This is a genomic window from Aquibium carbonis, assembly GCF_003970795.1.
Lineage (GTDB): Bacteria > Pseudomonadota > Alphaproteobacteria > Rhizobiales > Rhizobiaceae > Aquibium > Aquibium carbonis.
The window spans coordinates 1-115343 of the sequence record NZ_RWKW01000056.1 but is presented as its reverse complement, the minus strand read 5'-3'; the positions used below and the strand labels follow the sequence as shown (position 1 = coordinate 115343).

The 115343-nt window shown below is 65.7% G+C and carries 81 protein-coding genes (1 of these 81 running past the window's edge); 47 read left to right on the top strand and 34 right to left on the bottom strand.

All coding sequences use genetic code 11. The features are described from left to right. The 10 genes from EJC49_RS16080 to EJC49_RS16035 all read right to left on the bottom strand — a co-directional run. A protein-coding gene (locus EJC49_RS16080) for a sigma-54-dependent transcriptional regulator (protein ID WP_126700957.1) crosses the window boundary here: on the bottom strand, positions 1 to 771 show its 5' portion. It extends 696 nt beyond the left edge of the window; only the first 771 of its 1467 coding nucleotides appear in the window; its start codon is at positions 769 to 771; its stop codon lies off the left edge, out of view. A gap of 114 nt (positions 772 to 885) precedes the next feature. Beyond that, positions 886 to 2583, bottom strand: a complete 1698-nt coding sequence (locus tag EJC49_RS16075) for a coiled-coil domain-containing protein (protein WP_126700956.1) — start codon at positions 2581 to 2583, stop codon at positions 886 to 888. Continuing rightward, positions 2580 to 3728: a protein-glutamate methylesterase/protein-glutamine glutaminase gene (locus EJC49_RS16070; protein ID WP_126700955.1), complete on the bottom strand. Its 1149-nt coding sequence runs from the start codon at positions 3726 to 3728 to the stop codon at positions 2580 to 2582. Before EJC49_RS16070 ends, EJC49_RS16075 begins: the two co-directional genes overlap by 4 nt. An 8-nt stretch (positions 3729 to 3736) precedes the next feature. Further along, positions 3737 to 4597, bottom strand: a complete 861-nt coding sequence (locus EJC49_RS16065) for a CheR family methyltransferase (protein ID WP_126700954.1) — start codon at positions 4595 to 4597, stop codon at positions 3737 to 3739. Positions 4598 to 4659: 62 nt separating this feature from the next. Further along, positions 4660 to 5133, bottom strand: coding sequence for a chemotaxis protein CheW (locus EJC49_RS16060; RefSeq protein WP_126700953.1), 474 nt, complete (start codon positions 5131 to 5133; stop codon positions 4660 to 4662). Positions 5134 to 5147: 14 nt separating this feature from the next. Continuing rightward, the gene (locus tag EJC49_RS16055) at positions 5148 to 6881 is read right to left on the bottom strand and encodes a methyl-accepting chemotaxis protein (protein ID WP_126700952.1); all 1734 of its coding nucleotides are present in this window, start codon (positions 6879 to 6881) and stop codon (positions 5148 to 5150) included. Between the two features lie 26 nt (positions 6882 to 6907). Beyond that, positions 6908 to 7375: a chemotaxis protein CheW gene (locus EJC49_RS16050; protein ID WP_245453423.1), complete on the bottom strand. Its 468-nt coding sequence runs from the start codon at positions 7373 to 7375 to the stop codon at positions 6908 to 6910. Then, complete coding sequence (locus EJC49_RS16045) at positions 7372 to 9414, bottom strand: chemotaxis protein CheA (RefSeq protein WP_126700951.1); 2043 nt, start codon at positions 9412 to 9414, stop codon at positions 7372 to 7374. The genes EJC49_RS16050 and EJC49_RS16045 overlap by 4 nt, the downstream gene beginning before the upstream one ends. Then, a complete protein-coding gene (locus EJC49_RS16040; RefSeq protein WP_126700950.1) occupies positions 9411 to 9779 on the bottom strand; it encodes a response regulator in 369 nt (122 codons plus the stop codon). The genes EJC49_RS16045 and EJC49_RS16040 overlap by 4 nt, the downstream gene beginning before the upstream one ends. Next, on the bottom strand, positions 9776 to 10117 hold the full coding sequence (locus EJC49_RS16035) for an STAS domain-containing protein (protein WP_126700949.1): 342 nt from the start codon (positions 10115 to 10117) through the stop codon (positions 9776 to 9778). The genes EJC49_RS16040 and EJC49_RS16035 overlap by 4 nt, the downstream gene beginning before the upstream one ends. 413 nt (positions 10118 to 10530) lie before the next feature. Between EJC49_RS16035 and EJC49_RS16030 the strand changes: the two genes are divergently transcribed. The 12 genes from EJC49_RS16030 to EJC49_RS15975 all read left to right on the top strand — a co-directional run bounded on the left by EJC49_RS16030 (position 10531) and on the right by EJC49_RS15975 (position 28691). Continuing rightward, positions 10531 to 13914, top strand: coding sequence for a transglutaminase family protein (locus tag EJC49_RS16030; protein WP_126700948.1), 3384 nt, complete (start codon positions 10531 to 10533; stop codon positions 13912 to 13914). A gap of 4 nt (positions 13915 to 13918) precedes the next feature. Further along, positions 13919 to 16324: a circularly permuted type 2 ATP-grasp protein gene (locus tag EJC49_RS16025; protein WP_126700947.1), complete on the top strand. Its 2406-nt coding sequence runs from the start codon at positions 13919 to 13921 to the stop codon at positions 16322 to 16324. Positions 16325 to 16336: 12 nt separating this feature from the next. After that, a complete protein-coding gene (locus EJC49_RS16020; protein WP_126700946.1) occupies positions 16337 to 17233 on the top strand; it encodes a transglutaminase family protein in 897 nt (298 codons plus the stop codon). 346 nt (positions 17234 to 17579) lie between these two features. Continuing rightward, positions 17580 to 18761, top strand: a complete 1182-nt coding sequence (locus EJC49_RS16015) for an ABC transporter substrate-binding protein (protein WP_170314744.1) — start codon at positions 17580 to 17582, stop codon at positions 18759 to 18761. A gap of 39 nt (positions 18762 to 18800) precedes the next feature. Then, positions 18801 to 19664 (top strand): branched-chain amino acid ABC transporter permease, encoded by an 864-nt coding sequence (locus EJC49_RS16010; protein WP_126700945.1) that lies wholly within the window; start codon positions 18801 to 18803, stop codon positions 19662 to 19664. A gap of 4 nt (positions 19665 to 19668) precedes the next feature. Further along, a complete protein-coding gene (locus tag EJC49_RS16005) occupies positions 19669 to 20667 on the top strand; it encodes a branched-chain amino acid ABC transporter permease (protein ID WP_126700944.1) in 999 nt (332 codons plus the stop codon). Next, the gene (locus EJC49_RS16000) at positions 20664 to 21425 is read left to right on the top strand and encodes an ABC transporter ATP-binding protein (protein WP_126700943.1); all 762 of its coding nucleotides are present in this window, start codon (positions 20664 to 20666) and stop codon (positions 21423 to 21425) included. Before EJC49_RS16005 ends, EJC49_RS16000 begins: the two co-directional genes overlap by 4 nt. Positions 21426 to 21473: 48 nt before the next feature. After that, a complete protein-coding gene (locus EJC49_RS15995) occupies positions 21474 to 22133 on the top strand; it encodes an ABC transporter ATP-binding protein (protein WP_245453422.1) in 660 nt (219 codons plus the stop codon). A 41-nt stretch (positions 22134 to 22174) separates the two neighbouring features. Continuing rightward, positions 22175 to 23137: a VOC family protein gene (locus tag EJC49_RS15990; protein ID WP_126700941.1), complete on the top strand. Its 963-nt coding sequence runs from the start codon at positions 22175 to 22177 to the stop codon at positions 23135 to 23137. A 165-nt stretch (positions 23138 to 23302) separates the two neighbouring features. Further along, positions 23303 to 24715: a vanillate/3-O-methylgallate O-demethylase gene (ligM, locus tag EJC49_RS15985; RefSeq protein ID WP_126700940.1), complete on the top strand. Its 1413-nt coding sequence runs from the start codon at positions 23303 to 23305 to the stop codon at positions 24713 to 24715. Positions 24716 to 25069: 354 nt separating this feature from the next. Further along, positions 25070 to 25990, top strand: a complete 921-nt coding sequence (locus EJC49_RS15980; protein WP_126700939.1) for a methylenetetrahydrofolate reductase — start codon at positions 25070 to 25072, stop codon at positions 25988 to 25990. A 217-nt stretch (positions 25991 to 26207) separates the two neighbouring features. Beyond that, positions 26208 to 28691: an EAL domain-containing protein gene (locus tag EJC49_RS15975; RefSeq protein ID WP_170314743.1), complete on the top strand. Its 2484-nt coding sequence runs from the start codon at positions 26208 to 26210 to the stop codon at positions 28689 to 28691. 6 nt (positions 28692 to 28697) lie between these two features. Here the strand turns inward: EJC49_RS15975 and EJC49_RS15970 are convergent, their stop codons facing one another. Further along, a complete protein-coding gene (locus EJC49_RS15970) occupies positions 28698 to 29450 on the bottom strand; it encodes an enoyl-CoA hydratase/isomerase family protein (RefSeq protein WP_126700937.1) in 753 nt (250 codons plus the stop codon). A gap of 172 nt (positions 29451 to 29622) precedes the next feature. On the opposite strand from EJC49_RS15970, the gene EJC49_RS15965 reads away from it, so the two are divergent. The 5 genes from EJC49_RS15965 (at position 29623) to fdxA (ending at position 34969) form a co-directional block, all read left to right on the top strand. Further along, positions 29623 to 30306 (top strand): spermidine synthase, encoded by a 684-nt coding sequence (locus tag EJC49_RS15965; RefSeq protein WP_126700936.1) that lies wholly within the window; start codon positions 29623 to 29625, stop codon positions 30304 to 30306. A 107-nt stretch (positions 30307 to 30413) separates the two neighbouring features. Then, on the top strand, positions 30414 to 31070 hold the full coding sequence (locus tag EJC49_RS15960) for an ABC transporter ATP-binding protein (RefSeq protein ID WP_126700935.1): 657 nt from the start codon (positions 30414 to 30416) through the stop codon (positions 31068 to 31070). Next, the gene (locus EJC49_RS15955) at positions 31067 to 33466 is read left to right on the top strand and encodes an FtsX-like permease family protein (RefSeq protein WP_126700934.1); all 2400 of its coding nucleotides are present in this window, start codon (positions 31067 to 31069) and stop codon (positions 33464 to 33466) included. The genes EJC49_RS15960 and EJC49_RS15955 overlap by 4 nt, the downstream gene beginning before the upstream one ends. Further along, on the top strand, positions 33456 to 34514 hold the full coding sequence (locus tag EJC49_RS15950; protein ID WP_126700933.1) for a lipocalin-like domain-containing protein: 1059 nt from the start codon (positions 33456 to 33458) through the stop codon (positions 34512 to 34514). Before EJC49_RS15955 ends, EJC49_RS15950 begins: the two co-directional genes overlap by 11 nt. Before the next feature lie 110 nt (positions 34515 to 34624). After that, on the top strand, positions 34625 to 34969 hold the full coding sequence (gene fdxA / locus EJC49_RS15945; protein WP_126700932.1) for a ferredoxin: 345 nt from the start codon (positions 34625 to 34627) through the stop codon (positions 34967 to 34969). Here the strand turns inward: fdxA and EJC49_RS15940 are convergent. The 8 genes from EJC49_RS15940 to EJC49_RS15905 are packed head-to-tail and all read right to left on the bottom strand — an operon-like array spanning position 34957 to position 43309. Next, the gene (locus EJC49_RS15940; RefSeq protein ID WP_126700931.1) at positions 34957 to 36354 is read right to left on the bottom strand and encodes an amidohydrolase family protein; all 1398 of its coding nucleotides are present in this window, start codon (positions 36352 to 36354) and stop codon (positions 34957 to 34959) included. The genes fdxA and EJC49_RS15940 overlap by 13 nt on opposite strands. After that, complete coding sequence (locus EJC49_RS15935) at positions 36351 to 37274, bottom strand: LysR family transcriptional regulator (RefSeq protein ID WP_126700930.1); 924 nt, start codon at positions 37272 to 37274, stop codon at positions 36351 to 36353. The genes EJC49_RS15940 and EJC49_RS15935 overlap by 4 nt, the downstream gene beginning before the upstream one ends. 39 nt (positions 37275 to 37313) lie before the next feature. Further along, the gene (locus EJC49_RS15930) at positions 37314 to 38087 is read right to left on the bottom strand and encodes an enoyl-CoA hydratase-related protein (RefSeq protein WP_126700929.1); all 774 of its coding nucleotides are present in this window, start codon (positions 38085 to 38087) and stop codon (positions 37314 to 37316) included. Next, positions 38084 to 39244, bottom strand: a complete 1161-nt coding sequence (locus tag EJC49_RS15925; RefSeq protein WP_126700928.1) for a CaiB/BaiF CoA transferase family protein — start codon at positions 39242 to 39244, stop codon at positions 38084 to 38086. The genes EJC49_RS15930 and EJC49_RS15925 overlap by 4 nt, the downstream gene beginning before the upstream one ends. Next, positions 39241 to 40602 carry an FAD-dependent oxidoreductase gene (locus EJC49_RS15920; RefSeq protein ID WP_126700927.1) on the bottom strand — a complete coding sequence of 454 codons (1362 nt, stop codon included), beginning with the start codon at positions 40600 to 40602 and terminating at the stop codon, positions 39241 to 39243. Before EJC49_RS15920 ends, EJC49_RS15925 begins: the two co-directional genes overlap by 4 nt. 37 nt (positions 40603 to 40639) lie before the next feature. Beyond that, the gene (locus EJC49_RS15915) at positions 40640 to 41455 is read right to left on the bottom strand and encodes an ABC transporter permease (protein WP_126700926.1); all 816 of its coding nucleotides are present in this window, start codon (positions 41453 to 41455) and stop codon (positions 40640 to 40642) included. Further along, entirely contained in the window at positions 41455 to 42270 is an 816-nt protein-coding gene (locus EJC49_RS15910; protein ID WP_126700925.1) for an ABC transporter ATP-binding protein, read from the bottom strand. Before EJC49_RS15910 ends, EJC49_RS15915 begins: the two co-directional genes overlap by 1 nt. A 4-nt stretch (positions 42271 to 42274) precedes the next feature. Then, positions 42275 to 43309, bottom strand: coding sequence for an ABC transporter substrate-binding protein (locus EJC49_RS15905; protein ID WP_126700924.1), 1035 nt, complete (start codon positions 43307 to 43309; stop codon positions 42275 to 42277). Between the two features lie 475 nt (positions 43310 to 43784). Between EJC49_RS15905 and EJC49_RS15900 the strand changes: the two genes are divergently transcribed. The 10 genes from EJC49_RS15900 to EJC49_RS15855 all read left to right on the top strand — a co-directional run bounded on the left by EJC49_RS15900 (position 43785) and on the right by EJC49_RS15855 (position 56262). Next, complete coding sequence (locus EJC49_RS15900; RefSeq protein ID WP_126700923.1) at positions 43785 to 44804, top strand: substrate-binding domain-containing protein; 1020 nt, start codon at positions 43785 to 43787, stop codon at positions 44802 to 44804. 81 nt (positions 44805 to 44885) lie between these two features. Next, positions 44886 to 46418: a sugar ABC transporter ATP-binding protein gene (locus tag EJC49_RS15895; RefSeq protein WP_126700922.1), complete on the top strand. Its 1533-nt coding sequence runs from the start codon at positions 44886 to 44888 to the stop codon at positions 46416 to 46418. A gap of 44 nt (positions 46419 to 46462) precedes the next feature. After that, positions 46463 to 47437, top strand: coding sequence for an ABC transporter permease (locus EJC49_RS15890; RefSeq protein WP_126700988.1), 975 nt, complete (start codon positions 46463 to 46465; stop codon positions 47435 to 47437). 1 nt (position 47438) lies between these two features. After that, positions 47439 to 48416: a sugar-binding transcriptional regulator gene (locus EJC49_RS15885; protein ID WP_126700921.1), complete on the top strand. Its 978-nt coding sequence runs from the start codon at positions 47439 to 47441 to the stop codon at positions 48414 to 48416. Continuing rightward, on the top strand, positions 48406 to 49401 hold the full coding sequence (locus EJC49_RS15880; RefSeq protein WP_126700920.1) for an aldo/keto reductase: 996 nt from the start codon (positions 48406 to 48408) through the stop codon (positions 49399 to 49401). The genes EJC49_RS15885 and EJC49_RS15880 overlap by 11 nt, the downstream gene beginning before the upstream one ends. A gap of 55 nt (positions 49402 to 49456) precedes the next feature. Then, positions 49457 to 51187 carry a glycerol-3-phosphate dehydrogenase/oxidase gene (locus EJC49_RS15875; protein ID WP_126700919.1) on the top strand — a complete coding sequence of 577 codons (1731 nt, stop codon included), beginning with the start codon at positions 49457 to 49459 and terminating at the stop codon, positions 51185 to 51187. Continuing rightward, on the top strand, positions 51178 to 52020 hold the full coding sequence (locus tag EJC49_RS15870) for a class I fructose-bisphosphate aldolase (RefSeq protein ID WP_126700918.1): 843 nt from the start codon (positions 51178 to 51180) through the stop codon (positions 52018 to 52020). The genes EJC49_RS15875 and EJC49_RS15870 overlap by 10 nt, the downstream gene beginning before the upstream one ends. After that, positions 52013 to 53530 carry an FGGY-family carbohydrate kinase gene (locus tag EJC49_RS15865; protein WP_126700917.1) on the top strand — a complete coding sequence of 506 codons (1518 nt, stop codon included), beginning with the start codon at positions 52013 to 52015 and terminating at the stop codon, positions 53528 to 53530. Before EJC49_RS15870 ends, EJC49_RS15865 begins: the two co-directional genes overlap by 8 nt. A 205-nt stretch (positions 53531 to 53735) precedes the next feature. Further along, complete coding sequence (locus EJC49_RS15860) at positions 53736 to 55244, top strand: ATPase domain-containing protein (RefSeq protein ID WP_126700987.1); 1509 nt, start codon at positions 53736 to 53738, stop codon at positions 55242 to 55244. Then, positions 55228 to 56262: a sensor histidine kinase gene (locus tag EJC49_RS15855; RefSeq protein ID WP_170314742.1), complete on the top strand. Its 1035-nt coding sequence runs from the start codon at positions 55228 to 55230 to the stop codon at positions 56260 to 56262. Before EJC49_RS15860 ends, EJC49_RS15855 begins: the two co-directional genes overlap by 17 nt. Before the next feature lie 115 nt (positions 56263 to 56377). Here EJC49_RS15855 and EJC49_RS15850 read toward each other — a convergent pair whose 3' ends face one another. From EJC49_RS15850 to EJC49_RS15805, 11 genes are all read right to left on the bottom strand, one after another. Then, complete coding sequence (locus tag EJC49_RS15850; RefSeq protein WP_126700915.1) at positions 56378 to 58024, bottom strand: dihydroxyacetone kinase subunit DhaK; 1647 nt, start codon at positions 58022 to 58024, stop codon at positions 56378 to 56380. An 11-nt stretch (positions 58025 to 58035) separates the two neighbouring features. Further along, positions 58036 to 59031 carry an ABC transporter ATP-binding protein gene (locus EJC49_RS15845; RefSeq protein ID WP_126700914.1) on the bottom strand — a complete coding sequence of 332 codons (996 nt, stop codon included), beginning with the start codon at positions 59029 to 59031 and terminating at the stop codon, positions 58036 to 58038. Next, the gene (locus EJC49_RS15840) at positions 59024 to 60142 is read right to left on the bottom strand and encodes an ABC transporter ATP-binding protein (RefSeq protein ID WP_126700913.1); all 1119 of its coding nucleotides are present in this window, start codon (positions 60140 to 60142) and stop codon (positions 59024 to 59026) included. The genes EJC49_RS15845 and EJC49_RS15840 overlap by 8 nt, the downstream gene beginning before the upstream one ends. Then, the gene (locus tag EJC49_RS15835; protein WP_126700912.1) at positions 60135 to 60578 is read right to left on the bottom strand and encodes a DUF1801 domain-containing protein; all 444 of its coding nucleotides are present in this window, start codon (positions 60576 to 60578) and stop codon (positions 60135 to 60137) included. Before EJC49_RS15835 ends, EJC49_RS15840 begins: the two co-directional genes overlap by 8 nt. Positions 60579 to 60583: 5 nt before the next feature. Further along, positions 60584 to 60772 carry a hypothetical protein gene (locus EJC49_RS15830; RefSeq protein WP_126700911.1) on the bottom strand — a complete coding sequence of 63 codons (189 nt, stop codon included), beginning with the start codon at positions 60770 to 60772 and terminating at the stop codon, positions 60584 to 60586. Further along, positions 60769 to 61704 carry a carbohydrate ABC transporter permease gene (locus EJC49_RS15825; protein ID WP_126700910.1) on the bottom strand — a complete coding sequence of 312 codons (936 nt, stop codon included), beginning with the start codon at positions 61702 to 61704 and terminating at the stop codon, positions 60769 to 60771. The genes EJC49_RS15830 and EJC49_RS15825 overlap by 4 nt, the downstream gene beginning before the upstream one ends. Then, positions 61701 to 62648 carry a carbohydrate ABC transporter permease gene (locus EJC49_RS15820; RefSeq protein WP_126700909.1) on the bottom strand — a complete coding sequence of 316 codons (948 nt, stop codon included), beginning with the start codon at positions 62646 to 62648 and terminating at the stop codon, positions 61701 to 61703. Before EJC49_RS15820 ends, EJC49_RS15825 begins: the two co-directional genes overlap by 4 nt. 90 nt (positions 62649 to 62738) lie before the next feature. Then, positions 62739 to 64064, bottom strand: a complete 1326-nt coding sequence (locus EJC49_RS15815; RefSeq protein ID WP_126700908.1) for an ABC transporter substrate-binding protein — start codon at positions 64062 to 64064, stop codon at positions 62739 to 62741. Between the two features lie 194 nt (positions 64065 to 64258). Beyond that, positions 64259 to 65287, bottom strand: coding sequence for a LacI family DNA-binding transcriptional regulator (locus EJC49_RS15810; RefSeq protein ID WP_126700907.1), 1029 nt, complete (start codon positions 65285 to 65287; stop codon positions 64259 to 64261). 44 nt (positions 65288 to 65331) lie between these two features. After that, positions 65332 to 65475: a hypothetical protein gene (locus tag EJC49_RS25720; RefSeq protein WP_170314741.1), complete on the bottom strand. Its 144-nt coding sequence runs from the start codon at positions 65473 to 65475 to the stop codon at positions 65332 to 65334. A gap of 48 nt (positions 65476 to 65523) precedes the next feature. Then, positions 65524 to 66468 (bottom strand): AraC-like ligand-binding domain-containing protein, encoded by a 945-nt coding sequence (locus tag EJC49_RS15805; RefSeq protein ID WP_126700906.1) that lies wholly within the window; start codon positions 66466 to 66468, stop codon positions 65524 to 65526. A gap of 237 nt (positions 66469 to 66705) precedes the next feature. On the opposite strand from EJC49_RS15805, the gene EJC49_RS15800 reads away from it, so the two are divergent. From EJC49_RS15800 to EJC49_RS15740, 13 genes are all read left to right on the top strand, one after another. After that, positions 66706 to 67680, top strand: coding sequence for an ABC transporter permease (locus tag EJC49_RS15800; protein ID WP_126700905.1), 975 nt, complete (start codon positions 66706 to 66708; stop codon positions 67678 to 67680). A gap of 25 nt (positions 67681 to 67705) precedes the next feature. Further along, positions 67706 to 68704, top strand: coding sequence for a sugar ABC transporter substrate-binding protein (locus EJC49_RS15795; RefSeq protein ID WP_126700904.1), 999 nt, complete (start codon positions 67706 to 67708; stop codon positions 68702 to 68704). 67 nt (positions 68705 to 68771) lie between these two features. Next, positions 68772 to 70886: an ABC transporter permease gene (locus EJC49_RS15790; protein ID WP_126700903.1), complete on the top strand. Its 2115-nt coding sequence runs from the start codon at positions 68772 to 68774 to the stop codon at positions 70884 to 70886. Further along, positions 70883 to 71980, top strand: coding sequence for an NHL repeat-containing protein (locus EJC49_RS15785; RefSeq protein ID WP_126700902.1), 1098 nt, complete (start codon positions 70883 to 70885; stop codon positions 71978 to 71980). Before EJC49_RS15790 ends, EJC49_RS15785 begins: the two co-directional genes overlap by 4 nt. Beyond that, a complete protein-coding gene (locus tag EJC49_RS15780; RefSeq protein WP_126700901.1) occupies positions 71977 to 73473 on the top strand; it encodes a sugar ABC transporter ATP-binding protein in 1497 nt (498 codons plus the stop codon). The genes EJC49_RS15785 and EJC49_RS15780 overlap by 4 nt, the downstream gene beginning before the upstream one ends. Next, positions 73473 to 75365 carry an AMP-binding protein gene (locus EJC49_RS15775; protein ID WP_126700900.1) on the top strand — a complete coding sequence of 631 codons (1893 nt, stop codon included), beginning with the start codon at positions 73473 to 73475 and terminating at the stop codon, positions 75363 to 75365. Before EJC49_RS15780 ends, EJC49_RS15775 begins: the two co-directional genes overlap by 1 nt. Next, positions 75362 to 76156, top strand: a complete 795-nt coding sequence (locus EJC49_RS15770) for an enoyl-CoA hydratase/isomerase family protein (RefSeq protein WP_126700899.1) — start codon at positions 75362 to 75364, stop codon at positions 76154 to 76156. The genes EJC49_RS15775 and EJC49_RS15770 overlap by 4 nt, the downstream gene beginning before the upstream one ends. Positions 76157 to 76606: 450 nt before the next feature. Then, positions 76607 to 77305, top strand: coding sequence for a TetR/AcrR family transcriptional regulator (locus tag EJC49_RS15765; RefSeq protein WP_126700898.1), 699 nt, complete (start codon positions 76607 to 76609; stop codon positions 77303 to 77305). 94 nt (positions 77306 to 77399) lie between these two features. After that, positions 77400 to 78323 (top strand): SDR family NAD(P)-dependent oxidoreductase, encoded by a 924-nt coding sequence (locus EJC49_RS15760; protein WP_210211809.1) that lies wholly within the window; start codon positions 77400 to 77402, stop codon positions 78321 to 78323. 206 nt (positions 78324 to 78529) lie between these two features. Further along, positions 78530 to 79264, top strand: coding sequence for a SapC family protein (locus EJC49_RS15755; RefSeq protein ID WP_126700897.1), 735 nt, complete (start codon positions 78530 to 78532; stop codon positions 79262 to 79264). 398 nt (positions 79265 to 79662) lie between these two features. After that, the gene (locus EJC49_RS15750) at positions 79663 to 80163 is read left to right on the top strand and encodes a hypothetical protein (protein WP_126700896.1); all 501 of its coding nucleotides are present in this window, start codon (positions 79663 to 79665) and stop codon (positions 80161 to 80163) included. 74 nt (positions 80164 to 80237) lie between these two features. After that, the gene (locus EJC49_RS15745) at positions 80238 to 99014 is read left to right on the top strand and encodes a leukotoxin LktA family filamentous adhesin (RefSeq protein WP_170314740.1); all 18777 of its coding nucleotides are present in this window, start codon (positions 80238 to 80240) and stop codon (positions 99012 to 99014) included. Positions 99015 to 99138: 124 nt separating this feature from the next. Beyond that, a complete protein-coding gene (locus tag EJC49_RS15740; protein ID WP_170314739.1) occupies positions 99139 to 100749 on the top strand; it encodes a ShlB/FhaC/HecB family hemolysin secretion/activation protein in 1611 nt (536 codons plus the stop codon). 15 nt (positions 100750 to 100764) lie between these two features. On the opposite strand, the gene EJC49_RS15735 is transcribed toward EJC49_RS15740, so the two are convergent. From EJC49_RS15735 to EJC49_RS15725, 3 genes are all read right to left on the bottom strand, one after another. Further along, entirely contained in the window at positions 100765 to 102033 is a 1269-nt protein-coding gene (locus EJC49_RS15735) for a molybdopterin molybdotransferase MoeA (RefSeq protein ID WP_126700893.1), read from the bottom strand. A gap of 113 nt (positions 102034 to 102146) precedes the next feature. Next, positions 102147 to 104615 carry an arsenate reductase (azurin) large subunit gene (locus EJC49_RS15730; RefSeq protein ID WP_126700892.1) on the bottom strand — a complete coding sequence of 823 codons (2469 nt, stop codon included), beginning with the start codon at positions 104613 to 104615 and terminating at the stop codon, positions 102147 to 102149. Positions 104616 to 104628: 13 nt separating this feature from the next. Further along, a complete protein-coding gene (locus tag EJC49_RS15725; RefSeq protein WP_126700891.1) occupies positions 104629 to 105153 on the bottom strand; it encodes an arsenate reductase (azurin) small subunit in 525 nt (174 codons plus the stop codon). 243 nt (positions 105154 to 105396) lie between these two features. Between EJC49_RS15725 and EJC49_RS15720 the strand changes: the two genes are divergently transcribed. Genes EJC49_RS15720 through EJC49_RS15710 form a run of 3 tightly spaced genes read left to right on the top strand, consistent with a single transcriptional unit; the run spans position 105397 to position 109059 of the window. Beyond that, positions 105397 to 106287, top strand: coding sequence for a substrate-binding domain-containing protein (locus tag EJC49_RS15720; RefSeq protein WP_245453420.1), 891 nt, complete (start codon positions 105397 to 105399; stop codon positions 106285 to 106287). Beyond that, the gene (locus EJC49_RS15715) at positions 106284 to 107747 is read left to right on the top strand and encodes a sensor histidine kinase (RefSeq protein ID WP_126700890.1); all 1464 of its coding nucleotides are present in this window, start codon (positions 106284 to 106286) and stop codon (positions 107745 to 107747) included. The genes EJC49_RS15720 and EJC49_RS15715 overlap by 4 nt, the downstream gene beginning before the upstream one ends. Further along, positions 107737 to 109059: a sigma-54-dependent transcriptional regulator gene (locus tag EJC49_RS15710; protein WP_126700889.1), complete on the top strand. Its 1323-nt coding sequence runs from the start codon at positions 107737 to 107739 to the stop codon at positions 109057 to 109059. Before EJC49_RS15715 ends, EJC49_RS15710 begins: the two co-directional genes overlap by 11 nt. A gap of 91 nt (positions 109060 to 109150) precedes the next feature. Here EJC49_RS15710 and EJC49_RS15705 read toward each other — a convergent pair whose 3' ends face one another. Beyond that, complete coding sequence (locus EJC49_RS15705; protein ID WP_126700888.1) at positions 109151 to 110062, bottom strand: LysR family transcriptional regulator; 912 nt, start codon at positions 110060 to 110062, stop codon at positions 109151 to 109153. 135 nt (positions 110063 to 110197) lie between these two features. Between EJC49_RS15705 and EJC49_RS15700 the strand changes: the two genes are divergently transcribed. From EJC49_RS15700 to EJC49_RS15685, 4 genes are all read left to right on the top strand, one after another. Beyond that, on the top strand, positions 110198 to 110527 hold the full coding sequence (locus tag EJC49_RS15700) for a nuclear transport factor 2 family protein (protein WP_126700887.1): 330 nt from the start codon (positions 110198 to 110200) through the stop codon (positions 110525 to 110527). Continuing rightward, entirely contained in the window at positions 110524 to 111306 is a 783-nt protein-coding gene (locus EJC49_RS15695; RefSeq protein ID WP_126700886.1) for an SDR family oxidoreductase, read from the top strand. Before EJC49_RS15700 ends, EJC49_RS15695 begins: the two co-directional genes overlap by 4 nt. A 265-nt stretch (positions 111307 to 111571) precedes the next feature. Next, on the top strand, positions 111572 to 113692 hold the full coding sequence (locus tag EJC49_RS15690) for a hydantoinase/oxoprolinase family protein (RefSeq protein ID WP_210211808.1): 2121 nt from the start codon (positions 111572 to 111574) through the stop codon (positions 113690 to 113692). A 12-nt stretch (positions 113693 to 113704) separates the two neighbouring features. Beyond that, positions 113705 to 115343, top strand: a 1639-nt coding sequence (locus tag EJC49_RS15685) for a hydantoinase B/oxoprolinase family protein (protein WP_148106304.1), incomplete at its 3' end; no start/stop codon positions are given.

The following is a 115343-nucleotide window of genomic DNA, read 5'->3' as shown; positions in this document are numbered from 1 at the left end:
CTCGTCGAGGAACAGCGTGCCGCCGTCGGCCGACAGGGCGGCGCCCTTGCGGTCGGCGGTGGCGCCGGAGAACGCGCCGCGGACGTGCCCGAAAATCTCGCTTTCGAGCAAATCCTTGGGAATGGCTGCGCAGTTCAGCGTCACGAACGGCCCGGACGCGCGCTTCGATGAGCGGTGCACCGCATCCGCGCACAGTTCCTTGCCGGTGCCGCTCTCGCCGAGGACGAACACCGTGGCGTTCGACGGACCAGCGTTGCGGATGATGCGGTAGACGGTCTGCATCGCCGCGGAACGGCCGATGAACTGGCAGAAGCCGGATTCGTCACCGAGTTCGCGCCTGAGGGTGGAGACCTCGGCCTTCAGTCGGGCCCGCTCCGTGGCATTGGAGACGGTAACCGCGAGCCGATGCGCGTTGAGCGGCTTGACGATGAAGTCGAAGGCACCCCGGCGCATGGCATCGACGGCGAGATTGATGGACCCGTCGGCGGTGATGACCACCGCTTCCGTTTCGTCGCCGCGTTCGCGCAACGCATCGAGCACGTCGAGCCCGGTCATGTCCGGCAGCCGCACGTCGAGTACGAGCGCATCGAAGGCGCCGTGTGCCAGTCGTTCAAGCGCCTCGGCACCGGTCGCCGCGGTTTCCACGGCGAAGTTCTGCTTCTCGAGGATGGCGCGGTAGGTGGCCGACAGCGAGGGCGTGTCCTCGACCACGAGGACGCTCGGTCGCCGTTCCTTGGACACGTCTTTGTCGCCCGCAGCCTGAAACTGCATCTGTCTTCCCCGCCCTGCATGCCATCGCGGCCATGTCGAGCGGGTTATATCCGGTATCTCTTAAGGATCGGCGAAACGGCAGGTGTCGCCTGGCCGAAAGCCGCCGCTGCACCGTCACCTGTCCATGCCTGCCCGCTTCTCGGCGACCCTCGCCGTGAAGGCGTCGTGAATGCGACGCTCGTCTTCCATCGTGTAGCCCTTGCGAAGCAGGTCCAGCGTCTCGAGCAAGGCAGCGACGAGTTCATCGCCCTCCATCGGCACGTGATCGTCGTCCGGGCTGGCAAGACGGTTCGCCTGGTCGGCGAGTTCCGCAGCGCATACGCGGCCGGCCTTGATGTCGGCCGCAGCTTCTTTGAGGGTTCTTGCCATGTCGGGTCCTTCCGTCTCCAGTGTCTGGACTGCTTCGCTGGTTCGTTGCTCGATGCCGGCGATCCGTTCGACGGCCGATTGCGCGGCGGCTTCGATCCCCACGATCTCGCGCGCAAGATCGCCGCTCGCGTCGGCCCGGATCCGGGCCGTCACGCCCGCACAGGCGCGCAGCGCCTCCACGGCCGCCTCGGCCGAGGCCACGGTTTCCATCGTCAGGTCGCGCAACTGCTGGGCGACGACGTTGAGTGCACGACCCCGGCTGCCGAGCTGGGCGCATTTCACGGTCGCGTTGAGGCTCAGGATGCGCATCTCCGCCTCGACGTTCTGCACGACCTCGACATGGGCGAGGAGTTCGGCGACGGCGCTCGCCATCCTTTCCGCAAGGGCATCGAGATGCGTCCGCTCGGTCGCGCAGCGCCGAAGCAGGGAGATCGCCTGATGCAACTCCTTCGCGAGCGCCGCGATGGGACCGTCTTGAGCGCCCTTCGACTTGCCCGTCAGCGCTGCCGCCGAACGGACCATGTCGAGGGCGTCGCGGGCAAGACCTGCAAGCGCGTCCTCGGCCGAAGCCATCTCCGCGTCGTACTCGTCGACGGCAGCCTGGAGCTGGTCGGCCTGGAGACCGGCGATCGCCAGGACGTGCCTGCCGGGCAGGCCCGTCGCATGACCGGGGTCCATCCCCGCCGAGTGTCCGGCTGAGAGAGCTTGTTCGACGTGTTCGATGCGCTGACGCATGCGGTCGCCCGACTGCAGCGACAGCACGACCGAACCGATGCGGGCCGAAATCTGCCGGACCGTCTCGCCCGTGCGCTGCCCCATGTCGGCGGCCGACCGTCGCCGGTCCTCGACCCGTTCCAGATGCATGGCCAGCTTGTCCCCAAGGCCGGTCAGCGTGGCGGAATGAGCAGTCTCGAAGGTCTGGCGCTTCTCGATGACCGCCCGCAGGTCGCCACGCAGCCGGCCGAACAGGTCGGAGAAACGGCTGACCGTCACTCCGGCTTCGCGAGACAGGCGATCGATGTCGACGGTGAAAACCTCGAAACCCTCGACCTGGCCGAGCTCGGCTGCGACGACGCGGGCATTTACCGACAGGATACCGATCATCTTGACGCTGCGCTGCAGGTCCGCGATCGGCGAGACCGATGCGGCAAGGGCGCGCCAAAGCTCGTCCATCGTCTCGCGCTCGCGTCCGAAGGCGGAGGTGATCTCCTGGGCCCGGTCGCCGATCGACGAGATGTCGCGGCAGGCCTGATCCATCTCGACGCTTCGGATCTCGCGCGGCAGCGCCTCGAACAGCGCCGAGTTCCGGTTCATGTCGCCGACGCACCGCATGAGCCGGTTTCCAGCGCTCGACACGGCAGCGTCGATCGACGCGCGCTTTTCGGCGAGGTCGCTCAGAACCGTCGCGAAGGCCGGTTCGACGGAACTTGCGCGCGCGGTCATCGGACGACCTTCAGGGCTTCGCGGTCGCGCGTCCGCTTGATGATCTCGGTGGCAATTGCATCGAGCGGCAATACCGTCGAAACGGCCCCGCGATCCACCGCTTCCTTCGGCATGCCGTAGACGATGCAGCTGTCCTCGTCCTGCGCGATCGTGAAACTGCCCATGGCGCGCATTTCGAGCAGGCCGGCGGCGCCGTCATCGCCCATGCCGGTGAGGATGACGCCAAGGGCGTTTGCTCCGGCGTTATGGGCAGTGGACCGGAACAGCACGTCGACCGAGGGACGGTGGCGCGAGACGTGAGGCCCTTCCACGATGTCGACCACGTAGCGGCGCCCGGTCCGGCGCAGGAGCATGTGCCGGTTGCCTGGCGCAATCAGGGCGCGACCGCGGATCACGGAGTCGCCCTGCTCGGCTTCCTTCACCTCTGGCTGGCAGAGCGCGTTCAGCCGGCGGGCGAAGGTGCCGGTGAACTTTTCGGGCATGTGCTGGACGATCAACACCGGCGGGCAAGAGGCGGGGAGGCCTTCCAGCACGGTCCGCAGCGCTTCGGTTCCGCCCGTGGACGCGCCGATGCAGATGATCGGGTCTGTCTGGGGCAGCGTGGCGCGGAGGGCGGCCAGCCGTCCAGCCGAGAGCGGCGGAATGATCGCGTCTGCCTTGAGTTTGGGTTCGACCGTCAGGGTCGGCGCTGGCCTGCGGATACTGCGAAGCCGCGCATGGGCGGCTGCCTTGGCGGCATCGCAAATGCGCATGCGCGATTCGTGCAGATAATTGGCCGCGTCCATCCGCGGCTTCATCACCACTTCGACGGCGCCTGCCTCGAGCGCCTGCATGAAGGCCTCCGACCCCTCCTGGGCGAGGCTGGAACAGACGACGACCGGCAGCGGACGTTGCGACATGATCTTGCGCAGGAAAGTCAGTCCATCCATGCGCGGCAACTCGATGTCGAGGAAGATGACGTCGGGCACTTCCGCCCGGATACGCTCCGCCGCGATATAGGGATCGGCCGCGGTCGCCATCACTTCCAGGTCCGGATCGGCGTTGATGATGTCGCTCAGAGCCTGGCGCACGGACGCGGAATCGTCGACGATCAGGACGCGGATCCTGTCGCTGACGCGGCTTGTCCCGGAAATGCCGTCACGCATGGTTGGCCTCAGATTTTCTGGAATACGGCGGGCGCGACCTGCGCCAGGCCGGGCATGTTGCCCACCATCGACTCCGAATGGCCGAGCAGGATGTAGCCGCGCGGCCGCAGATGCCCGACCAGGCGCTTCACGACGGCACTCTGGTCTTCCTTCTCGAAGTAGATCAGCACGTTCCTCACCAGGATGATGTCGACGTCCCGGTCAAAGGGATAAGTCTCGTCCATCAGGTTGAGCCGCTCGAACGAGGCGAGACGGCGCAGTTCCGGAACGATCCTCACATCCGGACGAAGGGTCTTGCGGACCGGCTCCATGACGTAGCGGGCGCGCAGGTCCTTCGGAACCGGCGCCATCATGTCGGCGGGGTAGATGCCCGACCGCGCCTGTTCGAGCACCGCCGTGGAGATGTCGGTGCCAAGAATGGCGAAGCGGAACGTGTTCCGCTTCGTGGTCATGTCGTGCAGGACCATGGCCGCGGTGTAAGCTTCGGCGCCGGTCGATGCGGCAGCGCTCCAGATCTTCAGGAGCGGCATGCGTTCCTTCGCCCGTTCGGCGAGCAGCGCCGGCACCAGCCGGCTTCGCATCAGGTCGAAGTGCTCGACCTCCCGGAAGAAGTCCGTCTTGTTGGTCGTGATGACGTCGATCAGATGCGTCACTTCCGCATCCAGCGTGTGGGTCTCGATCACCAGCCGACAATAGGTCTGCATGTCGGGAATGTTCAGAGCGCGCAGGCGCTTGCGCAGGCGACCTTCCACCATCAGCCGTTTCGTGGGCGGCAGCCTGATGCCGACCTTGTCGCCGATGAAGGTAGCCAGCCGCTCGAACTCCTTGTCCGACAGGCTTTGCGCGGTGCCCGTTTCGATCTCGGGCATTTGCTTTCGTGCAAGCATCATGGTCTCCGGCTGCCGGGCCTGAGGCCCTGACCTTTTACGCTTCAGTTGGCGAGTGGCGCGCCCTGACCATCGACGTCCGCGAACGAAAGCAGGCGGTCGAGATCGAGCACCGTGACGAAGGCGCCGTTGCGCCGTCCTATGCCCGCGATGACGCGGCTGTCCCAGCGTCGCCCGGTCGGCGGCGGCGGGGAGAGCGTATCGTCGTCGAGCACGGTCACCTCGAAGACCCTGTCGGTCTTCAGCGCCAGCGTCAGATCTCGGCCGTCGGCCTTGAACCGCAACACGACGATGCGGGTGTTCTCGTCATCCCTAGACAGGGGCAGGCCGAGCGTGGCGCGAAGGTCGAGCACGGGAATGCCTTCGCTGCGCACGTCGATCATGCCGAGCAGATTGGAGGGCGCGTTGGGCAACCGTGATATCGGCCTCAATTCCAGGATCTCCTGGACCTTTTCCACGGGCGCGGCATAGATTTCCTCCGCCGCGCCGAGAGTGACGAACTGGGATGTTCCGGACATGGTCCTGGCTCCCGTCAGGCAGCGTTGCGGCGAGTGAACTCGGCATCGAGGGCATCGCCGCCCGCGTCGAGCTCCAGATTGAACCCGCCCTTCTGCTGGCGTCGGGATGCCAGATGCGGCGCGCGTGCGGCAATCGCCTCCCGCAGGTCGCGGTCTTCGGTGGAGGCCGTCCGCGGCATGGACGCCGGCTTGGTGACGGGCCGATCGGCCTGCTTCGCTGCGTTGGCCTCGTCGATCCGGAAATAGGCGATCGATGACTGAAGCTGCTCGGCCTGGCTCGCCAGTTCCTCCGAGGTGGCCGCCATCTCTTCGGCCGCGGCGGTGTTCTGCTGCGTCACCTTGTCGAGCTGCTGGATCGCGGCGTTGATCTGCGATGCGCCGGCATTCTGTTCACGCGTCGCGGCCGAAATCTCCTCGACGAGCTGGGCGGTGCGCTGGATGTCCGGCACCAGACGGTTCAGCATTTCGCCGGCCGACTGCGCCGCCTTGACCGTGTCGCCTGACAGGGTGGAAATCTCGGCGGCTGCTGCCTGGCTGCGCTCGGCCAGCTTGCGCACCTCCGACGCCACCACCGCGAAGCCGCGGCCATGTTCGCCGGCCCTGGCCGCTTCGACGGCCGCATTGAGAGCCAGCAGGTCGGTCTGGCGCGCAATCTCCTGCACGACCATGATCTTGGTGGCGATGGTCTGCATCGCATCCACGGCCTTGCTGACGGCTTCGCCGCTGGCCAGTGCATCGGCGGCGGACTGGCGGGCGATCCTCTCCGTCTGCGAAGCATTGTCGGCGCTCTGCTTGATCGTGGACGCCATCTCTTCCATCGAGGAGGATGCTTCCTCGGTCGACGACGCCTGTTCGGTTGCGCCCTGCGAAAGCTGTTCGGCCGTTGCCGACATCTCTTCGGAGCCGGAGGAGACGTTGCGGGCGGCCGTGGTGACCTCGCCGACGACAGAACGCAGCTTGGCAGTCATCTCGTTCAGCGCATCGACCAGATCGCGGATCTCGTCGTTCGAACGAACGTCCGCCCTGGCGGCCAGATTGCCCGCGGCCACGGCATTGGCGAGCGTGACGGCGGAGCCCAGGTTGCGCCTGACGCTGCGGGTGAAGAATGCGGAGAGGCCGAGCGCTGCCAGGGTGGAGCCGATGCCGAGCGCGATCATCAGCGTGGAGAGCATCTTGAAGAGATCCTCCGACATGCCCATCAGCCGTTCGACCGTCTGGTTCTGATAGGCGCTCAGCTCGACGATTTCCCTCAATGCCGGTTCCACGGCCGGATAGAGATCGTTGGCTATGAACGCCTCGAGAGCGACGGCGTCGCGCGCCACGATGATGCGGTCGAGCTTGTCGATCGCCGCATCGGCTGTCGCGAGATGCGGCTTCAGACGCTCGACGATCACGCTTTCGTTTTCGGTAAGTAAGGTCTGCAGATAGGCATCCCAGTCCTTCTTGATCAGCGCCCGGGCGTCGGCGATGGTGGCCTGGACTGATCCCCAATCCGCAGCCCGGTTCTTCAGGTTCACCGCTCCGGTCGGGATCGTGATGCCGTAGGAATCCGACATGTCCTTGAGCTGTTGCATGGGCAAGACGCGGTCGACATAGATCGTTACGATCTTGTCGTGCATCTCGTTGAGGCCGTAGTACCCGGCGCTGCCGACCGCGGCGATCGCCAGGAAGGAAACGGACTGAATGAGGATGATCTTTGCGGCGATCGACTTCAGTGCGCCACGCTTCTTGGTCTCGGTCTTTGACATCTTGTGGGTCTTTCCTTGAATGGCGGTCAGGCCGCGGCGAGAGTTGCGAAAATTGTCTCGACGTTGGGGATGATGACGAAGGCATCGTTGTGCCGGTTGATGCCGCGAATGAAGTCCGGCGGCCAGCGCATGCCGACGCGCGGGACGGGCTCACGCGCCGAGTCGTCGAGGTCGACGACTTCGTGCACCTTGTCGGCGAGCAGCCCGGCGACGAGGCGTTCGCCGTTCAGCTGAACGTCGACGACGACGATGCGGGTGTCTTCGGTCGGGTCCCGACGATCCATCTTGAAGAGGACCCGGAAATCGCAGAGCGGCACGACGCTGCCGCGCACGTTGATGAGGCCGAAGACGGCTTCCGGTGCATTCGGAACGCGGGTGATCGGCACCACTTCGAGGATCTCACGGACGCTTTCGGCTTCGATGGCCAAAATCTCGTCGTCGAGCCGCATCGTGAGAGCGCGCATGGCCGTGCGTGTCGTGGCTGTGGCGTTCATGCTGCCCTCCCGATGGATCTTGCGCTCTCGTCGCTGTCCTGTCCGGATCCGACGAGGTTGAGCACGTCGAGGATGAGGGCGACGGAGCCGTCGCCGAGGATCGTGGCGCCGGAGAAGTTCTTCAGGCCGGCATGCAGCGTCGAAAGCTGCTTGATGACGGTCTGGTTGTTGCCGATGATCTGGTCGACGACCAGGCCGACCCGGGTTTCGCCGGACGAGACGATCACCACCTTGGGATGGAGGTCGGCGGGTACGTCGGTGCCGAAGAGGTCGCGAAGCCGCAGGAACGGCACGAGCGCGCCGCGAACATTGAGGAAGCTGCGGCCCTTCGAGGCGATGTCGGCTTCCGGCGGAAGTTCGACGCACTCCTCCACGGCGGCAAGCGGGATCGTGTAGCGGCCATCGCCGACGCGCACGAGCAGGCCGTCGATGATGGCCAGCGTCAACGGCAGGCGCAACGTCACGGTCGTGGCCTGGCCGCGCGTGCTGGCGATCTCGATGCTCCCGCGCAGGCCCTCGATGGTCTTCTTGACCACGTCCATGCCGACGCCCCGGCCCGACAGCGCGGTGACTTCCCTGGCGGTCGAGAAGCCTGGATGGAAGACCAACTGGAACAGTTCCGGTTCCGTGATCGGCTGGTCGGCGGCGATCAGGCCCGCTTCCGCCGCCTTGGCCCGGATGCGCTCGGCATCCAGCCCGGCGCCATCGTCGGCGATGGAGATGGCGACTTCCGCCCCGGCATAGACGGCCGAGAGCCGGAGCGTGCCCGTCGGGGACTTTCCATTGGCGAGGCGCACGTCGGGTCTTTCAAGACCATGGTCCGCGGCATTGCGGATCAGATGCACCAGGGGGTCGGCCAACTGCTCGATCATGGTCTTGTCGAGTTCGGTTTCCTCGCCGTGCGTCACGAAGTCGATCTCCTTGCCGAGATCATGTGAGAGGTCGTGCACGAGGCGGCGGAAACGTCCGAACAGCGAGCCGATCGGCACCATGCGGATGCCCATCGTGGTATCGCGCAGGCTGGCGCTCAGCCGCTCCATGTCCTCGGCGACGGATTTCAGGTTCTGGTCCGTGGAGGTCGAGGCGAGCTGGCTGAGCCGTGCCTGGGCGATGACCAGTTCGCCGACGCGATCCATCAGCGAGTCCAGCCGGTCGGCGGGCACGCGCAACGACGTGCCCGCCTTGTCGATCCGGAAGGAGCGGGCGGGGCTGGCCCCATTCCCGCCATCGCTCCTTCCGGCCCCGGTCGCCGCCCCGCGTGGTTTGGAGGGGACGGCGTTCCCCACCGAGTCGATGTTCTCGTCGTCACCGTCGTCGAGGCTGCCGGTCGTGTCCTGTCCGGCTGCATCGAGAGGCGCGATCACCAGATCCTCGCTGGGCATGGAGAGGAACATGAAGACGTCCTCGATGCTTTCGCGTGGCACGTCGGCCCGCAACGTGACTTCCCATCCGAGGTAGGAGGCTTCGGGGTCCAGGGCGCCGAGTTCCGGAACGCCGCCCAGGAGCGCGCGAACGTCGCATGAACCAAAAGCCGACAGTTCCTCGAGCAGCAGCACCGGGTTGGTCCCAAGGACCAACGAATCCGATGGGAGACGAAAGCGTACCTTCCAGCCCGAAGCGGAATGCGACGCGGATGGTTCAACGGCAGCATCGACCGGTTCGTCGGCGCCGTCGCCGACCGCTTGGCGCAGCGCGGCGAGGATCGGCTCTCCACCGGCGGTGCTGGCGTCAGGTGACTGGATCAGCGCGTGAATGTGGTCGCATGCGCCAAGCGCGATGCGGATCAGGGCGGGGCTCGCCGGGGTCCTGCCTTTGCGAACCCCGTCGAAGACGGTTTCGAATTCGTGGACGAAGGTGGCGGCGGCGGTATACCCGAACATCGCCCCGGAGCCCTTGATGGTGTGGAGCGCGCGGAAGACGCTGTCGACCAGCCCGAGATCGGCCGGCCTCTGCTTCAGCTCCATCAGTCCGGCCTGGAGCGTTTCGAGAAGCTCTGCCGCTTCCGTGCGGAAGGTTTCGTTTGCGTCCGTCATGGTCATGCGCCGGCGACCTTCTTGACGACGGCCAGCAACTGGTCCTGACGAAATGGCTTGACGATCCAGCCGGTGGCGCCGGCCGCCTTGGCCTGCTGCTTGAAGCCGTCGTCGGACTCGGTGGTCAGGAACACGATCGGAACACCGCGGCTGGAAGGGTGCGTGCGGTACTTGCGGACGAAGTCGAGACCGTTCATGCCCGGCATGTTCAGGTCGGTGAGGATCGCGTCGACCGGAGCGGTGGTGGCCTTGTCGTAGCCATCGCTTCCGTCCACCGCCTCGATGACGGCGTAGCCCGCCGAGGCGAGCGTGAGGCTGACCATCTGGCGCACCGAGGAGGAGTCGTCGATCGTGAGGATCGTCTTGCTCATGCCGCTTCCCTTTCCCCGTTGAAGGCAATGCCTGCCCAGGCGCCATCATGGTGGACGAGGCGGGCGTCGAGCGGGTCGGAGAGGCCGGTGCTGCGCATGGCCATGTCGAGCGAGCCGCCGGGCGGCGCCACGACCGCCAGCGATTTGCCGAGGCAGCGCGCGAAATTATGCGCGGCGACCAGAATCTGAAGGTGGCTGACGTCCACCGATCGAAGTTCGCTCGTATCCACAGTCACTTCGGTGCCGGTGGACAGTGCCTCGAGAAAGTCGCGGGCAGAGCGCGCGCCCTCTCGGATGGTGAGGTGGCCTTTCCAGCAAATGGTTCGTTGGGCTTGCATCCTGGATCGTCTCTCATCTTTCGCGGTACGGGCGCACAAGCTCGCGCCGTCATGCCAAGGGGTAGCAACGTCCGTGCCAGTCTGAAAAACTCAATGATATCAAAGGAGCGTGACGTCTCTCAGGCGCAGGCCGGGCCAGATTTCGCAAAACGCGCCGCGGGGGCATTGCAGTTTGCAAAGCGGCCCTCGCAGAATGACAATCATGGGCCGAAGCGGGTCCGGTCCCGTCAGCTCAACGCGCCGCGGTTCGATCCATAGTGGGCAGCAGCCCTGGTGGCTGCGGCAGCGACCGACGGGGACCATGCGCCGGCAAAACCCGAAAGATCGGGGAATCGGGCTCCGTGCGGGCAATACGAATTGTGCATCGCACCGGAATGTGGAACGACTCCGCCAAGACCAACGGCAGGGATAACATGTCCATCAAGGCGGCCATCCATCATCTCACCGCGTATCGGTACGACAATCCCATCACGCTCGGCCCACAGATCATCCGTCTGCGCCCGGCGCCGCACAGCCGCACCCGCGTCATCTCGCATTCGCTGAAGGTCACGCCCGCCGGGCACTTCGTGAACCATCAGCAGGACGCCTATGGCAACTGGCTCGCCCGCTTCGTTTTCCCGGAACCGGTGACGGAGTTCCGGATCGAGGTCGACCTCGTCGCCGACATGACGGTCTACAACCCCTTCGATTTCTTCGTGGAGGAGAGCGCCACCAACTGGCCTTTCGAATACCCGGAGGAGATCCGCGCCGATCTCGACGTCTATCGCAGGCCGGACCCGGCGGGGCCCAGGCTTCAGGCCTTTCTCGACTCGATCGACCGCAGCACCAAGGGCACGGTGGATTTCGTCGTCGATCTCAACGCTCGCCTCTCGCGGGAAATCGGCTACGTCATCCGGATGGAGCCTGGCGTCCAGGAGCCCGAGGAGACCTTTGCCGTCGAAACCGGTTCCTGCCGCGATTCATCCTGGCTCTTCGTCCAGATCCTGCGCCATCTCGGCTTTGCGGCCCGCTTCGTGTCCGGCTACCTGATCCAGTTGAAGCCCGATCTCGTCGCGCTGGACGGGCCAGCGGGAACCGAGCACGATTTCACCGACCTTCACGCCTGGGTGGAAGTCTTCCTACCCGGCGCAGGCTGGATCGGCTTCGACCCGACGTCCGGGCTGCTGACGGGCGAGAGCCACATTCCATTGGCGGCTACGCCGCACTACCGCAACGCCGCTCCGATCTCGGGCGGCTATTTCGGACAGGCCAACACCGAGTTCGACTTCGAGATGACGGTGTCCCGGGTGGCCGAGCACCCGCGCATCACCAAGCCCTTTTCCGACGAGTCCTGGACTGCGCTCGACGCGGTCGGGCGCAAGGTCGACGCGGCGCTGCAGGCCGGCGACGTGCGGCTGACCATGGGCGGCGAACCAACCTTCGTGTCGATCGACGACTTCGAGGCGCCCGAGTGGAACACCGAAGCCGTCGGTCCCACCAAGCGCTTCTTTGCGGACAAACTGATCCGCAGGCTGCGCGACCGTTTCGCGCCGGGCGGCTTCCTGCACTACGGCCAGGGCAAGTGGTATCCCGGCGAAACACTCCCGCGCTGGACGTTTTCGCTCTACTGGCGGCGCGACGGCAAGCCGATCTGGAACGATCCGGCGCTGATTGCACCGGAAGGCGGGATCGGCGCGGTGAGCAAGCAACAGGCCGAAGCGCTGCTGCAGGGGATCGCCGGCCATCTCGGCATCGAGCCGGATCATGTGCTGCCCGCTTTCGAGGATCCGGGCGAATGGCTGCTGCGGGAGGCAAACCTGCCCGAGAACGTCACGCCGGAAAACTCGAAGCTGAAGGACCCCGAAGAGCGGCATCGCATGGCGCGCGTCTTCGAACGCGGCCTGACCGAGCCGTCCGGCTACGTGCTGCCGGTGCAGCGCTGGCAGGCCAAGGCATCCGGCCATCGCTGGCGGTCGGAGAAATGGAAGAGCCGAAGGGGATACATACTCCTCGTGCCGGGTGACAGCCCGGTCGGCTACCGCCTGCCGCTCGGGTCGTTGCCTTGGATCGCGCCTTCACACTATCCCTTCGTCAATCCCGCCGATCCCACCGAACAGCGAGGGCCGCTGCCGGATCCATCCAGCTTCGGCGGCACCGCGACCGGTCGTCCCGAGACCTCGGAAGGGGTGGGTATGGGCACTGACGGCCTTGGCGGCGCGGCCCAGCCCGTGGCTTCGTTCACCGCCGCCGAGGCGCGTCAGACCCGCGTCGAGCAGAGCGCAGGCGAACTCGAGGGCGCCGTACGCACCGCGGTCTCGGTCGAGCCGCGCGACGGCCGGCTCTGCGTGTTCATGCCGCCTGTCGAACGGCTTGAGGACTATCTGGAGCTCGTGGCGGCGGCGGAGGAAGCTGCGCGCGACCTCGGGCTGCCGGTCCACATCGAGGGCTACGCCCCGCCGGTCGATCCGCGCATGAACGTCATTCGCGTCGCGCCGGACCCGGGCGTCATCGAGGTCAACATCCATCCGGCCTCCACGTGGGACGACTGCGTGGCGACCACCGAGGCGATCTACGAGGAGGCGCGCCAGTCGCGGCTGGGTGCCGACAAGTTCATGATCGATGGACGCCACACGGGAACCGGCGGCGGCAATCATGTCGTCGTCGGCGGCGCGACACCGATGGACAGCCCGTTCCTGCGCAGGCCGGACCTCCTGAAGAGCCTGATCCTGCACTGGCAGCGGCACCCAGCGCTGTCCTACCTGTTTTCCGGCCTGTTCATCGGGCCCACAAGCCAGGCGCCGCGCATGGACGAGGCGCGCCACGATTCGCTCTACGAACTGGAAATCGCGCTGTCGCAGATACCGAGCCACGGCGAAGCTGCGCCGCCCTTGCCGTGGCTGGTCGACCGCCTTTTGCGCAACATCCTGATCGACGTTACCGGAAACACCCACCGAGCCGAGATCTGCATCGACAAGCTCTATTCGCCCGATGGGCCAACGGGTCGGCTCGGCCTGGTCGAGTTTCGCGGCTTCGAGATGCCGCCCAACCCGCGCATGAGCCTGGCCCAGCAGGTGCTTATCCGGGCGCTGATCGCGCGCTTCTGGAAATCGCCGCTCACCGGCACGCCGGTGCGCTGGGGCACGGTGCTGCACGACCGCCTCATGCTGCCGCATTTCGTCTGGGACGATTTCCTCGACGTGCTGCGCGACCTGTCCGACCACGGTTTCACGTTGCGGCCGGAGTGGTACGAAGCGCAGGCCGAGTTCCGCTTCCCCTATTGCGGCGAGGTGGAGGTGGAGGGCGTGCACCTGGAACTGCGCCAGGCGCTGGAGCCCTGGCATGTCCTGGGCGAGACCGGCGCGATCGGCGGCACCGTGCGCTACACCGACAGTTCCGTCGAGCGCATGCAGGTGAAGCTGACGACAACCGACCCCGAGCGCTATCTCGTCGCGTGCAATCGCCGCCGCGTGCCGCTGGCCAAGACCTCGACGGGCGGCGTGTCTGTCGGCGGGGTCCGTTTCAAGGCGTGGCAGCCGGCCATGGCCCTGCACCCGGTGTTGCCGATCAACGCGCCGCTGACCTTCGACGTCTTCGACAGCTGGAGCGGCCGGGCGATCGGCGGCTGCGTCTACCATGTCGCGCATCCGGGTGGCCGCAACTACGAGACCTTTCCGGTCAATGCCAACGAGGCGGAGGCGCGACGGCTCGCGCGCTTCGAGGCGCACGGTCACACACCGGGGGCCTATATGCCCCAGCCGGAAACCCCGCACCCCGAATTCCCCATGACGCTCGACCTCAGGCGCGCGCCGGGGATCTGATGTCATGGCCGTGAAGGTCGAACCCGCCCGCCAGGATCCGATCGCCCAGTTGCTCGCCGGCTACCGGACGTCCGACACGATTCCCGACGAACTCCTGGGGTCGGATCGGGCCATCCGGCCTGTCTGGCGCGCCTATCTGGAGGCTCTGGCGGCGATGCAGCCGCAGGAACTGGCCGAGCGGATCGCGCGCGGCGACCAGTACCTGCGTGATGCCGGGGTGTTCTACCGCCAGTACGGGCGCGACCAGGCGATCGAGCGCGACTGGCCGCTGAGCCATGTGCCCGTCCTCATCGACGAGCGCGAATGGACGGCGCTCGAGGCGGGGCTCGTCCAGCGCGCGGATCTGCTCGAACTGCTCGTGGCGGACCTCTACGGGGAGAACCGTCTCGTCAGGGACGGCCACCTGCCGCCGGCAATCGTCGCCGGCAACCAGGAGTGGCTGCGCCCGCTGGTCGGCGTCGTGCCGCGATCGGGCCATTTCCTGCATTATCTTGCCTTCGATCTCGGCCGTGGTCCGGATGGCGAGTGGTGGGTGCTCGGCGACCGGACCCAGGCGCCTTCGGGCGCGGGCTTCGCGCTTGAAAACCGCATCGCCACCGCGCGTGTCTACTCCGACCTTTACGGCCGGGCGAACGTCCACCGCCTCGCAGGCTTCTTTCGCACGTTTCGTGACACGCTTCAGGACCTGAGGGAAAACGACGACAGCCCCATCGGTATCCTGACTCCGGGGCAGCACAACGACACCTATTTCGAGCACGCCTACATTGCCCGCTATCTCGGGCTCATGCTGCTCGAAGGGGAGGATCTGACCGTTCGCGACGGTGAACTGATGGTGCGCACCATTGCGGGGTTGAAGCCGGTCAGCGTGCTCTGGCGTCGCCTCGACGCTGCCTGGGCCGATCCGCTCGAGCTCAACGAGGGCTCGCGGTTGGGCACGCCCGGCCTGCTCGGCGCCGTGCGGGCCGGCAACGTCACATTGGTCAATGCGCTGGGCAGCGGCGTCGTGGAGGCGCGCGCCTTTCTCGCCTTCATGCCACGCATCTGCAGGGCGCTTCTGGGCGAACCTCTGAAGCTGGCAAACGTGGCCACCTGGTGGTGCGGGCAATCGGCGGAGCGCGACTACGTCAAGGCCAACGCGGCGCGAATGACCATCGGCAAGGCCTTCTCGACCCGTCTCCTCTTCGATCTCGACGACGTTTCGGCGATCGGCGGCGCCTTCACGCGCGAGATGCGGGAAACGGTAGAGGCCTGGATCGACCATGGCGCCGGCCAACTCGTCGGGCAGGAAGCGGTGACGCTGTCGACGACCCCGGCTCTCGTCGACGGACGGCTCGCGCCGCGACCGATGAGCCTTCGCGTCTTCCTGGCGCGCACCCGCGACGGATGGAAGGTCATGCCGGGAGGCTTTGCCCGGATCGGCCGCACCGCCGCCTCGGCGGCCCTTGCCCTGCAGGAGGGTGGCACGGCGGCCGACGTGTGGATCGTCAGCGACAAGCCGGTGCCGTCCGACACCATGCATGCCGCCAACGACAAGGCCTTCGCGCGCCAGCAACCTGGCGAATTGCCGAGCCGCGCGGCCGACAATCTCTTCTGGCTCGGCCGTTATGTGGAGCGGACCGAAAACCTCGTCCGGGTCTTGCGCGCGTATCATGTGCGGCTGGCGGAATCGTCGACGGCCGAGACGCCGTTGCTGAAGCTTTGTGCGGCGCATCTCGAAGGGCTCGGCGTCACGCGCGCCGACGAGATGCCGAGCGCGCTGGGCGCCACGATCACCTCGGCGGCACGTTCGGCCGGTCACGTGCGCGACCGGTTTTCGTCCGACGGGTGGATGGCGCTGGCCGATCTCGCAAAGACCGTTCGCGCCATGCAGGACACGGTGGAGCCCGGCGATGACATGTCGCGGGCGATGAGCATCCTCCTGCGCAAGCTTTCGGGTTTCTCGGGTCTCGTGCACGAGAACATGTACCATTTCGCCGGCTGGCGGTTTCTCACCATCGGCCGCTCGCTGGAGCGGTCGCTGTCGATGGCCAACCTGCTTGCGGTTCTCGCCGACGAGGAGGCGCCCGACGGCAGCCTCGACATGGCGGTAGAGATCGGCGACAGCGTGATGTCGCATCGACGCCGTTACGCCGTGGCGACCAACCGCGCGACGGTGGTGGACCTGCTCGCGCTGGACAGCCTCAACCCGCGCTCCGTGGTCTACCAGTTCGGCGAGATCGCCGGCCACCTGGACTATCTGCCGGGCCAGGATCCGCATCAGCCGCTGACCCCGCTGCGACGGGCGTTGCTGAAGCTGCGGACGGGACTGGAACTGCAGCTTCCCGAGACGCTCGGCACGGCCGAACTGGAGGCGCTGGGCGCCGACATCGCAGCGCTCTCGGACGCCTTTTCCGCCAAGTACATGCGATAGGGGCGCTCACCCATGCTCTACGACATCAGCCTGCGCATGGCTTATCGCTACGACTTCTCGGCCGATGCCGGTCGCCATATCGCGAGGCTGCTGCCAGCGGATGTTCCAGGTCGGCAGCGGCTGGTGGCGGGTTCGCTCAACATCGTCCCGAAGCCCGACGAATGGATCAACTTCGTTGACTTCTTCGGCAATGCCTGCGTGGAGGTCGGCTTCGATCGTCCGCACAGCAAGATCGTCTACACCATGCAGTCGCGGGTCGAGCGCCGCCAGGCCGGTGACATCCTCGACATATCGCCGTCGCTCGACAGGCTTGCCGACGAATTGTTCGCCTGGCGCGACGTGGCGGGATCGTCGCCGCACCATTTTCTCGGTGCCTCGCCGCGGGTTCCGATCGAGCAGGCCACCACCGACTATGCCCGCGCCTTCGTCGCCGATCGCCCCAGCGTGCTGGAACTGGTCAAGCTGGTCGGCCTGGCGCTCCATAGGGACATGCGCTTCGATCCGAAGGCGACGACCGTATCGACGCCGATGCTCGAGGCATTCGAGAACCGCCACGGCGTCTGCCAGGACTTCAGCCATGTCATGATCGCCTGCCTGCGTGGGCTTGGCATTCCGGCCGGCTATGTGAGCGGCTTCCTGCGCACGATTCCGCCCGAGGGAAAGGAGCGGCTGGAGGGAGCCGATGCCATGCACGCGTGGGTGCGCGCCTGGTGCGGGACGGAACTCGGCTGGATCGAGTTCGATCCGACGAACGCCATGTTCGCCGGTGAAGACCACGTGGTGGTGGCGCAGGGCAGGGACTATTTCGACGTGTCGCCGATCAAGGGGACGATGCGGACGTCGGGACCGCAGTCGAGCACGCATGCGGTCGATGTCGTCCCCGTCCGCGAGACCGCGAAGGCTTCCTGAGAAAACGGTTCAACGACTTCGCGTGATGATTCAACTGGATCGTGCGCCGGGCGACGTTCGCGGATGGACGGCGAATGTGTATACACTATAGCAATTCAGGACGTGGCCGACGGATCGGTGTCTCGCGATCCTGCTGCAGTTCTAGCGCCCGGGAGAAGCGTGATCATCCGGTCCCGGCCCCTCTCGACCCCACTTTCTTTTGCCGCTTTGCAAGCGCCTCCCCGTGATCGGCCGGATCTCGGATGGGCGACCGAATTCGCGTCGTCACGCATGATCCCCCATTGATTTCGGGCTCCCCGTGTATACACTGACGATCGGCTTAAGCTGCATTCTGGGAGGAAAACAGATGCCAACGAAAACGACGTTCGTCATTGCCGTGGCCACGGGTCTGACCTGGTCCATCGGTGTGCATGCACAGGAAACGGTGAAGGTCGGGGTGATCCTGCCCTATTCCGGGCCCTTCGCCGACGCCGCGAACCAGCTCGATGCCGGCATCAAGCTCTACATGCAGCAGAACGGCAACATGGTGGATGGCAAGACCATCGAGATCGTGCGCAAGGACACTGGCGGCCCGGCCCCCGATGTCGCCAAGCGCCTGGCGCAGGAACTCGTGGTGCGCGACGGCGTCGACATCATCGCCGGCTTCGCACTGACGCCCGAGGCATTGGGCGCCGCCGACGTGGCGACCCAGGCCAAGAAACTCATGGTGGTGATGAACGCCGCGACGTCCGTCGTGACGGAGAAGTCGCCCTACATCGTGCGCACCTCCGTCACCATTCCCCAGGTCAACTATGCCTTCGGAAAATGGGCTTTCGAAAAGGGCGGCGTGAAGCAGGCCTATACGCTGGTTGCCGACTACGGCCCCGGTCACGACGCGGAAAAGTCGTTCGCGCAGGGCTTTACGGAGGCGGGTGGCAGCATCATCGGCGCCGACAAGACGCCGGTGGCCAATCCCGACTTCTCGGCCTTCGTGCAGCGCGTGAAGGATGCGAACCCCGAAGCCGTGTACATCTTCGTTCCGGGCGGCGGGCAGCCGGCGGCGATCGGCAAGGCGCTGTCCGAGCGCGGACTGACCCCGCCGGCGACGCGAATCTTCGGCCAGGGCGAGTTGACGCATCCCGAGGCCCTGGAGAGCATGGGCGCCAATGCCCTCGGCATCGTCACCACCTTCCACTACACGCTCGAGCGTGAGGAGCCGTTGAACAACGCCTTCGTCGCCGCCTATCGCGAAGCCAACAACGGCCGCAGCCCGGACCTGTTTTCCATCGGCGGCTATGATGGCATGCACCTGATCTACGAGGCGCTGAAGAAGACGAATGGCGACGTGTCCGGCGATGCGCTGGTCGAGGCGGCCAAGGGCATGGCCTGGGACAGCCCGCGCGGCCCGATCTCGATCGATCCGGAAACGCGCGACATCGTGCAGAACGTCTACATCCGCGAGGTGCAGGAGGTCGACGGCACGCTCCAGAACGTGATCATCGATACGATCGAGGGCGTGAAGGATCCGCTGCACGGCGCGAACAACTGACGCCAAGTCCCTGACCTCGAATCGGAAATCGGCGCTCACGTGACCGGCAATCTCCTGATCGTCCTGTTCGACGGTCTCGCCTTCGGGATGCTTCTCTTCGTCCTGTCGGTGGGGCTGTCGGTCACGCTGGGGCTGATGAATTTCGTCAATCTGGGGCATGGCGCCTTCGGCATGCTCGGCGGCTACCTCGCACTCGTGGTGACGCGCGAGGCGGGGCTCTCCTTCTTCGTCGCGCTGCCCGCGGCCTTCGTGGGGGCGGCGGTGGTCGGCATTGCCTGCGAGCGCACGCTGTTTCGCAGGCTCTACCGGTCGGGCGAACTGAACCAGGTGCTGTTCACGGTCGGTCTCGTCTTCGTGGCGACCTCCATCGCCACCTTTCTCTTCGGGACCGGCCAGCAGCCGATCCAGATCCCCGACATGCTGCGCGGCTGGGTGGAGATCGGCGGACTGCGCTTCGGTATCTATCGCATTTTCCTCATCGTGGTCGCGCTGGTCGTCACCGCGGCGCTCGTCTTCGGACTGGAGTTCACCCGTTTCGGCGCCAAGGTGCGCGCCGCCGTCGATAACCAGCGCGTCGCACAGGGGCTGGGCATCGACGTCGACACCATTTTCGCCATCACCTTCGCGCTCGGCTGCGGCCTTGCCGGCCTCGGCGGCGCGCTTGCCATCGAGATCGTCGGGCTCGATCCAACCTTCGCCATTCACTACCTCATCTACGTGCTGATCGTCGTGGCCGTCGGCGGGCTCGGCTCCATCGGCGGGTCTTTCGTCGCGGCAGCTTTGCTCGGTATCGCCGACGTGGCGGGAAAGTACTTCGTGCCCGAGCTCGGCTCCTTCCTCATCTACCTCCTGATGGTGGGCGTGCTGTTCTGGCGTCCGCTCGGCCTGTTCGGAAAGCGCTGACGCCATGTCCGATCCGTCCGCCAACAACACCGGCCTCGACGGCGCAAGGGCCTGGATCATGCGCCAGGGCCGCTGGAGCCCGTTCGAGGTCGCGTTCTGGCTCGCCGTCTTCATCCCGTTCTTCTTCTTTCCAACCTACCTGACGCTGGCGAGCCAGATCGCCATCGCGGCGCTCTTCGTGCTCTCCGTCGACCTCATCCTCGGCTATGCCGGCATCATCACGCTCGGACATGCGATGTTCTTCGGCCTCGGCGCCTATGCGGCGGGCCTGCTGACCAAGACCGGCTGGGGCGAGCCGCTGACAGGCCTTCTGATATCCGGCGCCTTCGTGGCCCTCGTCGGCTTCCTCGTCAGCTTCATCATCGTGCGGGTCCAGCATCTGGCGCTGCTGATGATCACGCTCGGGCTCGGACTGCTGACGATGGAACTCGCCAACTCGATGAGCTGGCTGACCGGAGGCACGGACGGCTTGCAGGGGGTCTCGGTCTGGCCGATCTTCGGCACCTTCGACTACGACCTGTGGGGCTACACGGCCTATTCCTACACGCTGATCGTGCTCTTCATCGGTGTTCTGATCGCGCGTCGCATCGTGAATTCGGCCTTTGGCCTTTCGTTGCGCGGCATCCGGGAAAACCTGAACCGCATGCCGGCCATAGGCGCGCCGCACCAGCGCCGGCTGCAGGTCATCTACACGATCTCGGCCGGCATGGCGGGCGTGGCGGGGGCGCTCCTGACCCAGACCACGTCGCAAGTGGCGCTCGACGTGCTCTCCTTCCAACGATCGGCCGACGTGGTGGTGATGCTGATCCTCGGCGGAACCGGTCGCCTCTATGGCGGGATCATCGGTGCGATCATCTTCATGGTCGCGCGCGACCAGCTCGCCGGGATCAATCCACAATACTGGTACTTCTGGATCGGCATCCTCCTGATGATCGTCGTCCTCGTGATGCCGAAAGGCATTCTCGGTTTCCTGGCGCAAATCTGGGAAAGGGTCCGGCGATGAGCACGGAGACCTTCGCCCTTCGTACCGAGAACCTGCGCAAGCGCTTCGGCTCGCTGGAGGTCGCGCGCGACGTCTCGATCACGCTACCGCGCGGCGCGCGACACGCGCTCATCGGACCCAACGGCGCGGGCAAGACATCCCTCGTCAACCTGATCACCGGGCAGCTTGCGCCCGATTCCGGCCGCGTCCTGCTCGACGGGCAAGACATCACCCGGCTGGACCGGGCCGACCGGGTCAAGGCGGGGCTTGCCCGCACCTTCCAGATCAACCAGCTGTTTCCCGCGCTGACGCCGATCGAAGCGATCACGCTCGCCGTCACCGAGCGCATGGGCATGGCCGGGCAGTTCTGGCGCAGTCTCGCCTCGCACGAGGACGCGATAGCGGAGGCCTGGGCCATCCTCGTGCAGCTGCGCCTTTCGGACGTCGCCACGCGGCCTACGCGCGTGCTCGCCTACGGCCAGCAGCGATTGCTGGAGATCGGGCTCGCGCTCGCCACGCGGCCGAAGGTTCTGCTGCTAGACGAACCGGCAGCCGGCGTGCCGAAGGGCGAGAGCGCCGAGCTCTTTTCGGTCATCGCGGCCCTTCCCGACGACATTTCCGTGCTCTTCATCGAGCACGACATGAGCCTCGTGTTCCGGTTCGCAAGCCGTATCATCGTGCTGGTTTCGGGCGGCGTGCTCGTCGAGGCCGAACCGGACGTGATCCGCACCGACCAGCGTGTCCGCGACGTCTATCTGGGGCAGGCGCATCATGGCTGAACCGCTGCTCGACTTTCCGACGTCAGCGCCGGCTACGGCGAAGGCATCGTGCTCGACCACGTCTCGGTGGCCTTGCCCGTCGGCGGCAGCCTGGCGCTTCTGGGCCGCAACGGGGTCGGGAAGACGACCATGATCCTGACCATCATGGGAATTCTCCCGCTCTCCGGCGGAAGCGTGAGGTTCCATGGCCAGGACGTCTCGACGCTTGCGCCTCACCAGCGGGCGCGCCGCGGCATCGGCTGGGTTCCGCAAGAGCGCGACGTCTTCCCGTCGCTGACGGTGGAGGAGAACCTGACGGTCGCCGGGCGGCCGGGCCGCTGGGACCTCGCCTCGATCTACGGTCTGTTTCCGCGGCTTCAGGAGCGCAAGGGCAACATGGGCAACCAGCTCTCCGGCGGAGAACAGCAGATGCTGACGATCGGGCGCACGCTGATGACCAATCCGGACGTCCTGCTGCTCGACGAGCCGCTGGAAGGGCTCGCGCCGATCATCGTCGAGGAACTGACCGCCGCCATTCGCCGCATGGCGACCGACGAGGGCATGGCGCTGGTGCTGGTCGAACAGCATGCGGAGGTCGCGCTCGACCTGACCGAGGATGCGGTGGTGATCGAGCGCGGTGTGATCGCGCATCGGGCAAAGTCGCGTGAACTCCTCGCCGATCGCGAGACGCTCGACCGCTTCGTCGGTCTCAACCTCGTCGCGGACTAGCAACGTGGGCGCCGCGGGCGCAAAGATGAAAGGGCAGGACCATGAGCGAGCCGTGTTTCGACGTGGCGCATCTGGGGCACATCGAGCTTCTGACGAACCGGTTCGAGGAAAGCCTCGACTTCTTCGTCAGGGTCTACGGGTTGACCGAAAGCGGGCGGGAGGGGGACTCCGTCTATCTGCGGGCGTGGGACGACTACGAGTTTCATTCGTTGAAGCTGACGAAATCCGACACCACCGGCATGGCGCATTGCGGATACCGGACATCGTCGGAGGCAGCCCTTCATCGGCGGGTGGCGGTCATCGAAAGGATGGGCCTTGGCATCGGCTGGACGGAGGGTGATCTCGGCCATGGCCCGAGCTATCGCTTCCATTCACCCGACGGACACGTCTTCGAACTCTACTGGGAGACGGTGAAGTATGACGCGCCGCAAGGCGAGAAGCCGGCGCTGAAGAACGTCGCGCAGCGTTTCCACGGCCGTGGAGCATCGCCGCGCCGCATAGATCACTTCAACCTGCTCGCGACCGACGTGTCGAAGATGCGCGACTTCATGGTCCAGGCCATGGGCAGCCGCGTGACGGAACTGATCCAGCTCGACAATGGCCGTATCGGGGGCTGCTGGTTCACGGTCAACAACAAGGGCTACGACATGGCCTGCACCGAAGATCACTCGGGTTCGCGCGGGCGCTTCCACCACATCACCTATGCGGCCGACCACCGCGACGATATCCTTCGCGCCGCCGACGTCTTCCTGGAGAACGGGGTGTTCATCGAGACCGGACCGCACAAACACGCCATTCAGGGCACGTTCTTCCTTTACGTCTGGGAGCCGGCCGGCAACCGGGTCGAGATCGCCAATGCCGGCGCGAGGCTGATCCTCGATCCCGACTGGCAGACGGTGGTCTGGACCGAGACCGATCGCCGGAAGGGCCAGGCCTGGGGGTTGAAGACCATCGAGAGCTTCCACACGCACGGTACGCCGCCCGTGACGAAAGCGGCGGACTAAGGCGGCGTCTGGCGGAAGCCGGCTCGGACGGTGTCGAAACTGACCTCGCGATGACACTTCCGAGTTCGTCGCCCGGCACGCGCGGCGACTCCGCACTTGCAATTTCCGGCCCGCTGGGTCAGAGATCATGTATACACGGCACCACGAACCATGGGAGGAACCCAGATGAGCAGATTCAGTCTAGAGGCGGTTTTGGAGAAGGCGGGCAACCCCGTCGAGCTTCTGCGCAATTCAAAAGTCGGCATGTATGTATACCCGGTTGTGGCGCCAGAGTTCACCAACTGGCGTGACGAGCAGCGCGCCTGGCGCGAGTCGGCGGTTCTGTTCGACCAGACGCACCACATGGATGAGCTGATCGTGGAAGGCCCGCAGGCGGAGGAATTCCTCGCCTATCACGGCATCAATGCGTTCGGAAATTTCGACCTGAACCGCGCCAAGCACTATGTGCCGGTCACGCCCAACGGCCATGTCATCGGCGACCACATCATCTTCCGCGAGCGCCAGGACAAGTTCGTCCTCGTCGGCCGCGCCCCGACCTCCAACTGGCTGATGTTCTGCGCTGCCTGGGGCAAGTGGAACGTACGCATCAAGCACGATCCCCGCTCGCCGTCGCGGCCCGAGGGCGAGCGCGTTCTGCGCACCCACTACCGGTTCCAGATCCAGGGGCCCGACGCGCCGAAGATCTTCGAGAAGATGAATGGCGGGCCGATCCAGGAGATCAAGTTCTTCCACGTCGACTGGATCAACATCGGCTCGAAGAAGGTGCAGGCGCTGCGCCATGGCATGTCCGGCGCGCCGGGCCTCGAGATCTGGGGCCCCTACGAGGACAAGAGCTATATCCTGGCGGCCATTCTCCAGGCGGCGCAGGATGCCGGTGTCAATCTGGTGCGCTGCGGCAGCCGCGCCTATTCCACCAACACGCTGGAATCGGGCTGGATTCCGTCGCCGCTGCCAGGCATCTACACCGGTGACGGCATGCTCAAGGATTACCGCGAGTGGCTCGGCGCCGACAGCTACGAGGCGTCCGGCGCGATCGGCGGTTCGTTCGTGTCCGACAACATCGAGGACTATTACGTCAACCCGTTCGAGCTCGGCTACGACTTCTACATCGGCTGGAAGAAGAACGACTTCATCGGCAAGGACGCGCTCCTCAAGATGAAGGGCCAGAAGAACCGCAAGAAGGTCACCTTCGAGTGGAACGCCGAGGACGTCGTGAAGGTCATCGCGTCGGCCTTCAAGCCGGGCGAGGACCACTTCAAGTGGATCGACTTCCCGCAGCCGAACTATGCCTCCACGAGCGCCGACATGGTCATGCATGGCGACAAGATGGTCGGCATGTCGATGTTCAATGGCTATTCCTACAACGAGCGCTGCATGCTGTCGCTGGGTGTGGTCGATCAGGACGTCCAGATCGGCGACGTGCTGACGATGAAGTGGGGCGAGCCGCAGCCGACCGGCAAGACCTCGGCCGAGAAGCACAAGCAGACCGAAATCCGCGTTCGCGTCTCGCAGACGCCTTACGCCGCCGAGGCGCGCACCAACTACGCCGACAGCTGGCGCACGAAGGCAACGGCATAAGGTCGAGCCGCCTTTCCGGCTCGTGCCAACAGCAGAACGCGTGCGGGCGGCGGGTCATTCCGCCGCCCGTCGCTTTTTGTCCATCCGATGGCGCGCCGACACGTTGGCGGGACATGATTATGGGGCCATTGTCCAGCCGTCGATGTTCGAAAGGACAGTCGGCTGACCCCGGTTCGATCAGGCCGGCGCCACCATGTATGCATTTGCCTGCCCCGGCACGGAGCTGCAGTCGTTGACGCGAACTGCGGCCTGGGATGACGGGCGCATCTGCGGGATTGCGTCGCTGCATGTCGCAGTCGGGTTGCGGCCAGCCATCGGCCTCGTGTATACATGAGAACTCAAGGGAGGAAGACCATGGCCTTTTTCAAACAAGCATCGCCCGAGACGCCCGCCGCCGGCTCGGAGGCGCTGCTCGGCAGTTTCGTCGAAGGCTATTCGATCGAGATCATGCCGCGCACGGCGGCCAAGATCGACGACTTCAAGGCGCTTCTGCCCGGGGGCACGCGGGTCTACATCGCCCACATCGAAGGCACCCCGATCGAGGAGATGGTGGAGACCGCGGCGCGGCTTTCGGGTGACGGCTATCCCGTCATGCCGCATTTTCCGGCCCGCATCATCCGCGACAAGGCCATGCTCGAGGACTGGATCCTGCGCTATCGCGACGTCGGCGTGAACCAGGCCCTGTTGCTGGCGGGCGGCGTCACCAACCCGCACGGCGAACTCACCTCGTCCATGGATCTCATGGAAAGCGGGCTGTTCGACAAGCACGGCTACAAGCGCCTGCATGTTGCCGGTCATCCCGAGGGGAACAAGGACATCGATGCCGACGGGTTCTACAAGCAGGTCGATTCCGCACTGCAGTGGAAGCAGGCCTTTTCCGAGCGGACGGACGCGGCCATGGCGATCGCGACCCAGTTCGCATTCGAGGCGCAGCCCGTCATCGACTGGGCGAACCGGCTGAAGGCGGCGGGCATCGCGCTGCCGATCCATGTCGGCATCGCCGGCCCCGCCAAGCTGCAGACGCTGATCAAGTTCGCGATGGCGTGCGGCGTCGGTCCGTCCATCCGCGTGCTCCAGCGCCGCGCCATGGACATCCGCAAGCTCGTGATGCCCTATGAGCCGACCGACGTACTGACCGATCTTGCCGCCCACAAGGCCGCCAATCCGGGCAGTCTCATCGAGCAGGTGCATTTCTTTCCGCTCGGCGGCATCAAGGCCTCGACCGAATGGGCGAACGAAACGGTGCGGACAGGAGCGCTGCGCAAGACCGGTTGACGTTCTGTCTCGGCAGGCGTCGTCCATTCCGTCCGACGGCATTTCAGAACCTTCCCGCCGGCGCGGGCGCCGGCGCGGAAGCAACGGTCACTCGTTCCAAGGCCGGCCGTCGCCCGCAACTTTGCCGGTTCGCAGCACTGTTTCGCGGTTAACCTGACATTCTTGAATATCATCTATGGTCCCGTGCAACGACAAGGCGAATTGCCGGGAGCATGAAATGGGGGTGACCGACGCGTCTCAATCCCTTGGTACGGATGTCTGGGCGCACGCACTGGAGCGGGCCGGTCTTGGCGTGTGGGATTGGAACCTGCCCGCCGGTACCTGCCTCTATTCCGATACCTGGTTCCGGATGCTCGGCTACGAGCCGGGAGAACTGCCGCAAACAGGCGATCTCTGGGTGACGCTGATGCATCCCGAGGATCGCGACAACTCGATCGCCACCGGCGAGCGACACCTGCGCGGTGAAACGCCCCTGATCGAAGTGGAGATGCGACTTCGCCACAAGGCGGGTCACTGGGTGTGGGTGCTCGACCGAGGCGGCGTCGTTGAACGCGACGAGGCGGGCAACCCGCTAAGGGTCGTCGGTGTGCAGACCGACATCAGCAGCCAGAAAGCATCCGAGGCGGCGCTGTCGGCCGTCAAGGAACGGTTCTCGCTGGCGCTTTCGGCCAGCCGCACTGGCATCTGGTACTATGACATCGGTACGCAGTTCAGCTTCTGGGATGTCCATACGCACCTGATCATGGGCTTGCCGCCGAAGGAGGGCACCGTCCCGAGCAAGACCTGGATCGGCTTCCTGCATCCCGACGACCGTGAAGAGGCGATCAGGACTCATGGCGACCTGTCGCTGTTCGATCACGGCGATCGAAAGATGCGCTACCGCATCGTGCGTCCGGACGGCGAGGTGAGGCACCTTGAGACCCTCGCCCGGTTTTCCAGTGATCCGGCGCCGCATGGCAGCATTGTCGGCACGGTGCGCGACGTGACCGAGGAGGTCATGGCGGCGGAAGCACTGCGGATCGAGGAACACCGCCTGCGTGTGACGCTGGCCTCCATCAGCGATGGTGTCGTGAGTGCCGATCAGGAGGGCCGCATCACCTTTGCCAACCCGGCGGCATCGGAGATGCTGGGGCTTGCCGCGGACAGCTTGATCGGCCGCCAAAGCGAGGAACTCTTCTCACAGCATGCGAGGATCGTCGGCCTGCCCGAATTCGATGCGCGGGCGGCCGGACTGATCGTGCTTCCAGGCGCCGACGGGCAGGGAATCCTCGTTCGCTGCACGACGAATTCCATCTCTCGCGCCGATGGCCTGACACGCGGCTTCGTCCACACGCTGCTCGACGTGACCGACGAGCAGAAGACGCAGCGCGAACTCGCCTATGCCGCGCGCCACGATTCTCTGACTTCGCTCTTCAACCGATCCGCATTCGAGGAAGTTCTCGAAACGCGCGTCGTGATGGCGGAGGCTTCGCCTTTCGCGCTTCTCTACATCGACCTCGACCACTTCAAGGCGCTGAACGATTTCGCAGGCCATGCCGCAGGAGACCGCGCACTCGTGCTGATCGCACGGTCCATCGTCGACAGTTTGCCGGCCGGATCGGTCGTCGCGCGGCTGGGCGGCGACGAATTCGCCGCCATCGTGGACTGCACCGGAGATGCCGATGCGCAGTTGCACGCGCAGGCCGTGCTTGCGGCCATCCGCGGCGCCGATCTCGGCAGCAACGCGAACTACCGCCGCCTTGGCGCCAGCGTGGGCATCATCGTCGTGTCCGAAAAGGGGCTGCACGCGCCCGACGTGCTCGCCCATGCGGACGATGCCTGCTACGCCGCGAAATCGGCGGGCCGCAACTGTCTGATCGCGCACACCCAGGACGAAGGCCGTCTCGTATCCCGGCTGACCGCGGCGCGGCTGGTCGGCGATATCGCCGATGCCAAGGAGGATGGCCGCCTCAGGCTCTATGGTCAGGAAATCCGCTCGCTTGCCAGCCCGACCGAGCCGGGAGAAAAGCTCGAGATCCTGGCGCGCCTGGTCGACCGGCAAGGCAACAGCGTGCCCCCGGGGGTCTTCATTCCCGCCGCGGAACGTTTCGGGCGCGCCGCCGCGCTCGACCGCTGGATCATCGCCAAGGTGCTGCGCGACCATGGACACATCATGCGGCCCGGCGGTCTTACGGTCGGCTTCAACCTTTCGGCGCAGACCTTGAGCGATGCGACGCTTTGGGACTATGTGCACGGCCTCGTCCAGGATTGCCGCGCGAGCCCGCAATGCGTCGTGTTCGAGATCACCGAAACTGCGGCGGTCACGAACTTCGAAGCGGCGGAGCGGTTCGTGCGGCAGGCGCGGGGCTATGGCTGCCGGATCAGCCTCGACGATTTCGGCGCGGGGCTTTCCTCCTTCGACTATCTGCGGCGGTTTCCCGTCGACAGCCTGAAGATAAACGGCTCCTTCATCGAGAACCTGCCGACCAGCCGGTTCGACCGCCAGATCGTCTGGTCCATCAGCCGCGTTGCTCGCTCGCTGGGCTACGACGTCATCGCCGAGAAGATCGAGAACGAGGCCACCCTTGGAATCCTTGCCAACATGAACGTGCAGTTCGGGCAGGGCTACCTGTTCCACAAGCCCGAGCCGATCGAGGACATCGTTCGGCGCCGGCTGGATCAGATGGAGCCGAAAGTCGATCGGCGCGCCGGTCGCGGCTGATACGCTTCAGGTCCGCGTCTTCCCCTTCGACAGGAACGCTTCGCGCGCCGAAATGTGTTCCTGCGAGGCGAGGCAGGCGATGTAGGCCTCCATTTCGGCGGCAAGCACCCGGTCGAGCGTGTCGAGGGCGAGCAGCGCTTTCAGGTGCCCCTTGGGACCCGGCAGGTTCGCCGACAGGTCCGCCGCCCAGCGCCGGGCCGTCTCCATGAGGGCCTCGGGTTCGACGACCTCGTCGGCGATGCCGAGCGCACCGGCTTCCTCGGCCTCCACGACCCGACCCGACAGGAGCAACTGCCGCGCTTTCGCGACCGGGACGCGGCTGGGCAGCGTCCAGCCGAGCGCGAGATCCGGCGGCAGGCCGATGCGGCCGAAAGAGGCGCAGAACTTCGCGCTGGTATCGGCGATGACGGCGTCGCAGCAAAGTGCAAGCGAGAAGCCGGCGCCGAATGCCGGGCCGGCCACGGCCGCGACCGAGGGCTTTCGCCCGGCGATCAGCAAGCGCGCGATGTCGTGCAGGATCGCCATGCGCCGCCTGGCGACCTTGGGGTCGCTCGTCATGGCAGAGATGTCGCCGCCCGACGAGAAGCTGCCAGCGGCACCGCTGAGGAGGATGGCAGTGACGGATGCGTCGTCCTGCGCGTCCGCGATCGCCTTTTGCAGCTCGGCGCGCAGAAGATCCGTCAGGGCGTTCTTCTTGCCGGGCACATTGAGGGTCAGGAGGAGGAGGCCGCCTTCCCGTACGCAATCCAGTTCCTGCACGCCGTGTCACCTCCCGAACCGGCCGGTGATCGCTGGACGCCGGCGGACTTGTTTCACACGGCGCAATAGCACGAGAGGACCGTCTGCGTTCAAGCCGTAATCCGGCCGATGCCTTTCCCCGGTCGACGGCAGCGGCGTTGTCGCGGCGGATGCGGCGGACTATGGAAGGGGAATGATACCCTGGATCCACCTCGACAGCGCCCGCGTTCCCGGCGGCGACGAATTGCGGCTCAAGCAGCGGGGCACTGAGTTCTCCATCATGCTTGGAACCAACGAACTGATGAACAGCCGGTTGAGCGGTTCGGAAGAAGCGCTTGCGCGGCTTGCCTGCGCCAGGATCGGCGGTCGCGCCGCGCCACACATTCTCATAGGCGGGCTCGGCATGGGCTTCACCTTGCGCGCGGCGCTTGCCGACCTTCCGAGGGACGCGCGCGTGACGGTCGCCGAACTGGTGCCGGAAGTCGTCGCCTGGGCGCGCGGGCCGATGGCAGGCGTTTTCGAGGGATGTCTCGACGATCCGCGCGTCGCCGTTCGCGAGACCGACGTCATCGATCTGATCCGGCTTGCGAAGGGAGCCTATGACGCGATCCTGCTCGACGTCGACAACGGGCCGGAGGGGCTCAGCCGCAAGGCAAACGACGCGCTGTATGACCATGCGGGGCTTGCGGCGGCGCGCACGGCGTTGCGTCCCGGCGGTGTCCTTGCGGTGTGGTCGTCGGCGCCCGATTCCGGTTTTACCCGCCGTCTCGGGCAAGCGGGGTTCGTCGTCGAGGAAACGCGGGCTCGCGCCCGGCGGGGCGGTGGTGGAGCGCGCCACGTGATCTGGCTGGCCGTGCCTGCGGAACGCCACAGGTGATTTCGAGTTATCCATCCGGCGCCGGATGCAGCCGGACACCAGGCCAACCCCCGAAGAAATGCCGCCTGACGGCTTTTCATTCGACCCGCGCGCAATAGCTTGGGCACATGCTTCTCGATATCCAAGACCTGACCAAATCCTTTCCTGGACCAGAGGGACCAGTGCCGGTCCTGCGCGGTGTGACCTTGGCGCTGGACCGGGGCGAGAGCCTGGCGCTGACGGGCGAGTCCGGCTCGGGCAAAAGCACGCTTCTCCATCTGGTCGCGGGGCTTGACCGCGCCGACGGGGGACACATTCTTCTCGATGGCGAGGACGTGACCGGTCTCGATGATCGTCGACGCGCGGCGTTGCGGCGGACGAAGATCGGCATCGTCTTCCAGCAATTCAACCTGATTCCGTCGCTCGACGTTGCGGCCAACATCGCTTTTCAGGCACGCCTCGGCGGGGCCGTGGACAAGTCCCGCCTCGACCGGTTGACCGTGGCGCTCGGGCTCGAAGCCCACACCCGCAAGTACCCCGAACAACTGTCTGGCGGACAGCAGCAGCGCGTGGCAATCGCGCGCACGCTTGCCGCCAGCCCCCGGCTCATCCTCGCCGACGAGCCGACAGGCAACCTCGACGAGAAGACGGCCGACGAGGTGATGGACCAGTTTCTCGCGCTCGTTGCGGAGACGGGGGCGGCGCTGCTGATGGTGACCCATTCGCCGAGGCTAGCCGGCAAGCTGGGCCGCAACATTCATCTGAGCCAGGGCCGGGTGGCATGACCGGCGCCACGCTTGCCGCTCTCGCCTCGCATTGGGCGCGCAATCCCCTGCAGTTTCTCACACTCGTCGTCGGACTGGCGTTGGCGACCGCTTTGTGGTCGGGGGTGCAGGCGATCAACTCGGAAGCCCGCGCCAGCTACGACGCGGCAGCGGCGACGCTGGGCGAAGGGCAGCTGGACCAGTTGTTGCCGGCGGCCGGCGAAACCATGCCGCAGGATCGGTTCGTCGCGCTTCGCCGTGCCGGATGGCTGGTCAGCCCGATCGTCGAGGGGCGATTGCGGGTGGGGGCGGTTACGCTGCGGCTCGTCGGTGTCGAGCCTCTGACGGCGCCGGGGGGCACCGCGGCCAGCGCGGCCATCGCCGGCAGGGATCTCGCCGACTTCCTGGGAGAGGGAACCCTTGTGGCCCATCCCGAATCCGCCGAACTGCTGCGCGCCGAATTGTCGAACCCGGTGATTTCCGACGCGTCGATTGCGCCCGGGACGGCGATCACCGACATCGCCGTCGCGCAACGCTTGCTCAATCGGGATGGCCTCGTCAGCAGGCTCGTCCTGGCCCTGGCCCAGCCGATTCGGCAGCGGCCCCTGGCCGAGGTGGCGCCGGATCTCGTCCTGCAACGCGCCGACGGCGCGAGCGATGTGGGCCGGCTCACCGACAGTTTCCACCTCAACCTGACGGCCTTCGGTTTCCTGAGTTTCGCGGTCGGCATCTTCATCGTCCATGGGGCGATCGGGCTCGCCTTCGAACAGCGGCGTGGCATGGTACGAACGCTGCGTGCGCTTGGCGTGCCACTGGACCGGCTGATCGTGCTGATGGTGCTGGAACTCGTCGTGCTGGCGACGCTGGCGGGGGCGATCGGGATCGTGCTCGGCTACCTCGTCGCCGCCGTCCTGCTGCCCGACGTCGCGGCGACGATCCGGGGTCTCTACGGCGCGGATGTCGCCGGCACCTTGCAGATTCGCCCGGCCTGGTGGCTTTCGGGCCTCGCCATGGCCATTGGCGGCGCGCTCGTGGCAGCAGCCGGCGCGCTGTGGCGCCTTTCGCGCATGCCGATCCTGGCCAGCGCCGGGGGCAGAGCCTGGGCCGTCGCATCGGGTCGCGGGCGACCGCTCCAGGGGGCGGCGGCAATCGGCCTTTTCGCGCTGGCCGTCCTGCTGTCCTTGCAGGGGGCGGGTCTGGTGGCGGGCTTCGGCATCCTGGCATGCCTGTTCCTCGGCGGCGCGCTTGCCCTGCCGCTCTGTCTCGCCTTGATCCTCAAGGTAGGGCAGTCCTGGTCATCGGGCGTGCTGGCGCTATGGTTCTGGGCCGACAGCCGACAGCAACTGCCCGGCCTCAGCCTGGCGCTGATGGCGTTGCTGCTCGCCATGGCCGCGAATGTGGGCGTGTCCACCATGGTGTCGAGCTTCCGCCTGACCTTCGTCGGGTTCCTCGACCAGCGCCTGTCGGCCGAACTCTATGTCGATGCGGCAGCCGTTCGGGACCGAGTGGCGCTGGAACGCTTCCTCGAAGCGCGCGCCGACGAAGTTCTGCCGATCCTGTCGGTCGAGACCGAACTGGCCGGCCTGCCGGCCGAACTCTACGGCGCGCGGGTTGGCGCGACCTATCGCGAGAACTGGCGCTTCCTCGAAGCTGCCCCCGATGCCTGGGATCAGGTAGCGAAGGGTGAAGCAGTGATCGTCAACGAGCAGCTGTCCCGACGTGCTGGCCTTCGGCTCGGCGACAGCCTGGCGGTTGCACCGGGCACAACGCTGCCCATCGCAGGCATCGTCGGCGACTACGGCAATCCGATCGGCCAGGCGATCGTCGCCGAAGCCTTGTTCCGCCAAGCCCATCCTTCGGTCCTGCCGGCGCGGTTCGGGCTGCGGACGGAGGATGCCGAAACACTGCGCCGTGCACTCGTCGAGGCGTTCGGCCTGCCGTCCTCGTCGATCATCGACCAGGTGGCCATCAAGCGGTTCTCGCTGTCGGTGTTCGAGCGCACGTTTTCGGTCACGGGAGCGCTCAACGTGCTGACGCTGGCGGTCGCAGCCTTCTCCATCCTGATGAGCCTTCTGACGCTGGCGGCAATGCGCCTCCCGCAGTTGGCTCCTGTCTGGGCGATGGGTGTGACGCAACGGCGACTGGCCTGGCTGGAAGTGCTGCGTACGGTGCTGCTTGCGCTCCTGACCGCAGTGCTTGCCATACCGCTTGGTCTGCTGCTGGCCTGGGTGCTGCTCGCCGTCGTCAATGTCGAAGCCTTCGGCTGGCAACTGCCGATGTTTCTGTTCCCGTTCGAATATGCCCAACTGGTTCTGCTGACGCTCGTCGCCGCGGCTGCGGCGGCGTCGTGGCCGGCGTGGCGACTGTCGCGCATGGAGCCGGCGAGCCTGCTCAAGGTCTTTGCCCATGAACGCTAAGCTCCGCTCGCTCCTCCTGTTCTTCTGGCTCGTCGGCGGTGGTGCGGCCCTCGCGCAGGGTTTCGCCGGGCTCGGCACAGATGCCGACGGATTTGCCATGCCGCAGCCCGGATACGCTTTCGCCTTCCCGCAGGATCATGGGGCGCATCCCGATTTCCGGATCGAGTGGTGGTACCTGACCGCGAACCTGGAGGGTCCGGACGGCACCGCCTACGGCCTGCAGTGGACGCTGTTCCGCTCCGGGCTGAAGCCAGGGGAGGCAGAAGGCTGGGGGAGCCCGCAAGTGTGGTTCGGTCATGCGGCGGTGACGAGCGCCACGATGCACAAGGCCGCCGAGCGCTTCGGGCGCGGCGGGACCGGGCAAGCCGGCGTGACGGCAGCGCCCTTCGAGGCCTGGATCGACGACTGGCGGATGGCGGGCGACCTCCTGGGCTCGGTGCAATTGTCGGCGACGGGTAAGGACTTCGCCTATGACGTCACGATGCGCGCCAATGGCCCGTTCGTCTTCCATGGCCAGGACGGCTATTCGGTCAAGTCCGCGGCCGGACAGGCGAGCCACTACTATTCGCAGCCCTTCTTCGAGGTGGAGGGCACGCTGACATTGCCGGAGGGCGAGGTGCCTGTGCGCGGCTCCGCCTGGCTCGACCGGGAATGGTCGTCGCAGCCGCTTGGCGAGAACCAGTCGGGCTGGGACTGGTTTTCGCTGTCCTTTGCGAGCGGCGACAAGCTGATGGGCTTTCGGCTGCGTGACGAGACCGGCGGCGATTTCACGTCCGCGACGTGGATCGAGGCCGACGGCACGGCGACGCCCTATGGCGACGGCGCGCTGGAGGCGACACCTCTCGAGGTGAGCCGGGTCGCTGGCCGCGACGTTCCGACCCGCTGGCGCGTGACCTTGGCGGACCGGGGACTGGACGTGACGGTGGCCGCCTTGAACAGCCAGGCCTGGATGGACCTGGCCGTCTCCTACTGGGAGGGGTCGGTGGTCGTGAGCGGCAGTCACGACGGCCGCGGGTACCTGGAGATGACCGGCTACGAGACGCCTTAGCGAGGGTCCGTTCCGCTGCCTTTTTGGCAACGCAGAGGACGACAATCGATGATTGTTTGGAACGCCCACGGCTGCAACACTCTTCGCGTTGAGGAGACCGAACAGGCGCGATGGCCTACATCATCACCGAGCCCTGCATCGACGTGAAGGACGGCGCCTGCACGGCCGCCTGTCCCGTCGACTGCATCTACGAAGGCGGCCGGATGTTCTACATTCATCCCGACGAGTGCATCAATTGCGGGCTCTGCCTGTCGATCTGCCCGGTCGATGCGATTGTCTGGGACGGCGAGATGAAGCCGCACCACAAGCCGTTCGAAGCGGTCAACCGCGACTTTTTCGGGGACGAGGTGACGGGCTGGCACTCCCCCGGCGGCTGGGACATGACCCGCAGGACGGAACTGGATCATCCGCTCGTGGCCGGCTGGACTCGACCGCCCGGCGATCAGTCCGCGTAGTGCCGCCGGACCACTTCCGACAGGAAACGGGCATTGTCGCGCTGGTGACCGAGCTTCGCGGCTGCGGCGCGCGCTTGCGCGACCAGCTCCTGATGCGCCACCTCGAAATCGACCGTGACCAGTCGGCCGCTCTCGATGATCGTGCGACCGCCGACGACAAGGCCGCGCACCTGGCCGGCTGTCATGCGGCCGAGCAGCATCTGCGCCTCGTCGAGGTCATCGAACATGGCGTCTTCCACCATGGCGGCGTAGTCGACGACCACGAGATCGCGGGCCGGCGCCTGGTTGACGACGGCGGCACCGCGCAGGATCGCGGCGTCGAAAATCCCGGTCGTCGGGATCGCTGGTTCCAGCCCGCGTCCGCCATGCAGGAGATGGAACAGGCGCATCTCTCGCCAGATGTCCTGGTCGTCGTCGAAGCCCGTTCCGTCCAGACCGATGGCGCAGGAAAGCCCGGCGGCGCGGATCGCCTCCATGGGTGCGACGCCGGAGCGCAGGCGCAAGTTGGCCGAGGGATTGCTGGCGAGGATGACGCCGCGCTCTGCCAGCAGTTCGCATTCGTCGCGGCGGAGCTGCACGCCATGCGCCACCGCCAGCCGTGGCGAAAGGAAGCCGATCTCGTCGAGAAACTTCACAACCCCTTGCGGGAACCTGCGGTCGAGCCATGCGCGCTGGCGCGGGCTTTCCAGCAGGTGCATGTGGATCCGCCGGCCGGTGCGCGCCGATGCGTCGGCAATGGCTTCGAGGAGCGCGTTGCTCGCCCATTGCGGGCCGATCGGGCCGTATTGAACGTCGACCATCTCGGAGTCATGCGCCTTGGCGATGGCGTCGACAGCGGCAATCTGCTCCGCGATCGGTGCGTAGGTTGGCGCGAGACTTTCGACCCGCGTGCAGTCGGCAGCGGAAAGGCCCGGCAGCAGCTGCGGAAGCCCGCCATAGACGAAGGGCGAATCGTCGAGGAGGGGGCAGGACAGCCCGAGCCGGATGCCGACATCGCGCGCCGCCCGAACCACGTGGCCCGCTTGGTCGACCAGCGTCGCCACGTTGAGCGAATTGTGGCAGTGCATCGTCGCGCCGCAACCCGATCTGGCGATCCGGCCGAACGCGACGAGTGCTTCCAGGTAGGGATCCGTGGGCGGGCGAAGCCGCATGAACGGGATCCAAGGTTCCAGCGCATCGTCCAGGCCGCCGAAATCGAAGGGCCGGATGCCGTAGCCGTGGTCGTGGGCGTTGACGGGGGCGGGGAGCGCGAGCAGGCCAGGGCCGGCGACGCTGTTGCCGGTGACGGCCAGGCCGTCGGCGCCGGCCGTGACCACGACGTCGCGCAATGCGGGCGCATGTCCCGGCGTCGGCAGATAGCGCTCGACGGCGATGGTCACGCTCATCGGTTCAAGACCTCGTGGATGTCCTTGCTGTAGGCGACCAGTTCGGCCGCGATATAGTCCACGAAAGCCTGCGTGGCGCCCGTCAAGGGACGGTTGCGAGGAACCATGACGGAGATTTCCAGCTCCTGGAGACGGGAACCGGCGATCGGCAGGGCCACGACGCTGCCGTCGCGCAGTTCGTTCAGGAGGCCGATCGGCGTAAAGAAGGCGACGCCGACACCGGCCAGGATGAGCGGCTTCAGCATCATCTGGTTGTTGGTGGCGACGAGCGTGCGGCCGGTGCGGTCGAGAGCTGCGAGTTCGATGGAGATCATCGAGCTCATCACCTCGTTGTCGAGCTGGAGGAGCAGATTGAACTGCGCGCACTCCTGAAGGGTGACGGACTTCGACCTCGCCAGAGGATGGCTGCGCGAAACCATGGCCATCAGCGGCATCGGCACGCCCGCGACGCGGCGGATGTCTTCGGGTCGGGCGAGATCGAAAGTGATGCCCACGTCGACATCGCCGTCGGCGACGAAGCCGAATATCTGGCTGTAGTTGTCGTTGCGGATCCTGAGGTCGATCGCCGGGTGAAGCTGGTGGAAACTCATCACCCGTTCGGGCAGGAACTGGACCGAGAGGCTGTCGAGGCAGGCGATATGGACGCGACCGGTCTTCTTGCCCTTCAGGTCGCCCAGCTCGCCGCGCATGATGTCGAACTGGTGAAGCGTCTCGCGTGCGTGGCGCAGCGCGATCTGGCCGGCCCGGGTGAGGCGCAGGCCGCTCGGAAGCCGCTCGAACAAGGGCGTGCCGAGTTCGTCCTCGATCTTCTGGATCTGGCGGCTGACGGCGGAACTGGCGACGTGCAGTTCCTCCGAGGCCTTGCGGATCGAGCCCGCGCGCGCCACGGCGACGAAGTAGCGCAAGACGGCGGCATGCATGATGGCGGGTCGCTCCTCCTGATGATGGTCAGGGCGAGCCTAACGTCCCTTCCAGACCGGCGCACGCTTTTCGTTGAAGGCGCGCACACCCTCGGTGGCGTCTTCGCTGGCGAGCGCGGCAACCAGGGCGGGGGTCCGCAGCGCCTGAGCCTCGGCCGGAGAAAGGTGGCCGGTGCGATTGACCGTCTGCTTGATGGCGCGCAGCGAGAGCGGCGCGTTGGCGACGATGTCGGCCACCCAGCGGTCCACCACCCGGTCCAGCTGGTCGGCCGGCGCGACCTCGTTGACGATGCCGAAGCCGGCCATTTCGGCAGCCGAGAAACGGCGGCCGGTCAGCATGACACCCATGGCGAGATTGTGCGGGATCTTGCGCTGGAGCAGCACCATGCCGCCGTCGAGCGGCATGCGCCCGACCCGTCCCTCGGGCAGGCCGAATTGAGCCTTCTCGGAAGCCACCACGATGTCGCAGCCGAGCACCATCTCGAAGCCGCCGCCGAGCGCGTACCCGTTGACGCGCGCGATCACCGGGATGTCCAGCGTGCGGCGATAGGCGATGCCGCCGAAGCCATATGGCCGCGCGTCGGCCCAGTATTCCAGTCCCGACTTGCCGACGTCCTTCATGTCGGCGCCGACGCAGAAGGCCTTTTCACCCGCACCAGTGAGGACGATGCAGGAGATGTCGCGGCGTCGTTCGAGTTCCTGCCAGGCGGCCTCGAGTTCGGATTCATGAGCCGGATCGATGGCGTTCAGCCGATCGGCGCGATCGATGACGACACGCGCGACGCGGTCGGCAATGTCGAGCCGGACGCTCATGCCACGCCCCTGAGACGCTCGCCGGAGAGGGTGCCGAGCACCTCGTCATTGTGCTGGCCGAGACGCGGCGGCGCCTGCCGGACCGCGACCGGGGCCGCCGACATGTCGATCGGGCTGCCGATCAGCCGGATCGGGCCCGCCGGCGTGTAGCCGGCGTCGAGGATCATGCGGTTGACCAGCGTCTGTTCGTCCTCGAGCGCCTCGGCCAGCGTGCGCACCGGCGCGCAGAGGATATCGACCTTCTCCAGCCGGGCGAGCCAGTGATCGCATCCCATCTCGGCGAAGCGCTTGCGGAACACGGCCTGGAGCTCGGCCTTGTGCTCCATTTGCCGGTCGAGATCGGCGAAGCGCTCCTCGGTCGACAAGTCGTCGATCTCCAGCGCCTCGCAGATGTCGCGCAGCGGGTTCTGCTTGAAGGCGCCGACCATGACGATCGGCCGGTCGGTGGTCTCGAAGACCCCGGTCAGCGGAAAGGCGCCCCAGTTCAGGTCCTTGCCGCGCATCATGTGGGCGGCGCCTTCCTGCATCTGCATGGCGAGCATGGAGTTGTAGAGCGAGACGGAGACAACCTGGCCGAGCCCGGTCTTCTGACGTTGCAGGAGTGCCAGCAGCACGCCCTGGACCAGATGCATGCCGGCGGAGTAGTCGCACAGCGCGGTGGAGTAGATGGCGGTGGGCAGCGACGCGTCGGACTTGCGCGCCATGACGCCGGTCATCGCCTGGGCCAGAACGTCCTGGCCGCCCTTGTGGACGTTGGGACCTTCGAGCCCGAAACCGGAGCCGATGGCGAAGATGATGCCGGGGTTGCGCGCCTTGAGGTCCTCGTAGCCGAAGCCCATCCGCTCCATGACGCCCGGACGAAAATTGCTGACGACGACGTCGGCGCCGTCGAGGATTTCGAGCACCTGCGTCTTCGCCTCGTCCGACTTCAGGTCGAGCGCGACGCTCTTCTTGTTGCGGTTGAGCGAGCAGAAGATCGGGTTGTTCAACCCGTCCGGGTCCGAGCCCAGAGACCAGCGCGACAGGTCGCCGATCTTGTCCTTCTCGATCTTGATGACGTCGGCGCCATAGTCGGCGAGCATCTGGGTGCAGCACGGCCCCATCATCACCTGGGTGAAGTCGATCACCTTGATGCCGTCGAGCGGGAGGTGGTTCATTCCGCGGCCTCCAGAAGCATGGCGTTTTCGGACGGCACGTCGCCCGGATCGGCGCCCTGCGCGCGCATCTGGCGCTGGATGGCCGCCACGTCAGCATGGCGGACCTTGACGCCGGCATTGAGCGCGACGGTGGCGGCGATGCCGGCCGCCTCGCCCATGGCCATGCAAGGCGGGATCTCACGGCTCGACTTCTGCGCCTGCGGCGTCGCGGAATAGTGCCGGCCGGCGACGATCAGCTGGTCGACCTCGCGCGGCAGCATGGCGCGGTAAGGCGTGTAGTAGTCGCGGCCGCGGCAAACCGTGTCGGCGAAATGGCGGCGCTGCATCACGTCGTCCTTGGTCACGACGTATTCGCCTTCCAGCATGCGCGTCTGGCGCACGCCCGTCTGCGGCGCGAAGTCGACGACATAGGCCCTCTCGAAGCCCGGCATGTTCTCGCGGGCGAAGGTCATCAGGCGCTCCATGCGGGCGCGGCCTTCGAGTTCGACCGCGGTCAAGTCGGCGACCTTCAGCCCGTGCAGCTTGGGCACGTGCGGGCAATTGAGCCACACCACGCCGGGCAGCGGTGTCTTCAGCCACCAGAAATTCCAGCAGCCGCCGATGATGCGCTTGGCCTCGTGGTCGAGTTTCGCGAACTCCTCCAGCTTCTCGAACTGAAAAGCCTCGGCGCGATCGGTGTCGACACCGCCCCAGCGCGAGACGGTCGTCAGGATGAACGAGCTCTCCTGCGATTTCGCGCCGGCGCTCGACGCGACGTCGAGGTCGCCCGTCGCATCGATCACCACGTCGCCGAGGATAGCCTGGCGGCCCTCCTTGGTCTCGCAGACCACACCCTTGATGGCGCCGTCCTCGACAATCGCGGAGGAGAACCAGGAATGCGCGCGTAGCTTGACGCCGGCATCGCCGATGACGGCGTAGGAGGCGCGCTTGAAGGCGTCGGGATCGAAGGCGGCGGCGAAGCAGGCGGGGTGCGGCATCGTCTGCGTATGGAAATCGAACAGGCCCCAGCGCGCCCATTTGCGCCACATCGCCTCCGTCTCGCGGACGCCCGGCTTCAGATCCTCTTCCGGCGGGGTGACGCACAGACCCCAGGATCGCATCCGGTCGATCATCTCCATGCAGATGCCGCGCACGGTGACTTCCTCGCCATTGTGCATGTCGTCCAGCACCAGCACCATGCCGCCGGAGGCGAGGCCGCCGAGATAGGGATAGCGCTCGAGCAGGGTGACGCTGGCGCCGTTGCGTGCAGCCGATACCGCCGCCGAAATGCCGGCCGGTCCGCCGCCGACCACGACGACGTCAGAGCGGTCGGCCACCTTCGCTTCGCGCGCGGCTTCCTTGATGGTCACGGGTACCATGATGTTCCTCCGGTTTCGTTTGGCAGGCCGTCCCGTCTCAGTGGACGTCGGACGCCTTCCACCTGATGAGGCGCGTCTCGGCGATCGAGACGAGGGTGAAGAGCATCACGGCGAGCAAGGCCGCCGTGAAGACCGTCGCGTAGAGCAACGGCGAGCGGAAATTGTAGGTGGCTTCGATGATCAGCGCGCCAAGCCCGAAATTGGAGCCGATCCACTCCGCCACGATCGCGCCGATGACGCAGGTCGTACTGGCGATCTTCAGCGCGGCGAAAAGGAAGGGCAGGGAACTCTGGATGCGTACCTTCCAGAAGATCTCGGACTGCGAGGCGGACAGAACCCGCATCAGGTCGAGCGTGGCGGGCGTGACCGCCTTCAGGCCGCGCACCATGTTGACCAGCGTCGGGAAGAAACAGATCAGCGCGGCGATGATGATCTTGGGCAGGTATCCGCTGCCGAAGATGAGGACGAGGATCGGCGCCACCGCGATGATCGGGATCGTGTTGATGAAGACGGCGATCGGATAGAAGGCCTTTTCGGCGGTCCGCGAGTGGACGAACCAGATTGCCAGAAGGATGGCGATGAGGTTGCCGAAGATGAAGCCGAGCACGGCTTCGAACAGCGTCGGCCAAAAATTGCTCCACAGCGTCCAGCCGTCGTCGCGGAAGGATCGCAGCACGTCCAACGGGCCGGGCGCCATGTAGGTCGGCACCGAGAAAGCCCACACGACGAACTGCCAGCTTCCGATGAGCCCGATCACGGCCAGCAGCGCCGGCAGCTTGTCGCGGAAACGGTCGGCGAAGCCAAAGAAACCGTTCTGCGGCAGGGCAGCGGATCGATGTGCGACGTCGGCCATCAGCATTCCTCCAGAAGGCGGCGCAGATGCGCCGTGATCTGCACGAATTCGAGCGTGTCGCGCATGGCGAGGTGGCGCTGCGCGGGAAGGTCGACCGTCACGAACTCCTTCACGCGGCCGGGGTGGGAGGCGAGCACGAGCACGTGCTGGCCGAGGAAGGCGGCTTCGGGGATCGAATGGGTGACGAACATGATCGTCGTGCCGGTCTCGCGCCAAATCCGGAGCAGTTCCTCGTTGAGCTTGTCACGCGTGATTTCGTCAAGCGCCCCGAAGGGCTCGTCCATCAGGAGAATCTTCGGACGCGAGACGAGAGCACGGGCAATTGCCACGCGCTGCCGCATGCCGCCGGAGAGCTCGGACGGAAGCGCCTTCTCGCGTCCCTTGAGGCCCACGAGCTCGAGCAGTTCGGCGGGTTCGGCGTGGGCCGATCCGCCGCCGCCAACCTCGAGAGGCAGGCGGACGTTGTCGATGGCGTTGCGCCAGGGAAGCAGTGTGGCGTCCTGGAAGACGAAGGAGAAGTTGCGCTCGCGCCTGGCCTGTTCCGGCGACCTGCCCAGCACGGTGATCTCGCCCGACCTGAGCGGCACGAGATCGGCGATGGCGCGCAGCAGGGTGGATTTTCCGCAGCCGGACGGCCCGAGCATGGTGACGAGGGAGCCGGCGGGGATGTCGACCGACACCCCCGACAGCGCCGTGACGGCGCTGTCCCGTTCGCCGAACACGACGTCGACGTCGCGAACCGAAACCGCCACGTTCGCCTTGTCCTCGGATGCCGCGGGCATGGCGGCCGATCGGGCCAGCGCGCTCGCGTTCATGACCTCAGCCAACCTTCTTGCGGATGTCGGCGGTGGCTTCGAGGATCGACAGCGTCATGATGTCGTCGACCGTCGGCACGGAGCCCTTGAACTGGTCGAGATCCGCATAGGTCTTGAGCTGCGCTTCCCAGTTGGCGCGGTTCATCGTGCCCCATCCATCCGCCTTGGTGGTTTCGCCGAAGCTGAACTCCAGGACGGGCTTGACGGCTTCGAGCTCGCTCGCCTTGTCGAGGTTCGGGTAGGCGGCGACCAGCATCTCGACGGCCTCTTCGGGATTTTCCTTGGCGTAGCCCCAGCCCATCGCAGAACCGGTGATGAATTTCGCCAGCACGTCCGGCGTCTCGGCGATGGCCTTGTCGTTGGCGAAATAGACGTTCGCATAGAGCTGGATGCCGGTGTCCCACAGCATCATGTCGACGCGGTCGTCGCCCAGGATCTTCAGTGCATTGGTGTTGGTGAGCCAGCCGGTGACGGCCTGGGCCTGGCCGGTGAGGAGCTGGTTCATGTCGGCGCCCATGTTGACGAGCGTCACCTGGTCTTCGGAGATACCGTTCTTGGCCAGAAGGGCGCGCGCCAGGATATAGGCCGTCGGCTGTGTGGCGATGGTCTTGCCGATCATGTCCTTCGGCTCGCGGATGGCGTCCTTGGCGAGCGAGAAATAGGTGAAGGGGTGCTTCTGGTAGCCGCCCGCGATCGCCTTGATGGGAATGCCGGCGGAGCGGGCGAGCATGACGGAGGGGCTGGAGGACGTCTGTCCCACCATTGCCTGACCGGAGGCGACGCTGGCCACGCCGTCGACGTTGGGACCGCCGGCCGTGATCTCGAGCTCGACACCCTGCTCGGCATAGAAGCCCTTCGCCTTGGCGACGACCTCGCCCAGAATGCCGTTGGACGCGAGCCAACCGAGCTGCATGTTGACTTTGGCAGGCGATTGCGCGGAAGCGCGCGTGACGTTGATCAGGCTGTGGGTGGCGACCAGACCGCCGACCGTGGCGGCAGTCTGGAGGAATTGACGGCGCGTGCTGCGGAATTCAGGCATGTCGATCTCCCGTTGATGGACCCTGGCGCGTTCCCGTGCGCCGGCTTAGCTCTCGGGTCGGGGCAGATGATGTGGCGTCCGGTCGTTCGAATAAAGTAGAAAGATTAGGACCGGCCATTGCCGATCTGGCAACGCTCAAGGCGTTCACGGCTAAGGCGATGACCTGAAGCCCATGGCGCAGGGCAATATGCGGCCATCTCCCTTCCGGACGAGCGCCGCGTGGCCGCGGCTGGACTTTCGCCAGCTTTGGCTCTCAAGCCGTCAGGGACGACCAACGCCATTGCTGGAGCCGCCCCGACTATTGGCTGCAAGAAATTTCATTGTCCGCGATTTCGTTCACATGTGCTTGACAGCCGTATGGCCCGCTGATTGTATTCGGGTCGTCGCGACAATATTCGCGATGTGAAATTTCTTGCAAACATCTTGCGTTGCTGGCAGCATCGGGGTGGCGGCAAGAGCCAAAGTGGAGGAGACAATGAGAAAAATCCGACTGGCCGGGCCCTTGGCCGCGGCAATGACGACGGCTGTCCTCGCCTCGACGGGTGCGGCGAATGCACAGAGCAAGTTCCAGTGCGAACCGGGCGAGACCTTCATCATGAACGTGATGGTTTCGGCGCATCCCTACTGGGTTCCTGTTTATCAGGGCTTCAAGCAGGCAGCCGCTGCGATGGGCTGCCAAACGGTCTTTTCGGGTACGCCCGACTACGACATCACAAAGCAGATCGCGTCGTTCGAGCAGGATCTGGTCAAGAGCCCGTCTGGCGTTCTCCTGCATCCGATGCAGTCCGATCCGTTCATCGAGCCGATCGACCGGGCGATCGACAGCGGCGTTTCGGTCGTCACCTTCGCGGCCGATTCGCCCAACTCGAAACGGACCGCCTACATCACCTCCGACAATCTCGCCGAGGCGAAGTTCGCGGCCGAGGAAATCGTCAAGCAGGTGGGCGACAGCGCCGAATACGCGGTCTTGGAAAATCCGGGGCAGAGCAACCACGATCTGCGCGTGACGGCGCTGATCGCCTATTTCGAGAAGAACTATCCCAACATGAAGCTGGTCGGTCGCCAGGCGACCAACCAGGATTCCAACGCAGCCTATCGTGCCACGGCCTCGATCCTCCAGGCCAACCCCAACCTCGCCGCCATGTGGATCCCGGAGGCGGGGTCGGCCGAGGGTGCGGTGGCTGCCGTGCTGGAGGCCAAGGCGAAGGTGCTGATCATGCACGCCGACGTCACGCCGACCACGCTCGAGCACATCAAGGCCGGCAACATCCACATGTCGCTCAACCCCAATCAGGGCGTTCAGGGCTTCATGGGCTTCATCGCCACGTTCCTGGCGACCCGCCCCGACCTGTTCGACCCGTTCAACGACTACAAGGTGTCGGGCTACAATCCCATGCAAATCCCGTTCATCGACAACGGTTTTGCGGTCATCACGAAGGAGAACGCCGACTCCTTCGACCTCAATGCCTACATGCAGGGCCGCGATCCAAGCTGACGTCGTCAGCCATCCGAGACGGCATCCGCGCGCAAGCCCGTGCGGATGCCGGTTCCTACCGCACAATCAAGGGCCAACGGAATGTCGACCGTCGATCGCGACGACCCGATTCTGAAGATCACGAAGCTGACCAAATCGTTCGGTCCCATCAAGGCGCTTCGCGGCGTGGACTTCGAACTACGGCGCGGCGAAATCCATGCGCTTGCGGGCGAAAACGGCGCCGGCAAGTCGACGCTCATGAATATCGTCGACGGCATCCTGAAGCCCGACAGTGGCGAAATCCGGCTCGACGGCGTTCCGATCAACATCACGTCGCCTGCCATGGCGCAGAAGCTCGGCATCGGCTTCGTCCATCAGGAGATTGCACTGTGCCCGGACATCACCGTGGCCGAGAACATCTTCATGGGCGTTACGAACACCAGCCGATCGCCGCTGATGGATTATCGTGCGCTGGAACGACGCGCAGGCGAAATCCTGCATCGGCTGGGCGACATCAATCCCGCCGCGCTGGTGGGCACGCTGCCGATTTCCCAACAGCAACTGGTCGAGATCGCCAAGGCGCTGACGCTCGACTGCCGGGTGCTGATCCTCGACGAGCCGACCGCGGCGCTCACCGAGCGCGAGTCCCGGGTGCTGTTCGACATCATGCGCAAGCTGGCCGCGCAAGGCATCTCCATCATCTACATCTCGCACCGAATGGTCGAAATCTTCGAGAACTGCCATCGCGTTACCGTCCTGCGCGACGGGCAGTACATCACCACCATGAACGTCGCTGAGACCACGCCCGGAGACGTCGTCCGCGCCATGGTCGGGCGGGTGATCGACAGCCTGTATCCGCCCAAGCTGACCGCCGAGGAACAGTCCGACGAGATCATCCTCGACGTGCGGGGGCTGACCGAGCGCAGCCGTTTCAGCGACGTGTCGTTTTCGCTCCGAAGGGGCGAAATTCTCGGTCTGGCCGGGCTTATCGGGGCAGGGCGCAGCGAAATCGTCAAAGGTCTCTGTCGTCTCGAAGGCGAGGTCTCGGGGGAGGTGACGCTGCACGGCCGGCGGCTGCGACTGAGGCACTATGCCGACAGCATCGCTGCGGGGATCGTCTACCTCTCGGAGGATCGAAAGGGCGACGGACTGTTTCTCGACATGTCGATCGCGTCCAACGTGTCGGCGCTCAAGCTCGAACAGGTCGCGAGAGGGGGCGGGATCATCGATGAGCGGGCGGAGGCCGATCAGGCCGAGACACTCGGCGCACGGCTGAACCTGAAGTACGGCCATGTCGGCCAGCAGGTGTCGTCGCTGTCCGGCGGAAACCAGCAGAAGGTGGCGATCGCCAAGATGCTGTCCGTCAACCCCAAAGTGATCTTCCTCGACGAGCCGACACGCGGCGTCGACGTCGGCGCCAAGGCCGAGATTCATCGGATTCTGCGCGACCTCGCCCGAACCGGCGTCGGCATCGTGGTCATTTCGTCGGAACTGCCCGAACTCATCGGCGTGTGCGATCGAGTGCTGGTGGTGCGGGAGGGGCGCCTGGCCGGAGAGGTGACGGGTGAAGCGATGACGGAAGATCGGATCATGTACCTTGCCTCGGTCGGCAACGAACGGCGGCTGGCATCATGAAGGCGGAGGAAACGACGACGATGGCAACGCCGCAGGCGGAGAAGATGGATCGTACCGGCAGCGGCGCGGCCGGGACCATCAGGCGGCTGCTGCGGATGCGCGAGACCGGGCTGATCCTGATCATTCTCGTCCTGTTCATCGCGATGTCGTTCGCATCGCCCTACTTCCTGACCTGGAACAACATGCGCGCGATGGCGATGGCCTTCGCTGTCGAGGGGATCGTCGTGGTCGGCATGACCATCCTGCTCATCTCCGGCGGTATCGACCTGTCGGTGGGCTCGGTGACGGCGCTGGCGATGGTGATCGCAGGCCTGCTCTTCCTCAACGGCGTCGATCCGTGGATCGCCTCCGCGATGGCGATCGCGGCATGCACGGCGATCGGCGCCGGCATGGGCTTCTTCGTCACGCGCGTCGGGCTGCACCACTTCATCGTCTCCCTGGCGGTGATGGTGATCGCGCGCGGGCTTTGCCTGCTCGGCACCGGTGGGCGACCGATCGGCCTCTACACGCTTCCGCCCGAATTCAAGTTCATCGGCCAGGGGTCCATCGGCGTCATTCCGGTCGTCATCGTCATCTTCGTCGTTGTCGTCCTGGTCTTCGACTTCCTGCTCCGTCGGACGACGATGTTCCGCAAGGTGTTCTACACCGGCAGCAACGAGAAGGCGGCGGCCTATTCCGGCATCCGCACCAAGAAGGTCGTGTTCCTGACGACGACGCTCTGTTCCGGGCTCTGCGGCGTGGCCGGGATCATCTACATGGCCCGGTTCGGCTCGGCGCAGCCGACCTTCGGCATCGGCATGGAACTCAACGTCATCGCCGCCGCGGTGATCGGCGGCGCCAGCCTGTCGGGCGGCACCGGCACCATCCTGGGCGCGATCCTCGGCACGATCCTGCTTTCGGTGGTGTCGAGTTCGCTCGCGCTCCTCGACGTCTCGGTCTACTGGCAGGACATCATCCGCGGCTCGATCCTTCTGAGCGCGGTGACGATCGATCACTACATCAACAAGCGACGTGGCTGACATGACGGACAACAAGGACGATTTCGAAGCGATCCGGCAAATCTACACCGTGTTGATGCTCCACTTCATGGACGGCATGAAACAGTCCGACATCGCCTCGGCGATGAACCTGTCGGCTTCCAAGGTGAATCGGCTGATCGCCCAGGGCCGCAAGCTCGGCATGGTCAAGATTTCCGTCGAGAGTCCTTTCCAGCGTCTGGTCGAGCTCGAAAAGCGGCTCACGGACAGCAGGGGCGTGTCGAGCATCGTCACGCCGGCCGTCGCCGGCAGTCCCGACACGACCTTGCAGCAGGTGGGGCGCGCCGCCGCGAACCAGGTCCTCGAAACCTTGCGCGATGGCGACGTGATCGCGATCACCGGCGGGCGGGCCGTCAGTGCCGTGGTGGAGAACATGCAACCGGAACGCCGGTTCGATGTGACGGTGGTGCCGCTGACGGGCGGCGTTCAGGGCAAGTTCTACACAGACGTCAACCATCTGGCTTCGCGCCTGGCCGAACGTCTGGGCGGCCGCACGATGCTCGTGCACGCGCCGCTGTTTGCCGAAAACCAGGACCAGCGCGACATGCTGATGGAGATGACGTCCATCAAGGAAGTCTTCAATCTGGCCCGCAAGGCGACGATCGCACTCGTCGGCATCGGCTCCATCGTGACGCCGGGCTCGAGCTACTACGATCTGCATCCCGTTCCCGACCTCGACCGGGAGGACCTCATTCGCAATGGCGCGCGCGGGGAGTTCCTGGCGCATCTGATCCGGGAGGACGGGACCATCGCCGATCATCCGCTCAATTCGCGCCTCGTCGCGCTGGCGCCGGGCGAACTCGAGCAGTGCCCGCGCAAGATCGGCGTCGCGGCCGGTCCAGCCAAGGTACTGCCGATCCGCGCTGCCCTCAACGGCCGGTTCCTCGATACGCTCATCGTCGACGAGGAGACCGCCGCATCGGTGCTCGAAACCTTGGAGCCTTTTCAGAATGTCGCATGAGATGTTGATACGCGAGGTCGGTCGTTCCGGCGTGAAGGCATCCGCCATCGGACTGGGAACCTGGGCCATCGGGGGCTGGATGTGGGGTGGGACCGACGAGCGGACCTCGATCGAGGCGATCCAGGCCTCGATCGACGAAGGTGTGAGCTTGATCGACACGGCGCCAGCCTATGGGCAAGGACTTTCCGAGGAGATCGTCGGAAAGGCGATCGCCGGCCGGCGCGACTCGGTCGTGCTTGCGACCAAATGCGGTCTCGTCTGGCACACGACGAAGGGCAATCATTTCTTCGACTATGACGGCAGGCCGGTGCATCGCCATCTCGGGCGGGAGTCGATCTTCTTCGAAGTCGAGCAAAGTCTGCGCCGCCTCGGCACCGACCACATCGACCTTTACATCACTCACTGGCAGGATCCGACCACGCCGATCGAGGAAACGGTCGACGCGCTGCTGGACCTGAAACGGCAGGGCAAGATCGGGTCCATCGGGGCGAGCAACGTCTCCACCGGCGAACTGGACGCCTATGTGGCGACGGGGGCGCTCGACGCGATCCAGGAAGAGTACAGCATGGTGAAGCGCGACATCGAGCGGACGCTCCTGCCGGTCTGCGCCAAGCACGGGATCTCGACCCTCTCCTATTCGTCGCCGGCGCTGGGCCTCTTGTCGGGGCGCATCGGGCCGGAGCGCACGTTTACGGGCGATGACCTGCGCAAGGACAATCCGCGGTTCTCGACATCCAACCGGGCAAAGGTGGCTCGCCTGATGGCGGAGATCGCGCCAGTCGCGGCCGCGCATGAGGCGACGCCGTCGCAGATCGTCATAGCCTGGACCATCCAGCAACCGGGAATCACGTTCTCGCTCTGCGGCGCTCGCAATCCCGAGCAGGCGAGGGAGAATGCGAAGGCCGGACGCATCCGCCTATCGAGCACCGACATCCGGACCATAAGCGAGGCAGCGAAGCGGCACCTGATCGACCTCGACGCCTGAACGAACAGCCCAACAGCAAGGACCAACGCCGTCTCGCGACGGCGAACGACAAGCCATGCCCAGACAGAGAGACGACACCCTCGACCAGTTGCGCCAGGACGGTGCTTTCGACGTCGTCGTGGTGGGCGGCGGCATCAACGGCATCGGGGTTTACCGGGAACTGGCGCTGCAGGGTCTTCGAGTGCTGCTCGTCGAGCGGAACGACTTCTGCTCCGGGTGCAGCGCGGCGCCGTCGCGCATGATCCACGGCGGGCTGCGTTATCTCGAGAACGGCGAATTCGACCTGGTGTGGGAGTCGCTGCGCGAGCGCGACGCGCTGTTGGTGAACGCGCCCCACATGGTGAGGCCGCTTCCGACGACCATTCCAATCGCGCGGGTGTTTTCGGGCCTGATGAACGGTGCCGCCGGATTTCTCGGCCTGTCGAGCCGGCCAGCGAGCCGCGGCGTGCTACCGATCAAGATCGGGTTGATGCTCTACGACTGGACGACGCGGCACCGCCGCCTGATGCCGAAGCACCGTTTTCATGGCGCGCGCGAGACGATGCGGCTGTGGCCGGGGCTATCGCCACGATTGCGGTTCTCCGCGACCTACCATGATGCCTGGATCAGCTATCCGGAACGGCTCGGCGTCGAACTCGTCCTCGATACGGCGCGTCTGGCGCCCGGAAGCGTGGCGCTGAACCATGCCGAGATCACGCGATCCGGCGATGGCTACAGGCTCGTCGACCGGCTGACAGGCGCCACGGTGCCGGTGAACACGCGCGCCGTCGTCAATGCGACCGGCGCCTGGCTGGACGAGGCGCTGGCAAGCCTTTCGGAGGGCGACGACGTTGCCGAAACCTTTGTCTCCGGCACCAAGGGATCGCATCTGATCCTGGATTGCCCGGCGCTCTATGACACGCTGGGCGGTCACATGATCTTCTTCGAGAATGACGACGGCCGCGTCTGCATCATGTTTCCCTATCTCGGCAAGGTGCTTGCCGGTTCGACCGACATCCGCGTCGACAAGGCCGACCGCGTCCGATGTGAGCCGGAAGAGCGAGACTACATCATCGAGGCTGTGCGCGAAGTGTTCCCGACGGTTCCCCTGTCGGCCACCAACGTGGTCTTCAGCTTCAGCGGCATACGCCCGCTGCCGAAAAGCGACCAGGAATTCACCGGGCGCATCTCGCGGGGCCATTTCGTCAAGCCGATGGGCGGCAAGGTTCCGCAATTCTGCATGATCGGCGGCAAATGGACCACGTTTCGCGCCTTTGCGGCGCAGACCGCCGATGTCGTGCTGGCGGAACTCGGGCATGAGCGCGTTCGGGACACCCTCACGCTTGCGATTGGCGGCGGGGCCGGCTTTCCGGCGGCCACAGGCGAACTCGTGGAAGAACTCGCGTCCCGCAACGGCATCGACGCCAAGCGTGCCGTCTGGCTCGCTGATGCCTACGGCACGCGCGCCCACGAGGTGCTTTCCTTCTGTATCGGCCGCGACGACGACGTGGCCCTCGCGGACGATTGCCAGATCACGGCGGCGGAGATCGTCTACCTGACGCGGACGGAACACGTGGCGAGGATCGAGGACATGCTCTTGCGGCGCACGCCGCTGGCGATCCGCGGAGACGTCTCGCTGGAGATCATTGCGCGCGTCGCAGCCGCGATGGCCGGCGAACTGGGCTGGACGCAAGATCGGACGTCCCGCGAGATCGAGACATTCATCCGCGACCTGGCGGATTATCATGGCGTCTCGCGCGAGATGCTGGAACGACGAAACCACGACAGGAGCGACCAATGCGGCTGAGCACCAAGGCCAGGATGAACCGGCTGTTCAACAACGGAAAATGTCTCGACGTCGCCGTCGATCACGGGGTCTGCAACGAGCCGAGCTTTCTGGTCGGGCTCGAGGACATGGCGGGCGTGATCGACACACTGGTCCGTGCAAAACCCGACGCCATCCAGATGTCCTATGGCCAGGCCGACCTGCTGCAAGGCCGACCAGAGAAGGACAAGCCGGCGCTCGTCATGCGCATCGACATGGGCAATCCGTACAACCCCGAGCGGCACCGCGTCATGTGGGCGATGCTGCAGAACCACGACGAGCCGATCATCGGCGCGCTCGAAATGGATGCGGCCTGCGTGGTGGTGAACCTGTTCATGCTGCCGGACGAGCCGGAGCTGTTTCGCCAGTGCGTGGAAAACATCAGCCGCGTGCGCGCGGCCTGCCACCGCTACGGGATGCCGCTGATGATCGAACCACTGGTGATGTTGCCGAACGCCGTACGCGGCGGATACCAGGTGGACGGCGATGCGGACAAGATCGTCGCGCTGGTTCGTCTCGCGTCCGAGATGGGCGCCGACATCGTCAAGGCCGACCCGACCGACGATCCGGAGGAGTTTCATCGCGTCGTCGAGGCCGCACGTGTACCGGTTCTGGTGCGCGGCGGCGGACGGGAGGATTTGAAGGCGGTGCTGGGGAAGTCCTCGACCCTCATGAAGCAGGGAGCGAAGGGGATGGTCTACGGCCGGAACATCTACCAGCACCAGAACCCGAAGGCGGTCGTCGATGCGCTGATGGCGATCATCCATCGAGGCGTGGACGGAGATGCCGCCTGGGATATCTACAACCATGGCTGATGGCGGTCCCTACCTCCTCGGGCTGGATGCCGGAAACACCATCATCAAGGCCGTGCTGTTCGACACGCGCGGCCGGCAACTCGCCGCGCATGGCGTCGATGGGGCAACCCACAAGCCCGCGGCGGGCATGGTCGAACGCTCGCTGCCGGAGCTTTGGCGCAACGCCAGGACCGCCATCGCCGGCTGCATCGCTTCAGCCGCCATCGACCCCCGGCAGATCGCCGCGATCGGCACGGCGGGGCATGGCAACGGTCTCTACCTGCTCGATCGAGAAGGTGCTGCCCTCATCGGCATCCAGTCGCTCGACACCCGAGCGGCCGCGCTCGCGGCGGAACTGGACGCGCAATCGGGCGCCCGGCTCCATGCGATCGCGCTGCAGCGACCCTGGCCCTCGCAGACCCCGGTGCTGCTCTCCTGGCTCAAGCGTCACAGGCCCGACCTCTACGCAAGAGCGGGAACGCTTCTGTTTGCCAAGGATGTCGTGACCTTCCACCTCACCGGAGAGCGGGCCAGCGAGATATCGGACATGTCGGGCGCCGGTCTGCTGCGATTGCCGGAGGCGACCTATGACGGCGAGCTTCTGGCGCTCTACGGGCTGGACGACGCCGCGTCCCTGTTGCCGCGACTTCTCCAGCCGTCCGGTGTCGTGGGAACCGTCACACGAGAAGCGGCGGCGGCCACGGGACTTGCGGAGGGGACCCCGGTGGTCGCCGGCTACTTCGATGTCGTGGCCTCGGCGCTCGGCTCAGGCGCGATCGGCGCGGGCGCCGCTTCCATCGTCGCCGGCAGCTGGTCCATCAACCAGGTGTTCTCGGACGCTCCGGTGCGTGACGAACGGGTCTTCATGGTGGCCGCCTACAAGCCCGGCCGCTTCCTCAACATGGAAAACAGCGCGACCTCGGCGGCGAACCTCGAATGGTATGTGCGTACGCTGATCGAACGGGGCGGTCACCACGACGATCCTTTCGCGTTCGTCAACAAGGCCATCGGCGAAGTCCAGCCCCGGCCGGATGATCCCCTGTTCCACCCGTTTCTCTATGGCGGGCGCCTCGGCGCGCATCAGCGCGGCGGCTTTTTCGGGGTGGCCGGCTGGCACGCGGAAGGGCACCTGCTTCGGGCGATCTTCGAAGGCGTCATGTTCGAGCATCGACGCCACGTCGAAGTCCTGGCCGAGGCCGGCGTGCGGTTCTCGACCGCGGCGCTTTCGGGCGGGGGCTCGCGCTCGCCGCACTGGCCGCAGATGTTTGCCGATGGCCTCGGCGTCGACGTGACGGTCGCCGAAGCAAGGGAGACGGGCGCCCTCGGCGCAGCGATCGCCGCTTCGATCGCGGCCGGAATCCACGCTGACGAGATCGACGCGGTGGCGGCCATGACGCGCCCGGCCCGGGCGTTTCGGCCTGATGCAGACTTGCGCGCCCATTATGACAGGCGCTATTCCATCTGGACCAGGATGACCGACGCGATCGATCCGTTCTGGCGAGAATTGGCAGCAAACGGCCCGGGAGAATAGCCCGGCGCGGGGAGTATGAATACGGCGGTGCCCCCCGGTGTCGCGAGCGCAAGGTTGTGGCGGGAGGGCGCCAGACTGGACTGCCGCTGACCGGAGAATTTTTGGCGAAGCCGGAACGCAAGCCGCACCAAGTTCATTAAAGCCACGCACGAGACTAAACATTTGGTACTTTTCTACTTGGTCGGTTTCCTTGACACGTAAACGAATGCATCACTCCGATCCGCGAATCTCGACAGGCACCGAAGGCCTCGACCTCATTCTCAACGGAGGGCTTACACCAGGCCGCACCTATCTTCTTGAAGGCGCGCCGGGTTCAGGCAAGACCACGCTCGGTTTGCAGTATCTGCTCGAAGGCGTGCGCGTCGGCGACCGTTGCCTTTACGTCACGCTCTCCGAGACGAGCGAGGAGCTGCACGCCGTTGCCAGTTCACATGGATGGTCACTCGACGGCATCGATCTCTTCGAGCTGTCGTCCGCCGAGGAAGTGCTCGGTGACGGACGTCAGCAGACGGTCCTTCATCCTTGGGAAGTGGAGCTGAGCGCCACGGTCGAACTGATCATGAAGCGCGTCGATGAGGCGCGCCCGCAGCGCCTTGTGTTCGACAGCCTGTCGGAGTTGCGATTGCTTGCGCAGGATGCGCTGCGTTATCGTCGTCAGGTCCTGGCGCTCAAGCAGTATTTCGCCGGCCGGAACATCACGGTCATTCTGGTGGATGACCTGACGGGCGAGCGCGGGGAACGGGATGCACACCTGCACTCGATCTCGCACGGCGTCATCACGCTCGAACGCCGCACGCTCGAGTTCGGATCGGCCCGCCGCCAGCTTCAAGTCCAGAAGATGCGGGGCGTCGAATTCGTCGGCGGATATCACGACGTCGCCATCGAGCGGGGCGGGTTCCTCGTGTTCCCCCGCCTGATCGCGTCGGACTTCCACTCTCCGTTCCTGGGCGATCCGATATCGAGCGGCGTCCCGGAACTGGATTCACTGCTCGAAGGCGGACCCAGCCGCGGCACCTGCGTGGTGCTCACCGGTCCGGCCGGTTGCGGAAAGTCGAGCATTGCCTTGCGCTATGCGCTGGAAGCATGCGAGCGCGGCGAGAACGCCACCGTCTATGCATTCGACGAGCGGATCGGCACGTTGATCTCACGTGCGCGGGGCATGGGCGACAATCCCTGCGCCATGATGGAGGCGGGCTGCCTCAAGGTGGAACAGATGGACCCGGCTGACGTGGCGCCCGGTCAGTTCGCGTGGATGGTGCGGCAGGAAGTCGAAAAGCGCGGCGCCAAGGTCATCGTGATCGACAGCCTGTTCGGCTATCTGGCCTCCATGCCCGAGGAAAAGCAGCTGCTGCTCCAGCTTCATGAGCTCCTGTCGTACCTCAACCAGCAGGGCGTGGTGACGCTTCTCCTCAATCCTCAGCACGGGCTGATGGGTTCGATGAACACCGGGCAGCTCAATATCTCCTACATTGCCGACGTCGTCATCCTCTTCCGGTTCTTCGAGGCGGCTGGTCGTCTCCGGAAGGCGATATCAGTGCTGAAGAACCGCAGCGGCGGTCACGAGGACGCCATTCGCGAGCTTCGCATCGATGATCGCGGGATCCGGATCGGCGAGCCCCTGACCGCCTTCAAGGGGGTTCTGTCGGGTACACCCGAGTATGTCGGCGACAGCGACCCCCTCATGGAAAGTCGCCTCGATGCCGCATCGAAGTGACGGCAAGGTCGTCGTCTACGCACCGTTCTCCAGAGACGCCGAAAGCATCATTCGCGTGCTCGCGCCGCATGGCATCGCGGCCGAATCGGTCACCACCCTTGCCGCGCTCGTGGCGCGGCTGGGCGATGATGTCGGCACCGTGCTGATGAGCGAGGAGGCGCTCTCCCAGCCGAACTGGAGAAGTCTCGTCGACGTCATCAATGCCCAGCCGAGCTGGTCGTCCTATCCCTTCATCGTGCTCGTCGGCCAGAAGAGATTCAGCAATCCCGAGACGATCTATGGGGTTCTGCCGACGGAGATCACCAACGTCATCGTTCTGGAGCGCCCGATGGGTTCGGCGACGCTGATCAGTGCCGTTCGCTGGGCGCTGTCGGGCCGTCGGCGCCAGTTCGTCACGCGCGATCATTTGCAGAAGCTCGAGGACAATGCACGGCATCAGGCGCTGATGACGCGCGAGCTGGCGCATCGCGTGAAGAACACGATCGCGATGCTGCAGTCCATCGTCACGCAGACCCTGCGGCCGCGGCCCGAGGTGGACGACCTCCGCGTCGTGATCGTCGAGCGGTTCGCCGCGCTTTCGCGCGCCCATGATCTGCTGCTCGGCACGGATTTCGCCGCCGCCGACTTTCGCGAGCTCGTCAGCCGCTCGGTGGGCGTCCATGGCGGCAACATCGTCATCGACGGGCCCGGGATCGACCTGTCGCCGCAAGCTTCGTTGTCATTCGCGCTGGTCTTGCACGAACTTGGCACCAACGCGATCAAGTATGGTTCCCTCAGGACGTCGCACGGGAGGGTGGACGTCAAGTGGGACGTCGTCGACAACGTCTTCGTCTTCGCCTGGAAGGAACTGGACGGGCGCCCCGTCGAGCCGCCAGCGCGCAGCGGGTTCGGTGTCCGGTTGATCAGGTCGACCCTTGAAGGCCTGGGCCATCTCAAGCTGTCCTACGAGCGGACCGGCTTCGAGCTGGCGTTCGAGGCGGAACTGGATCGTCTCCGGCATGGCGTGCCGGAACTCTGACGTCGCGGGTGTCGCTGCGACGTCTGATGTTGCAGACTTCGAACTTCGTCGAGAAGCGGCGCGCGAGTTGCCGACGGGCCCGACGCATTGTCGGCCGCTGGAACGGGCCTGTCCGCTATTCCGCGGCAGCGCCGACCCCATGCGCATCCCTTAGCTTTTCGAGAAGCCGCGCCACGGCTTCCGCGCCGGGATCGTTCACGCCATTCAGCCGGTCCTCGGAGATGTAGCTGGCGCGGCCGGCCTTGGCCTTGCGCATGCCGCCGGTGGCATCCGCGCCGGCCCGAGCGGCGGTGGCTGCGGCTGCCACACCATCGGGCAGGGCTTCGAGCGCTGGCACCAGGGCGTCGATCATGGTCCGATCGCCGGGTTCGGCGCCGCCGACCTGGCGAATCCGGTCGAGTCCGGCCTTCAGCGCGGCGATCCAGTCCTTGCCCCCGGCGGACGCATCCCCGGCGGCGGTGAAGAAGATGGCCAGCAACACGCCCGACGAGCCGCCCATGGTCTGCGACAGCTCCATGCCGATCGCCCTATAGAGCTGCGTCAGATCGGCGAGCGGCAGCCGGTCGAGCGCCGCCGCAAGCGCGCGCGCGGCGGTGGCGAGCGTCGTTCCGGTGTCGCCGTCGCCGGCTCGTGCGTCGAGACCGTTGAGGTCGCCCTCCGCCGCGATCAGGATGTCGCAGCAGGACCGCAGAAGCGCGCGGCGCTCGGGATGCGCCGACGGCATCGGCTGGATCGGCGTCAATCCGTCGGGCAGGGCCATGACCTCCACCTTGCCGAAGGGAAAAAGCCCCGGCCAGGCCCACGGAGCGACCTTGGCCTGAAGCGCCGTCTCGGCCTCCTTGGTGAGCGGCATCAGGGACAGGGAGAAGCCCTGCATGTCGAGCGATGTCATCATCGCCGCAGGGCCGACCATGAAGCGGATCTGATCGGCGATCGGCGAGCGCGCGAGTTCCTCGGCGAGAACGGACATTTCGAGCTGAGTCGCGCCACCGAGATTGTTGAGCAGCGCCACGTACGGCCCCGGCTTGAGGCGCGGCGAAAGCCTTCCGATGACCATCTCCATGGCCTGGCGGGCGGTCTCGAAGGCCACCTGTTCGGCGCCGGCCTCGCCATGGATGCCGAGGCCGAGTTCGGCGAAGCCCGGCGCGATGCGGTCGTGCTTGGGCGAGCCGGGGATGGTACAGGTGTCGAGCGACATGCCGATCGAGATGACGCCGTCGATGGTGCGCCGAGCCGCCGCGGTGACGGCTTCCAGGGGTTCGCCCGCCTCCGCCAGCGCGCCCGCGATCTTGTGAACGAACAGCGTTCCGGCGACGCCGCGCGCCTGCGGCAGGTCGGGCAGCGCCACGTCGTCGTCGACGATGACCATGTTGACCGACAGGCCGAAGGTCCGGGCGCGCTCGGCTGCCAGGCCGAAGTTCAGCCGGTCGCCGGTGTAGTTCTTGACGATCAGAAGGCAGCCTGCCTTTCCGGTCACCGTGAGGATGGCGGCGAGCACCGCGTCGACCGAAGGGGAGGCGAAGACATCGCCGCAGACGGCCGCCGTCAGCATGCCCTGGCCGACGAAGCCTGCATGGGCCGGCTCATGGCCGGAACCGCCGCCCGAGACGATGGCCACCTTCGAGCGATCCCAGTCGGCGCGAACGGCGACCTTGATGTGGGGATAGCCGTCGAGGCGCGCGATACGCCCGCCCGCGCCGCGCAGAAATCCGTCGAGCGCCTCCAGAACGACCGTGTCCTTGGCATTGAAAAACTGTGTCATGCGAGTTTTCCTCAAACGAGACGAGCGCCGTCGGCGGCGAAGTAGAGTGGGTTGTGCGGTGCGATGCGAATGGTGGCGCCGGGCCGGAGCGGCGTGTGCGGATCGGCCAGTGTGACGAGGGGATGGCCTTCGACAACGAGGTGAAGCCGGGTCTGGTCGCCCAGGTGCTCGACGCGCGCGACGCTGGCCTCGCGTCCCTCGCCCTCCCGAATGTGCTCCGGTCGCAGGCCGATGAAGGCCGCATTTGCCGGTGCCGGGCCGAACAACGCGGCCGGAAGCGTGTTGATGCGCGGCTGGCCGAGGCGCGAGGCGACGGTGAGGCTGACCGGGGCCTCGTAGATCTCGCGCGGAGTGCCGAACTGCACCAGGCGGCCAGCGTCGAGCACGCCGACATGGGTGGCCATGGTCATGGCCTCTATCTGGTCATGCGTGACGTAGACCAGCGTCGCGCCGAGATCGTCGTGAATGCGCTTCAGTTCGATGCGCAGGTCCGCCCGCAGCTTTGCGTCGAGTGAGGACAGCGGCTCGTCCATGAGGAAGACCTGCGGCTTGCGTACCAGCGCCCGCCCGATCGACACGCGCTGCATTTCGCCCCCCGAGAGGGCGGTCGCCTTGTTGTCGAGCTTGTGGGCGATCCGCAGCACCTCCGAGACCTCCCGGATGCGCCGTTCGATCACGTCGGGCGGCGTCCGCAGAAGCGGAGACTGGAGCGGGAAAGCGAGGTTCTGGCGCACCGTCAGATGCGGATAGAGCGAATATTGCTGGAACACCATGGCGACGTTGCGTTCGGCGGGCGTGTCGGCCATCACGCTGCGCCCGCCGATCGAGATGGTGCCGCTATCCGGCGTCTCCAGTCCGGCAATGAGGCGCAGCGTCGTGGTCTTGCCAGCGCCCGTCGGTCCAAGCAGGACGACGAAGGCGCCGTCGGGGACCGACAGGTCCATCGTATCGACGGCGAGGGTCGTGCCGAAGGTCTTGGAGATTCCCTTGAGGACCACGTCAGCCATGGGCCGCCTCCCTGCGCTGGGCCTGCCGCAGCATGGGCCGCTCGACCGCCAGCGCGCGTCCGCTTGCTGCGTCGAAGAGGGACAGCGTCGGGGTGGTGAAGCTCAGGCCGACCGTCTCGCCGGTACGCACGGCCAGCGACGATGCGACGCGCGCCTTCACGAGGCCGCTCGGCGTGTCGAGGGTCACGATCTGGGTCGTGCCGAGATACTCGGCTGCCACGACCACGCCGCGATAGGGGGCGGCGTCATCGAGCCTTACGTGCTCGGGTCGGACGCCGAGCACGGACTTCGAACCGGTGGTCGCTTGCTTCGTCCGAGGCACTGCGATCTCGACGCCCGACAGTCGGACGGTCGTCGCACCCTCCGGGATCGCCTCATCGAAGCGCAGGAAATTCATCGGCGGGGAGCCGATGAACTCCGCGACGAACAGCGTCGCCGGCTCGTCGTAGATGTCCTGCGGGGTGCCCCACTGCTCGACCACGCCATGGTTCATGACGACGATCTTGTCGCCCATCTGCATGGCTTCCAGCTGGTCGTGGGTGACGTAGACGGTGGTAGCGCCCATGCGGTCGTGGAGCGCGCGCAGTTCCTCTGCCATGCGCTCGCGGAATTCGGCGTCGAGCGCGCCGAGCGGCTCGTCCATCAGGAAGGCCTTGGGCCGGCGTACGATGGCGCGGCCGAGCGCCACGCGCTGGCGATCGCCCGCCGACAATCCGCCGACCGGCCGGTCGAGGATTGGCTCGATGCCGAGGATGCGCGCGATCTCGGCCACTCGCGCCTTGATCTCGGCGCGCGGCACCCCCTGGCTGACCAGCGGATAGGAGATGTTGCGGCGAACGTTCAGGTGCGGATAGAGCGCGAACATCTGGAACACGAAGGCGATGTCGCGCGCGCTTGCGCGCATGTTGGCGACGTCCTTGCCATCGAGCAGGATCTGGCCCGACGTGGGCAGTTCCAGCCCCGCGATCATTCGCAGCGTCGTGGTCTTGCCGCAGCCCGACGGGCCAAGCAGCATGAAGAACTCGCCGTCGGCGATGGTGAAGCTCGATTCCTTCACGGCGGTGAAGCCGCCAAATTCCTTGCGCAGGTTGCGGATCACGATCTCAGCCATGTGCGACCGCGCCTTCGGTGGCCTTGTCCCGGTGGTAGGTCAGCGCCATCCCGATGCAGATCGCCAGGATGCCCGTCTGCGTCGGTTCGCCGATCCGCTGCAGCAGGGCGCGGTTGCCGGAACACTCCACCGCATCGAAGAAGGTCGCCTTGAACCGGTCTACCAGGTTGGTCTGGCAGTTCACGTAGATCGCGACATGATCCGGCGCATTCCTGTGCCAGCCGAGACGGATGGTGCTTCCTGTCCGCGTGGCCTCGGTCAGGTAGGCGGGTTCGCCCCATTTGAGCGTCTCGGTCAGCGGGCCGACGCCCTTCTCCTTCGCCACGCGAAAGACGAGCCGGCGCAACTCGATCAAAGGCCCCCTTGCGCGCACCGGAAATGAATCGAACGCCGCGGAGACCGCGGGAGGCAAGGGAGGGGCAATAAAGTCTGTCATGTCGCTCATTCCGGGAAATGGCTGACGATGATGAACATCACCGTGCCGGTCAACGTCACGGCGAAGGACCATGTGTAGATCGCAAGAGCGAATGGCTGCATGAGCATGACGACGCCAAGCGCGATCAGCACGGTGGCGACCGTCTCCCATGGGCCACGCCGCAGGCGCGCCAGACGATGGACGAAGCTTCTCATTTGCGAACCGCGCCGAAGGTTATGCCGCGCAGGAGATGCTTGCGCAGGAGGATGGTGAACACCATGACCGGCACGAGGAAGAGCGTGGCGCCCGCCGCCACCGCCGGCCAGTCCTTGCCGACGCCGATGATGGTGGGGATGAAGGGCGGCGCCGTCTGCGCCGTGCCCGAGGTCAGGAGCACCGCGAAGGCATATTCGTTCCATGCGAAGATCAGGCAGAAGATGGCGGTGGACGCGATGCCGGTCGTGGCCTGCGGCAGCACCACCTTGTAGAAGGCCTGAAAGCGCGTGTAGCCGTCGATCAGCGCCGCCTCCTCGTACTCGACCGGAATCTCGTCGATGAAGCCCTTCAGCAGCCACACCGAAAGCGACAGGTTCACCGCCGTGTAGAGCAGGATCATGCCCAGATGCGTGTCCGACAGGCCGAGCTGGCGAAACATCAGGAAGATGGGAATCGCCACCGCGATCGGCGGCATCATGCGCGTCGACAGGATGAAGAACATCAGATCATCCTTGAGTGGCACCCTGAAGCGCGAGAAAGCATAGGCCGCAAGCGTGCCGAGGAAGATCGACAGGAAGGTCGAGCCGAAGCCGATGATGACCGAATTGAGGAAGCGTTCGCCATAGCGGCTGGGGCCCGAGATCACCATGTCGTACTGGCGCACGATGCGGTCGTACCAGGTTTGCGGGGGCCCGAGCTGCGCCAGCGTCTCCGGTGTCGCCCGCGAGCGTGTCGTGAACAGGTTGACGTAGCCTTCCAGCGTCGGCTCGTAGACGAGCTTCGGCGGGTAGGCGATGGCGTCGGCCGGCGACTTGAAGCCCGTCGCGATGATCCAGGTCAGCGGCATGATCGTCACCAGCGCGTAGATGACGACGAGGGTGCCGGCGAACCATTTCTGCAGCCGGGACGGCTCGGTGACCGAATGGTTCATCGCTGCTTCACCCTGTTCAGGGCCTTCACGTAGATGGAGGCGAGGCCGAAGACGGTAACGAACAGAATGATGGCGTAGGCGGAGGAGTAGCCTGTCCGCCACTTCTCGAAAGCCTCCCGTTTCAGGTTGATGGAGGTGAGTTCGGTGATGCTGCCCGGCCCGCCGCCGGTGAGCTGGACCACCAGGTCGAACATCTTGAAGTTTTCGATGCCGCGAAACAGGACGGCCAGCATCAGGAAGGGCAGCACCATGGGGATGGTGATGGTCCAGAACTGGCGCCAGCGCGAGGCGCGATCGACTTCGGCGGCCTCGTAGATGTAGTCGGGGATGGACCGCAGCCCCGCCAGGCAGATCAGCATGACGAAGGGTGTCCACATCCACGTATCGACGATGATGATGGACCAGGGCGCGAGCCGGACATCGCCGATCATCGAGAAGGAGGCCGGATCGATCCCGGTGACGAAGGCGACCGCATAATTGAATAGCCCGATCTGCGGCTGGTAGAGAAAGGTCCAGAAATTGCCGACCACCGCCGGCGAGAGCATCATCGGCAGGACGATGATCGTCGTCCACAGATCGTTGCCCTTGAATTTCTTGTTGATCAGGTAGGCGAGGGAAAAGCCGATCAACACCTGCAGGACGAGCGTCCAGAAAAGAAAATGCGCCGTCGCCTGCATCGAATTCCAGATGTCGGGATTGGTCAGGATGCGCTCGTAGTTGCGCAGCCCCACCCATTCCAGTTCGTCGTTGGCGCGGTTGGCGCGATAGTTGGTCAGGCTGAGGCGGATCGTCCAGATCAGCGGGAAGATGTTGATCGCGAGAAGAAGGACGATCGTGGGAATGATGAACACCCATGCGAGTGCGCGATCGGAAAGCCCCGCGATCCTGCGTCGCAGCGCGCCTGGTGCGCCAACCCGTTCACGGCTGATGATGTCGTCCGTCATGACGCCAGGCCTGCTGATGCAAATTTGCCGGATGCCCGGGCGAAGCCAGCCGGCCCCGCCCTGGGATTGTCGCTCTTTGAAGGCTGATGGCTAGAGCTTGCCGTCGTCCTCGAAGGTCTCGGTCCAGTCGCGCACGAGGCCGTCGAGCGCTTCCTTTGCCGTGCCGTTGCCGGCGACGACATAGTCGTGGAAGCGGCGCTGGGTGGCCTGCAACAGGGTCGCATAGCTCGGCTCGGCCCAGAAGTCCTTCACCACGGCCATGGAGTCGAGGAAGGTCTGCGCATAGGGCTGGCTCTGCGGGAAGGCCGGATCGAGCGTCACGGACTTCAGGCAGGAGAAACCGCCCATGGCCCACCACTTGGCCTGTACCTCCGGCTGGGCGAACCACTTGATGTATTCGAGCGCGGCCTCCTGCTGCGACGAGTAGGAGACGACCGAGATGCCCTGGCCGCCGAGCTGGGCGAACTGCTCCCCGTCGGGGCCAGCCGGGTTGACGAAGTAGCCGGTCTTGCCGCCGCCGACGTTCGCGTCGCTCTCGAAGCCCGGCCAGGTGAAGGCGAAGTTCATCTGCAACGCCACCTGGCCCGACTTGAACGCGTCGATGCCTTCCGACATGTAGCCGTTCGACGAGCCGGGCGGGGTGCAGCAGTCGTAGAGCGCCTTGTAATATTCGAGGCCGGCGACGGCGCCCGGCGAGTTGACGAAGCCTTCCATGTCGTAGGGCTTGTCCGGGTTCTCGTATTTGAAGCCGTAGCTGTAGAGCGCGTTCATGGCGCCCATGGTGATGCCTTCCGAGCCGCGCTCGGTGTAGATCGAGGCGCCGTAGACCGTCTTTCCGTCAACCTCGCGGCCTTGGAAGAACTCGGCAATGTCCTTCAGTTCGGCGAGTGTCGCCGGCACGCCGAGATCGCGACCGTACTTCTCCTTGAACTCCGCTTGCAGTTCCGGCTTCTCGAACCAGTCCTTGCGATAGGTCCAGCCGACGACGTCGCCGAAGGCGGGCAGGGCCCAGTAATTCGGCGTGTTCTTCGGCCATTCCGAATAGCCCGTCACCGTGGCGTCGATGAAGTCGCTCATCGTGATGTCGTTGGCATCGAAGAAGTCGTTGAGCTTGACGTAGTGGCCGTTCTCGGCCGAACCGCCGATCCACTGGCTGTCGCCGATCATCAGGTCGCAGAGCTTGCCGCCCGAGTTCAGTTCGTTGAGCATGCGGTCGGCGAAGTTGGGCCAGGGCACGAACTCGAACTTCATCGAGTGGCCGGACTGCGCCTCGAAGTCCTTGGACAGTTCCACCAGAGCGTTGGCCGGGTCCCAGGCGGCCCAGCACAGGGTGAGGTCGGCCGCCTGCGCCTGGGATGTGGAAAAGGCAGCCGTAATCGACAAGGCGGCTGTGGCCGCCAGATGGGCACGTCTCATGATCGATCCTCCCGAATGGCGCCGAGCGCCGACGTAAGGGAAGCTAAATGAGGTACGTACCTCATGTCAATCGTCTTCAAATCCGAATTCCGCGTTCGTGATCGACCATGATCCGGGGGCGGGATGTTACGGGTGGGGGACGAGAGGCCTGGATGGAGCCCACCCAAGAAGGCGGCTTTTCGAGTGGGTCGGGCTCAGGGCAGGTTCTCCTGCACCACGATCTCGATGCGGATGCGCTCCTGGGACGGCACGATGCCCACTCCGTCGCTCTTGGCCCGCAGGACGCGGATCGCGCTGCGGACGATGTGACCGACGTTCTGGCTGATGACGGCGTCGAACATTCCGGTCTTCAGGGCGTCCCTCGTCACCTTCGTCAGTTCGTGCGCGACGACGGACAGGGTGCCGGGAGCCATGCGGGCCCGCAGCAGATCGAGCAGCGCACGGCTGCCATGACCGATCGAGTAGATGCCGGTGATGTCGGGCCGGTTGTCCAGGACCGCGTTGACCACCCTGGCCGTGACGTCATCATTGTCGTGCCCCTCGATGGAGGGCAGCACCTCGATGCGCGGAAACCGCTCGGCCATGATCCGGTCGAAGCCAAGACGGCGTTCGACGTTGTCGCGGGCCTGCATCGAACTGACGAGAACCATGACCGCGCCGGGCTGGCGGCCATGGAACTTCCCCATCAGGAGACCGGCGGTGCGGCCCGCCGCGACGTTGTCGATGCCGACGAAATGGTCCCGGTCGGTGTTGGGCAGATCCGAGACCAGCGCCACGATCGGTACTCCATCGGCCTTCAGCCGCGCGATCGCGTCGCGAACATGCGGCGTCTCGGGCGCGAAGATCGCCATGCCGTCGGTGTTGGCGCGCGAGATGGTGCGCAAGGCGCGCACGAGCGCGTGCGGGTTGTCGGCGGGGAACGTGACGATGCGCACGTCCGTCCGATCCGAGGCCGAACCACGCACCGCTTCGGCGATCGCCTCGCGCAACGTGCCGACGAAAAGGACCGGCGTTTCCGGCAGGACGAAGGTCATGCGATAGCGTCGTTGGCGGGCAAGGTTGGCCGCCGTCACGTCGCGTACGTAGCCGAGCTGGTCGATCGCGGCGTTGACCCGGCCGACCGTCTTTTCCGTCACGCCGGGCCGCTGGTTGAGGACACGGTCCACCGTGGCGAGGCTGACGCCCGCCGCCTTGGCAATATCGTTGACCGTCGGACGTGACATGAAAGACCTCTGACCGCACTCTATCCGGAAGTTTGTGAGGTACGTCAATCACGCGGCGGGGCTAAGGGGGTACCTTCGGCGATGTGTTGCGTTTTGTTGCCGACATTGCGTGCGATGATCGGGATGGTGCCGTTGAAGCCGGGGCGAACGACGGACGCGCGCTCTTCGAGGATCGCATGGATATCCATCCGACGTCGGGCGGCCTCGGCTGCTCGTGGCATGACGCTCCCGGGGCGCTACGACTTGAGCCCCCGGATGTCGCGCGGGGAAATGCCGTACTTGCGCCGGAACAGGGTCGAGAAATGTGCTGAGCTGTTGAAGCCGTGGTCGTAGGCGATGGACGTAATGGTGCGGCCGTCGCCGAGGGTCAGGCGATCATAGGCGAGTTGAAGACGACGGTTCCACACCCATTCGGATGCCGACATCTCATCGCTTTCGAACAGGACGTGAAGGTAGCGCAGCGACATGCCGTTGGCGGTGGCGATCCTTTCCAGCGTCAGGGTGGGGTCAGCCAGATGCGCCTCGATCCAGTTCTGCACCGAGCGCAGTCGCGCCCGCTTCACGGAGCCCTCCGCAGCCGGCATGTCGCCTTCCGACGTCAACAGCGAAAAGGCGAGCAGGTCCATCAGCTGGTTGCCGAGACCGGCGCGAACGCCTTCCTCCAGCCGCGAGCCTTCGGTGGCCAGCGACGCGCAGAACTCCGTCGCGATGCGACCCAACCCTTGGGTCGTGTTCAGCGAGGCGGAGACCGGGATCCGCTCGCGCGGGAATCTCTGGGCGAATTCGTCGCGCGGAATCTCGAGATAGAACGATCGAACCTCGCCATGGCCGTAGAGCTCGTACTGCTCCGCTGCGCAAAAAACCGCGCCGCGCGCCGCGTTCGACTTGTGGTGTTCGCCCCGCTGCAGCACGCTGATGCTGCCCTTGTGAATGAGTTGCAGGTAGTAGCATTCCTTGTCCAGCCGCGAGATGTGGCGCCTGTTGCGGCGTATGCGCTGCTCGGACAGCAGGATGTCGGTCAGCGCGACCTCGCCGAACTTCGCCTCGCGAATGAAGCCGCGATAGTGGGCGGGATCCGTCGCCTTCACGTCGACATTCACATAGACGTCGCATATGGCGTCGCGCCATGCGGCGTAGCGCGCTGACGGCGCGTAGTCGTCAGTCGAAAAGATCAGGTCCATGGGCTCCTCCACCCGCGGCCATGCGCCCGCCAGGCGGGCCATTCCCCCTCACGCTCTCTCCCGCGTGAATGTGTGACATTAGTCCCGGCCCGGACGCTCGTCCAGCGCCGTCCGAGCGAGTGCGCTCTCGAGAAAAAGTCCTGCATGCTCACGAAAGCGCCCTTCCGTCAGCCTCGCTAGTCTGACCTCCGATCGCACAGGGAAGAGTTTGGTGCGCTCGGGGGAGGATCGTTGCGTATGTCGTCCATGGGCCGCTTGAGCCAGGAGCAGATCGTCTTCGGACTGGCGCTGTTGCTGTGCGCCGGTTTCGCGCTCGCGCTGCCGGGCTTCCTCACCACGAACAACGTGCTGAACCTCGTTCGCAGCGTTTCCATCCTCGGCATTCTGGGCGTCGCGATGGGGCTCGTCGTCATCGGCCGCGGGATCGACCTGTCGCTGGTCGCCCTGATGGCGATCTCGGTCGCCTGGACGCTCAATCTGATCGGCGGCGGCATGCCGATCGCGCAGGCGATGCTGATCGGCCTCGCCTTCAGTCTGATCGTGGGCGCCATCAACGGATGGCTCGTCGCCTATGCCGAGATACCGGCCATCTTCGCCACGCTGGCGATGGGGACGCTGATCTACGGTTTCGGTCGATACTTCCTGTTTTCACTCGACGTCGCCTACATGCCCGAGCGCGCGAATTCGCTGCTTTGGCTCGGCCAGGGGACGTTGCTGGGCGTGCCGGTTCCGATCTTCATCTTCGCCGCGGTGTGTCTCGCCGGCTACCTGTTCCTGCGCTACGCGAAATCGGGGCGTTATGTGCGGGCGGTCGGCGACAACATCCTGGCCGCGCGAATCACCGGCATTCCGGTCAGGCCGATCGTCGTCCAGCAATATGTGATGTCGGCGCTGATCGGCTATCTGGCCGGCATCGTCACCGCGGCCTCCGTTGCCAGCATGAACACGCGCCTCGCGCTCTCGACCTACGTCTACGACGTCATCCTCGTGGTGGTGCTCGGCGGCATCGGACTGTCGGGCGGGAAGGGCGGCATCCGCAACGTCATCGTCGGCACGCTGCTGATCGGCATCCTTCTCAACGGCATGACGATCATGGACATCCAGTACACGGTCCAGAACGTCGTCAAGGGTGCGCTGCTGCTGACGGCCATCGTCATCGACACGATCGTCAATCCCCGAGACGAGCAGACCGCCCAACAAGGGGACATTTAGCTTCACACTCACTGGGAGGAAAACCATGAGACTGTTCAGGACTTTGCTCGTTTCTGCAGCCGTCGCGCTCGGCGCCGGTTCCGCGCTCGCGCAGGAGGGCATCAACGACCCGACACGCGCGCCCTATTACGATGCCTTCGCCGGCAAGCGCGTCGCCTATGTGCCGGTGGCGATGGGGTTCGACCTGACCGAAGGCTGGGCGGCCGGGCTCAGGGATGCGCTCGAGCCGCTTGGCGTCACCTTCGACATCCGCGACCCGAACTGGAACACCGACGCCGGCGCACAGGCCATCACCGCGCTGATCTCGGAGAAGCCGGATGTGATCGTGGTCCACAATCCCGACGTTCAGTCCTATGCGCGGTTGCTCAAGCGGGCCGAGGAGGCGGGCATCTACGTCGTGCAGGTCAACATGCGTTCCAGTTACTCGACGGACGTCTTCGTCGGCGCCGACTATGTCGGCATGGGCGAGCAGATCGGGCAGCGCCTCGTCGACGTGTGTTCGCCAGACAAGGGCAAGAGCGGCAAGGTGGCGATCACCCAGGGCGTGCTGACCGCCGCCGCGAGCATCTACCAGATGCAGGGCATCAACAATGTCCTGTCGCAGCATCCGGAGATCAAGCTGGTCTCCAACCAGGCGGCCGACTGGGATTCGACCAAGGCCAAGAACATCGCCGCCACCGTCATCCAGCAGCACCCGGACCTCTGCGCCATCACCGGCTTCTGGGATGTCATGGACATCGGAACGGCGGCCGCCATCAAGGAGTCCGGCAAGGACGTCTATCTGCTGACCCAGGGCGGCGGCAACCGCATGGTCTGCGACAACCTCGCCAACGGCACCTTCTCCGAATCCGTCGTCTACTTCGTGCCGGGACAGGCGCGTGACATGGCGACCATGATCAAGCACCTGCTGCAGCACGGTCAGGCGCCGGGCACCACCAAGACCACGCTGTTCACGCCGCTCGACTTCCTCACCAAGGACAACATGACCGCGGCCTCGTGCTGGGACATGCCGAGCAACGGCTGATCCGTCGCAGCGGCGCGGGCGGCCGTCGCGGCCGTCCGCGCCATCCTCATCCAACAGAGCATCGACAATGACGCTATCAGACAGCATCGTGCGCTGGCGCTATCGCCTCGTGCCCGATCACCTTCTCGGCGAGATACTCACCAAGCGCTGGGTCGACAACGCGATCCCGCTGCTGATCCTGGCCTGCGTCATGGCGGTGTTCGGCTCGCTGATCCCCGACTTCTTCGGCGCGGCCAGCGTATCCAACCTGATGCGCCAGTGGGGCGAATTCGGTCTCATCGTCATGGCGCTGACGATCGTCATGGTCGCGGGCGGCATCGACCTTTCGGTGGGCTCCATCTTCGCGCTCGGCAACATCGTCGCGTTGACGCTGATGCATGTTGCCGAACTTCCGGTGCCGCTGGTCGTGCTGTTCACCATGGCCTGCGGTGCTGCCGTGGGCCTCGTGAACGGCCTGCTCGTCGGCTTTCTGCGTCTGCGCGCCTTCCTGACCACGCTGGTCACGTTGATCATCGTGCGCGCCGTCGTCGACATGATCCTGCTCAAATATGCCGTGGCGATTGCCGCGGTCTTTCCAGACTCCGATTTCTGGTTCTTCTTCGGCGAAGGCTATGTTCTCGGGCTGCCGTTCAGCGTGGTGCTGACGATCGGCGTGGCCATCGTCCTGCATCTGGTGCTCAGCCGTACCAGGGCGGGGTGGCATGTTCTCGCCGTCGGCGGCTCGCGGCGGTCGGCCCACAATGTCGGCATACCGGTCCGCCGGGTCATCTGCGCCACCTATGTCGTCTCTGGAACGCTCGCCGCGCTCGCGGGCGTGCTGTTTGCCTCACGGCTTGGGGCGGCAGGCGCCGACATCGGCATCGGCCTCGAGATCGCCGCGCTCACGGCCGCCGTCCTTGGCGGAAACAGCCTCGGCGGCGGCCGTGGATCGGCGGCCAAGGCGGTCATCGGTTCGGTGACCGTGATGATCATGGTCAACAGCCTCGTCCGCATCGGCATCACCAGCGGCGGGAGCTCGCTGCTGCTCGGCCTCGTGCTGCTCGGAGCGGTGATGATCGACGTCCGCTGGCTGAAGAACCGCCAGAAATTCCTGTCGAAGGTCTATGTCTCGCCGACCTATTCAGCTCTGCCGGCAGCGCCAGCCACCGACGGTGCGTCGCCTTACGCGCTCAATGACCGGCTGCGCCCGGTCGAGGCGATCGGGCTTGATCGCATCGACGGCCCGGAAGACGTCATTCTCGACGCCAACGACAACATCTACGTCGGCAACCGCACCGGCGACATCGTGCGCTTCCTCGCTCCCGACTACGACCAGCAGGAGGTGTTCGCCCATGTCGGCGGCCGGCCGCTCGGCATGGCGTTCGCCAGGGACGGGTCGCTTGTGGTCTGCATCGGCGGAATGGGCCTCTACCGGGTGACGATGGACCGTGAGATTCAGAAGCTCACCGACGAAACCAACCGCTCCTGGTTCTCCGTCATCGACGATTCACGCCTTCGACTGGCTGACGACCTCGATATCGCCCCTGACGGCCGGGTGTTCTTCAGCGAAGCCACGGTGCGCTACGAAATGCACGAATGGCCGGTCGACTGCCTGGAATCGCGCGGCAACGGACGCATCATCTGCTTCGACCCGAACACGGGCACGACGCGCACGGTGCTCAAGAACCTGGTTTTCCCCAACGGCATCTGCATGGTGCACGATGGCCAGTCGTTCCTGTTTGCCGAGACCTGGGCTTGCCGTGTCAGCCGCTACTGGTTCGACGGTCCGAAGAAGGGAACGGTCGAGACCGTCATAGGGGACTTGCCGGGCTACCCCGACAACATCAACCGCGCCTCTGACGGGACCTACTGGCTTGCGCTGGTCGGCATTCGGACCCCGGCGCTGGATCTTGCACTGAAGATGCCCGGCTTCCGTCGGCGCATGGCGCGGCGGGTCGCGCCGGACGAATGGCTGTTCCCCAACATCAACACCGGCTGCGTGCTTCGCTTCGACGAGTCCGGACGGGTGATCGAGACCTTGTGGGACCGAAGCGGCGACAACCATCCGATGATCACGTCGATGCGCGAGCACAAAGGTCACCTCTACATCGGCGGCATCCTCAACAACCGCGTCGGAAGGCTGAAGCTGGACGGCGTCGACGAAACCTGGACCGCAAAGCGGTCCTACTGGGGGCAATCATGATCGGCGGGCTCACTCGCATGATCGACAGCGTGTTCGGGCGCGGTGACGCCGCGGTCACCGTGCCGTCGCTCGACGGGGCGTTGCGCCCCAACCGTGCGCTCGATGAAGCGACGGATCGCGCGTCGCTCCAGACCGTGGATTGCCTGGCGATGTTCGGCGACACGCTCGTCGCGTCGGCGGGCGCAGAACTGTTCGAACTCGGCTCGAACGGGACGTGGGACCGCCGGACCGACCTTGGATCGACGATCACCTGTATCGCATCCTTGCCGGATGGTATCGTCGCGGCACTTCAGAATGGTGATATCGTCGTCCATGGCGGGGTCCGCGATGGGCGGCGCTATCGCCTCGATCCCGCATCGATCTGCATGACCGACATGGCCTACGGGGAGGGCACCCTCTACGTGGCCGTCGGTTCGGCAACGAAAGGCGCCGACGCCTGGCAGCGCGACCTGCTCGAGCGCAACGCGTCGGGAAGCATCTGGCGTATCGATCTCGACAGCGGATCGGCCAGCCGCATCGCCGCTGGCCTGGCCTGGCCCGCAGGCGTGGTCGTCGACGGCAACGGGCTGGTGTTTTCCGAAGCCTGGCAACACCGGCTCGCGCGGGTCGATCTCGAGCGAGCGGACACGCCGCGGGTCCTGATTGCCGACCTGCCCGGCTATCCCGGCCGTCTGTCGAAAGGCGCGGACGGGTTCTGGCTGGCCATGTTTGCCCCCCGCAGTCAGCTCGTCGAGTTCGTGCTGCGCGAGCCGGCTTACCGCTCGCGCATGATGGCCGAGGTACCCGAGGCCTACTGGGTTGCGCCGAGGCTGCGATCGGGGCGCAGCTTCTATGAATCGCTGCAAGGCGGGGGCGTCAAGCATCTCGGCATTCTGAAGCCCTGGGCGCCGACCATGTCGGCGGGGTTGTGCGTCCAGCTCGACCGCTCGTTCCAGCCGCGCTCGAGCCTGCAGAGCCGCGCTGACGGCGCGACGCATGGGGTCACCTGCGCGGTCGAGCATCGAGAGCGGTTGTTCATTGCAGCGCGCGGGGACGACGTCATCGTCTCGGTCGCGCGCGAAAGTCTCGTGACAGACCGGGAAGACGGACGATGACGCCGATCGTTGAACTGCGCAACGTCACCAAGGAGTATCGCGGCATACCGGCGGTGAAGGATGTGTCCTTCACCCTCGAGCGCGGCGAGGTGCATGCTCTCCTGGGCGAGAATGGCGCCGGCAAGTCGACGCTGACCAAGATGATCGCGGGCGTCGTGCAGCCGACCGCAGGCGAGGTGTTGATCGACGGTGCGGGGGTGGCCTTCGCGTCGCCGTCGGAAGCGCTGGGTCGCGGCATCGCCATGGTCTACCAGGAGACCAGTCTCGTTCCGTCTCTCACCGTGGCGCAGAACATCTACCTGACCGACCAGAAGCGGTTCCATCGGCTGCGGGGCATCTACATTGCCGGCCAGCAATTCCTGCAGTCCCTCAATTTCCAGGTGGACCCCACCGCGATGGTGGCGGCGCTCGGCGCCGGCCAGAAGCAGATGGTCGAGATCGCGCGCGCCGTGCACCACAACGCGCAGGTCATCATTTTCGACGAGCCGACCGCCACCCTGACACCGGAGGAGAAACACCAGTTCTTCTCGCTCGTCGGCCGGCTCAAGCGTCGCGGCGTGTCGATCATCTTCATCAGCCATGCGCTCGAGGAGGCGCTGTCGATCGCCGACCGCATCACCGTGATGCGCGACGGCGAACACGTCGTCACCGACGTCACCTCCGCGTTCGATCGCGAAAAGATCGTGCGGGCCATGGTGGGGCGGACGCTGAGCGGCGGATACATCGGTTCGCACAAGGATCGCAAGGTCCGCACGGCGGGCGACAAGGTTCTCAGCGTCCAGAACCTCTCGATGGGCAATCTCGTTCGAAACACGTCGTTTTCCGTGTTTGCCGGCCAGATCACGGGTGTGTTCGGCCTCATCGGATCGGGTCGGACAGAGGCTGCGAAGGTGGTTTCCGGGGTCCTGAAACGAGATCTCTTCCACGGCGGCCAGGTGCGGCTCAACGGTCGATCGGTCCGCTACCGCGTACCGCGGCCGGCCGTGCGCGACGGAATCATCTACGTCACCGAGGACCGAAAGCTCGAAGGGTTCTTCGAGACGATGTCGATCGCGGAGAACATCCACATCGCGGCGATGGCCGGCGGCCGGACGAAGTCGCCGACCGTCTCGATGCGCGAGATGCGCACGATCGCCGAGGAGTGGATCGGACTGCTGAACGTCAAGGCGATCAACGCCGACGCCAAGGTCATCGAACTGTCCGGCGGCAACCAGCAGAAGGTGGTGGTCGCCAAGGCGCTCGTGCAGAAACCGAAACTGGTGATCTTCGATGAGCCGACGCGCGGCGTCGACGTGGGCGCGATCGCCGAAATCCATCAGCTCATCAACCGGCTTGCCGACGAAGGCATCGCGGTGATGGTGATCTCCTCCTACCTGCCGGAAGTATTGCAGTTGTCGGACCGGATTCTCGTCTGCCGGCAAGGCCGCATCGTGGAGGAGTTCGAAGGCAACAAGGCCGACGACGAAACGATCATGTACGCGGCCGTGCACTGATGACGAGGGAACTGAAGACGACCCGTCCCGTCCTCGACGTTCGCACGATCGAGGACATCGTCGCCATCGAGAGCCGGCCCTACGACGAGCTCGTGACCGCGCGAAACCTCCATGATCTGTTCCTGGCCACCGCGCGTCATGGCGGAGACCGGAAAGCCTTGACCGTGCTGCATTCGCCGGACCCGGCCGCCATCGGGTCGTCGCTCACGCACGCTCAACTGCTTGCGGAGATCACGCGCGCGGCCAATCTGTTCCGATCGCTCGGCCTCGAGCCGGGCAGGGGCGTCGCCGCCTTCCTGGCGCCGACGGTTCCCGAGTTGCCTGTGCTGCTGCTCGGCGCGCAGGTGGCGGGCGTGGCGAGCACGCTGAACTACCTTCTCAGCCGCGACGCCATCCTCGACCTGCTTTCAGCCGAAAAGGCGACGGTCCTCGTCATCCCTTCGCGCCACCTTGACGAGACCTGCTGGACGAAAGCCGCAGGCCTTCTGGCCGATGTGGCGACGCTCGAACGGGTCATCGTCGTCGGTGGAAACAGGGACGAGGAACTCCCGGCCGGATACATCCGGCTGGAGAAAGCGCTTGGCGGGCATGGTGGCGAAAGGCTCGAATTCGAGCCGTCTTCCGACAGCAACACGGTCTGTGCGCTGTTCCACACCGGCGGCACGACGGGGCGCCCGAAGCTGGTTCAGCTGACGCATGGCAACCAGATCCACGCCGCCTTCGGCTTCGCGCAGGTGTTCGCCTACAGCGAGACCGACACCGTCATCAACGGCTTTCCCTTCTTTCATGTCGGAGGGACCATGACGGTGGGACTGTCGGTGCTGGCGGCGGGCGGACACGTCGTCGTGCCGTCTCCCTATGCGCTGCGGCCACCGGCCGTGGTGGAGAACTACTGGCCGATCGTCGAGCATTTTCGCGCCACCGTGATCGGCGGGGTTCCGACTTCGATCGCCGCGTTGACCAACAGCTTTCCGAAGGGTTGCGACGTCACCTCCGTGCGCATGGCCGGCACGGGCGGCGCCGTGCTGCCGAAGGAAATCGGCGCGCGCTTCGAAGCGACCACCGGCATTCGCCTGTTCGAGACCTACGGCATGACAGAGACCGCCGCGGCGATCGCCTTCAACCCGGGGCGAGGCGAGCCGGTGGCGGGAAGCGTCGGGTTTCGCGCGCCGTTTTCCCGCACGAGGATCGTCAGGCTCGGCTCCGACGACGTGCCTTGCGCGCCGGGCGAAAGCGGATTGGTGCAGGTCAAGGGGCGACAGGTCTTCCCGGGCTATGTCGATCCGGTCCACAACATCGGCACGCTTGGTCCGGACGGCTGGCTGACCACCGGAGACGTCGGGTACCTGACCGAAGACGAGCGCCTGGTGCTGACCGGTCGCGAGAAGGACCTGATCGTTCGCAGCGGCCACAACATCGATCCCGCCGCGATCGAGGATGTGGCCAACAGTTTCGATGGCGTGCACATCAGCGCCGCCGTTGGGATGCCGGACCAATATGCCGGCGAGGTGCCGGCGCTCTTCGTCGTTCCCGCGCCCGGCGCCAGCATCGATGTCGACGCACTCAAGGCCTTTCTGGAGGCCAGGGTTCACGAACCGCCTGCGCGCCCTCGCACGGTGATCGTCATCGACGCGCTTCCGGTCACGGCCGTCGGGAAAATCTTCAAGCCGGACCTGCGCGACCGCGCGATCGTGGAAAAGGTGCGGCTGGAGGCCGAGCGCGTCTGTGGGCCCGGTGTTGCGGTGAAAACCGAGGTGTCACTGGACCATCAGAAGCGGACCTGCGTGCATGTGCGGCTTGCCGGCGCAACGCCGGAGCAACGGATCGCGCTCGCCAGGACGCTGGCTCCCTTGCCGCAGAGTTTCGACATTGCGGAGCAGGGAGAGCCATGACAGACGAACCTGTGCTGCTGGTGGTCGAGGACGGCATTGCCATCCTCACGCTGAACCGTCCGGACAACCTGAACGCTGCATCCGCAGCGATGATGCGCTCGCTGGCGCAGAGGCTGGAGGCCGTCGCCCAAATGCCCGGGCTGCAGTGCGTGATCCTGACCGGGACCGGCCGGGCCTTCTGTGCGGGCGGCGACCTGGCCGAATTCGAAGCCGCGCTCGAGGCCGGTGGTAGCCGGCTGATCGACACGCTGCGCGCCAACCAGGACATCATCCAGATGGTCGAGGACCTGCCGGTGCCGGTCATCGGCGCGGTGAACGGCGTCGCCGTTGCAGGCGGACTCGAGATCCTGTTGTGCTGCGACATCGTCATCGCCGCCGAAACGGCGATGATCGGCGACGGGCACACGCGATACGGCGTCGTGCCGGCGGGTGGCGCCTCGGTGAGGCTCGTCGAGCGCATCGGCCCGCTGCGCGCGGCCCAGCTCTTCTACACCGCGGCCCTGATCGATGCCGGCACCGCTGCCGAATGGGGGCTCGTCAACGAGGTCGTTTCCGCTGGAGAGCTCTTGCGGCGCGCCGGACAATTGGCGGGCGACATCTGCCGGGCAAGCCCCGAGGCCAACCGCCACGTCAAGGCGTTGACCGGGCGCATCGCGCGTGACGACAGGCGGGCCGAACGCATCCGGGCCGAACTGGACCGTTTCGCCACCCATCTCCTTGGCGGGGATCTCGCCGAAGGACTGGCGGCCTTTCGAGAGAAACGGCATCCACGCTACATCGATGGCAGTTGAACGGTTTCGCCGTTTTCCCGTTCCGGAGCCGGCCGGAGCCGGATTGCCATCACGTCCGCCGAAGAGGAGCGCCTGCCGGCTGTGCGCGGCAACCAGACCCGACGACCGGAGACGCCTGTGGCGGAGCCATCCCAACGAATGCTCCGCCATGACCTCGATGGATGTCGGTTTTAAACTAACACACTCGATAGTGAATATTGACATGGCTGCACCGCCCGATCATGGATGACCTGCACGGGCGGGCAGGGCGACTTTGCGGGCGAGGAAGCCTTGAAGCTGATATCGATGAACCGGCGTCAAGTCGCCTCGCATGCGGAACGTGATCGCATGTCATCGGCGCTGGCAAGCTGGACAAATGGCGTCGTCGTTCGCCATACGGACCGAATGGACCCGAATGGCCGGCTCCGCGAAGGGCGGAATGGCCGCTTTCGGGTCGCGGCGACGAAAAGGATGGCTGAATTGAACGAGAAGAAGCCGGCACGTCGAAAGGCATCCACCAAGGCCGAGCAACGCGCCGAGATGATCGAGCAGATTCTGGATGCGGCGGAGCATCTGTTTTCCCAGCACGGTCTCTATGGCGTGACGCTCAAGGACGTCGCCAAGCGGATTTCGGTGCACCACACGCTGATCAACTACTATTTCGATGACAAGAAGGCGCTGTTCGACCAGGTCTTCGCGCGCCGCGCGGTGGTGACCAGCGAGCGGCGCATGCGCATGCTCGACGCATACGAGCAGGCGAGCGCCGGCAGTCCGACGGTCGAGGGCGCGCTGCGCGCCTTTCTCGATACCGACCTCGATCTCTACATCGAGGGTGGCGAGGGTTGGCGCAACTACGCCGCGCTCGCCTCCCAGGTTGCCAACACGCCCGAATGGGGCGCGGCGATGATGGACGAGCATTTCGATCCGGTGGTGCTGCGGCTGATCGGGCTTCTCAAGCAGGCGCTGCCCGACTGCGCGGAAGAGGATATCTTCTGGGGCTATCATTTCGTCACGGGCGCGCTGATGCTGACGTTGGCGCGCACTGGCCGCATCGACAAGCTGTCGGGCGGTCTGTGCCGATCCGACGACTTCGCCGCCGTGAAGCAGCGCATGTCCACCTTCATGGCCGCGGGTTTCCTCGCCATCTGCCGCAAGGGCAAGCCGGCCTAGTCTCTTTCTTCCAGGGCGCGCGGGCGCCCGGCGACGGCCCGCGAGCGAGGAACCGCTTCCGGGAAATTCAACTCTTTGTCTGGTGAGTGAAAACATGATGGAACACGTCGAAGAGATCGGATCGGAACTGCGTGGTCGCGTGTCGATCGTGACAGGTGCGGGCGGCGGACTTGGCCGGTCGCATGCCATGTTGCTTGCCCGTCTCGGCTCACGGGTCCTCGTCAACGACATGAACCTGGAAGCCGCCGAGCGGGTGGCGCGCGAGATCGCCGACGCCAGCGGCGAAGCGCTCGCATTCGCGGCGTCTGTCACGGACGAAGCCGGTATCGAGGAGATGGTCGCGCGCGTCATGGCAACCTGGGGGCGGGTCGACATCCTGGTGAACAACGCCGGGATCCTGCGTGACCGGAGCTTCGCCAAAATGACCATGGCCGAATTCCGTGCGGTGGTCGACGTGCATCTCATGGGGTCGGCGATCTGCACCAAGGCGGTGTGGGACATCATGCGGGAGCAGCGCCATGGCCGCGTGGTGATGACCACGTCGTCCTCCGGCCTGTTCGGCAATTTCGGCCAAGCCAACTACGGGGCAGCGAAGATGGCTCTGGTCGGCCTCATGCAGACGCTCGCCCTCGAAGGGGAAAAGTACGGTATCAAGGTCAATTGCCTGGCGCCGACCGCGGCAACCGCGATGACGGACGGATTGCTGTCAGAAGAGAGCTTCGCGCGACTTTCACCCGATCTCGTCAGTCCCGCCCTGCTGGCGCTGGTGTCGGAGGATGCGCCGACACGGGCCATTCTCTGCGCAGGGGCCGGCCACTTCGCGCGCTCCAACGTGACGCTGACCACGGGCGTGCATGTCGGCGGCGGCGCGGATGCGCCTCGCGGCGTTGTTGCGAACTGGCACCGGATCAGTGATCGGACGGGCGAGATCGTTCCCGATTACGGGTTCGCACAGATGGAACGTGAACTGGCGAGCGGACCCGACGAGGCACGGTCGCGGGGCGGCGCAATGGCGTAGCCGCGACCGGAAGACCCGGCCGACATGTTGCGTCGTCCGGGACGTTTCAATGCCACGGATTGACTGCAAGGGACGGGGCGAGGGGCTCGCTTCGGCGTCTCCGCCCGGCGTCGGTCCCGCCGTGAGCCTCGGATATTCCACTGTCTCCTATCAGCCCGATCATCTAGTGTAGGGTCATCAACGAGACAAGACGGGACCCTGTTCAGATGAAGAATCCACTTTTCTACAAGAAGATCGTGCCGCTCGACAACGTCAAGCATCGCGATCTCCGTCTGACGAGAAAAGGTAACGTTTTCCCCTTCGCCCGCGGCGCCAATCTGATCCCGGCGGTCATCGACGAATTCGGAGCGGCCATGGCCCATCTCCCGATCGCCTTCCTGCCGGGCGCCAAGCAACCGGCCGCCGTTTTCCTGATCGGCCTCGAGCCGGGCAGCAACCTGTTTCTCGAGAGCGACGACAGTTGGGTGGGGCGTTACGTGCCCGCCTATCTGAGGCGCTATCCGTTCATCGTCGGCGACGTGCCGGGCGGTGAAGCGCTCCTTTGTCTCGACGAGGGCGACGAGGGCATCAGCACGAGCGAAGGCGAACGGCTGTTCAACGATGCCGGTGAGGCGGAGCCGGCCGTGATCCAGGCTCGCGATCTGTGCGCCAACTACAAGCGTTCCGCCGATCGCACCGACGAATTCTGCGCCACGCTCCAGAAACTCGGCCTGTTCGAATCGGTCACGCTGAACGCGCAGACGCCGGATCGCGGCAACACGGTCGTGCACGGGCTGTTCACCGTCGACGAAGCCGCCTTCGACCGCCTCGCTCCCGAGGACGTGACCATGCTGCACGAAAAGCGATTCCTGAAGCCGATCGTTCAGCATATGGCAAGCATGGGCGCGGTTACGAAGCTCGCCGATCGGAACGCCGAAAGGCTGAAGGCGTCGGCGGCGTGACGTCGGCGATCACAAGCACGAACAAAATCGACTATCGCGCATGGTCGAATCGAATTTTCTCAATGCGCGATAGTACCAGCCGATGCTGACATCGGTACCTACCGACTAAGATCGTCTTTTAATTATCTGGGCCGTCTGCGGCTTCAGTTGTATCATTACAAAAAATTAACGGGTATTCTCCCGCTCGCGAAATGAGCGTGGGTGGGAGAATGGGTTTGTTCAGCGCGGTATCGAGCGTGCATATTGCCCGCAGAGTTCTGATCGCGTCGGTGGTCGCCCTCGGGGCTGCCGCCGCTTGGCCCGCATATGCCCAGGATGCCGCAACGACCGCGGCCCCAAGCACGGCAGCGACGACCACCCAGGCTGTCGTCGACGGGTTCCGGTCGGCGAAGTTCGGCATGAGCAAGGACGAGGTTCGCAAGGCGATCGAATCCGATTTCGGTCTTTCGGGGGAAGCCGTCGGCGAAGGCGAGAACGTGGCCGAACGGACAGGGCTCCTGACCATCCGGGCGGACGATGTCCTCAGGGACGGCGGGCCCGCCCAGGTCTCCTATGTCTTCGGCTACGAATCCAAGCAGTTGATCCAGGTCGGCATCCTCTGGGACATCGAGTCCAGCAGCGAGGCCAAGCTCCTGGCCAACGCCGAGGTGCTCGCCTCGTATTTCCGGACGGCGGGCTATGCCCCCGAGACGGTTCGCTCCGGCCTCGCGCTCGACAACGGATTGCTGATCTTCCGAGGCGAGGACGCCGCGGGGCGGGCGACCGTTCTTCTCCTGCAAGGCACCTTCACCGACGCAGGAGACCAGCGCCGGTCCCTCGCTCCCACGGCACTTGCACTGCTCTATGCGGTGGATGCCGACAATCCGGATGTCTTCCGCATCCAGTCAGGTCAGTTCTGATGAACAAGCGAGCCGAAATGCCCAGAACGGGATGGACGGCTCGCTCTTCCAGGCTTCGAACGCTGAAACAGGGTTTGCTGGGTCGAACCAGCCCCTTCGTCATCGGCCTGATGGCCGGTCTCGTTCCGGCGGGCCCCGCCTTCTCGCAGGCGGTCAATCTCGAAGGCGGGGTTACAAACATCCTTGCCGACGGCCGCACCCGCACGCGGATCGAGACCACCGGACAGCACACCAAGATCCACACCGACACCGTCTCGAACGGCACGGGCTTCAACTCCTTCTCGGATTTCAGGCAAGCCGCCGGGAGCCAGGTCGACCTCTACGTGCCCGACAATGCGGGCAATCTCGTCAACATCGTTCGCAACGGCCCGGTCGTCGTCGATGGCATCCTCAATGCCTACAAGGATGGCAAGATCGGCGGAAACGTCTTCTTCTCCAGTTCGCAGGGCTTCATCGTCGGCGCGAACGGAACGATCAACGTCGGTTCGCTGACGGTCAACACACCGACGCAGGAGTTCCTGGAGTCGGTCATCGGCCGGGATGGGACGGTCAACAACGTCGCCGCCAGCCAGTTGATGGGTGGCGTCATCCCGATCTCGCCTGACGGCGTGATCTCGATCGCCGGACAGATCAACGCCGAAGGTGGCATCACGCTGCAGGGGCATCGCGTCAGCCTCTATGGCGGCGGCGTCCAGCTCGACGGCGTCGAGATGGGTCACCGGGAAAAGTTCAACTACAGCGTCAATGTCGGCGGTATGGCTGAAGGCGCTGCGCTCGTTTCGCGGGGCGGTTCGATCGCGATCGTTGCCGAGGGTGACGCCCGCCTCGGCGGCCGGATCGATGCGTCCGCGGCCAAGCCCGGACGTGGCGGGAAAATCAAGGTTACCGCCGGCCGCAACATCGAACTCGGCGGTGGGCTTGACGTTCGCGCCAATGCGCTGGGCGATGGCGACGGCGGCACGATCGAGTTCATTGCCCAGGATACGCTCGTTGCGCAGAGCGGCGCCCGGTTCACCGCCGTCGGCGCCGGCCATGGCGACGGCGGCTTCGTCGAACTGAGCGGCAAGACCGCGCTCATCGGCGGAATACAGTTCGACCTGTCCTCGGAGTTCGGCCGCAACGGCACCCTGCTGATCGATCCCTACGACCTCTATATCGGCGGCAGCGTACCCCTCGGCACGACCGGCGATTTCAGCCTGATGGGAAGCATCACGTCGAACGGGGCGGACGTCGTCTTGCAGGCCGACAATTCCATCACCGTGGTCGGCGGCGGCTTCATCGACACGACGAGCGCGTCAGGCGATTCCGGCGACATCACGCTCGAAGCGCCCTTCATCACCATCGCCGATGGCGCATGGCTCACCTCGGAAGCCGTTGGCGGCGCGGCGGGCGACATCCTCCTCGATGCGCGGGCCGCCGATAGCGGCATCCTGGGCGCGGTCATCGGCGCCAATGCGGCGGCGGGCATCGTTCTTGCGGACGGCTCGTCGATCAAGGGTGGCAACATCAGCCTCACGGCCAATGCCCACTCGGAGGCAGGGCTCTCACCCATAGCGGTTCTCGATGCAACCGCGACCATCGTCATCGGTTCGGCGAGTATCGCGGCGAGCGGACATTTCCTCGCGCATGCGGATGCCAGCGTCACCGCGGATGGCGGTGGTCTGCCTCTGCCGTTCGGCGTCATCGTGGCTGACGTGGTGTCGTCCGTCACCGTGGGCGGCACTGCACAGATCGGCGCCGCGAGCGCGTCCCTGCTCGCCGACGCGGCGGTGACCGTCGTCATCGCCACGCAGTCGCTGGTGCCCGCCAACTCCGCCGCCGACGGGGCGGTCGCGGTTTCGACCATCGACAGCAAGGCGCTGGTCGACATCGCAGGCAATGCGTCGCTGACGATCACGAACGCCCTGGTCCTGGCCGCAACCAACGACGTCATCTCCCATGCCAGCGCCGTTCCGGTGGCCGCTGCGTTCGGCGCCAGCGTCGGCGTCAGCGTCGTCACGGCGACCACCACAGCCAGCATCGGTGGCAATGCCGGCATCGCGACGGGCAGTCTCGCGCTCGGCGCCTCGACGACCACCGACATCGCCGTCACAGCCGCGGCCGCGGCGGGCGGTGCCACCGAACCGCAGGAAGACAGCCAGACCGCCGGCTTCCTGGATCAGTATGGCGAGAACGCCAGCACCGACGAGGGCGGCGTGTCCGTCGTCGGCGCACTCGCGGTCTCGGATCTCACCTCGACGACGCTTGCGCAACTCGCCTCCTCGGTCGAACTGGTTTCCGGTGGCACCGTATCGGTGTCGTCGTCCTCCACCAACGGAGCCGCCCTGGTTGCGGACGGCTCGGCAGTCGAATCGTCCGTCGGCGTCGGCGTGGCCGTCGGCGTCAATATCGCGCGGATCCGGAACGACGCCATCGTCGCGCAGGAAGTCACGGCGACGGGCCTGACCCTTTCGGCCGTGATGAACGGCGCAGACGGGGTCAATCGTTTCTCGAACTCGGCGACATCGGGCGCGGGGGCGACCAATGTCGGCATCGCCGGGTCGTTCGCGGTCAACATCGTCGACACGCAGGCGTCTGCGACGCTGACCGGAGGCGCGCAGGTCAACCTCGGCGGCGGGTCGCTGTCGCTCACGGCCGCCAATGCAACCGACGTGTCTGGCGAGGCTCTCCCGTCGGGCGACGGCGCGACGGGCGGCACGGTCGGCGTCGGCGCGTCGGTCGCGCTGAACATCGTCGCCAATCGGGCCGTGACCGAAGTCGCCGACGACGCGGCCATTTCAGCCGCCGAAGACGTGACGCTGGACGCAACCGGCGTGTTCTCGGTGTCAGGCGAGGCGAGCGCCGGCTCTGCGGGCGGCATCTCGATCACGCCTTCGCTGGCACTGTCGCTGATCAACAACACGACCACGGCGCGCCTGGGGACGGGTTCGACACTCCTTGCAAGCGGCGCGGTTTCGCTGACGGCGATCCAGCAGTCGAGCATCACCACCAAGGCTTCCGGCAAGGCCGCCGGTGCCAACGTCGCCATCGGCGCTGCGATCGCGATCGCGATCATCGACGACGTGGTCCTGGCGACGACGGCAAGGTCCGTCGACGCGGATGGAGACGTGACGTTCGTCGCGATGGGCGCGTCGTTCTCCGAACTGACCGCGGAAGCGAGCGCCGTTGGCGCCGCGGCAGAGGACGAGGGCTCCGGCGAAGGCGAAGGCGGCGACGTCAACAGCCAGGTGACCGGCAAGATCGGCTCGGCGACCGAGAAGCAGGAAGCGTCGGGCGTCGGTAGCGACGACCAGCGCCAGGCGACTTCCGAACAGGCCGCCGACGAGGATGGCCGGTCGGCGGAAACGAGCGAGGGTGGCGTCTCGGTTGCCGCCGCGGTGGCCGTCAACGTGCAAGGCGCGAAAGTGACGGCGGGGGTCCCCGACGGCGTGGCGATCACCTCGGGCGGCAGCCTGACGATCCGCGCGGCTGGAAACACCGAAGGAAAGCTGACGGCGGATGGCTCCGCCGTGGGCGAGGACGAATCGGCGCAGAGCGCCGTCGGGATCGGCGCCGCCGTTGCCGTCAACAAGGTCTCGGCGCTGACCGTCGCGCGGCTCGGCGCTGCCAGCCATGATCTGAACGGGCTGACTATCGAGGCGACATCGCTCGACATCGCGGCCTTCGTCGCGGACCCGACGAGCGATGAACGCCGCGCCGACATCTATGAAGCAAGCGCATCGTCCGGCGCGGGGGCTTCGAACGTCGGAATTGCCGGCTCGCTGGCACTCAACCTGATCGACACCGAAAAATCGGCAACCGTCGCTGGCGGTGCGTCGTTGCAACTGAACGACGGCGCGATCGTCATCGCGGCCGACAACCAGACCGAAACGACGGGCAAGGCCCTCCCGGTTGGGGATGGAGCCACGGGTGGCAAGGTCGGTATCGGCGCCTCCGTCGCGATCAACATCGTCGCCAACCGGTCGATGGCCATCATCGAGAGCGGCGCGGTCCTTGACGGGACGGGATCGGCGGAGCTTTCGGCCAGCGGTGGCCATTCGGTGACGACCGAGGCCGAATCCGGCTCGGCCGGCGGCGTCGCGGTAACGCCGGTGCTCGGCCTGTCGATGGTCAGCAACACGACCATGGCGATGATCGGGACCGGTTCGGTGTTCGTCACCAGCGGCGGCGTGTCGCTCGCTGCCTCCCAGGAATCGACCGTCTCGACGTCCGCCACCGCGGCCGCCGCCGGCGGTACAGCCGCCATCGGCGCATCCCTCGCGCTGGCGCTCGTCGACGATGTGGTGTCGGTGACGACGCTCCGCAGCATCGATGCCGGTGGCGACGTATCTCTGTCGGCAAGCGGTATCTCGACCGGAACGCTGGTGGCCAAGGCCAGTGCGAGCGGCGCAGCCGCGGCCGACGACGAGGGCGAGGCCGAGGACGGCTCGACCGTCGACGACAATGTCGACCAGCAGCTGGAGTTCGGCGGCGGTCGCCAGAAGACCGGAGGCGTCGGCAATTCCGCCCAGCAGGATTCCACCACCAGCGGCGTCAACGACAAGGACGGCCGCTCGGCCAAGTCCGAGGAAGGCAAGGTCTCGGTTGCCGCGGCCGTGGCCGTCAACGTCACCAACGCCACAGTCACGGCCGGGATTTCCGGCGTTAACATCACCGCCTCGGGCAACCTGACGATCGCCAGCGCGGCTTCGGTCTCCGGCGACCTGTCGGCCGATGGATCGGCCGCCGATTCGCAGGTCGGCATCGGCGTCGCCGTCGCGGTCAATGCCGTCAACAAGACCAACGCCGCCCTGCTGGGGACGGGAACGCATTCGGCCAACGGCGTGTCGGTCTCGGCGGTCCAGGCCAGCGATGCCTCGGGTGTCGTGGCCGATGTCTATGTCGTCAAGGCATCCTCGGGGGCCGGCGGCTCGAAGGTCGGCATCGCCGGCGCGCTCGCGCTCAACCTGATCGACGCCAGCGCCTCCGCCCGCATCGATGGCACCGCGGTCGTCAATGCCGGTTCCGGCGCTTCCGAGATCAAGGCCGAGCAGGACGTCTCGGCGACCGCCGAGGCGCTTCCATCGGGCGATGGCACCAGCGGCGGCAAGGTTGGCATTGGCGCCTCCGTCGCGCTGAACCTGATCACCGCGACGACGCTCGCCGAACTGGCCGACGGCGCGTCCTTCGAGGATGGCGAGGGGCTGGCTGTTTCCGCCACGACGGGTCTCGCGACCATCACCAATGCAGCGGCTGGTTCGTCCGGAGGCATCGCCATCGACGCCGTCGTGGCTCTGGCCATGCTGGATACGACGACGACCGCGCGAATCGGGTCGGGCACCGGACTGGACATGGCCACCGGCGCCGTCACCGTGACAGCCACGAGCACCGGCGCGCAGGCGGCGAGCGCCGACGGCGCGGTGAAGGCCGGGAACGTCGGCGTGGGCGCCGCGGCAGCCGTCATCATCGGCGGCGGAGACCAGGACGGCGCGCTCAAGAACACGTCCGTCACTTCTGCGACGCTGGCCCGGAACGTGTCGGCCGGATCGGTCGAGATCGCGGCCGTCTCCGAGCGGACCTATGTCGCCGAAGCCACGGCGACCGCTGGCGGCGGCAAGTCGGACGCGGACGATTCCGACAAGCCGCCGGCAAAGCCAGCGACCAGCACCAACACGCTGTCGACGACCGAATCGTATCAGCAAGGCACCAACGAGGCGGATGCGGAGAGCAGCGGAACGGGCTCGGGCAGTGGATCGGGCGGCAGCGGCGGCTCCGGCAAGAAGGTCCAGGTCGCGGCAGCCGTCGGGGTCGCCGCGGCGCAGGACGTCGTCTCGGCGACGATCGCGGGAGGCCTGACGATCAATGCGACGGGCGCGGTTTCCGTCACGGGGTCGAGCACCATCGACATGGCCACGCTGGGCAGCGGCCAGGCGGGCAGCTTCGGCGGCACGGGCAATGCGCAGGTCGGCGTGGGCATCGGCGTCGCTCTCGGCATCATCACCGGTTCGACCTCGGCCACCATCGGCGATGGCGTGGTCATCACCCAGTCCGGCAGCGTGACAGTGTCGACCACGACACGCGAGAACGTCGGCGCCGACTTCATGGACCGGCTCACGGCGCGCGCGATCGCGGGAGCGTCCTCGTCGAAGGTCAGCGTTGCCGGCGCGATCGCCGTCGGTATCTCGCTCTCGAAGTCCGACGCCTCCATCGGCGACGACGTCGAGGTCGACAGTTCGGGCGCGGTCACCGTTTCCACGGACAACCAGAGCCGCCTGGCCGCCAAGGCCATGGCCGCGTCGTACACGTCGGGCAGCGCGGCGATCGGCGCGTCGATCGCCACCGTCTATTCGGATCGTTCGCAGATCGCGTCGGTCGGCGCGGGCAACTCCATCACCGCGACGGACGTGTCGGTCACCTCCATCAACCGTGAGGTCGACGGCACGTTCGTGTTCCAGATGCCGACCTCGGTGGACGAGGACGGGCTCAACGGGCTGAAGGACCAGTTGACGGAAAGCGCCTTGCTGGGCGCCAGCAACTACTATGCAGAAGCCATGGGAGGCGCGGCGGCGCCGAGCGGCGTGGCGGTGCAAGGTTCCTTCGCCGTCATGGTGTTCAGCGACGACGTCAAGGCGACGATCGGCGAAAGCGCCAACAGCACGGCGCCGACCGACATCACGGCGTCCGGGGCGGTAACGCTTTCGGCCGACAGCGCCTTCACCGCGCGCGCCCTGACGGGCGGCATCGCGGTCGGCAGCAGCGTGGGCGTCGGCGTTTCGGCCACCGTCATCGTCGCCAGCGGCCAGACGCAGGCCTTGCTGGCGGGCGGGACGGTGATCGCGGATTCGGCCTCGTTCCTGGCGCGCGCCACCGCTTCGCAGGATTTCGAGGCCTATGGTGTCTCCGCCGCGGGCGCGAGCACGGCGGGCATTGCCGGCGTTGCCGTCGTCATCACGTCCGAGAATGTCGTCGAGGCATTGGTCGAGGCCGACGCGGAAATCCATTCCTCGGGAGCCGTCTCGATCGAGGCAACCAACGACTTCACCAGCTTCGCGTTGGCCGGCGGCGCGGCCGCCGGCGGCACGGCCGGCATCGGCGCGGCCGGAGCCGTCGTCGTGGTCGACAACGTCACGCGCGCCGCGCTTGGCGACGGGGAGGATTCGTCCAGTGGCGTCGTGGTCATGGCCGGTGGCGCGGTCGGCCTCAGCGCCACCGCGACCCAGACCGCCACCACCATCGCCGCAGCGGGTGGCGCGGCCGGTACCGCGGGCGTCGGCGCGGGCGGAGCGGTCTACGTTCTCGGAACCGTGACCGAGGCTTTCGTCGGAGATCACGCTCGGATCGGCGGGATGGGCTCTCCGGTCGGAGCCCTGTCCATCACCGCATCCGACGAGAGTGACCTTGCGACCGTGTCCGGCGCCTTCGGCGGCGGCGGCAGTGCCGGGGTCGGCGCGGCGGCGGCCGTGGGCGTGCTCGACAAGGCCATCACGGCCAGGATCGGGATCGGTGCCAACGTCACCGCAACGGACGTATCGCTTTCCGCCAGCGACCTGGTCAGCGCCACGACTGTCGGCGTCGGCGTCGGCGTCGGTGGCGCAGCCGGCGTGGCTGGCGCGGTTGGCGTCTTTTCGGTTTCCGACACGACGACGGCGCTGATCGCTTCGAATGCGACGGTCCATTCGCTCGGCAACGTCGCGGTCGTTTCCGTCAACGGCACGTCGCTGGATACGATCAGCGGCGGCGCCGGCATCGGGGGATCCGCGGGCGTCGGCGCATCCGTCAGTGTCAACCTCGTCGATACGACGACCCATGCCACTATCGACGGCGGCGCGAACGTGACGGCGCTCGGACAGGGCGCGGCACATGCCTATCTCGCCGGATACCAGGGCAACTTCGTCAACTACGGATCCGACGACGACTTCGAAGGGCCTGATCTGGAGGCCTACGAACTCGACGCAGCGACCGGTTCTGCGTCCGCGCCGATGACCGCCGAGGATGCCTTCACGGCGGGATTGTCCCTGCTGACCCAGAAGCGCGTCTCGACCGGGGTCACCGGAAGCGCGCATGGCGTGATCGTCAATGCTGCGACGGCAACCGAAATCCGCTCGCTGGCCGTCAGCGGGGCGGTCGGCGGCGCCGCGGGCGTCGCGCTTTCCGCCGACGTTCCGATCGTCACGACGGACACGCAGGCGACGATCGGCATCAATGCGCGGATCAACCAGGGTGCCGGGACCGCGAATGCGGCGCAGTCGGTCACGGTGGCCGCCGCGAGCGACTTCTACTATTTCGGTCTCGCGGGCTCGGCGGCAGGCGGCGGCGCGGCCGGTGTCGGCGGTGGCGCAGCAATCGCCATCATCAACCTGACCACCAATGCGTCCATCGGGGACGAAACCTTGACGTCCGCGGCGGGCGACATCGTGGTTGCCGCCCGGGCGCGCGAAGACATGATGGCGTCCGCGGCGGCGGGCGCCTTCGGCGGCTATGCGGGCGTGGCAGGCGGCGTGACGACCATCGTCATCGACACCCATACGACAGCCACCCTCGATGGCGTTGCCCATGCCGGTGGCAATGTCGACGTGATCGCCGACGACCAGACGCGGATTTCCATGCTCGCGGGTTCGATCGGCGTTTCTGGCGCGGTCGGCATCGGCGCCTCGATCGGCGTCGTGCAGATGGACAAGACGGTCTCGGCCCTGATCGCCAGCGGCGCCAGCGTCACGGCGCTCGGCGGGGCGGCGCGCAGCGTCTATAGCGGCGATGATTTCATGGCCACGCGCCAGGCGAGCGGCCTGAACGTGCTCGCCAACTCCAACCAGTCGGTCTTCACGCTGGCGGTTGCCGGGGGCGGCGGCCTGTTCGTCGGCGCGGCCGGCGCGGTGACACTCGAACTCATCGACGTGCTGGCGACGGCCACGATCGGCAACAATGCCAGGATCAACGAGGACAACACGGGTGCGGCGCCCGATCAGGATGTCGTCGTCACCGCGCGTGACAGCACCTCGACCCTGGTGATCGACGGTGCAATCGGCCTCGGCCTCGTCGGCGTGGCGGGCGCGGTGGACGTCGCCGTCTTCAGGAATTCCTCGGCCGGGACCATCGGCGATGGCGCCTTGGTCAATGCTCATCGGAACGTGTCGGTCAGCGGCCTGTCGAACAAAGCGACGAACTCGACCACGGTCAGCGCCGCGGGCGGCATCGTCGGCGTCGCCGCGGGCATCTCAATCTACAGCTTCGGTGACGGCGTTTCTCCCGACGGCGAAGGGTCGCAGGAGATCGGAAACGCCACCGAGGACGGCAGCGGCAGCCTGACCAAGATCACGGAGATGGCCGATTCCCAGGGGCGGGACGGATCGACCAACGAAGTGCTCTCCGAATCGAGCGACGAGCGAATCCGCTCGATCAGCCAGGAGGCGCAAGACCGTCGCGGCGCGCTCGACTTCACCGCGGCGACCGAGCTCAGCGTTCCGGGCGGAACGTCTGCGAACATCGGAAGCGCGACCATCAACGCTGGCGGCAAGGTCGGGGCATCGAGCTTCGACCAGTTGAATACGCGTTTCAACACGGGCGCTATCGCCGGCGGCATCGTCGGCGTCGGCGCGGGAATCGGCGTCGTCACCGTCGACACGACCAACACCGCGCAGCTTTCGGGCACGTCGACGATCACGGCCGGATCGCTGGCGATCATGGCAATGACCGACCACACGGTGAACGGGCTTAGCATCGCCGGTTCGATCGGCTATGCCGCCGCGCTGTCGGCCGACGTCGCCATCCTGCGCGACCGGTCGCGGACATATGCGTCCGTCACGGGCAGCAATCTCGTGGTCTCGGGTGGCGTCGCGGTCAACGCCACCAGCGTTCGGACCCTCGACGCCAGCGGCTACGGCGCGGCGGTGGCCGGGGCCGCCGCAGCGGGCGTGTCCGTCGTCACGGCGGAGATTTCGGGCGAGGTGGAAGCCTCCATCGAGGACGCCGAGATCGGCAGCCTGGCCAGCCGGTCCGGCAGCGTGGAGGTCGTCGCCGACGCCACCGAGCAGGCGCTGACCTATGCGCTCGCCGCGGCCGGCGGCATCGGCATTGCCCTCCAGGGGTCGGTGGCGGAGTCCAGCGTCTCGACGACGGTTTCGGGCACGATCGAGAACTCGAACATCTACACCAGTGGCGCGATCACGCTTGGGAGCGAGGTCCAGCTCAAGGCGGACGCGGAGGCGAAAGGCTTCGCGCTCGGCGGCGTGGTCGCGGCGGGCGCTTCGATCGCCACCGCCAAGGCCGCGGCCACCAATACCGCCTCGGTTTCCGGATCGACGCTCGACGGCGGCAGCATCGCCGTCACCGCGAACCTGTCACCCATGTCGGGCGGCCCCGCGGCCAAGGCGCAGGCGTCCGGCTCGTCCGGTGCGCTGGTGGGTGTCACGGCAACCGAAGCCAATGCCACGACCACCGGCGCCTCCATCGCCCTGGTGCAGACGAGCGCGCTCAAGGCGACCGGGTTGCTCAAGGTGGAAGCGATCGGCAACACCGATCAGTATGCCTATGCGACAGGCAAGACCGGCGGCCTGGTCGCCATCGGCTCCAACACCGCGCGGGCGCGGTCGACGACGACGACGCTGGCGCGCTTCGTCAATCTCGACGGCCTGGAGGCGGGGTCCGTGGAACTGCACGCGACAGGCTTCGACAGCAACTTCGCCGGGGCGCTCGCGGGGACCGGCGGCGTGGTCGCGGGCACGGCCTCGGAAGCCTCGACATGGTCGACGAGCACCACGCGGGCGGCCGCGGACACCACCAGTCCATCAGACAGCTACACGATGTCCGCCGTCCACGGCCTGATCGACATCAACGCGACGCATACGTCGCTGTTCGGCGGCACGGTCGACAGCACCCAGGCGTCGCTGGCCGGTGCCAGCGGCGCTCGCCTCAATCACACCGTCATCAGCACGGTCGATGCACATCTGGGCGACAACGCCGTCGTGCGGGCGGCAAACCTGGCGATCACCGCACGCAACCAGACGCACAGCTTCTTCGTCGGCGAGGCGGCCTTCGGTCTCTATCCCGGCTCGACCCCGTCGTCGAACTTCAACTCCGACAATGGCGGCTGGAACGTCAATTCCGGTTCGGGCGGGCTGGTCGATGCGCCGGCCGGTTCGATCGCCGTCCAGATCGCGCACACCACGGGCGCAACGATCGGCGCGAATGCCGACATCCACCTGCTGGCGCAGGGCACCGGCATGTCGCTTCTGTCGATGGAGGCCTACAACGAGGTCATCGCCCACCAGAAGGCCAAGCTCGATTCAGGTGGCGCCGTCGCAATCGCGTCCACCGAAATCGCCATCAACGCGGTCGTCAACGCGACGGTTTCGATCGGCGATGACAGCGACGTGGTCGTGGACCTCGGCGACATCGACATCGCGGCGTGGGGACAGGCCGACATCGAGGCACGCTCCGTTTCCACCACCTCCGGCGTCGCCGGTGCGCCCTCGGGCAAGGCCTACGCGATCTACACGTCCACCAACAACGCCGTCATCGGCGACAACGTCCTGCTGCAGGCCAGCAGCGGGACGCTGCCCACCGATGGCTCGCTGCCCACCAATGGCACGATTTCGGTCGGGGCTGGCGGCGGACTGGAGGGCCGCACGGCGAACCTGCGCTTCCGCACCACCGTGGACCTGTTCAACAACACCGCGATACCGATCGACTCCAGCCCTGATGCCCGGATCCTGGTGACGGCGAACTCCTTCCTGACGACAGGGGAAGCCGACGATCCGCGCGGAATTCGCTCGGCCGGCGACATCACCCTCAAGGCCGTCCGCGGCAACATCTCGACCAGTGCCGTCGGCATCGGCAAGAACATCTATCTCGAGGCTCTGAGCGAGGTGGCGAGCGCCGTCTCGAACCTCTTCGGCGGCGGTGACGTCACGTTCGAGATCCACGGCGGCTCGGCAACGGTGCTCGGTTCGGGCACGGCGACCATCAACGGTCTGGTGCTCGCCGGCCTCCAGCGCCATCGCTCGCTGACGCTCGACTATACGGCCGACGACTGCGACATCCAGATCTCGGCGTGCATGGCGGCTCCGGTCGATGGGCAGATCGGCTACCAGGTGTCGGAGCCCGAGGAGATCGGCACGACGATCCTCGAGCGTCTGGCACAGCTCGAGCTGTTGCTGCTCGAGTACGGGAACGATCTCGTCGCCAAGGGCGCCTACCAGAGCGAGATCCGGTTCCTGCAGACCAAGCTCGCGGCCCTGGGTCTCGGCTCGTTCAACAGCAATGGCGACTTCGTCCCCAACCAGTATGTGGCGCCGAACCCGGTCGTCATCCAGTTCCAGATCGATGCCGAGAAGGGAAAGCTCACCACGGTCAACCAGACGATGGCGGCTTCGACGATCCTCGTCACCGAGGAGGGCGGCAGCCTGGCCGAAAACGTGACTAGTGCCTACTCGGGCATACAGTCGAATTCGATGACCGTCGCGTCCACGATCGCGACCGTTCTCGCCAGCGCCAACGACGACCACCCCGCGCCATCGGGTGCTTCGGCGGAGGTGACGAACCGCACCACCACGATCAACAATCTGATCGCCACCGGAAATGGGCATGCAACCGAGATCCAGGCGCGAATCGACAGCAACGAAACGCAGCAGACGGCTATCGACACCAACCTCGCCATCGTGCTGACCCAGCAGGCGGCCCTGGAAGCGGCCCGGATCAGCGGCGACGTAACCGCCGAACTGACCGCCCAGCTTGCCATCGACAATGCGATCGTTGCCATCGACACGGCGCTTGGCGTTATCGCCAGCAACAACACCGTCATCGAGACGAGGTCGGCTCAGGCATCGACGAACGCGGCCGCGATCTCGACCGCGGTCGAAAGCTTCGTGACCTGGGCAAACACCACCTTGACCACGCTGCCGCAATTCAGCGAGTTGGCGGCCCTGTCCACCAACGTGAACGCCATCAAGGGCGCGGGCGGAGAGACCGGTCTCGCCCCGAACGTTTCCGCGCTGGCAACGGCTTTCGAAGACTATGGCGACCGGTTGGGAGCCCAGATCACGGTCCTGCGCGCCACGCCGGCCGAGTCGGGCACGGTGGGCGGCATAAATTCTCTCAGCCAGTATGTCGGCCTGATCGATGGACTGACGGAGAACGTGGCCAGCTACACCGCCCTCCTGAGCGCGCCGACGTCGGCGCCGATGGCGCGCAGCATCATCGTGGAAGACACGATGGCGCGCATCGCCAACGTCTCGGTCTACGCGGACCGGCTGGTCGGCTCGGGCTCGTTGCAGGCGCCTGGCGACGCCCGCATTACGATCACCAACAACACGGCCAATTCTCTCAAGCTCGGCAGCCTGATCATCCCGACCTATGACGCCGGCAACGTTCGCTTCAATGGCGTGCTCGTTCACGACGAGGCGGGGATCAATTCGCTCAATCCGAACGGGACCGCCGGGGTCGGCCTTCGCGTTGTCGACAGGTTGTCGAGCACACGGTCTCAGGTCACGATCGCATCGAACTACAATCCGGACTCGCTGTTCTACCAGCAGCCGCCGGTCTCCACCCCGCAGGTGGCGCCCGACCTCGTCCTGACCGCCGGCTCGAAGATCATGAACCCGTCCGGCGCGGTCAACATCACGAGTGCGGCCGGCAACATCTACATCCAGGGCGAGATCGAGGCCGGGTCGCTCACCATCGTGGCGAAGAACGGCGACTTCGTCTCCTCCTACGTGAACGGCTTCAGCCATGTCGGCGGAGATCCGGCGAGCTTCAATTCCTTCACGAATGTCGCCGAGGCTGGACGCGGCATCATCGTCAACGGCTCGATCTCGATCGCCGCGCGCTACCTCAACATCAACTCGACCATCCAGAGCGGCATCGCCGAATGGACGCTGGACATCGGCGCCAATCCGCTGCTGACGACGAACACCGCCGCACAGATCGGCAAGACGCAGACGCAAGTGAACGACGCGGTCCAGGCCTATCTCAGTTCGATCGCCAACGTGGGCGGCGCGGCCACGTCGCCGATCATCGATCTCGGCGGCGGCGTCATCCTGAACATGGGACCGAAGGGCCTTCTTGCCAGCGAAGCCGCCGGCTTGCAGGCGGCGATCAACGAGTATCTGGCAAACACCTCCGGTACGCCGGTCTACAACGTCGTGATCGGCGGGCAACTGCAGTCCATCAACATCCGCGACTACATCTCCGGCGGCGTCGAAGGCCGGCTCGAGTTCACGATGGACACGCTGCAGGCGTTCCTCAACGGCTCCAACCCGGCCTATCGCTATGCGCTCGTCACCGGCTCGGACGTCGGCGCCATCGGCGCCACCTATGATGCGGCGGTCGGCCAGTATGTGGTGGACGGCACCAGGGTAAACGGCGGATACATCCAGCTCTACGGCCAGATCATCAACACCGCCTATGTCGGCGACGGGGAGCCGGTCGGCCGGCTCAACGTGCTCGACGGCTTCGGCACCATCAACATCACCAATTCCAGCGATATCCCGGTCATCCTCCAGGCGCTGCACACCGGTGACGACACCACCGGCACGCTGCGCGGCGTCGAGGGCAAGATCGAGATCACCGACGTGGTCTCGGTTTCGGTCGATGCGGACGGAAAGCCCACCGTCGAGATCCGGCGTACCACCTACACGCGTGAATATACGCCTGGCGAAGCCAACGGCTTCGTCCAGGTTCTCACGGAACTAGGAGCGCTGGACCTGAACGGCGACTTCGTCGTCGACGTCGGGGGCAGCACGCTGGCCACCGGCGGCGACCGCGACTCGGTCTACAATCCGACTGCCGACCTCCGCTACGTCTGGCAGATCGGCACGGACTACACGAGCGGTCTGACCTACAGCTATACGCGCGACAGCTTCTTCACGATCAGCGCGCTCACGGTCGCCTCGCGCGTCAGCGACATGAGCCTCGTTTCAGGGCCCTCGATCACGGCGGTACGGCGCCTGCCGGACGGAACCTACCTGTCGACCGCGACGACCGTCATGCCGAACCCGGCACCAAGCACCAATAACGGCCTGATCGTGACGTTGCCGCAACTCACAGCAGCCAACAGCACGATTTCCGACCAACCGCTTGTTTCGGCAAGCTATTCATATCAGACGGACATTCAGGTCGTCGAAGGCGATACGACGAAGACCTGTATCGGCTGGACGCTGTGCACGGTCTGGAGCGTGAAGACCGACTACAGCGTGACGCAGAAGTATACGACGATCACGACCCACTCGCTCAAGGCGGACAATCCGATCGGCATTCACTTCATCGGCCAGAACACGGGGGCCGTCTCGGTCACGTCTGCAAGCGACGTGGTACTTGCAGGGAAGATCACGAATGTCGCGGGAGGCGTCGCCATCGACGTCGACGGAAATCTGGCCACCGTCGGATCGGCCGCGACCATCGAGGCGCGCAACATCGATCTCGATGCGTCCGGCTCGATCGGGGGACTCAACTATTCATTGCCGACGGGCCTTCCGGTCGTGTCCAATGCGCCGGCCATCGGCGTCATGCTGCGCGGCGGCGCGCTCAATGCGGCGGCGGCGAACGGCAGCGTTGCGATCGAAACCCGGGGCACGCTGGTCGTGGGAGAGGTAACGGCGGCCGGTTCGGTCGATGCCGGCGCGGGCAAGGTCACGCTGACCGCGCTCGGAGCCATCGAAGGCGAAGACGAGGATTCGCTGATCCAGGCAAAGCGCGTGATCCTGTTGGCCGGTCTCAACATCGGCTCGACGGCCGATGGCGGCCAGCTTCAGGTCAACACGGGCTTCACGCTCGACCGGGCCTTCGGGGATCCAGCCGTGACGCCGAGCCTGGAGATCAATCCCTCCTACGGTCTCAGCGCGACCGCAGGCGGCAGCATCGGCATCGCTTCCAGCACCTGGAGCGACAATGCCGACGGCACCATGCTCGTCGATCAGGTCATCTCCATCGGCGGCGACGTCCACCTCGTCGCCGAGGGGCGCATCCTCGACAACAACCCGGTCGAGACCGTCGATTCGCGGACCTACGACCAGCTGCTTGCCTATTGGGAGTCGCTCGGCCTGCTCGCCGAGGATACCGACCGCGGCATCGACGGCACGCTCAACGCCGAAAAGCAGGCCGCGACCATCGAAGGGTTCGAGCGGGGACGCACACAGGCCTATCGCCAGTACTGGCAGCTGCGCGGCGCACAGCCCGATGGCGGCGCGGTGTTCGATCCATCCTATGTCGTGACCGTCGATCCCTCGTCGCCGCTCCATGCGGCTCTCGTGCAGCAGTATGAATCGGCCATCCGCGCCGACAACCCTGCGCTGGACGACGGCGCGGTGGCTGATGCGGTCAACGCCAGGATCGCCGCGTATGAAGCATCGCAGACCCAGCTGTACCGGGATCTGAACACCCAGGTCGGCGGCCTCACCGATGGTTTCGACAGCGATTTCAACTATGTCGCGAGCATTGACGAGCAGGCGGCGTTGACGCGCGGCGCGACCTGGACCGAGCGCCAACTCGCGTTCTCGCTGTCGGCGGGCGCGCTCAAGACGGTCACGTCGACCAATCCGGTCGTCAAGGCGCCGAACGTCTCCGGCCGCAGCGTGACGATCGAGGCCGGTCTCGGGATCGGCGAAACGGTGGGTGCAGGCACGCCGGATGTCGGCGTTTCGATCGCCGCAACCATCGATCCGCGCAACCTGACGCTTGCGCAGCGCATCGCGCTGGCGTCGGCGGAACGCTCCGATCTGCAGCTTTCGGTTCAGTTCGAGGGTTCGACGGTGCTGATCCCGCTGGGCAAGAACCGCGACGAGATGACCACGACCGAGCAGGCCGCCTTCGACGCGGTCCTGGACAAGACGATCCCCGCATCCGACATGACGATCGTCATCCTGACGAAGCGTCCCCTGAACTTCAACGCACCGGACGGCGTCAACATCGTCGTCGACGAGGCGCCGGACGGGACGACGCTCGACAGGGGCACCGCGCATCTCGCATCGCGGGGCAATGGCGTGCTTGGCACCATCACCGTCCCCGGCGAAACGCGGATCAAGGTTCTCGGGACGATCGTCAATGCTTCGAACAGCGCGGTCAACACGGGCAACCTGATCCTCGAGGCTGCGCAGGGCGGCATCGGCGCCGGCATCAACCCGCTGACCGACAGCCCTTACCCGACACTCCAACTCGCTTTGAGAACCGGATCGACCCTGACGGCACGGGCGCAAAACGGTATCTCGATCGATTTCACCGGCGATGCGCTGATCGATACGGTCTACTCGCCGCAGGACATCAAGCTCACCTCCGAAGGGTCGATCCTCAACGCCAATGGCGACCTCCTGATCAACATCCTCGGCCAGAATGTGGTTCTCGAAGCCGACGGGACGATCGGCACAACGCTCGCCGCGCTCAATGTGGGCAATGGTCTCGGCGGCGGCATCACGGCCAGCGCGAGTGGGCTGATCAATCTTTTCGGCTCCGCCGGCCATGCCTTCGTGATCAGGCAGGCGACCTCGGACACCGGCTCGATCAGCCTGACGGCCGCGCTGGAAGGCGTCATCGATGGCGACGTCACGGCGCCCGGCCGCATCAGCCTGTCATCCGGCCTGCGGATGGTCGTCTCCGGCAATGGCGCGATCGAAACCTATGCCGACATGATCGAGGTGTCGGGGGCCTCGCTGAAGATGATCAACGGCGCCACCATGATGGCCCAGTTCGGTCGGGTCGTCGTCGACGTCGATGGCGATGCGGTGGTCACCGGCATCGAGAGCGGCGTCGGACTGGCTGACGCGGTGTCGATCACTGCCGGGGGGCGCATCTTTGCAGGCACGCTGGAAGACCGGGTCGACATCACGGCCATGGCCACCGGCGCTGGCGTCTTTCTTCGCGCGGGGCTCGGCATTGGCGACAAGACGCAGGCCAACGACAAATGGCAGGACGGCACCGGCGACATCGCCGGCAGCGCCAACCTGATAACCGACACGCCCAACCCGCTTCGTCTGCGCACCAACACGCTAGACATCGCGGCTGCCGGATCGATCTATCTCGAGACGCTGACCGCCATCACCGCCGCGACGATCGTCGCCGATCCCGGCGACATCTATGTCTGGGGATCCGACGACTTCCACGGAAACCTGATCTCGGCGACCGGCCTAGTGTTTTTCGACATCAATGGCAACCTGACGATCGACCAGCTTCGCGCGGGCTCGTTCGATCTCAGCGCTGCCGGAACGCTCATCCTTCCCGATGTGGAGGTCGCCACCGAGGCCGTGCTTCGCGCCGGTTCGTTGATCGTCAACATCAAGCAGGTTCCCGAGGGTCCGCCGCGCCTGAAGCTCACATTGACGGGGTACAAGGGAGCGGTCGGAAACACCGCGAAGGTCTTCGTGGATGCACCGGCGGGGCTGGAGATCGGCGATCTCTTCTTCACCGAAACCGAACTTCAGACGACGGCGCGCTTCGTTTCGATCCTCAACGCGTTCGTGCCCGGGTCGCTTCTGCTCGAGACGCCGTTGCAGACGCTGCTCTGGGAGAACCGGACGCCTCTGCCGCAATACCGGCAGAACGTCCAGCTCTTCCAGCCGGGCTTTGCGTTCAACCTGACGCTCGACGATTTCCGCACGACCACGAACGCCTTCGTCGTCAAGTATGATGCGACGGCAGAGATCATCGATGTCCTCGACGGCGTTCCCTATCCCGGCGCAAGCCTGGTTCGCGATACCATTCGGTCCATGTACCGGCAGGGGAGCGCCGACGGTATCGATGGCGGTCCCGGTGCCACGGAATCGGGCGGCGAAAGCGAGGATGATGACGATGAATCGCTGGGCGGCGAGCAGGCCCAGTCGGGCACCCCGATCGGTCCCTACGTGGCGGTCGGCGCCTTTCCGGCGCTGAACCTGCGCGCAATACCGTGATGGGCGTAATACGGAACGAAGTAGAAGCGGGGACGTCGCGTTGAATGACCTGGGGCATGCAATGAGGATACGGGCGGCTGAGCAGATGCATGGACGTTTGCGCGTCGGCATCGGAGCGGCAGTCATGTTCGGCGTCGCGGCGTCCTTCGGCGCGGGCGCGGCCCACGCGCAGGATCCGACGTCGACCCTCATCCAGCAACTCGAGCAACGCCTGGAGGAGTTCGAGCGGCAGAACCGTGTCGAGCAGCAGGGCGATCCGGTCATCACCGATCCGCTTCGCCGCGCCGACCTGCCGCCGCCGGGCGGGCCGACGATCACGCTCCTGGATGTCGAGTTCGAGAATGATTCGGAGTTCCTGTCAGACGCCGAACTTCGTGACATTGCCCAGCAGTATATCGGTCGACCGATCGATTTTTCCGAGATCGCGCGTCTCGTCCGAACCGTGAACGACCTTTATGCCGAGCGTGGGATCGTCACCGCCAGCGCCATCCTGCCGCCGCAGGATCTTTCCGACCGCGTTTTGAACATTCGCCTCATCGAGGGCAGGCTCGGCAGCATTGCGGTGGTCGGCGACCGTCGGACGCGGGATCAGTTCATTCTGGACCGTGTCCGGCTCGTCAAAGGCGACCGCGTCGTGGACGTCCCCACGGCCTCGCGCGACATCACCTTCTCCAACCGGACGAGCCTGATGCAGATGCGCATGCTTCTGCAGCCAGGTGCCACCTTCGGCCTGACCGACATTGCACTCGGTATCACCGAGCCGCCCCGGAACCAGCTGACGGCCTACGTCGACAATCAGGGCGTCGAATCCACGGGAGACGTGACCGCGGGTCTGATCTGGCGGCATTATGGCGCGCTTGGGATCGACGACAGTTTCCTCGCCTTCCTGACCCGGTCGCGCGGTAGCGTGTCCGGAACCTTCAACTACGACCTTCCGGTCAGCAGCTTCGGAACGCGCCTGGGCGTGGGCTACACCGGGACCGGCACCACCGTGGTGGACGGCCCGGCCGAGCCGCTCGACGTGACGGGCGAGGCCCATGCGGGCACCGTCACGATTTCGCAGGCGCTCCTGGCAACCACGGGCTGGCTGGTCCAGGCCAACACGTCGGTTTCCTACGGCAGCTCGAAATCCAACATCGGACCGGTCCCACAGGTCGATGCGCTGACGACGCGCGTGGTGGTGGGCGTCCCGATCAGCCACACGGGCGAGCGCCACAACATCTACATCCAGCCGCAGGTCGTCTATGCCCATGTCGAGGATCAACTCGCGCCCGATCCGATCAGCGGCCGCGACATCGTGCTCTTCACCGGCAGTGGCGGCGGCACGCTGGCCTACGACCAGCGCTACAGCGCCCATGTTCGTGGCGCCTGGCAGTACACCGGCGAGGAGCTGATTCCGGGAAACCTGCTGTTCAACGTCGGCGGACCGACCACGGTTCGCGGCTACCCGTCCGATGGCGTCGCAGGCGACAGTGGCTACTTCCTGCAGGCTGAACTCAGCCGCCGCTTTTCCGAGAGTTTTGCCGGGCTCAACACCTTCGTGTTTGCCGATGTCGGCGAAGTCTTTTCGACCTTCCCGGATCGCACGACGCTGGTGTCGGCGGGCCTGGGCCTGTCCTACGACATCGGCACTCAGGCAACCTTCGAACTCACGGCGGCATTCCCGATCCTCGACGCGATGGCGAACCAGCCGGACGTGGCGGTGTATGGACGCCTCACCGCTCGAATGTTCTGAAGCAGGCGCGCCCGCTCAGCGCCAATCGAAGCGTTCGAACCGGACGGAGACGCCGGGCTCGACAGCGGCCATGTCCGGCGACAGCATGGCGATCCCGTCTGCATCGGCCATCGATCGAAGGCTGGCGGATGACCCTCGTCCGAGCATCCTGAGGATCGGCAGTCCGGCGGCATCCTGTCCGTCGGTTCGGACCGGTACGAACTCGGTGCGGCCATGCGTCTTGGCGTAATGGAAACCGGTTGCGGCCGTCTGCCAGTCCGGCGCGGTTCGGCCTAGTCCCGCCAACCGGCGAAGTGCGGGCAACGCGATCATGCGGAACGTCACCAGCGCGGCATTGGGGTTTCCGGGAAGTCCGAGAAACAGTGCCGGCCCGAGTTTGCCCACCTTCACCGGCTTGCCGGGCCGCATCGCCACCTTCAGGACGTCGAGCGTCCCACCACCGGAACCTACGGCCCAGGTGACATGGTCTTCCTCGCCGGCCGAAACGCCACCGGTGGTGATGACGGCGTCGCAGCGCGCCGACGCGTCGGCCAGGGCCGCACCAATCGCGTCGCGCGTGTCGGGCACGATGCCGAAGTCTATCACTTCGGCCCAGCGGCACGTATCGAGACCGGCGCGAAGCATCACGCGATTGGAGTTGTAGATCTGGCCTGGATGAAGCGGTTGTCCTGGCTCGCGCAGTTCGCTGCCAGTCGACACGAGACCGACGCGGATCTTGCGGAAAACATCGATCCTCGTCAGTCCCTGTCCGGCGAGAAGCGCGAGGTGCTGGGGCTTCAGTGCGTCGCCGGCCATTACGAGACGTTCTCCCCGGCCCACGTCTTCTCCCGCGCGGCGGATGTTCAGGCCGACCCGCGGCCGCTCGTCGATGATGACTGCAGCGCCATCGACGCGGCATCTTTCCTGCATGATGACGGCATCGAACCCGTGGGGAACGCTTGCCCCGGTGAGGATGCGGGCTGCGCCGGGAAGGGGCCTGCTCGGTGTGTCGCCGGCCGCGATCCGGCCCGAAATCGGCAGCCGCCACGGGCCTGGCCCCTGCAGATCGTCCAGCCTGACCGCATACCCGTCCATCGCCGAGGCGTTGAAGGGCGGCAGGGCCAGCGCCGCCTCGACGTCGTCGGCCAGCACCCGTCCATTCGCTGCGAGCAGGTCCACGGATTGGGTCGTGGCCACGGGCACCGCGGCGGCAATCGCCTTGGCGGCGGCGATATCGACCGGAATGACGGCCGCCGCACTGCCGGCTTCGCAAAGTTTTGGGAGGGAACGCGCGATCGTGCTCATGGCTACTCCAGATGGGTCTGAAGACAGGAATGTCGATGATGTCACGATGCCCTCCGGATTACTTCTGAAGGCGCCGCCGGGACAATGTGGCCCGGCGGCGCGAGGCGAGGCGTTCAGCCCGCGCTGTACTCCATGGACTTGAACGACAGATCCGCCGCCGAGGCCGGCGCATCCGAGATCTTCCGGATGTTGGCCCAGGTGTGCTTGTAGTTCGGCAGCATCAGTTCGTTCGTCCCGGCATTGACGATGTTGCCCTGCGCGCCGTTGGGCGCGCCGAACACCATGAAGGTCTCCTTACGTCTGGCCGTGGGCGTCGGATAAACCAGCGCCTGAGTGGCGCCGACGTCGTTGAAGACCTCGACCAGGTCGCCGGCCTTCACTCCAAGGTCGGCCATGTCCTCCGGATTGATCTCGATATAGGGTATCGGGAAACGGTCGGAGACGAAGTCGTTGGCCTTGTCCAGGAACCAGTTCTGCCAGATGACATTGGCACGGCCGTTGTTGATGAGGAAGGCGAAATTGTCCCTCTGATAGGCCTTTCCGGGCGCCTGCAGCCCGCGCCACTCGCCGCCGCAGAACAGTGCCTTGCCGTCCTCGCGTCCGTGGCGGGTGAACCGGCCGTCGGTGTAGAGGCGCTTGGTGCCCACCAGCTTTCCGTTCTCGTAGCCGACCACCGGCTCCTGCACGCCGTTGTTGCCCATGGCGCGCAAGCGGTCATAGGTCACCTCGGGATTGCCGGAGTGATAGCCGTCCATGAAGGCGTCTTCCTCGGTCTCCCAGTCGTAGCCCTTGAACTGGTCGGCATAGGCGTCGCGGCCCTGTTCGCGCAGCACCCGCTCGAGGTTCTGGGCAATTCCGGCGGCAATCAGGCAGTCGGGTTTGGCGTTGCCCGGACCGTCCATATATTTCTCGACGAGGCGCAGGCGGCGCTCGCCGTTCATGGAGGTCAGGTTCATCTCGCCCGATTCCACCGCCGGCAGGATGACGTGGGCTGCCTGCCCGATCTGGCTGTGGATGATGTCGACATTGACCGAGAACAGCCCGCCGGCATTGATGGCGCCGACGATGGCGTCCACCAGTTGTTCGCGGGTCGATCCCGCGTGGGCGTCCATGGCGTCCTTCACCATGTTGGTGCGACGGTTGTACTCGCGCTTGAACTCGGTCGCGTTGAGCGTGGTCTTGTAGTGGTCGTTGGCCCAGATGTGGTGCACCTTGCCGCGGCCGCCGATGATGAGCTGATCGATATAGGGGGCAGGGCGACCGACATGCGCATCTGACGGACGGAAATAGCCTTCCTGATGGCCGCCGAGGCGGCACACGCCGCCGCCTTCGCGGCCGATGTTGCCGGTGGCGAGGCCGATGTTCATCAGCGCGCCGATGACGCGGTAATTGTCGTTGCCCCAGATGATGCCCTTCTCGTAGCCGGTGGCGCATTTGCGGCGCGAACCGTCGTCCTTCGGCTTGGCGATCCACTCGGCCGCCTTGACGATGTCGGCCTCGGACAGGCCGGTGATCGACGCGCCTTCGGCAAGCGACGTCCTGCATTTCGCCCGCGCCATCTCGAAGGAGCCGAGCGCGGCCGGGTGCGCCTCGTCGAGCCCGACGGCAACATCGCCCTGAAAGGTCGATGCGGCGATGAAGTCCTTGTCCACCCAGCCCTGGTCGGCAATGTAGGTGAACAGCGTGTTGAACAGCGCGAGATCCGTGCCGGTCTTGATCGCCAGATGCAACACGTTCTCGGCGCCGGCCTCGACCTCGCAGGCATTGGTCGTCACCGTGCGGCGGGGGTCGACGATGATCACCTTGGCGCCGTTCCTGATCCCCGGCACCATGTGGTTCAGGAACAGGTTCGTCTGGCATTCCAGCGGGTTGGTGCCGACCAGCATGATCGTGTCGGTCAGCGTATAGTCCTCATAGGCGTAGTTCAGCTCGTCAATGCCCATGTCGCGGGTGGAATGGACCTCGGAATTGTAGGCCGGGCGGTTGTGGATGCGGCAGTTCCTGACCTTCATCGAGCCGAAATAGAGTTTTCCGGTGCCCCAGGTGTTCTCGTAGCCGCCAGCCGAGCCGCCATGGTCGAACATCGAGACGAACAGGTCGTCCTCGTCGTCCTTGTCGATGACGCGAGCGGTGACGCGGGCGACGAGATCGAGCGCATCGTTCCAGCTCGTCGGTTGCCAGGTGCCATAGCGCCAGACCATCGGCTCGGTCAGCCGCTGCTGCTGCGTGCCCGTCTTGTCGGAACGGCGGTTTTCGGCCATGCGCGCGCCGCGGACGGAGCCGAGGCCGGAGTTCACCACGCAGCCATGGTCGGGCTTGATGACCAGATGGACGTCCTTCCCGTCCTGCCGGACGATGTTGTACATCGACGGCGCGTACCAGGCCTCGGTCTCGGCCGGCTGCTGCTCGGCGAGATCGACGCCGAAGGCATTGGCGTCGGCGGCGGTGCCGCCCTGTTTGTTCACCGGCCAGGTGTAGGCATGGTAGCCGCAGCCGACGATGCAGTAGTGGCAGGTGACGTTGTGCTTCTTCGCGTCAGCCGGAATGATCGGCAGGCGGTCGATGTGTCGCTTGTAGGCCATGATCCGTCCCTCCCTATGCCAGCACGTTGGACAGGCGGCCGTAGAGCAGCTCGTCCACGCCTTCGGCGTAGATGTCGCCCTTCTCGTCCACCCTCAGCGCATATTGCGGCAGGTTCTGCGTCGCCTGTCCCCAGATCTGCTGACCACCGGCCTCGCAGTCGAAGCGGGAATAGTGGCCGGGACAGTTCAGCGTCCGGTCGCCGGCGACATAGTTGAGCGGAAAGCCCTTGTGCGGACAGATGGTCGAGAAGCCGACGATGTCGCCGTCGGGTCCGGCACCACCTTCGACCGGCGTGCCGAGCTTGATGAGCACGCCGGGTGCGTCCTCGTCGGGATAGCTCACGTCCAGCGGCTCGTTGAGGGCGAGATCGGCGATGTTGCCCAGGCGGTTGGTAGGGTAGTCGACCCGCGCGAGCGCGGCGGCCTTTGCCGGTTGGGCAGGGAGCGCCACGGTGGTGGCGGCCCCTGCCGCGGCCAGTGCACTTCCCCGTAGAAACTGTCTGCGGCCGACATCGACCAATTTGCTGCAGCGATCCATTCCATCCTCCCTGGTTCGCGACTGGGTACGCGAGGGGTGGTGCAAGGTTGGTGCCAGTCGTCCCGCGTTGGGCGAAGGGAGCGAAGTCAGTGGCTTGCGGCGGGTGCCAGGAAACTGCGTCCGGAAATCCGGACATGCTGCGCTGCCGTTGGTCTGGAAAGCCGGACATGCCGGACCGCGAAGGATTCCGGTCGATTTCGGCGGCCTCGATCGCTAATCTGGGGAACAGGGAGGATCGCAATTTTGACCGAACGGCATTCGGCCGAAAGCCAGCTCGTGACGCGCCGCACGGCGATCGCCCTGGCCGGGAGCGCAGTCGCTTCGCTCGCGCTGGCGCCGGACCAGGCCAGCGCGCAGGACGGATTCAAGTTCGGCCTGACGCCGGTCTTCCTGTCGAACGATCTCGAACTGCTCGCTGTGCTGCGCGCCTATCTCACCGAGGCGATCGGCGAGCCTGTGGAACTGGTCAGCCGCCGGACTTATCAGGAAATCACCGCGCTCCTGGTCGCGGGCCAGCTTCATGCGGCGTGGATCTGCGGCTACCCGTATGTCCAGTTCAGGTCGGATCTCGATCTCGTCGCCACCCCGTCCTGGCACGGCAAGCCGCTCTACCAATCCTATTTGATTGCCGCCGCCGACAGGCCGGCTGCGCAGTGGGAGGAACTGAAAGGCGACATCCATGCCTTCTCCGATCCCGATTCCAATTCCGGTTTCCTCGTCACCCGCGCGCTCCTGGCAGAGAACGGCCTGAAGCCGGAAGGCTTCTTCGCCCGAAGCTTCTACACCTATGGCCATCGCAACGTGATCCGTGCGGTGGCCGCTGGTCTCGCCCAGTCGGGCAGCGTCGATGGCTATGTCTGGGACGTGATGCGCGAGATGGAACCGGACCTCGTCAACCAGACGCGGATCGTGCGCCGCTCCGAATGGCTGGGCTTCCCGCCGGTCGCCTCGTCCAAGGCACTGGCCGGCGACCCGCGCCTGGCGCGGCTGAAAGATGCGCTGACGGCGATGGACCGACACGAACAAGGTCGCAAGGTCTTGGCGCTGCTGCGCCTCGACGGCTTCCTGGCTACCGAACCGGGCCTGTTCGACGCGATTGCCGCCAAGGTCGATGCCGTGAGGCGGTTCGGATGAGCTTGCTCCGTCGCCTCCGCGCCATTCCGGTCTCCTACAGGGTGCCCCTTCTGGTGGCACTGCTGATGGTGGCGATCAGCGCGGTGATCTCCGAGCGGGTGCTGGACCGGCTGTCACGGACTCAGGAATCCTTCCTCGACGGTCTCGCCGGCAGCTATCTCGACGGATTGACCGCGGCGGTCCTGCCGGCCGTGCTGCGCGGCGACGTCTGGGAAGTCTTCGATGCGCTCGATCGGTCCCAGCAATCCTACAGGGCGCTCTCGCCGATCGAAGCGGTGGTCACCGGTGCCGATGGCAAGGTTCTGGCGGCCACGGACCCGACGCGCATTCCGTCTTTTTCCGATCTGCCGCAGGCCTATGCTTCGCGCTACGGCTCCACGACCGTGACCTTCGACCGGAACTCGGACACCGGTTTCGCCTATCGCGACCTCGTCCATCAGGGCCAGAAGATCGGGGCGATCCACACAGCCTTCGACGCCGCGCACATCTTTGCCGAGCGTCGCGAGATCCTGGCGACGCTGCTCGTCACGAACGGCATCCTCGCCGCGATCTTTTCGCTCGGCGGCTTCCTGCTCGTGCGTCGCATGATCGAACCGATGCGGGTGCTGGAAGACCACATGCGCGCCGCCGCGAAGGGGGTCGCCGAGCCCATTTCGCCGCGCGAGTTTCCAGCCCGAGGCGGCGAGGTGGCGAGCCTCTTCAACGGCTACAACGCGCTCGTACAGGCCGAGCGCGAGCGCGCCAACTTTGCCATGCAGCTTGCCGAGGAGGAAAAGCTCGCGAGCCTTGGCCGGCTGGCGTCGGGCATGGCGCACGAGATCAACAACCCGCTCGGCGGCCTGTTCAATGCGATCGACACGCTGAAGACGCACGGCAAGACGCCAGGCGTGCGTGACACGTCGATCAGCCTGATCGAGCGCGGGCTGAACGGCATCCGCGAGGTCGTGGAGGCGGCGCTGGCTACCTATCGTCCGGAGCGATCTGCACGGCCGCTCAGCGCCGACGATCTCGAAGACGTCAAGGTGCTGATGAAACCGGAACTGCGGCGTCGTCGGCAGAAGCTGGACTGGCAGGTGGACTGGCCGGCCGAGCTTCCGGAAACGATCCCCGGAGGACCGGTGCGACAGGCGGTCCTGAACCTGTTGCTCAACGCGAGTGCCGCCACCCCCGAAGGCGGCGCGATCGGACTGAGCGTCGAGCGGACGGCGAACCGCCTCGAGATTTCGGTGTCGGATGAGGGAACGGGCATGCCCAGGTATGCGATCGCCATGCTGAGCGACGATGATCCCGGACCCGCCGTTCGCGCCGGACGGGGCCTCGGCCTGTGGATGGTGCGCCGCATGGTCGACGCCTGCGGGGGAACGGCGACCGTCAAGCCCGGTCCGTCTCGCGGATCGACGGTCACGCTGTTCCTGCCGATAGGAAAGAATGCAAAGGATGAACGCAGCCATGCCGCCTGAGATCGCGCGCATCGGTCTGGTCGAGGATGACCCCGTCATGGGCGGCTCCATCGTCCAGCGACTGGAACTCGAAGGCTGGGACGTCACGTGGTGGCAGACCGGGCACGAGGCCGTCTCCGGCCTTAGTCGTGTTGCCGGAGCGCTCGATCTCGTCATCTGCGACATCCAGCTGCCGGACATGTCCGGCGAGGCCGTGTTTGCTGAACTGGCGCGGCAACCCAACGCGCCACCCTTCCTGTTCATCACCGGCTTCGCCGAGATCGACCAGGCGGTGAGGCTCATGCGATCCGGCGCGGTCGACTTCATGACCAAGCCCTTCGCGATGGATGATTTCCTGAAACGGATCGCCACCGGTCGGCGCAGCGCGCGCGCGGGCACGCGGCTGAAGGACTACGTTCTCGGCCAGTCGCCGTCGATGCAGCATACCGAGGACCTGATCCATCGATACGCGGCGCATGACCTGCCGGTGCTGATCACGGGCGAGACCGGCTCCGGCAAGGAGGTCGCGGCGCGGCTGCTGCACCAGGTCTCGGCACGCGCGCAGCAGCCCTTCGTCGCGGTGAACTGCGCCGCGATCCCGGCCGACCTCCTGGAAAGCGAGATCTTCGGCCACGAGAAGGGGGCCTTCACCGGGGCGCACCAGCGCCATCTGGGCTATGCCGAGCGTGCGAAGGGCGGCACGCTGTTCCTGGACGAAATCGGCGACATGCCGATGGCGCTTCAGGCCAAGCTGCTGCGATTGATCGAAAGCGAATCCTTCACGCGGCTGGGAGGCGAGACTGCGGTCCCTTTCCGCGCCCGGATCGTAGCCGCCACGCATCGCGACCTCGCGCCGGGACAAGCGTCGGGTTTCCGCGAGGACCTCTACTTCCGGATCGCTGTCCTGCCGGTCGAGGTCCCGCCGCTTCGGCAGCGGCCGGAAGACATCCTCTGGCTGCTCGATCGCTTCCTGGAGAACGCCGCTGCCCGCTCCGACGCCCGAATCCGCGGCATCAGCGCACTGACGGAGGAAGCGGCTCTCGCGCACCCCTGGCCGGGCAACGTGCGCGAATTGCGCAACCGCGTCGACCGGGCGGTCGCCTTGTCGGCGTCGGAATGGATCATGCCGGGCGACCTCTTTCCCGACCGGCCGGGCACTACCAGCGCACCGGGCTTCCTTCCCCTGGCCGACGTCCGCGACGCGGCCGAGCGGCGGCAGATCGAGCGCGCGCTCGAACAGACCAGCGGCCAGGTCATCAAGGCCGCCGAACTGCTGGGCATCGGCCGCTCGACGCTCTGGGAGAAGATGACGCGGCTCGGCGTTCGGGGTTGAACCTGTCCCTCGACTGACGGGCTGCGGCATCGCCGGGGCGGACGGGAACCCCCCGCGGAACAAAAACCGCGGCTGCGCTCGGGGCAGGGGATCATTCGGCTCGGGTCGCGGCCCGGCCCAGTGCACGCCCCATCTCGATGAAGGCGCGGAACGCGGCCGACGGGTTCTTGCGCCCGGGGTAGTAGAGGCAAAGCGGAGCCGTCGGGGGCATCCAATCCCCGAGGACCCGCTCCAGCCGTCCTGCGGCAATGTCCTCACGCACGTCGGCTTCCATGAAGAAGCCGATCCCGATCCCGTCCAGCACGGCTATCCGGGCGAGCGTCGCCTCGTCGAGGGTGATGGGGCCACCCACCTCGATCTGGACGGGATTTCCGTCCTTCTCGAAGTGCCATCGATAAGGTGCGCCGTTGGGCAGACGGATGCGGATGCATTGGTGGCCGAGAAGATCGGGTGGCACGCGCGGCCGCCCGTTTGCTGCCAGGTAGGCCGGGGTGGCGACCGCCACGAAGCTGCGCGGCGCCCCGAGCGGAATGGCGATCATGTCGCTCGGCACCAGATCCGCCGTCCGGATCCCCAGGTCGAATCCCTCGGCGACGATGTCGACGATGCGGCCCTCGGTGACGAGATCGACATGGACCTGGGGATGGCGCCGCAGGAAGGCGATGACCAGAGGCACGAGGATTTCGCGGGCGCCCGTGGCAAAGGCATTGATGCGCAACGTCCCAGATGGCGTGTCCTGCTGTGATCGCACCGCCGCCATCGCATCCTGGATGTCGCGCAGCGCTGGCGTCACCTGCGCGACGAAGGTGCGGCCGGCATCCGTCAGCGAAACGCTGCGCGTCGTGCGGTTGAACAGTCGGACGCCGAGTTGGCGTTCGACCTTGCCGATCAGGTTGCTGAGCGCGGTCGTCGACAGGCCGAGTTCGAGCGCCGCCGCTCGGAAGGAGCCGCGGGTCGCAATCGCGAGCACCGCTTCGAGTTCGACCAGGCCTTGTCGCGACATTGTTCCGATTTCCGAAATGTAAGGTTCAGCTTTGTCCCAGTTATCGTGGGTAACGTCTACCCCTAGATTACAGCCATCGACGTCGGGGCAGCCCAATGACCGGGCTCCCGCCATCACAAGAAAAGGAGATGTCAGATGAAGCTGCAGCTACCCAGTCCTATTGCCGCCTATTTCGAAGCCGATCGGAGCAGAAGCGCCGATGCCGTCGCCGCGTGTTTCCGCGACGATGCCGTCGTGAAGGACGAGCGCAAGGTTCACGCCGGACGAGAGGCCATCCGTCGCTGGAAGGCGGAAGCATCGACGGCGTTTTCCTACACGGTGGAGCCCTTCGCGATCGCAAGGGATCCTGGCCGCACGGTGGTGACGAGCCATGTCGTGGGCGACTTTCCCGGCAGCCCGATCGATCTCAGGTACCTTTTCGTCCTCGATGGCGACAGGATCGCGGAACTGGAGATCGTCCCATGATCCCCTTCGTCACGCTCGAAGGCCAGCGCGCGCTCGTAACCTCGGGCACACGCGGCGCCGGTGCCGCAACGGTGCGGCTGTTTCGCGAACTGGGCGCCGAGGTGCTGACCAGCGCGCGCTCCAGGCCCGACACGCTCGACGAGGGCGTCAGCTTCGTTGCCGCGGACCTCACGTCGGGCGAGGGGTGCGAAGCGCTCGCCGCCGCCGTCAGGGAGCGATTGGGCGGCGTCGACATCGTCGTCCACATGCTTGGCGGTTCGTCGGCTCCAGCGGGCGGCTTCGCGGCGCTCGGCGATGCCGAATGGAGGCGTGAACTCGACCTCAACCTGATGCCTGCGGTGCGGCTCGATCGCGCCCTCGTGCCGGGCATGGTCGCGCAGGGCGGCGGCGTGGTCGTGCACGTCACCTCCATCCAGCGCACCTTGCCGCTGCCCGACGCGACGACGGCCTACGCGGCAGCGAAGGCGGCGCTCTCGACCTACAGCAAGGCGCTCTCGAAGGAGGTGTCGCCGAAGGGCGTCCGCGTCGTGCGAGTCTCGCCCGGTTGGATCGAGACGGAGGCCGCCGTAAGCCTGGCCGAACGCCTCGGTGCCGAGGCCGGAGGTGATGCCGAGGCGGGCAAGCGCCTGATCATGGCGGCCCTTGGGGGAATTCCGCTTGGCCGCCCATCCACGCCCGAGGAGATCGCGAGCCTGGTCGCATTCCTTGCGTCCCATCGCGCAGGTAGCATCACGGGCGCCGAGTTCGTGATCGACGGCGGCACGATTCCGACCGTGTGAGCAGGGCGGCCCTCCGGTCGGCGTCGATCCAACCTGACGCAAAGGTAAGGGTGACGCAGAAAAGACTTGTGGTCGTTTGTCCATACATCTAGGCTGATAAGCGTAGATTTGTAATGATAAATGAACCGACCGATCCGATCCTCGGCTGGTCGGCGCGGACACCGGTTGTCGAGATCGGATCCACGGCGTGACGAGCCATATCGGCCTCGCGCGCTTCGCGTCACAGTGTCGTAGCATGCCCGCATGGGGCGAGAGGAGGGTAGACGTGACTGCAACGGAACACACACCGACGGGAAGGGCATCGCCCGGTGCCAGCGGGCTCCGCCTCGGCGTCGATGTCGGAGGCACCTTCACCGATCTCCTTTTGCTCGACGAGAAGAATGGCCGCACTTACATGGCCAAGGTTCCCTCGACCCCGCAGGACAGCTCGATCGGCGTCCTGAACGGCATCGAGAAGATCTGCCGCATCGCCAACATCGATCCGCACGACATCACCGAGGTGATGCACGGCACGACCGTCGCCACGAACACCGTGCTGACCTCCTCCGGCGCGCTCGTCGGCCTGGTCACCACCAAGGGCTACCGCGACATCCTGCAGATCGCGCGTTCCTACGTTCCCGGCGGTCTGGGCGGCTGGGTGATCTGGAACAAGCGTCCGCCGCTGGCGCCGCTGGAATACACCATCGAGGCCGATGAGCGTCTCGATTCGAAGGGAGCGGTTCTCGTCCCGCTCGACGAAGACGCCATCCGGCGCGATCTGACCGCGCTCTTGTCGTCGGGTATCGAGGCGCTGACGATCGCTCTCTTCAACAGCTACACGAACGACGCTCACGAGCGCCGCATCGCCGAGATCGCGCAGGAAATCGCGCCCCATATCCCGGTCTCCACGTCCGCTGCCGTGATGCCGGAAATGTACGAATACGAGCGCACCGAAACGACGGTGGTCAATTCCTACGTCCGCCCGGTCGTGTCGAAATACGTCTCCAACCTTCAGGGCGAGATCCAGCGCCGGATGGGCAGCGACGTCAACCTGCGCATCCTGCGTTCGGATGGCGGCCTGTCCTCGGCGCAGGGCGCGATGGACCAGCCGGTCAACCTGCTGATGTCCGGCCCGGCCGGCGGCGTGGCCGGCGCGCTGTGGATCGCCAAGCAGGCGAAGATCAAGAACCTCCTCACGTTCGACATGGGTGGCACGTCCACCGACGTGGCGCTGATCCAGAACTCGGTGGCTCGCACCCGTCGCGAGACTCGCGTCGGCGACGTCACCGTCCGCGCTCCGTCGATCGACGTGCGCACGGTGGGTGCCGGCGGCGGCTCGATCGCCTACATTCCGGAACTCACCAAGGCGCTGCGCGTCGGCCCGCAATCCGCGGGCGCGGTTCCCGGTCCGGCCGCCTACAAGAAGGGCGGCGAACTGCCGACCGTGACCGACGCCAACGTGGTGCTCGGCTATCTCCCGTCGGATGCAAAGCTCGGTGGCGACATGGAGATCAGCCGCGAACTCGCCGCCAAGGCGGTTGGCACCATCGCCGACGCGCTGTCGATCTCCATCGAGGACGCGGCCGAAGGCATCGTTCGCATCGTCAACGAGAACATGGTGGGTGCGCTGCGCCTGGTCTCCGTCGAACAGGGCTACGATCCACGCGACTTCGCGCTGATCGGTTTCGGCGGCGCGGGACCGCTGCACGCGAACGCGCTCGCCCGCATCGTCAAGTCGTGGCCGGCCGTGATTCCGCCCGGACCGGGCGTGCTCTGTGCCTATGGCGACGCGACGACCCGTTTGCGCAACGAAGCGAGCCAGACCTACGTCACCCTGGTGCGCAACACTTCCGACGAGGAGATCAGCACGCGGCTCAAGGAGCTCGAGGCATCCGCGGCGCGCGAACTGACCGAAGAAGGCGTTGCCGACGCCGACCAGGCGGTGATGTATCAGATCGACATCCGGTACAAGGGCCAGGGCATGAAGCTGACGGTCGACATTTCGCCGGACGATTTCGCCGCCGAGGGACTGAAAGGGGTCGCGCGCCGCTTCGACGCCGAACACGAGCAGCTCTTCACCTTCGCGCTCGATTCCGAGCACGAGCTCGTCGGCCTGCGCGCCGTCGTCCAGGGTGCGGAGAAGAGCTTCATCAACCAGGAAACGGAACGGGCCGGTCCGGACGCCTCCGAAGCGCGCGTGCAGCCGACCCGGCTCTACGCCGATGGCGCCTGGCGCGAGGGTTACATCTACAACCGCGGCAAGCTGAAGCCGGGCAACAAGGTCGCGGGTCCAGCCATCGTCGTCGAGATGGATTCCACGACCGTCATCCTGCCGGACCACATTGGTCTCATCGATGAGGTCGGCAACATCCTGATCTGGCCCGCCGACCACAAGAACGTTCGCTGAGGGGGAAACGACATGTCAGCTCGTATCATCGAAACCAACACCGTTCCCTTCAGCCGCGTTCCGGTCGACCCCATCACGCTCGACATCGTCGAGAACGCCCTGCGCAACGCGCGAAACGAGATGGACGCCGTGCTCTTCCGCACCGCCATGTCGCCGGGCATCCGCGAGCAGCACGATGCCTTCCCCATGATCGCCAATCATGAAGGAAAGATGGTCGTCGGTCAGTTTGGCTCGTTCCTCTACGGCTTCATCGCCGGCTATGAGGGGACGATCGAGGATGGCGACATCTTCATCACCAACGATCCCTACAGCTGTGGCGGCGCGATCAGCCATCTCAACGACTGGCTGCTGATGATGCCGATCTTCCACAATGGCAAGCTGGTCAGCTGGGCGGCGATGTTCGGCCACATGACCGACGTGGGCGGCAAGGTGCCGGGCTCGCTGCCGACCGACGCCAAGATGATCTACGAAGAGGGGATCATCATCCCTCCGACCAAGATCTATCGCAACGCGCAGCTGCAGAGCGAGATTCTCAACATCCTGCTGCACAACACCCGCATGCCGGAATGGAACAAGTCCGACTTCTTCGCCATCATCGCGGCGCTCAGGCTGGCGGAACGACGCGTTCGCGAGAACATCGAGCGTTTCGGCGCGGACGAGTACATCTCGGCCATGTGGGACATGCTCGACCGCAACCGCGTCGCCATGAGCGCGATCATCCAGATGATCATCCCCGAAGCGAAGGACGGCAAGAAGGCCTATTTCGAGGACTATATCGACGACGACGGCATGGGCAACGGTCCCTACAAGATCGCCTGCTCGCTGCACCGCGAAGGCGAGATCGCCTTCTTCGACTTCTCGGCCAGCGATCCGCAGAGCTTCTCGTCGATCAACTTCCTGCTCAACGAAGAGATGTTCAAGATGTTCTTCGGGGCATTCACGATCAATCTCTTCGATCCGCAGATCCTGTTCAACGACGGGTTCTACGACCTGGTGAACGTGCACATCCCCGAAGGTTCGATCCTGAAGCCGAAGAAGCCGGCAGCGCTCTCGTGCCGTACCCACATGCTGGGACGCATCTTCGACCTGATGGGCGGGCTGCTCGGCCAGGGCGCGCCCGACGCGCTCAACGCGGCCGGCTTCTCCGATAGCCCGCACTTCATGTACTCGGGCTTCGACGAGAATGACGAGTGGTATCAGCTGTTCCAGATCGGCTTCGGCGGGGTTCCCGGCCGACCCGCCGGCGACGGACCGGACGGCCACTCGATGTGGCCTGCCTTCACCAACGTGCCGAACGAGTTCCTCGAGGCCTATTTCCCGCTGCGGATCCGTGAATACTCCACGATTCCCGACAGCGGCGGCGCCGGCCTGCATCGCGGCGGCAATGGCATCGTCATTGCCTACGAGATGACGCAGAAGGGCGAAGTCTCGATCCACGACGATCGCTGGCTGACCTATCCCTGGGGCGTCAATGGTGGCGAGCCGGGCCTGCGCTCCACCAAGCGCCTGGTGCGCACGGATGGCACGGAGGAGAACATCCCGTCGAAGTGCGACCGCATCGAGGTCAATCCCGGCGACATCCTCTACTTCAACACCTGGGGCGGCGGCGGTTGGGGCGACCCGACCAAGCGTGACGCGGCCACGGTCCTGC

Coding starts and splice junctions, on each gene's coding strand:
- EJC49_RS15695 (WP_126700886.1), top strand. CDS start 110,524: ATGATCCCCTTCGTCACGCTCGAAGGCCAGCGCGCGCTCGTAACCTCG.
- EJC49_RS15760 (WP_210211809.1), top strand. CDS start 77,400: ATGATGGAACACGTCGAAGAGATCGGATCGGAACTGCGTGGTCGCGTG.
- EJC49_RS15895 (WP_126700922.1), top strand. CDS start 44,886: ATGTCGACCGTCGATCGCGACGACCCGATTCTGAAGATCACGAAGCTG.
- EJC49_RS16075 (WP_126700956.1), bottom strand. CDS start 2,583: ATGACCGCGCGCGCAAGTTCCGTCGAACCGGCCTTCGCGACGGTTCTG.
- EJC49_RS15835 (WP_126700912.1), bottom strand. CDS start 60,578: ATGACAGACTTTATTGCCCCTCCCTTGCCTCCCGCGGTCTCCGCGGCG.
- EJC49_RS15820 (WP_126700909.1), bottom strand. CDS start 62,648: ATGACGGACGACATCATCAGCCGTGAACGGGTTGGCGCACCAGGCGCG.
- EJC49_RS15805 (WP_126700906.1), bottom strand. CDS start 66,468: ATGGACCTGATCTTTTCGACTGACGACTACGCGCCGTCAGCGCGCTAC.
- EJC49_RS15880 (WP_126700920.1), top strand. CDS start 48,406: ATGTCGCATGAGATGTTGATACGCGAGGTCGGTCGTTCCGGCGTGAAG.
- EJC49_RS15770 (WP_126700899.1), top strand. CDS start 75,362: ATGACAGACGAACCTGTGCTGCTGGTGGTCGAGGACGGCATTGCCATC.
- EJC49_RS16050 (WP_245453423.1), bottom strand. CDS start 7,375: ATGAACGCCACAGCCACGACACGCACGGCCATGCGCGCTCTCACGATG.
- EJC49_RS15810 (WP_126700907.1), bottom strand. CDS start 65,287: ATGTCACGTCCGACGGTCAACGATATTGCCAAGGCGGCGGGCGTCAGC.
- EJC49_RS15715 (WP_126700890.1), top strand. CDS start 106,284: ATGAGCTTGCTCCGTCGCCTCCGCGCCATTCCGGTCTCCTACAGGGTG.
- EJC49_RS15900 (WP_126700923.1), top strand. CDS start 43,785: ATGAGAAAAATCCGACTGGCCGGGCCCTTGGCCGCGGCAATGACGACG.
- EJC49_RS15940 (WP_126700931.1), bottom strand. CDS start 36,354: ATGAGCGTGACCATCGCCGTCGAGCGCTATCTGCCGACGCCGGGACAT.
- EJC49_RS16015 (WP_170314744.1), top strand. CDS start 17,580: ATGCCAACGAAAACGACGTTCGTCATTGCCGTGGCCACGGGTCTGACC.
- EJC49_RS15815 (WP_126700908.1), bottom strand. CDS start 64,064: ATGAGACGTGCCCATCTGGCGGCCACAGCCGCCTTGTCGATTACGGCT.
- EJC49_RS15910 (WP_126700925.1), bottom strand. CDS start 42,270: ATGAACGCGAGCGCGCTGGCCCGATCGGCCGCCATGCCCGCGGCATCC.
- EJC49_RS15875 (WP_126700919.1), top strand. CDS start 49,457: ATGCCCAGACAGAGAGACGACACCCTCGACCAGTTGCGCCAGGACGGT.
- EJC49_RS16070 (WP_126700955.1), bottom strand. CDS start 3,728: ATGCGTGACGGCATTTCCGGGACAAGCCGCGTCAGCGACAGGATCCGC.
- EJC49_RS16025 (WP_126700947.1), top strand. CDS start 13,919: ATGGCCGTGAAGGTCGAACCCGCCCGCCAGGATCCGATCGCCCAGTTG.
- EJC49_RS16065 (WP_126700954.1), bottom strand. CDS start 4,597: ATGCCCGAGATCGAAACGGGCACCGCGCAAAGCCTGTCGGACAAGGAG.
- EJC49_RS15975 (WP_170314743.1), top strand. CDS start 26,208: ATGGGGGTGACCGACGCGTCTCAATCCCTTGGTACGGATGTCTGGGCG.
- EJC49_RS15840 (WP_126700913.1), bottom strand. CDS start 60,142: ATGGCTGAGATCGTGATCCGCAACCTGCGCAAGGAATTTGGCGGCTTC.
- EJC49_RS15785 (WP_126700902.1), top strand. CDS start 70,883: ATGATCGGCGGGCTCACTCGCATGATCGACAGCGTGTTCGGGCGCGGT.
- EJC49_RS16040 (WP_126700950.1), bottom strand. CDS start 9,779: ATGAGCAAGACGATCCTCACGATCGACGACTCCTCCTCGGTGCGCCAG.
- EJC49_RS15905 (WP_126700924.1), bottom strand. CDS start 43,309: ATGCCTGAATTCCGCAGCACGCGCCGTCAATTCCTCCAGACTGCCGCC.
- EJC49_RS16030 (WP_126700948.1), top strand. CDS start 10,531: ATGTCCATCAAGGCGGCCATCCATCATCTCACCGCGTATCGGTACGAC.
- EJC49_RS15725 (WP_126700891.1), bottom strand. CDS start 105,153: ATGGATCGCTGCAGCAAATTGGTCGATGTCGGCCGCAGACAGTTTCTA.
- EJC49_RS15870 (WP_126700918.1), top strand. CDS start 51,178: ATGCGGCTGAGCACCAAGGCCAGGATGAACCGGCTGTTCAACAACGGA.
- ligM (WP_126700940.1), top strand. CDS start 23,303: ATGAGCAGATTCAGTCTAGAGGCGGTTTTGGAGAAGGCGGGCAACCCC.
- EJC49_RS15710 (WP_126700889.1), top strand. CDS start 107,737: ATGCCGCCTGAGATCGCGCGCATCGGTCTGGTCGAGGATGACCCCGTC.
- EJC49_RS15915 (WP_126700926.1), bottom strand. CDS start 41,455: ATGGCCGACGTCGCACATCGATCCGCTGCCCTGCCGCAGAACGGTTTC.
- EJC49_RS15925 (WP_126700928.1), bottom strand. CDS start 39,244: ATGAACCACCTCCCGCTCGACGGCATCAAGGTGATCGACTTCACCCAG.
- EJC49_RS15885 (WP_126700921.1), top strand. CDS start 47,439: ATGACGGACAACAAGGACGATTTCGAAGCGATCCGGCAAATCTACACC.
- EJC49_RS25720 (WP_170314741.1), bottom strand. CDS start 65,475: ATGGATATCCATGCGATCCTCGAAGAGCGCGCGTCCGTCGTTCGCCCC.
- EJC49_RS15935 (WP_126700930.1), bottom strand. CDS start 37,274: ATGCATGCCGCCGTCTTGCGCTACTTCGTCGCCGTGGCGCGCGCGGGC.
- EJC49_RS15920 (WP_126700927.1), bottom strand. CDS start 40,602: ATGGTACCCGTGACCATCAAGGAAGCCGCGCGCGAAGCGAAGGTGGCC.
- EJC49_RS15735 (WP_126700893.1), bottom strand. CDS start 102,033: ATGAGCACGATCGCGCGTTCCCTCCCAAAACTTTGCGAAGCCGGCAGT.
- EJC49_RS15780 (WP_126700901.1), top strand. CDS start 71,977: ATGACGCCGATCGTTGAACTGCGCAACGTCACCAAGGAGTATCGCGGC.
- EJC49_RS15795 (WP_126700904.1), top strand. CDS start 67,706: ATGAGACTGTTCAGGACTTTGCTCGTTTCTGCAGCCGTCGCGCTCGGC.
- EJC49_RS15830 (WP_126700911.1), bottom strand. CDS start 60,772: ATGAGAAGCTTCGTCCATCGTCTGGCGCGCCTGCGGCGTGGCCCATGG.
- EJC49_RS15845 (WP_126700914.1), bottom strand. CDS start 59,031: ATGGCTGACGTGGTCCTCAAGGGAATCTCCAAGACCTTCGGCACGACC.
- EJC49_RS15950 (WP_126700933.1), top strand. CDS start 33,456: ATGAACGCTAAGCTCCGCTCGCTCCTCCTGTTCTTCTGGCTCGTCGGC.
- EJC49_RS16055 (WP_126700952.1), bottom strand. CDS start 6,881: ATGTCAAAGACCGAGACCAAGAAGCGTGGCGCACTGAAGTCGATCGCC.
- EJC49_RS15800 (WP_126700905.1), top strand. CDS start 66,706: ATGTCGTCCATGGGCCGCTTGAGCCAGGAGCAGATCGTCTTCGGACTG.
- EJC49_RS15850 (WP_126700915.1), bottom strand. CDS start 58,024: ATGACACAGTTTTTCAATGCCAAGGACACGGTCGTTCTGGAGGCGCTC.
- EJC49_RS15990 (WP_126700941.1), top strand. CDS start 22,175: ATGAGCGAGCCGTGTTTCGACGTGGCGCATCTGGGGCACATCGAGCTT.
- EJC49_RS16035 (WP_126700949.1), bottom strand. CDS start 10,117: ATGCAAGCCCAACGAACCATTTGCTGGAAAGGCCACCTCACCATCCGA.
- EJC49_RS15930 (WP_126700929.1), bottom strand. CDS start 38,087: ATGAGCGTCCGGCTCGACATTGCCGACCGCGTCGCGCGTGTCGTCATC.
- EJC49_RS15865 (WP_126700917.1), top strand. CDS start 52,013: ATGGCTGATGGCGGTCCCTACCTCCTCGGGCTGGATGCCGGAAACACC.
- EJC49_RS15825 (WP_126700910.1), bottom strand. CDS start 61,704: ATGAACCATTCGGTCACCGAGCCGTCCCGGCTGCAGAAATGGTTCGCC.
- EJC49_RS15960 (WP_126700935.1), top strand. CDS start 30,414: ATGCTTCTCGATATCCAAGACCTGACCAAATCCTTTCCTGGACCAGAG.
- EJC49_RS15740 (WP_170314739.1), top strand. CDS start 99,139: ATGTTCGGCGTCGCGGCGTCCTTCGGCGCGGGCGCGGCCCACGCGCAG.
- EJC49_RS15955 (WP_126700934.1), top strand. CDS start 31,067: ATGACCGGCGCCACGCTTGCCGCTCTCGCCTCGCATTGGGCGCGCAAT.
- EJC49_RS15755 (WP_126700897.1), top strand. CDS start 78,530: ATGAAGAATCCACTTTTCTACAAGAAGATCGTGCCGCTCGACAACGTC.
- EJC49_RS15705 (WP_126700888.1), bottom strand. CDS start 110,062: ATGTCGCGACAAGGCCTGGTCGAACTCGAAGCGGTGCTCGCGATTGCG.
- fdxA (WP_126700932.1), top strand. CDS start 34,625: ATGGCCTACATCATCACCGAGCCCTGCATCGACGTGAAGGACGGCGCC.
- EJC49_RS15855 (WP_170314742.1), top strand. CDS start 55,228: ATGCCGCATCGAAGTGACGGCAAGGTCGTCGTCTACGCACCGTTCTCC.
- EJC49_RS15890 (WP_126700988.1), top strand. CDS start 46,463: ATGGATCGTACCGGCAGCGGCGCGGCCGGGACCATCAGGCGGCTGCTG.
- EJC49_RS15965 (WP_126700936.1), top strand. CDS start 29,623: ATGATACCCTGGATCCACCTCGACAGCGCCCGCGTTCCCGGCGGCGAC.
- EJC49_RS15775 (WP_126700900.1), top strand. CDS start 73,473: ATGACGAGGGAACTGAAGACGACCCGTCCCGTCCTCGACGTTCGCACG.
- EJC49_RS15765 (WP_126700898.1), top strand. CDS start 76,607: ATGGCTGAATTGAACGAGAAGAAGCCGGCACGTCGAAAGGCATCCACC.
- EJC49_RS16005 (WP_126700944.1), top strand. CDS start 19,669: ATGTCCGATCCGTCCGCCAACAACACCGGCCTCGACGGCGCAAGGGCC.
- EJC49_RS16045 (WP_126700951.1), bottom strand. CDS start 9,414: ATGACCATGACGGACGCAAACGAAACCTTCCGCACGGAAGCGGCAGAG.
- EJC49_RS16000 (WP_126700943.1), top strand. CDS start 20,664: ATGAGCACGGAGACCTTCGCCCTTCGTACCGAGAACCTGCGCAAGCGC.
- EJC49_RS15980 (WP_126700939.1), top strand. CDS start 25,070: ATGGCCTTTTTCAAACAAGCATCGCCCGAGACGCCCGCCGCCGGCTCG.
- EJC49_RS16060 (WP_126700953.1), bottom strand. CDS start 5,133: ATGTCCGGAACATCCCAGTTCGTCACTCTCGGCGCGGCGGAGGAAATC.
- EJC49_RS15790 (WP_126700903.1), top strand. CDS start 68,772: ATGACGCTATCAGACAGCATCGTGCGCTGGCGCTATCGCCTCGTGCCC.
- EJC49_RS15730 (WP_126700892.1), bottom strand. CDS start 104,615: ATGGCCTACAAGCGACACATCGACCGCCTGCCGATCATTCCGGCTGAC.
- EJC49_RS15700 (WP_126700887.1), top strand. CDS start 110,198: ATGAAGCTGCAGCTACCCAGTCCTATTGCCGCCTATTTCGAAGCCGAT.
- EJC49_RS15750 (WP_126700896.1), top strand. CDS start 79,663: ATGAGCAAGGACGAGGTTCGCAAGGCGATCGAATCCGATTTCGGTCTT.
- EJC49_RS15860 (WP_126700987.1), top strand. CDS start 53,736: ATGCATCACTCCGATCCGCGAATCTCGACAGGCACCGAAGGCCTCGAC.
- EJC49_RS16020 (WP_126700946.1), top strand. CDS start 16,337: ATGCTCTACGACATCAGCCTGCGCATGGCTTATCGCTACGACTTCTCG.